The following is a 112,955-nucleotide window of genomic DNA, read 5'->3' as shown; positions in this document are numbered from 1 at the left end:
GGACGCGACCACGCGCGCAGCGAAGGTGGAAGCGTTGAGACCGTGATCGCAGACCGTCACCAGATAAGCGTCGAGCGCCGCGGCCTGCGCGGCATTCGGAGGCGTGGCGTTCATCATGCGCAGCATGTCCGCCGCGTGTCCCAGGCTTTCGTCCGGTTCGATGGGGCGCTTGCCTTCGCGCAAACGCATCAGCGCCGGCGTGAAGACCGCCGGGGCGGCCAGAAGCCGAAGCGCGGTCTGCACATCCTCGCCGTCGGGAAGCCGGGCGATCAGGGCGCGCAGCGCGTCCGCGGGGGCAAGGGCGGCCAGCGCCTCGTCGATGGCCGGCAGATGCGCGGCAAGCGCCCGGCGCGCCCTGCCCAGGGCTTCCCGCAGCGCCGCGGTCTCCTGCGGCACGTCGACCAGTCCCTGAAGGAGAAGCGCCAGCACCTCCTCATAGCTCTTTCGCCCGGCGATCTGGTCGAGGGTCATGCCACGGATAATGAGGCGGCCCCGCTCTCCGTCGACATCCGACAGCACGGTTTCAGCGGCAACGAATCCTTCGAGTCCGTCCATCTTCATCGTGGTGTTCTCCTGTTTGCCGCGGCAAAGGATTGATCCTATGATGCCTATCGTCAATCTTGATCAATATGATCAATGTGAGGAGCCATGCGCTGGATGACCGCCGAGGAGGCGCTCGCGATTCTGGGAACCAAACCGCAGAGCCTTTATGCAAGCGTCAGCCGGGGCCGGATCCGGGCCCGCCCCGATCCGCAGAATCCGAGACGCAACCTCTATCATGGCGAAGATGTCCACCGCATCGCGCGGGCGCGGGCAGGCGCCCGCCGGGCAGCGGACATCGCCGCCAGGACAATCGACTGGGGCGTGCCCATTCTGGAAACCGCGCTCTCCACCGTTGTCGACGGCAGGCTCTACTACCGGGGGGTCGATGCCGGCGCCTTCAGCGCCCATGCGACGGTGGAGGATGCGGCGGCCCTCCTCTGGGATGCGCCGTGGCCGGAGGCGCCCGTGGCCGCAAGGCGAACCGCCGCTCGGGACGCGGGCGGCATCGCCCCGGCCTTTCGTGTCCTTGCGGGACAGGTGGCCGGCGGCCTGCCGAGCGTCGGGCGTTCCGTCTCTTCCCTGCGGCGGGAAGCCGGGCACACCCTGCTGCTTCTCTACGAAGCGGTGCTGTCGGGGGAGCTTTCGGTCCGTCCGCTCCACCGGGCGGTTGCCGAAGCCTGGCGCTGCCCACAGGCGGCGGATGCCATCCGCCGCTGCCTGGTTCTGCTTGCCGACCACGAGCTCAACGCCTCGACCTTCGCGGTGCGCGTCGCCGCATCCACCGGCGCCCCGCTCGCCGCGGCGGTGCTTGCCGGACTGTCGGCGCTGAGCGGACCGCGGCATGGCGGCGCGCCGGCCCAGGTGGCCGCGCTTCTGGAGACGGCCCGCGCGGCGGGGCCCGAGGATGCCCTTCGCCGCTACCTGCAGGAGGGTCGGCCTGTGCCGGGCTTCGGGCACAAGCTCTATGTGGAGGGGGACATCCGGGCAAAAATCCTTCTGGAGCGCATCGAAATTCCCCCGTCGTGCCGGCGCCTGATGCTGGCCGCCGAGGAAATTCTCGGAGAACGGCCGAACATCGACTTCGCCCTGGCGGCGGTCAGCCAGGCCCAAGGACTGCCCGAGGATGCACCGCTCATGCTGTTCGCCCTCGGGCGCGCGGTGGGTTGGCTCGCCCATGCCCTCGAACAGGCGCAGACCGGCACGCTCATCAGGCCGCGCGCCCGCTATGTGGGACCGCCGCCGGCGAAGGACGGGGCCGGGGCACGCTGAGCCGCCGCCGCGGAACGGCATGGGAAGCCCGGACCCCGGCGTTTGCCGCGGCCGCATTCCGCAACGCAACCTCCGGCCACCCGCCCCCGCTCACCGTCTGCGGGCCAGCGGCGACGGCGATACGCGTACACGCCGCGCAGGGCGCAGAGGCGTGTACAAGGTGCGGAATACTCGAATTGTGAATAATTTCATTTCCTTGCAAGCATGTTTCCAGCAATATTGCTGCCCAATGGGCGGTCCAGCCGGCGGCTTGTTGCTGCTTTTCCCGGCAACAGCAATTCCGTTTGACGTGCGCGTCATTTCGTTGCGTAATCCGGCTTCCGTTCAGGCCCGCGGCACACTGTCTGGGCCGTCTTTCGCCGTTCGATGGGCCATCGCAACAGGGAGGAGCAATCTTCGATCTGCCTTCGGCTCGATACATGTTGGGCAAAGCGGGCGATCTTCTTCTCCTCCCGGCGGAGGCGGCTTGCATCCCGGGCCAGACCACAACAATCGCACAAAGCGAAATGATGGGAGTGTATGAACATGAAGAAGCGTGCAGGCATCCGGTCGCTGCTGGCCGGCGCGCTGGCGGCGGCGGCGCTCGTCGCCGGCGCGAATATGGCGCTGGCCGCGACGACCTACATCCGTGGCAACGATTCCGACCCGGAGACGCTCGACCAGCACAAGACCTCCACGATCTCCGAGGCGCACCTGATGCGCGACCTCTATGAGGGACTGGTGATCTATGATGCCAAGGCGAACGTCATCCCCGGCGTTGCCGAGAGCTGGACGGTCTCCGAGGACGGGACGGTGTACACCTTCACGCTGCGCGAGGACGCGCGCTGGTCGAACGGAGACCCGGTGACGGCGGAGGATTTCGTCTTCTCCTTCCGGCGCATCCAGGATCCGGCCACCGGCGCGAAATATGCCACCATCCAGTATCCCATCAAGAACGCGGAGAAGATCAACAAGGGGGAGATGGACCCGAGCGCGCTCGGCGTCAGGGCTGTCGACGACAGAACGCTGGAGATCACCCTCGAACGGCCCACGCCCTACTTCCTTGAGCTCTTGACGCATCAGACCGGCCTTCCGCTCCACAAGGCGAGCGTGGAAGAATACGGCTCCGACTTCGTGAAGCCGGAGAACATGGTCACCAACGGTGCCTACAGGCTCGTCTCCGTCACGCCGAACGACAAGATCGTGATGGAGAAGAACGAGCATTTCCGCGAAGCCGACACGGTTGCCATCGAGCGCATCGAATACATCCCCTTCGAGGACCGTTCGGCCTGCGTGCGCCGCTTCGAGGCCGGCGAGGTGCACAGCTGCTCCGACCTGCCGGCCGAGCAGCTCAAGTCGATCCGCGCCCGGCTCGGGGACCAGGTGCGCACCCCGCCCTATCTCGGCACCTACTACTATGCGCTCAACACGCAGAACGAGGCCCTGAGCGATCCGCGGGTGCGCATGGCCCTTTCCATGGTCATCGACCGCGAATTCATTGCCGAGGAGATCTGGTCCGGCTCGATGCTGCCGGCCTATTCGATCGTTCCGCCCGGCATCGGCAACTATGTCGACAACCCGCCGCAATACGATTGGGCGGACGAGCCGCTTCTGGACCGGGAGGACAAGGCCATCGAGCTGATGAGGGAGGCCGGATACGGCCCGGACAAGCCACTCGAACTCGAGCTCTCCTACAACACGTCCGAGAACCACAAGAACACGGCCACTGCGATCGCCGACATGTGGGCGCCGCTGGGCGTCAATGTCACCTACAACGTGCGCGACGGTTCCGCGCACTATGCGCATCTGCGCGACAGCGACGACTATCAGGTGGCCAGGGCCGGCTGGATCGGCGACTATTCCGACCCGCAGAACTTCCTGTTCCTGGTGCGGGAAGACAATACGGGGTTCAACTACGCCAAGTACAGGAACCCGGAATATGACGCGCTTCTCGACAAGGCGGCCGCCGAGACCGACCTTGAGAAGCGCGCCGAGGTCCTGGCCGAGGCGGAAAGGGTTTTCCTGCGGGACACGCCGTTCATTCCCATCCTTTACTACTCGTCGCACTCGCTCGTCTCCGACAGGCTGAAAGGCTGGGAAGACAACATCCAGAACGTGCATGCGACGCGCTTCATGAGCCTTTCCGAATAGCCGACGGCTTCCGCGGCGACCGCCTTCCGCCCGTTTCCCTGCGGAAGGCGGACCTCTGTGCAGACAGGGCCGGTCGCCCGCCGCGGCGGCCCGGCCAGCGAACCGAAGAGCACGCCCATGCTTGGCTATGTCGTGCGCCGGCTGCTCGGCGCGATCCCGACACTGTTTCTGGTCGTCACCGCCTCCTTCTTTCTGATGCGCGTGGCACCCGGCGGCCCGTTCGACCGGGAACGGGCGCTTGAGGCAAAGGTCCTCGAAAATCTCAACCGGGTCTTCCACCTCGACAAGCCGTTGTGGGAGCAATATCTGCGCTATCTCGGCAATCTGGCGCGGGGCGACCTGGGCCCCAGCTTCATTTACCGTGACTTTTCCGTGCAGGAGCTGTTGGCCAGCGGCCTGCCCATCTCCATGCAGCTCGGCGGGCTGGCACTGCTTGTGGCGCTCGTCTTCGGCTGCGTGTTGGGGTGCATCGCGGCGCTTCGCCAGAATTCGTGGGTCGACTACGGCGTCGTCGCCGTTGCCACCTTCGGCATCACGGTGCCCAACTTCGTCGTGGCTCCGCTTCTTTCGCTGGTCTTCGGCGTCTGGCTTGCCATGTTGCCGGCCGGCGGCTGGGGCGGCGGCAGCCCGGCCAATCTGGTGCTGCCCGTCATCACGCTCGCCTTGCCGCAGATCGCCATCGTTGCGCGTCTCATCCGCGGCTCGATGATCGAGGCGCTGCGCTCCGACCATGTGCGCACGGCGCGCGCCTACGGGCTGCCGGCGCGGATGATCGTGATCGTGCACGCGCTGAGAGCCGCCTGCCTGCCCGTCGTCTCCTATCTGGGACCGGCGGCGGCGGCGCTGCTCACCGGCTCGGTGGTGGTGGAAACCATCTTCGGCCTGCCCGGCATCGGCCGCTACTTCGTGCAGGGGGCGCTCAACCGCGACTATACGCTGGTGATGGGCACCGTCATCATCATCGCGGTGTTCGTCGTCGTCTTCAATCTCATCGTCGACCTGCTCTACGCCCTGCTCGACCCGAGGGTGCGCTATGACTGATCTCGCAACCAACGTATCGCAGCCGCCGGCCGCCGGGGCGGCAGGCCGCTCGCTGTGGGCCACGGCGCTGATGCGCCTGCGCCGAAACAAGGCGGCGATGGCAAGCCTGGTCATTCTCCTCGTCTATATCTTCGCGGGCATTTTCGGGCCGATGCTCGCGCCCCACGACTATGCCAGGGTCTATCCCGACTTCGTGAAGGTGCCCGCGAGCCTGGAGCCCTATCCGCGCATGGATGCGGTGCTGCCGGCCGCCGAGAGCACGGCCAGAAGGGCGCGGCTGGAGGCCCGCAACATCGAGCTCGACGGCAACACCCTGCGCCTCGAAGCCACTTCCCGGCGGGAGATCGACCCCCGCGTGACCCGCTATTTCGACCGTTCGGACCTGTTTTCGAACACGCACATCGTCGAGCGCAGCGCCGACGGGCGCTCCGTTCTCCTGGAGAGCCAGGTCGAGCGCTATCGCTTCATCTTCGGGACGGACGCCAACGGGCGGGATCTCTTCGCCCGCATCCTCATCTCGATCCGCATCTCGCTGATGATCGGCGCGCTGGCGACCGGCGTGGCGCTCGTCATCGGCGTGGCCTACGGCGCGACGGCGGGATTTCTGGGCGGGCGCATCGACAACATGATGATGCGCGTGGTCGATATCCTCTATGCCCTGCCCTTCACCTTCTTCGCCATCCTCCTCGTCGTCTTCTTCGGACGCAACGTGGTGCTCATGTTCATCGCCGTGGGCGCGGTGGAATGGCTCGACATGGCGCGCATCGTGCGCGGACAGACCATCTCGCTGCGCCGCCGCGAGTTCGTGCAGGCGGCGGAGGCGCTGGGGGTGAGCGCCGGCGGCATCCTGCGGCGCCATATCATTCCCAACACGCTGGGCCCCGTCATCATCTACATGACGCTGCTCATCCCCAAGGTGATCCTGCTCGAAAGCTTCCTCTCCTTCCTGGGACTTGGCGTGCAGGAGCCGCTGACGAGCCTCGGGGTGCTGATCTCCGAGGGCGCGCGCAACATGCGTGCCGCGCCCTACATGCTTCTCTATCCCTCGCTGGCGCTCACCCTGCTGCTGTTCGCCCTCAACTTCCTGGGCGACGGGCTGCGCGATGCGCTCGATCCGAAGGACCGCTGACATGAAGAAGACCGAGACGATCTTCGACATCCGCGACATCCGCGTCACCTTCGACACGCCGGACGGCGAAGTGGAGGCGGTGCGCGGGGTGAACATGCATGTCAATGCCGGCGAGACGGTGGCGGTGGTGGGGGAGTCCGGCTCCGGCAAGAGCCAGATCATGATGGCGGCGATGGGGCTTCTGGCGGCCAACGGCCGCGCGGAAGGCTCCGCCACCTATCGCGGGCAGGAGCTGATCGGGCTGCCGCGCGACAGGCTGAACCGTATCCGCGGCGCCAGGATCACCATGATCTTTCAGGAGCCGATGACCTCGCTCGACCCGCTCTACACCATCGGGCGGCAGATTTCGGAGCCGCTGATGGTGCATGGGGGGCTGTCGGCGTCGGCCGCCCGCGCGCGGGCGTTGCAGCTTCTGGAACTCGTGCACATTCCCGAGCCAGAGCGGCGCCTCAAGTCCTATCCGCATGAGCTTTCCGGCGGCCAGCGGCAGCGCGTGATGATCGCCATGGCGCTGGCCAACAACCCCGACCTTCTGATCGCCGACGAGCCGACCACGGCGCTGGACGTGACGATCCAGGCGGAAATCCTGGGCCTTCTCGCCGAGCTCCAGCGCAAGCTGGGCATGGCCATTCTGTTCATCACGCACGATCTGGCCATTGTCGAGGCGTTTGCAGACCGTGTCTATGTGATGCAGCACGGCAGGGTCGTGGAGGAAGGCACGACGCGGGAAATCTTCACCCGTCCCACCAAGGACTATACCCGGATGCTGCTCGCCGCCGAGCCGGAGGGGCGCAAGCCCCCGGTGCCGGAGAGCGCGCCCATCCTTCTCGACGCCAACCGGGTGTCCGTCACCTTTCAGGCCAAGGGAGGGCTGTTCTCCCCCGGCTTCGAGCTCAAGGCGGTGCGGGAGGTGACGCTTTCCCTGAGGGCGGGGCAGACGGTCGGCATCGTCGGCGAATCGGGCTCGGGCAAGTCGACCTTCGGGCGCGCGCTCCTGCAGCTCCTGCCCTGCGAGGGCCGCGTTGTCTATCAGGGCACGCCCATCCACGGGCTCGGGCGCGCCGCAATGCGTCCCTACCGGCGCAACCTCCAGATGGTGTTCCAGGATCCCTATGGCTCCCTGAGCCCGCGCATGACGGTGGGCGAGATCATCACCGAGGGGTTGCTGGTGCACGAGCCGCAGCTTTCGGCACGAGAGCGGGCGCAGGCGGCCACGGAAGCGCTGAAGGAGGTCGGCCTCGATCCGGCCATGCGCAACCGCTTCCCGCACGAGTTTTCCGGCGGTCAGCGCCAGCGCATCGCCATCGCCCGCGCTGTGGTGCTGAAACCGACGGTGATCGTGCTGGACGAACCCACTTCGGCGCTGGACCGCTCGGTGCAGAAGCAGATCATCGCGCTGTTGCGGCGCATCCAGGATGCCTACGACCTGTCCTTCATCTTCATCAGCCACGATCTCGCGGTGGTGCGGGCGCTGGCCGACTACACGATCGTCATGAAGGCCGGGCAGGTGGTGGAGGAAGGGGCGACCGACGAGGTGTTCGAGCGGCCGAAGAGCGCATACACACGCAACCTCATGGAGGCGGCCTTCAATCTGAAACAGGTGCTCAGCCGCCAGGCGGAAGCGCGCGCCTGAGACGCGGCCACGCTCGATAAGCCGGCAAACTTTCCTGGCGACCGGAGGAGGCGTCAATATACGTTTGACTTCGCGCGCGCTCTGTTTCACGCTTGCGGCACACATCGTGTCGATCATGAGGAGGAGGAGGGGCGCTTGGCCGCACCCGAGATACGCCGCGACAATCGGCTCCAGGCACCGGCAGGGCGGAAATGCTGCTCTGTACGAAGCCTTAGGAATGCGGCGGCCTCTCGGCTTCTCCTCAATCTTTCCCGCCCCATCAACGGTTCCCGCCGCTGCAATGCCGGCCGGGAGAGAACGCGCCTGACGGTCCGCACCCCGGGCTTTGCGACCGTTCCGGGCTGGCTGCCGGCCCGGTAAGCCGCGCAAGGCCGGGCGGCATGCGCCGCCCGCCCCGCCACGATTGGCGACAAAGCCCATGACCACCAGAGGAGAACTGTCATGACCGCACTACGCATCCGTCTTTTCGCCGGCATCGCCGGGGCTGCCGCCCTTGTGGCGGGCGTCGGCCAGGCTGCCGCGGACACATGGAAATACGCCTTCGAGGAGGCGATGACCGACGTGCAGGGCGTCTTCGCCCAGAAGTTCAAGGAGGAGATCGAGGCCAATTCGGACCATCAGATCCAGCTCTTCCCCTTCGGCACGCTGGGCGAATCGGCGGACATCATGGAGCAGGCACAGGCCGGCATCCTGCAGTTCGTGGACCAGTCGCCGGGCTTCACCGGAGCGCTGATCCCGGAAGCGCAGGTGTTCTTCGTCCCCTATCTGCTGCCCGCGGAATCGGAGAAGCTGGGCGACTTCTTCCGCAATTCCAAGGCCATCAACGAGATGTTCCCCGCGCTCTATGCCGAGCAGGGGCTTGAGCTGCTCACCATGTTCCCGGAAGGCGAGGTGGTGATGACCACCAAGGAGAAGGTTACCACGCCTGCCGACCTCGACGAGGTGAAGTTCCGCGTCATGACCAATCCGCTGCTGGTGGAAAGCTACCAGGCTTTCGGCGCGACGCCGACGCCGCTTCCCTGGGGCGAGGTCTTCGGCGCCCTGCAGACCAACATCATCCAGGGCCAGGAGAACCCGCTGTTCTGGGTGGAGTCGACCAAGATGTACGAGGTCACCGATTACATCACCTTCACCGGGCACAACAACTTCACCACCGCGGTGATGGCCAACAAGGCGTTCTTCGACGGGCTGGCCGAGGAGGAGCAGCAGCTCATCCGCGATGCGATCGACGTCTCCTTCGAGCATATTCTCGAATACCAGGAGGGCCTGAGCGAGAGGTCGCTTGAGAAGATCAAGGAGGCCCGCCCCGACATCAATGTCGTGGTGCTGACCGAGGAGCAGCGCCAGCCCTTCAAGGAGGCCGCGGCGGAGGTCGAGGCGAAGTTCATCGAAATGACCGGGGAGAGCGGCAAGGCGATTCTCGAACAGATGAAGAAGGACCTTCAGGCCGCCACCCAGTAGCTGCCCGATCGCCGGCAGGACTCGGCAGCCCGCGGCCTCCCCGGCCGCGGGCGCACCAGGCACAAGGAGGGGAACGGGAATGGGCAGCGCAGAAGAGAACAAGGACAAGCGGAAGGACGCCTACGCCTCCACCCTGCCCGGTATATTGGGCACGATCGACACCGGGATAAGCCACGCCGAATCCTTCATCCTGGCGGCCGGCGTGATCCTCATGGCCATCAACACCATGGCCAATGTGGTCGGCCGCTTCGTCTTCCAGTCGAGCATCTTCTTCTCCGAGGAGCTGAACCGCACCCTGATCGTGCTCATCACCTTCGCCGGCATCGGCTATGCCGCACGTCACGGGCGCCACATCCGAATGTCGGCCATCTATGACGCGCTGCCGGCGAAGACGCGCAAGCTGCTGATGATCGTCATCGCCTCCGTGACGGCGGCGCTCATGTTCGCTCTGTGCTACTTTTCCGTCGGCTACATCCTCTCGGTTGCAACATCCGGCCGCATCCTGCCGGCCATGCAGATTCCGGTCTACTGGATCTATCTTTGGGTGCCGCTCGGCTTCCTCGTCACCGGCATCCAGTACGCGCTGACGGCGGTGAAGAACGCGGTTCAGAAGGACATCTATCTCTCCACCCACGTGCTGGAGGGATACGAGGACGACGAGATCGAAGTCTGAGGGGGCGACCATGGCACTGAAGATCTCCGCAATCATGATCGCCCTGCTGCTGCTGGGCTTTCCCATGATGGTGCCCCTGCTTCTGGGCTCCATGTATGGATTCTACGAGCTGTTCGGCGGCTTCGAGCGCATGACCTTCATGGTGCAGCAGATGCTGGCCGGCATTCGCCCGGCCTCGCTGATCGCCGTGCCGATGTTCATCCTGGCTGCCGACATCATGACGCGCGGCCAGTCGGCCGGCCGTCTCATCGACATGGTCATGGCCTTCGTGGGCCATATCAAGGGTGGGCTTGCCGTTTCCACCGCCGCCGCCTGCACGCTCTTCGGCGCCGTCTCCGGCTCCACCCAGGCCACGGTGGTGGCGGTGGGCTCGCCGCTGCGGCCACGCATGCTCAAGGCGGGCTACAACGACTCCTTCGTGCTGGCGCTCATCATCAACGCCAGCGACATCGCCTTCCTGATCCCGCCGTCGATCGGCATGATCATCTATGGCGTCGTCTCCTCCACCTCGATCTCCGAGCTTTTCATCGCCGGCATCGGGCCGGGGCTCCTGCTGCTGGTGCTCTTTTCGGCCTATTGCATGATCTATGCGACCATCAAGGGCGTGCCGACGGAGCCGAAAGCGCCCTGGTCGGAGCGGCTTGCGGCGGTGCGCCAGGCGATCTGGCCGCTCGGCTTTCCGGTCATCATCGTCGGCGGCATCTATGGCGGCGTCTTCAGCCCCACAGAGGCGGCGGCGGCCTGCGTGCTCTATGCGCTGATTCTGGAGTTCATCGTGTTCCGCTCGCTGAACGCGGTGGACATCTACAGGATCGCCAAGTCGACCGGGCTCATCACGGCGGTGGTGTTCGTCCTGGTGGGGGCTGGCGCCGCCTTTTCCTGGGTGATCTCCTTTGCGCAGATACCGCAGCAGCTGCTGGGCTCCATCGGCATCGACCAGATGGGGCCGAAGGCGGTGCTGGCCGTCATATCGGTTTCCTTCTTCGTCGGCTGCATGTTCGTGGACCCGATCGTGGTCATCCTGGTGCTGGTGCCCATCTTCGCCCCGGTGGTGGATGCGGTGGGCCTCGACAAGGTTCTGGTCGGCACCATCATCACGCTGCAGGTGGCCATCGGCTCGGCGACGCCTCCCTTCGGATGCGACATCTTCACCGCCATCGCCATCTTCAAGCGGCCCTATGCCGCGGTGATCAGGGGTATTGCGCCCTTCACGCTCATCCTCATCGGCGTCTCGGTCGCGCTCATCTTCTTCCCGCAGATCGCGCTTTTCCTGCGCGACCTGGCATTCCGATAAAGGTGCTGCCATGTTCAAGCGCATATTGGTGCCCGTCGACGGCTCGGAAGGCGCATTGAGGGCGCTGCGGGTGGCGGTCGAGATGCAGAAGCTTACAAAGGCGGAGCTTGTGCTCCTCACCGTGTTCCGCCATCACAGCCTGCTCGAAGCCTCCATGTCGATGGTGCGCCCCACCGAGCCGGAGAATCTGGACGACGTGCTCAGGGGCTATGCCAGGGAGGTAGCGGAGGAAGCCAAGAAGTTCGCCCTGGAAAACGGCGCCGACAAGCTGCGCGCCTTCGTGAAACCGGGCCAGCCGGCGCGCACCATCGTGCGGTTCGCCAAGGAGCACGAGGTGGATCTCATCGTGCTGGGCAGTCGCGGCCTCGGCGACCTGGAGGGCTATCTGCTCGGCAGCGTCTCGCACAAGGTCACGAGCCTTGCGACCTGCCCGGTGATGGTGGTCTGACGGGTGCCCGTCAGGCCGGGCCGTGCTTCACCCGCCCCGGTCTTGCCCGCAGCGCGGCGCACTCCGCCTACAGCATTTTGCAGCCAGATGGAATCATCTGGCGTCGCGCAAATGCGGCAAAAACAAAGAGATGGACCGGATCAGCGTTTCATCGAAACGATGGACCGGTCTAGCGGCCCGACCCCTTGGCCCGGCCGGGCGGCGCTGCGCGACTGGCTTTTCGAGCAGGCGGCGGAGCAGGCGCGATGGGCCCGCGCGATGGGCTTCACCGCTTCGCCGCGGTGACGGACGGCGGCGCTTTTCAGGCCGCCTTCCTCGCGAGCCTGCGGCGGATGCTCTCCACATCGGCGCGCGGCGTGGCGGCGAACAGGGTCCTGGTGTATTCGTGCTGCGGATTGGAGAAGACCTCCTCGCGCGTGCCGTATTCCACCGCCTCGCCGAAATACATCACCATCACCTCATCGGCGATGTAGCGCACCACGGACAGATCGTGGCTGATGAAGACATAGGTGAGCCCGAACTCGTCCTGCAGGTCGGCCAGGAGGTTGAGCACCTGCGCCTGAACGGAGAGATCGAGCGCGGAGACGGGCTCGTCCAGCACCAGAAGGCGGGGGTTGAGCATCAGCGCGCGGGCAATGGCGATGCGCTGGCGCTGACCGCCGGAGAACATGTGCGGATAGCGATTGAAGTGCTCGGGCCGCAGGCCCACCTTCAGAAGCATCGAAAAGGCCCGGTCGCGGCGTTCGGCCGCCGGCAGGTCCGAATTGATGATCAGCGGCTCCATCAGCACATCGCCGATCTTCTGGCGCGGATTGAGCGATCCGTAGGGGTTCTGGAAAACGATCTGCACCTTGCGGCGCTGCTCGGGCGTGAGCGTCTTCCTGGCGATGTCGATCTGCTCGCCGTCGATGAGGAGCTCGCCGGCCGTGGGCGCGTCGATCATGGTGATCATGCGCGCCAGCGTGGATTTGCCGCAGCCCGACTCGCCGACGATCGCCAGCGTCTTGCCCTTTTCGAGCTTGAGGCTGACACCCTTGACCGCGTGTATGACGCGCGACGGGCGGAACAGACCGCCGCCGATCACATAGTCGCGCACCAGATTGCGGGTTTCCAGAACGATCTCGCTCATGGGCGTGCTCCGGTGTAGGGCGTGTCATCGAGGGAGAAATCGGCCACCGTGGGCAGCCGGTCGCCCACGGCGTTCTCCGGCAGGGCGGCAAGCAGCGCCTTTGTATAGGGGTGCTGCGGGCGCTCGAAGAGGGACAGCACATCGGCCTCCTCCATCTTGCGCCCCTTGTACTGCACCACCACGCGGTCGGCCGTCTCGGCCACCACGCCCATGTCATGGGTGATCAGGATCATGCCCATGCCGGTTCTGGCCTGCAGGTCCATGAGCAGATCGAGGATCTGCTTCTGGATGGTCACGTCGAGCGCCGTGGTGGGCTCGTCGGCGATCAGAAGCTTCGGGTCGCAGGCGAGCGCGATGGCGATCATCACCCGCTGGCACTGGCCGCCCGACATCTGGTGGGGGAAGGAGCCCAGCCGCTCCTGCGGGTCCGGTATGCCGACCGCTTCCAGAAGCTCGATGGCGCGGCGGCGGCGCGCGGCGCGGTCCAGATCCGTGTGCTGGCGCAGCGTCTCCTGGATCTGGAAACCGACGGTGAAGCAGGGATTGAGACTGGCGATCGGCTCCTGGAAGATCATGGAGATGTCCTTGCCGATGATCTTGCGCCGCTCGGCCGGCTCCAGGTTCAGCATGTCGCGGCCCTGAAAGGCCATGCGGTCGGCCTTCACCGTCGCGGTCCAGGGCAGGAGCCCCATCACGGCGAGCATGGAGACGGACTTGCCCGACCCCGACTCGCCGACGATGGCCAGCACCTCGCCTTCCTCCACGCAGAGCGAGATGCCGTCGACGGCGCGCAGCGTGCCGGCCGCGGTCTCGAACTCGACGGTGAGGTTTTCAATCTCGAGCAGGGCCATGTCAGGACCTCTTCAGCTTCGGATCGAGCGCGTCACGCAGGCCGTCGCCCATCAGGTTGATGGCCAGCACCGTGATCAGGATGGCAAGGCCGGGGAAGGTGACGACCCACCAGGCGCGCAGGATGAACTCGCGGGCCTCGGCCAGCATGGTGCCCCATTCCGGCGTCGGCGGCTGGGCGCCCATGCCGAGGAAGCCCAGCGCGGCAGCGTCCAGAATAGCGGCGGAGAAGGAAAGCGCCGCCTGCACGATGAGCGGGGCGGTGCAATTGGGCAGGATGGTCTTGAACATCAGGCGGATGTTGCCGGCACCGGCCACTCGGGCCGCGGTCACGTAGTCCCTGCCCTTCTCCGCCATCACGGCTGCGCGGGTGAGGCGCACATAGTGCGGCTGCTGAACCAGCGCGATGGCGATCATGGCGTTGACCAGCCCCGGCCCGAGAATGGCCACCAGCACCAGCGCCAGAAGCAGGGACGGGAAGGCAAGGATGATGTCCATCATGCGCATCACCACCGTGTCGATGGCGCCGCGGAAATAGCCGGCCACGAGGCCGATGACGATGCCCACCGAAACGGCCAGCGAGACGACGACGAGACCGATGAACAGCGAGAAACGCGCGCCGTAGATGAGCCGCGAGAGAATGTCGCGGCCCACGGCGTCCGTACCCAGGACGAACGACCAGCGCCCGCCTTCCTGCCAGACGGGCGGCAGCAGGAGGGCGTCCCGGTTCTGCAGGCTCGGGCTGTGGGGCGCAATGAGCGGCGCCAGGACGGCGATTGCGACGATGACGACGAAGACGGCAAGGCCGATGACGGCGCCCCGGTTCTGACTGAAATAGTACCAGAACTCGGCGAGCCTTTCGCGGCGGGTGACGGCGATCGCCGCGCCATCCTCCAGGCTCACCGCGCTGGTTTCCTTGGTGTTTGTGGTGGCCATGGCTTCAGTGCCTGATCCTTGGGTTCACCAGACCGTAGAGCAGGTCCACGATCAGGTTGACGATCATGATGATGCCGGCAATCAGCAGAAGACCGCCCTGCACCACCGCGTAGTCGCGCTTGAAGACGCTGTCGACCATCCACTTGCCGATGCCCGGCCAGGAAAAGATGGTCTCGGTCAGGATGGCGCCGGCGAGCAGCACGCCGACCTGCAGGCCGATGGTGGTGATGACCGGGATGAGCGCGTTGCGCAGCGCATGCAGGCCGATCACGCGTGCCGGCGGCAGCCCCTTTGCGCGGGCCGTGCGGACATAGTCCTCGCCGAGAACCTCAAGCATCGCCGAGCGTGTCTGCCGCGCGATCACGGCAAGCGGTATGGTGGCGAGCACGATCGTCGGCAGGACGAGATGCGAGACGGCGGAGCGGAAAGCGCCTTCCTGGCCCGACAGCAGGCTGTCGATCAGCATGAAACCGGTGACCTGCGGAAAATAGTAGAGAAGCGAGATGCGGCCGGAAACCGGCGTCCAGCCGAGCACGCCGGAAAACAGGATAATGAGCAGAAGCCCCCACCAGAAGATGGGCATGGAATAGCCGACGAGCGCGGTTCCCATCACCGTCTGGTCGAGCCAGGAGCCGCGCCGCACCGCTGCCAGGACACCCACCGGAACGCCGATGGCGACGGCCAGAAGGATGGCGCAGAGCGACAATTCGAGCGTTGCCGGGAAGAGCGTGAGAAACTCCTGCAGGACCGGCCGCTTGGTGACGATGGATGTGCCGAAGTCACCCTGCAGCAGGTCGAGCAGATAGTCGAAATACTGCACCACCAGCGGCCTGTCGAAGCCCAGCGCGCTCTGCAGCTCCTGATAGCGCTCCTCGCTCATGCCGCGCTCGCCGGCAAGCAGCATGATGGGATCGCCCGGCAACAGGCGTATGAAGGAGAAGGCGACGATGGAGACCCCGATGAAGGTCGGGATCAGCAGCGCCAGCCGCGAAAGCAGAAAACGGATCATGAAACAGCAAAGGCCGGCGGCAGCTCACGCTGCCGCCGGTTCCCTTTCCTTGCGGGGGTTGACTATTCGGCCAGGTCGACGCCCTCGAAGGCGTGGCCGCCCAGCGGGTCCATCTTGTAGCCGGTCACTTCCTTGCGCATCGGCATGTACACGATGGAATGGGCGATCGTGGCCCACGGCGCCTCGCGCTTGAAGACAACCTGCGCCTGCCGGTAGAGCTCGGCCCGCTCCTCCTGCGAGGACAGTGTCTTGGCCTTCTGGACCAGCGCGTCGAACTCCTCGTTGCACCACTGGGCGCGGTTGGCGCCGCCTACGGCGTCACAGCCCAGAAGCACGGCGAGGAAATTGTCCGGGTCGCCGTTGTCGCCCGTCCAGCCGAGCAGCACGGCGCCATCCCGGTCGACAGCCTTGGAACGCTCCAGATACTCGCCCCATTCATAGGAGACGATCTCGACATTCACGCCGACCTTGGAGAAATCCTCCTGGATGAGCTCGGCCATGCGGCGGGCGTTCGGGTTGTAGGGCCGCTGCACGGGCATCGCCCAGACCTTCATCGAAAGATCGGTGACGCCGGCCTCCTCCAGCATCTTCCGGGCGGCCTCGGGATCGTAGGGATCGTCCTCGATCTCCTCATTGTAGGACCACATCGTCGGCGGGATCGGGTTCTTGGCGATCTGGCCGGCGCCCTGGAACACCGCATCGAGAATGGCCTGCTTGTTGATGGCCATGTTGAGCGCCTTGCGCACCTCGGCCCTGTCGAAGGGCTCCTGTTGGGTGTTGTAGGCGAGATAGCCGACGTTCAGACCCTCCTGCTCCATCACCGTGAGCTGGTCATTGGCCTTGAGGCTCGCGATGTCGGCGGGGTTCGGATAGGGCATGATGTGGCATTCGCCGGCCAGAAGCTTCTGCTGGCGCACCGAGGCATCGGTGGTGATGGCGAAGACCAGATCGTCGATCGGCTGCTTGCCGTTCCAGTAGTCGGGGTGGGCGCGATAGCGAATCACCGCGTCGGGCTGGTAGGCCACGAACTGGAACGGGCCCGTGCCGACCGGGCGCTGGTTGAGGTCCGACATGCGGCCGCCCTCGGCCAGCTGATCGGCATATTCCTTGGACAGGATCGAGGCGAAGTCCATGGCCAGATTGGCGATGAAGGGCGCCTCAGGCCGCGTCAGCACGAACTTCACCGTCATGTCGTCCACCTTCTCGATGGACTCGACGAGATCCGGCATGGACATGGCGTTGAAGTATTCCCAGCTCGCACCCTCCACATAGGCGTGATAGGGGTGCGCCTCGTCGAGCTGACGCTGGAAGGAGAACAGCACGTCGTCGGCGTTGAAGTCGCGGCTCGGGGTGAAGAAATCCGTGCTGTGGAACTTGACGCCCTCGCGCAGGCGGAAGGTGATCTCCAGCCCGTCCTCGGAGACCTCCCAGCTCTCGGCAAGACCGGGAACGACATTGGTGGTGCCGGGCTCGAACTGCACCAGACGATTGTAGACCGCCTTGGAGGATGCGTCGAAGGTGGTGCCCGCCGTATAGAGCGCCGGGTCGAAACCTTCCGGGCTGCCCTCGGAGCAGTAGACGAGCGTCTTGGCGCTCGCCGCGCCGCTCAGCATGGTCGCGCCCAGCAGCGCTGCGGCGAATAGGACTTTCGCTTTCATGGGATTCTCCCTGGTTCTTATATGTGAGCCCTTCCCACAGGCTCTTGGAAGCCGCATATAAGCAGAGTTCGCGGAGGGAGGAAACTCCCCTCGGAGCAATATAGTTTCGCTTTTTGCGAATTTTGTTTCACAGACTTTTCGGCGGTGAATCGAACGCAATGGCCGCCGGCGCCTGCGGGTTCGGAGCCTCTTGTTCCGGGGAACCGGCGTTCGGAAAGCCGAGGCGAGGAGACATCCATGGCGAATGATTGGATCGACGGCATTCTTTCCTTCTGGTTCGAGGAGATCGGGCCGAAGGGCTGGTTTTCAGGCGGGGAAGCGCTCGACAGGACGATCCGCCAACGCTTCCTTGCGCTCTATGAGCGGCTGAGCGCCGAGCTGCCGAAGGAAGCGGCCGAGGACGCACACGCGGCCCTTGCCACTGTCATCCTGTTCGACCAGTTCCCCCGCAACATGTTCCGCGGCACGGCGAGGGCGTTTGCAACGGACGACCTTGCGATGCGCATCGCGCGCGAGGCAATCGACAGGCGGCTGGACGAGAAGCTGTCGAAGGAGGAAAGACAATTTCTCTACATGCCCTTCCAGCACTCGGAGGTTCTTGCCGATCAGGAACATGCCGTGATGCTGTTCAAGAGCCTGGGCGACGAGGAGTCGCTGCGCTATGCGGTGGAGCACAGGGACATCGTGCAGCGCTTCGGCCGCTTTCCGCATCGCAACCGCGCCCTTGGCCGCGCCAGCACGCGCGAGGAGGAGGCGTTTCTGGAAGACCACAAGGGTTTCGGCCAGTAGTCGCCGCACAAGCCCGCTTGTGCCGCCCCGCCGCCGCGCAATAAGGTGAGGACGGCCGACAGCACGAGCCAGCGAGAGAAGCCTGTGGCAAGATGCAGCGTGACCGGATATTAACGTGAACGTGAACGTAATATTCAGTCTTTCCAGGGAGGAGAACTTGGCCAAGACGACCACCAGCGGAAAAACCAGGGCGCGCACCGCCAGTAAGGGGACTGGCAAGAAAACCGCGCGCGCGGCGACCACGGACGACGGCAAGACGCCCTCGAAGGCGGCCGCCAAGCCCGACGCCGCCGCCGGCGGGGGCGGGGCGAAGAAGGCCGCCTCCAAGACTTCGGCCAGCGGGGCGAAGGCAAAATCCGCCTCCCCCCGCAGCGCGGCGAAGAGCGCCTCCACGGCCGGGACCGGAGGCGCCGGGAAAGCCCGCGCGGGCGCCCGCGAACGCGCGCCGGAAGCCGGGCAGAAGCCGTGGCTGAAGAGCTATCCCAAGGAAATTCCCGCCGAGATCGGCGATTTCGAATACGGCTCGCTGGCCGAGATGATGCTGGCCTCCTGCCGCACCTTTGCCGAAAAGCCCGCCTTTACCTGCATGGGCAAGACGCTCACCTTCGCCGCGCTGGAGAAGGCCTCGCGCGACTTTGCCGCCTATCTGCAATCGACCGGGCTGAAGAAGGGCGCGCGCGTGGCCATCATGATGCCCAATGTGCTGCAGTATCCGGTGACGATGCTGGCCGTGCTGCGGGCGGGCTATACCGTGGTCAACGTCAACCCGCTCTACACCCCGCGCGAGCTGGAACATCAGCTCGCCGATTCGGGGGCGGAGGCCATCGTCATTCTGGAGAACTTCGCCGCCACCCTGCAGGCGGCCATCGCCCGCACGCCGGTCCGGCACGTGGTGGTGGCCACCATGGGCGACATGATGGGGCTCAAGGGCCACATCGTGAACTTCGTGGTGCGGCGGGTGAAGAAGCTGGTTCCGGCCTGGGAGCTGCCGGGCCACGTGCCGTTCAGGCAGGCCCTGAAGAGGGGAGCCGGAGCCCGGCTCACGCCCGTCGAGGTCGGCCTCGACGACATCGCCTTCCTGCAATATACGGGCGGGACGACGGGTGTTTCCAAGGGCGCGATGCTGCTGCACCGCAACGTGCTCGCCAATGTGATGCAGAACGAGATCTGGCAGGAGACGGCCTATCTGAAGCGCCCGCGGCCCGAGCATTCGATCTATATCTGCGCGCTGCCGCTCTACCACATCTATGCGCTGACGGTGAATGCGCTGATGGGCATGAAGCTTGGCGCGCACAACATCCTCATCCCCAACCCGCGCGACATCCCAGCACTGGTCAAGGAGCTCGGCAAATACGACTTCACGGTGTTTCCGGGGCTCAATACGCTGTTCAACGCGCTGTTGAACAACGAGGACTTCCGCAAGCTCGACTTCAGGAACCTCGTGCTGACCTTCGGCGGCGGCATGGCCGTGCAGCGCGCGGTGGCCGAACGCTGGAAGGAGGTGACGGGCTGCACCATCTCCCAGGGCTACGGCCTGTCCGAGACATCGCCGGTGGCAACCGTGAACCGCTTCGACAATGACGCGTTCAACGGCACGATCGGACTGCCGCTGCCGTCCACCGAGGTGTCGATCCGCGACGACGACGGCCACCCGGTAAAGCTCGGCGAGGTGGGCGAGATCTGCATACGCGGCCCGCAGGTCATGGCCGGCTACTGGAACCGCCCCGAGGAGACCAGGAACAGCATGACGGAGGACGGCTTCTTCCGCTCCGGCGACATGGGCGTCATGGACGAGGAAGGCCGCGTCAAGATCGTCGACCGCAAGAAGGACATGATCCTGGTTTCCGGCTTCAACGTCTATCCCAACGAGATCGAGGATGTGGTGGCGCAGCATCCCGGTGTGCGCGAGGTGGCGGCCATCGGCGTGCCGGACGAGCACTCCGGCGAGGTGCCGAAGCTGTTCGTGGTCAGGAGCGATCCCGCGCTCACCGAGGAGGACATCCTGGCCTTTTGCCGCAAGGAGCTGACCGGCTACAAGCGGCCCAAGCACGTGGAGTTCCGCGACGAGCTGCCGAAATCGAATGTCGGCAAGATCCTGCGCCGGGAGCTGCGCTGAAGGCCGGGAGCGTGCCGCCTACACGCCGAAGACGCGCTTCGGCTTGAACATGCCGGCCTCGACGGCGCCGATGGCGACCAGGCGCCCGCGGGCGCTGGCCCAGGCTTCCGGCGCCTCGACGGGCGCGTCGCGGCCGCGCACGATCACCGGATTGCCGAGGCGGAGGCGCGAAGCGGCCTCGTCGCTGAGCGCCACTTCCGGCAATCCCTCCAGCGCGGCGGCGATGTCCATCAGAAAGGCGTCGAGGGCGGCGAAACGCTCCTCTTCGCTCGCTGCATTCTGCGCCGCCTCCTCCAGTGCCTGCATGGTCACCAGGTGGCGCGCCTCGAAGGGGTAGACCTCGGTGCGGCGCAGATCGGCCACATGGCCGTAGCAGCCAAGGTCGCGGCCCATATCGCGGGCCAGCGACCGCACATAGGTGCCCTTGCCGCACTCCACCTCCAGAACGGCCCTGCCGGGCTCCGGAACGGCCACAAGCTCGAGCCTGCCGATCTCCACCTCGCGCGCGGCGATCTCCACCGTCTCGCCCTCGCGCGCCAGGTCATAGGCGCGCTCGCCATCCACCTTGACGGCGGAGAACTGCGGCGGCGTCTGCATGATGATGCCGGTGTAGCGGGGCAGGAGCGCCCGGATCTCCTCCTCGCTCGGCCGTCTGTCGGAGCTCCTGACAACCGGGCCTTCCAGATCGTCCGTGGTGCGTTCCTCGCCCCAGGCGATGGTGAAACGATAGACCTTGGCGCCCTCCATCACATAGGGCACCGTCTTCGTCGCCTCGCCCAGCGCGATGGGCAGCATGCCGGAAGCCAGGGGATCGAGCGTGCCGGCGTGGCCCGCCTTCTGCGCCTTGTAAAGCCACTTTACCTTCGACACCGCCTCCGTGGAGCCCATGCCGGCCGGCTTGTCCAGCACCAGCCAGCCGGAGAGCGGCCGGCCCTTCTTCTTGCCGCGGCGCGCCATCAGGCGACCCTCTCCATGAAGCGGCGATCAGCGTTCGTCTTCATCGTCTTTCCTGTCCAGGTCGCGTGCCACCTCGGGCGATTTCAGAAGCCGGTCGATCTTCTCGAAATTCTCGAAGCTGGTGTCCAGCCGGAAGCGGAACTCCGGCATGTACTTCATCTGCCTCATCGCCGGCGAGACACGCCCGCGAATGAAACGGGCGTTGCGGTTGAGCGCGGCCACCACCGCTTCCTTGTCGCCCGGGCCGAGCGGCGACACGAAGGCGGTGGCGATCTTGAGGTCGGGCGACATCCGCACCTCCGAGACGGAGATGACGACACCCTCGACGACGGGGTCGCGCACCTCGCCGCGCTGCAGGACTTCGGCAAGCGCATGGCGCGCCTGCTCGCCGACACGAAGCTGGCGTTGAGAGGGGGAAGAGGAGCGGGGCACTTGTTCGCCCTTCGGCGGCTGCTTGTTCAGTTCCGGTGCTGCAAGGCGCGGGACGGCGTCCGGCGGCCCGGCCCTCCCGGCAGGGGCTCGGCCGATGCGGCAATCCGCCCCGATGCCGGGAACTCTCTGCCGATCGCTTCAGCGGATCGATCTCGCAGACGCTGCCCATCGACCATGAAACTCGCCGGCATCGCGTCTCTCCCTACAGCGTACGCTTCACGTGCTCGACGCGGAAGGCCTCGATCACATCGCCGACGCGGATGTCCTCGTAGTTCTCGAAGGCCATGCCGCACTCCTGGCCGACCGGCACCTCCGCCACCTCGTCCTTGAAGCGCTTCAGCGTCTTCAGCTTGCCTTCGTGGATGACCACGTTGTCGCGGATGAGGCGCACGCCGGCGCCGCGTTCCACCTTGCCCTCCGTGACACGGCAGCCGGCCACCTTGCCCACCTTGGTGATGTTGAAGACTTCGAGGATCTCGGCGTTGCCGAGGAAGGTCTCGCGCCGCTCCGGCGAAAGCAGGCCAGACATCGCCGCCTTGATGTCGTCCACCAGGTCGTAGATGATGTTGTAGTAGCGGATCTCGATGCCTGCCTGCTCGGCCGCATCGCGCGCCTGCTTGTTGGCGCGCACGTTGAAGCCGATGATCGCCGCACCCGATGTCTCGGCCAGCGTCACGTCGCTCTCGGTGATCGCACCGGCGCCGGAATGGACGATGCGCGCGCGCACCTCCTCCGTCGACAGCTTCTCGATGGCGTTGACGATCGCCTCGATGGAGCCCTGCACATCGCCCTTGATGATGAGCGGAAACTCCTTCAGGCCGGAGGACTGGAGCTGCGACATCATCTGCTCCAGCGAGCCGCGGCTTCCCGCCTGGCGGGCCACCGCCTTCTCGCGCGCCTTGCGCTGGCGATATTCGGAGATTTCCCTGGCGCGGGCCTCGTTTTCCACCACGGCGAAGCGGTCGCCAGCCTGCGGCGTGCCCTGCAGGCCCAGCACCTCCACCGGCGTGGAGGGCGGAGCGGCCTTCAGCTGCTCGCCGCGCTCGTTGACGAGCGCGCGCACGCGGCCCCACTCGTTGCCGGCAACGATGATATCGCCGGGGCGCAGCGTGCCCGCCTGGACGAGCACGGTGGCGACCGAGCCGCGGCCGCGGTCGAGCTTGGCCTCGATGACCACGCCCTCGGCCGTGCGGTTCGGATTGGCCTTCAGCTCCAGGATCTCGGCCTGCAGGAGAATGGCCTCCAGCAGCTTGTCGAGATTGGTGCCCTTCACGGCCGAGACCTCGACATCGAGAACGTCGCCGCCCATGGATTCCACGAACACCTCGTGCTGGAGCAGCTCCGTGCGCACCTTCTGCGGGTTGGCCTCCGGCTTGTCGATCTTGTTGATCGCCACGATGATGGGCACCTTGGCGGCCTTGGCGTGATTGATGGACTCCACCGTCTGCGGCATGACGCTGTCGTCGGCCGCCACCACGAGCACGGCAATGTCGGTGGCCTGCGCGCCGCGGGCGCGCATGGCCGTGAAAGCCGCATGGCCCGGCGTGTCGATGAAGGTGATCGTCTGGCCGTCCTGCTCCACCTGATAGGCGCCGATGTGCTGGGTGATGCCGCCGGCCTCGCCGGCAACCACATTGGCATGGCGAATGGCGTCGAGCAGCGAGGTCTTGCCGTGGTCGACATGGCCCATGATGGTGACGACCGGCGGCCGCGGCACCATGTCCTCGGGCCTGTCCTCGATGTTGAAGAGGCCCTCCTCGACATCCGACTCGGCGACGCGCTTGACCGTGTGGCCGAACTCGACCGCCACCAGCTCCGCCGTGTCGGCGTCGATCACGTCGCCGGGCTTCATGATCTGGCCCTGCTTCATGAAGTATTTCACCACGTCGACGGCGCGCTCGGCCATGCGCTGGGCCAGCTCCTGGACGGTGATGGTCTCGGGAATCACCACCTCGCGGGAGACCTTCTCGCGCGGTTCCTGGATCTGGGTGCGCTTGAACTTCTCCTGCCGGCGCCGCATGGAGGACAGCGAGCGCGAACGGCCGCCCTCCTCGTCCGACAGGGCGGAGGTGAGCGTCAGCTTGCCGCGCCGGCGCTGCTCCTCGGCGCGCGGCTTTGCCGGACGGGCCGGCACTTCCGCCTTGACGGGGCCGCGCTTGGGGCCGCCGCGGCCGCGCTCTTCCTCCTCCTCCGGCTCTTCCTCGCGCACGGGCTCGGCCGGAGCGCGGCGGCGGGCTTCCTCCTCGGCGCGCTTGCGCGCCTCGGCTTCGGCCTTCAGCCGGGCCTCCTCCTCCGCCTGCCGGCGGGCGGATTCCTCGCGCTCCAGACGGCGGCGTTCCTCTTCCTCGGCGCGGCGCCTGGCCTCCTCGGCGGCGCGGGCACGTTCCTCCTGCTCGCGCGCCTTGGACTCCTGCAGCGCCCTGCGGCGCGCCTCGATCTCCTGGGTGGAAAGCTCGTTGAGCACCATGCCCGAGCGCGCGGGCTGCGGACGCGCCGCCGGAGCCTCGCGCGGCGGCGCGGCGGGCGCCTGCACGGGCTTCGCCTTGGCCGCGGGCGGGGCGGGCGGGGCGGGCTGCTCGCTGCGCTCATCGGGGCGGCTGAACTTGCGCTTCTTGGTTTCGACCACGACCGCCTTCGTGCGCCCGTGCGAGAAGCTCTGGCGCACCGTGCCCTGCTCCAGGCCGGGCCGTTTCAGCGTCAACGTCTTCTTCGTGTTGACGCTCAGCGTCTTGTCGTCACCGGTCTTCGTATCAGTCATTCCACATCCTCTGCGGCAGGTGCCGCACTCGACGCCGGCATTTCGGGGGCGATGCCCCGGAAAGCGGCAAGCGCCTTCACGCGTTTCACGGCTGCCATGCCCGGCCCCCGGTCAAGCACGGCAGCATGTATCACATTTGTCGCCCCCAATGCCAAACTCATTTCGGCTTCCGAAAAGAGCTCGAATGCCGGCACATCCGGGCCGCCGGCATGGGACACCGCCTTTCGCGCGGCTGCGATCTTGCGAATGCCGTCCTGCGCGGCCTCCGCAGCATGCAAAACCACCGCGGCGCGGCCGCTGCGCACCGCTGTTTCCACCTTGGTCGCACCCAATGCCACGGCTCCACCCTTTCGCGCAAGGCCGAGGGCGCCCAAAGCGGTGGCCGCCAGCAACGAATCGACCCGTTCGGCCAGATCCGGCGGCGCCTTGACCGGCGCCTTGAGGGCGCGGGCAAACAGGTTCTTCGCCGCAGCCCTGGCGACAAGCGCCTTTTCAGCCCCCACCCAGCAGCCACGCCCCGGCAGATTGCGCTTGAGATCGGGCACAACCGTGCCGTCGGGGCCGGCGACGAAGCGGATCAGGGCTTCCGGCGGCCGGTTCTGGCGCGTCACGATACATGTGCGCTCGTTCATCGCCTTGTGCAAGACCTCTCGACCCGCCGCCGCTCATCTCAGCCTTCCGCCGGCTCGCCGGCCTCTTCGACCGCCTCCTCATCCTCTCCAGCGAGGTCTTCCTCGGTCACCCAGCCGGCCTTGAGGCGGGCCGCCATCACCATCTGCTCGGCCTCGGCGCGCGAGACGTCATAGTCGGACAGGACGCCCGGCATGAACTTGGTCTCGCCGTCCTTGCGCTCCTTCCAGCCGACCAGCTCGTCCACCGCATAGCCGGCGAAGTCCTCCACCGTCTTCACGCCGTCCTCGCCGAGCGCCACCATCATCGCCGTGGTGATGCCAGGGATCTCGCGCAGCTCGTCGGAAACGCCCAGCTCCTTGCGGCGGGCGTCGTGCTCGGCTTCCAGCCGCTCCAGATGCTCGCGCGCGCGGGCCTGGATTTCCGCCGCCGTCTCCTCGTCGAAACCGTCGATGGACGCGATCTCGTCGGCATCGACATAGGCCAGCTCCTCGACGCTGGTGAAGCCTTCCGAGGCCAGCACCTGGCCCACCATCTCGTCAACGTTGAGCGCCTCCATGAAAAGGGTGGAGCGCTCGGTGAACTCCTTCTGGCGGCGGTTCGACTCCTCCTCCTCGGTGAGGATGTCGATATCCCAGCCGGTGAGCTGCGAGGCAAGCCGCACATTCTGGCCGCGCCGGCCGATGGCGAGCGAGAGCTGATCGTCCGGCACCACCACCTCGATGCGCTCGGCATCCTCATCGAGCACCACCTTCGAGACCTCGGCCGGCTGCAGGGCGTTGACGATGAAGGAAGCGGCGTTCTCGTTCCAGGGGATGATGTCGATCTTCTCGCCCTGCAGCTCGCCAACCACGGCCTGCACGCGCGAACCGCGCATGCCCACGCAGGCGCCCACCGGGTCGATGGAGGAGTCGTGGCTGATGACCGCGATCTTGGCGCGCGAGCCCGGATCGCGGGCCACCGACTTGATCTCGATGATGCCGTCATAGATCTCCGGCACCTCCATGGCGAACAGCTTTGCCATGAACTGGGGATGGGTGCGCGACAGGAAGATCTGCGGCCCGCGCTGCTCGCGGCGCACGTCATAGACATAGGCGCGCACGCGGTCGCCATATTTGAAGGTCTCGCGCGGAATCAGCTCGTCGCGGCGGATGATGGCCTCGCCGCGCCCCAGATCCACGATCACATTGCCGTACTCGACGCGCTTGACCGTGCCGTTGACGATCTCGCCGATGCGGTCCTTGTATTCCTCGTACTGCCGGTCGCGCTCGGCCTCGCGCACCTTCTGCACGATCACCTGCTTGGCCGACTGGGCGGCAATGCGGCCGAAATCCATGGGCGGAAGCTGCTCGGCAATGAAATCGCCGACCTGTGCATCCGGGTTCCGGTTGCGGGCGAGCGCCACGGAAATCTGCCTGGCCGGCTCCTCGACCTCCTCGACCACCTCCATCAGCCGCTGCAGCTTCATCTCGCCCGTCTTGGGGTTGATGTCGGCGCGGATGTTCGTCTCCTGGCCATAGCGCGAGCGCGCGGCCTTCTGGATGGCGTCGGCCATCGCGGCAAGCACGATTTCCTTGTCGATCGCCTTTTCCCGCGCCACCGCGTCGGCGATCTGCAGAAGCTCCAGCCTGTTCGCACTGACTGTCATTTCGATCTCCCTTCGGGATGGGCCACGCGCCCGAGCGCCGGCCATGCATAAAGATTGGTCATTCTTCTCCGGTTCCGGCGGCGTCCGCGCGGCGCTCCTTCTTGCGCCGGCGCCGCTGTTCCTTGTCCTTCTTCAGCGCCTCGCGCACCAGCGCATCGGTCAGCACCAGCCGGGCCGCGCCGATGGCGTGAAGCGGAATCGTCACCACCGGCTCCTCGTCCTCACCCACCTTCTCGCGCTCCATGGTCAACGCCTCGCCGGCCAGAGCGGTGATCGTGCCGCGGAAACGCTTGCGCCCGCCCACCAGCACCGCGGTCTCGATCTTCGCCAGATGGCCCACCGCGGCCTCGAAATCGGCGCGGCGCACCAGCGGACGGTCGATACCGGGCGAGGATATTTCCAGCTGGTAGGCGCCGTCGATCGGATCCTCGACATCGAGCACCGGCGAGACGGCGCGGCTGACCGTCTCGCAATCGTCGACGGTCATCGAGCCATCCGGCCGTTCCGCCATGATCTGCAGGGTCAGGCCATCCTGGGCGGAAAGCCTGACCCGCACGAGCCGATAGCCGAGGGCATCGAGCACGGGCATGACGATGCCTGCCACGTGCGCTTCCGTTCCGCTTTCCCTTATGATGCGGTCATCCTGCACCGGTGTTTCCTGCCTCCAATGCCGGCCGCCAAGGCTAACAAAAAAGAGCGGGACCCGCCGGACCCACTCTTCGCCTTAAAGACCAAGAATTTAAACCTGCATATAGCCCACGCCGACGCCGGTTTCAAGCATTTCCGCTTCCGTTGTCGCAAGCCGGCGTGTCCCCCCGCCCCGCTCGCGCACCGCCGGACGGCGATGATGAAAGGCCGCATGCGCCGCCCTTTGCCTTTGGATGAAAAGGCGATTATGAAGCGCCGGAGAAGAGATGGGCAAAGCGGAGAGACAAGGCGCCATGGCCACTATCAGCCAGAGACCCAAGCTCGTCACCGTGTTCGGCGGCTCAGGCTTCGTCGGCCGTCACGTGGTGCAGGCGCTCACGCGGCGCGGCTACCGCGTGCGCGTGGCCTGCCGCAATCCGCACACGGCGGTGCATGTGCTGCCCCTGGGCGGCACCGGCCAGGTGCACACCATGCAGGCCAATCTGCGCTATCGCTGGTCGGTCGACCGGGCGGTGGATGGCGCCGACCATGTCATCAATCTCGTAGGCATCCTCTATGAAAGCGGGCGCCAGCGCTTCGATGCGGTGCAGGGCTTCGGCGCCCTTGCGGTGGCGGAGGCGGCGCGCGCCGCCGGGGTGCCGCTCACCCAGATGTCGGCCATCGGCGCCGACCCGCATTCCCCCTCGGCCTATGCGCGCACGAAGGCGGAGGGCGAAAAGGCGGCGCTGGAGACGGTAAAGGACGCGGTCGTCATCCGTCCGTCGATCATCTTCGGACCGGAGGATTCCTTCTTCAACCGTTTCGCCAGCATGGCGCGTTTCTCGCCCTTTCTGCCGCTCATCGGCGGCGGCCATACCCGCTTCCAGCCGGTCTATGTGGGCGACGTGGCGGAAGTCTTTGCCCGCGCCGTGGACGGCAGGCTCGAAGGCGGCGCCATCTATGAGCTGGGCGGCCCGCATGTGCTTACCTTCCGCGAATGCATGGAGGAGATGCTGGAGATCATCGGCCGCAAGCGGCTGCTCGTCTCGGTTCCCTGGCCGCTGGCGCGGCTGAAGGCACGCTTCCTGGGGCTTCTGCCCAAGCCGCTTCTCACCCTCGACCAGGTGAAGCTGCTGGAAGTCGACAACGTGGTCTCGGAGGAGGCCAAGGCGGGTGGATACACGCTGGAAGGGCTGGGCATCGCCCGCCATTCGATCCATGCCATCCTGCCCACCTATCTGTGGGCCTACCGCCCCAGCGGCCAGTTCACCATGCCGCAGATGTAGGCTGCGGCGGCGGTGGAGCTTGTCGCAGCCCTGCTGCCGGACGGTCTCGGCGCCGCGGCGGCGCTGCTGCTCGTCGTCGCCAGCTTCTTCACCTCGGCGCTGACGGCCGTCTTCGGCGTCGGCGGCGGGGTGGCCATGCTTGCCCTGCTCGGCCTGTTCGTGCCCGTGGCCGCGCTCATCCCGGTGCACGGCATGGTGCAGCTCGGCTCCAATACGGGCCGCGCCTGGCACCAGCGGGCGCATATCCGCCATGGCATCGCCGCCCCCTTCTTCCTCGGCAGCCTGGCCGGTGCGGCCGCCGGCGCCTGGTTTGTCGTGCAGCTTCCCGATGCGGTGCTCAAGGTGGTGCTGGGCCTGTTCGTCCTGACCGTCACCTGGACGAAGATTCCGGGCGCCGCCCGGCTCGGGCGCGCCGGGCTTGCCGCGGGCAGCGCCGTGTTGGCGCTGGCCGGCATGTTTGTCGGCGCCACCGGGCCCCTGCTGTCCGCCTTCCTGGCACAGCTCATTCCCGACGACCGCAAGGCGCTGATCGCCACCCATGCCGCCGGCATGACCGTGCAGCACGGCCTCAAGGTGGCCGCCTTCGCGCTGGCCGGCTTCGCCTTCGCGCGCTGGCTGCCCCTCGTCCTGGTGATGATCGCCTGCGGCTATCTGGGCACCGTCTACGGCTCGCGCCTGCTCGACCGCCTGCCGGAAGAGGGGTTCCGCCGCTGGTTCCGCATCGCGCTCACCCTGCTTGCGCTCGACCTGATGCGTCGCGGGCTCGCGGGCCTTCTTTAGGGTATTTTGCCGCCAGACGGAATTATCTGGCATCTCAGAAACGAAGCAAAAACAGATAGATGGACCGGATCGGCGTTTCAATGAAGCGATGAATCGGCCTAGCCGACGACCAAAAGGGCGACGAGCCCCACGCCGCCCACCAGAATGCGCCACCAGCCGAACAGCGCATAGCCGCGCCGCGACACATAGCCCAGCAACGCCCGCACCATCACCACCGCCGCGAGGAAGGCGGCGACGAAGCCGACGGCGATGATCTGCACATCGGCGGCGGTCAGCAAGGCATGGTTCTTGTAAAGGTCGTAGGCAAAGGCGCCGGCCATGGTGGGCATGGCCAGGAAGAAGGAAAACTCCGCCGCCGCCCGCTTGTCGGCGCCGAGCAGAAGCCCGCCGACGATGGTGGCGCCCGAGCGCGAGGTGCCCGGAATCATCGACAGGCACTGGAACAGGCCGATCTTGAAATACATGGAAAGCGGGAAGTGGGTGATGTCGTGATAGCGCGGCGCCCTGACCCAGCGGTCGACCCACAGCAGCACCATGCCGCCCAGGATGAGCATGACGCAGATAAGCATCGGCGTTTCGAAGAACACCGTCTTGATGATCCGGTAGGCCGCAACGCCGATGACCGCCGCCGGCAGGAAGGCGATCAGGATACCGAACACGAAGCGCCGGGTCGCCGGGTCGCGCGGCAGGCCGAGCGCCATGTGCCACAGCCTTGCCGCATAGACGCTGAGAATGGCCAGGATGGCGCCGAGCTGGATGAGGATCTCGAACGCCTTGCCCGTCGACTGGAAGCCCAGGAAATGGCCGGCCAGCAGGATGTGCCCCGTGGAGGAGACGGGGATGAACTCGGTGAGCCCCTCCAGAATGCCGAGCAGCAGCGCCTCCGCTATGGTCTGGTCCGCCACGCTTTCTCCTCGGCTGGTTTGCTTGTCAGGCCCCTTGTCTGTCCCTATAGCTCGAACCAGCATCCGGGAATCAGACTGCCCGAGGATTACCGTCAAGGCCGGGAATTGGCTAGAGGCCGTCAACACCATGTGTCACGTCGAGTCATGCTGACCCTGTTCCACCATCCGCTCTATGCATCCTGCCGTTTCGTCCGCCTGGCCTTCGGCGAGTACGGAGAGGAGCTGGCCCTGATCGAGGAGCACCCCTGGGCGAAGCGCCGGGAATTCCTGGCGCTCAATCCGGCAGGCACGATTCCGGTGCTGCTGGCGGAGGGCGACCACGCCATTGTCGGGGCCACGGTGATTGCCGAATATGTGGACGAGACGCGCGGCGCCTTCCAGCGCAACAGGCGGCTGATGGCGGAAGATTCGCTGGCCCGGGCGGAGATCCGCCGCCTTGTCGACTGGTATCTGGTCAAGACCGAGGGCGACGTGACGCGGCATCTGGTGCGCGAGCGGGCACTGAAGTCCCAGATGGGCGGCGAGGGCGGCGGCGCGCCCAATTCGGCGGCCATCCGTGCAGCCCGCGCCAATGTGCGGCAGCACCTGAAATACACCAACTGGCTGGCCGCCACGCGCGACTGGCTGGCCGGGCCCCGCCTTTCCTATGCCGATGCGGCCGCCGCCGCCGCCCTTTCGGTGCTCGATTATCTGGGCGAGATCGACTGGGCGCAGTATCCGGCGGCGCGCGACTGGTACAGCCGCATGAAGTCGCGCCCTTCCTTCCGCACGCTGCTTGCCGACCGGGTGCGCGGGCTGCCGCCCGCCTCCCACTACGCGGATCTGGATTTCTGATGCCGGCGGCGCGAGCCAGGCCCGAGCGGCTGCGCGCCTTCATCGAACGGGAAGCGCGCGCGGCGGGTTTTGACGTCGTGGCGGTGGCCGCCCCCGATGCCGCACCGCAGGCGCCGGCGCGTCTGGCGCACTTCCTGCGGGAGGGCCGGCACGGAGAAATGCGCTGGATGCAGGAGACGGCCGAACGGCGTGCCCACCCGCGCGCCCTGTGGCCGCAGGTGCGCTCCGTCATCATGCTCGGCATGAACTACGGGCCGGAGGAGGATCCGCTGCCGCTTCTCAATCGCCGCGACAGGGCGGCCATCTCCGTCTATGCGCGCAACCGCGACTACCACGACGTCATCAAGGGCCGGCTGAAACAGATCGCCGGCAAGCTCGCCGCCCGCTGCCAGGCGGATGTGAAGGTGTTCGTGGATACCGCGCCGGTGATGGAGAAGCCGTTGGCCGAGGCTGCAGGGCTCGGCTGGCAGGGCAAGCACACCAATCTGGTCAGCCGCCGCTTCGGATCCTGGCTGTTCCTGGGTTCCATCTTCACCACCGCCGACATTCCGCCCGACCAGCCGGAGAAGGACCATTGCGGCGCGTGCCGGGCCTGCCTCGATGTCTGCCCGACCGATGCCTTCCCCGCGCCCTACCAGCTCGATGCGCGGCGCTGCATCTCGTATCTTACCATCGAACACAAGGGGCCGATCCCGCGCCGGCTGCGCGAGAAGATGGGCAACCGCATCTATGGCTGCGACGATTGCCTGGCGGTCTGCCCCTGGAACAAGTTCGCGCGCGCCGCCTCGGAGGCCAAGCTGCAGGCGCGGGACGACCTCAAGGCGCCGGCGCTGGGCGACCTTCTGGCGCTCGACGATGCGGCCTTCCGCGCCTTCTTCTCGGGTTCGCCGATCAAGCGTATCGGCCGCGACCGCTTCATCCGCAACGTTCTCATTGCAGCCGGCAATTCCGGCGAGGCGCGCCTCGTGCCGGCCTGCGAACGGCTTCTTGGCGACCCGTGCGCGCTGGTGCGCGGCGCCGCCGTGTGGGCGCTGTCGCGGCTTCTCGACCCTTTGGCCTTCGCCGCATTGGCCGGGCGCGCGCAGAAAGGAGAGACGGACGCGGAGGTGAGCGCGGAATGGACCGCCGCGCTGACGCGGCCGGGGAGCGCAGTACATTGAGCCGGACGCAGCCGCAAAAGGCGATGGTTCTTGCCGCCGGCCTCGGCGTGCGGATGCGCCCCATCACGCTCGCCATGCCCAAGCCGCTGGTGCCGGTGGCCGGGCGGGCGCTGATCGACAGGGCGCTCGACGCGTTGCAAGCCGCCGGCGTGGCCGAGGCGGTGGTCAACATCCACCACCTGCCGCACAGGATGACCGCCCATCTGGCCGGGCGCCAAACGCCGCGCATTGCCATCTCCGACGAAAGCGCCGCACTGCTCGACTCGGGCGGCGGCGTCGTCCGGGCACTTTCCCTGCTGGGGGCCGAACCCTTCTTCGTGATCAATGCCGATACCTTCTGGATCGACCGGAAAGAGCCGGCGCTTGCGCGTCTCGCCCTTGCCTGGGACGATGCGCGCATGGATATACTGATGCTTCTCGCGGAGCCGGCCTCCGCGACCGGGCATACGGGCAGGACGGATTTCGTCATGGACGCCGAGGGGCGGCTTGCACGCGCGAAGGGCGGGGAGGGCTTCATCTATGCCGGCGCCTTCCTTGTTCACCCGCGTCTTTTTGCCGACGCTCCCTCCGGCCCGCACTCGCTCAACCTCCAGTTCGACAAGGCCGCCGCCGCGGGCCGGCTCTTCGGCCAGATTCTGGACGGGCACTGGTTCACCGTGGGCACGCCCGAGGCGATAGCGCAGGCGGAGGCCGTGCTGACGCGGCTCGGGGCGGCGTCGTGACAGGGCGCGCGAGCCCGCGTGTCTTCTCCATTCCGCCGGGCGTGCCGTTTCTGCCGGCGCTCGCCGAGGCGCTGCTGGCAGGAGACCTGGTGCCGGGCTTTCGCTATGCGGGAGAGCCGCTGGCGCTGGCCGATGTCACCATCTATCTGCCCACCCGCCGCGCCGCGCGGGAATTGCGCGGCGTGTTCCTGGAGAAGCTCGGCGGGCGCTCGGCCATCCTGCCGGTGATCCGTCCGCTGGGCGAGTTCGAGGCGGAGCTTGCCGATCTTCAGGACGGGGGCGGGGCGGCGGCGCTCGACCACGCGCCGCCCATGCGGCCCATCGAGCGCATCCTGCTGCTCGCGCCGCTCGTGCAGGCATGGAAGGCGCGGGTTCCGGCGCATGTGGCCGCCCGCTTCGAGGAAGGCATTCTGGTGCCCGCCTCGCTGAGCGACAGCCTGTGGCTTGCGCGCGATCTCGCCGACCTTATGGACGAGGTGGAAACGGAGGAGGCCGACTGGGCGAAGCTGGCCGATCTCGTGCCCGACGAGCTTGCCGGCTGGTGGCAGGTCACGCTCGACTTTCTGAGCATCGTCACCAGCGCCTGGCCGCAGGTTCTGGCCGAGCGCGGCTTCTCCAACCCCGCCGCCCACCGCAATGCCATGCTGGCGGCGGAGACCGAGCGGCTGCGGCGCAATCCGGGGCGCGGCCCCGTCATCGCCGCCGGCTCCACCGGCTCCATTCCGGCGACCGCCCGGCTTCTGGCCACCATCGCCCGGCTGGACAACGGGGCTGTGGTGCTGCCCGGCCTCGACCGCGATCTCGACGAGGCGTCGTGGGAGGCGGTGGGCGCGGATACCGAGCCGGCCTCATTCGGCCATCCGCAACTCGGCCTGAAGAAGCTTCTTGCCGCCCTCGGCATCGCCCGCGGCGAGGTGGCGGAGCTCGCGGCGCCACCGCCGGCGCTCGCTGCCCGGCGGCGGCTCGTGAGCCAGGCGTTGCTGCCCGCCCAGACCACCGAGCTGTGGGCGGCGAACCGGGCGCTCATGGAACAGGCCGTCGCGCAGGGCGCGCTGGCCGATGTCAGCCTTATCGAGGCGGCCAATGAGCGCGAGGAGGCCCTGGCCGTGGCCGTGGCGCTGCGCCATGCCCTGGCCCGCGAGGGGGCGACGGCGGCGCTGGTCACGCCCGACCGGGCGCTGGCGCGCCGCGTGGCGGCGGAGCTTGGCCGATTTGGCATTCGAGCCGACGATTCCGGCGGCAGCCGGCTCGCCGACAGCGTTCCGGCAACGCTGATGCGGCTGATGCTGGAAGCCGTCTGCCGGCCGGGCGAGCCGGTGGCCATCGTCGGGCTTCTCAAGCATCCGCTGGTGAGGCTCGGCCTGCCGCGCGAGACGGTGCGCAGTGCCGCGGCGATGATCGAGCTGGTGGCGCTGCGCGGCGGCACGGGCCGGCCCGACATTCTGGCGCTCTGTGCCCTCTTCGAGGCCCGCCATGCCGCGCTTGCGCGGCAAAGGCCGCCGTTCTGGCTCGCCCGGCTCGATGCGCGCCGCCTTGCCGAGGCGCGGCAGGTGCTGGCCGCCCTCGAAAGCGCGTTGGGGCCCCTCGCCAGGTTGCGGAGCGCACCGGCAGCGGAATTCGCCACCGTGGCGCGCGCCTCCGTGGAGGCGCTGGAGGGGCTGGCGCGCGAAGAGGACGGCAGCCTCGCCGCGCTCTATCAGGGCGAGGCGGGCGAGGCGCTGGCGCGTTTCCTGCGCGCGCTGGTGGAGGCGGCGGAGGCGCCGGCGGTGGCACTGGCCGAATGGCCGGATGTCTTCGCCGCGCTGATCGCCGGAGAGGTGGTGAAACCGGCGCAGGGCGCCGACCAGCGTGTCGCCATCTGGGGGGCGCTGGAGGCGCGCCTGCAGGGCGTCGATACCCTGGTGCTTGCCGGCCTCAACGAAGGCACCTGGCCAGCCGCACCCGCCTCCGACCGCTTCATGTCGCGGCTCATGAAGGCGGAGCTTTCGCTGCCCCCGCCGGAACGGCGCATCGGGCTTGCCGCGCACGACTTCATGATGGCGCTGGGCGCGCCCACCGTGGTGCTTTCCCGCTCGGCGCGCGCCGGTGATGCACCGGCCGTCGCCTCGCGCTGGCTGCAACGGCTCGCGGCCTGTGCCGGCCCCCGCGAGAGCGAGGCCATGCGCGCGCGGGGGCGGCGCTTCATCGACTGGGCGCATGCGCTGGAGACCGCGGATGATGAGGATTTCGCCCCGCGGCCCTGCCCGCGGCCGCCGCTTGAGGCGCGGCCTCGGCGCTTCTCCGTCACCGAGATCGAGACGCTGCGCCGCGATCCCTACGCCGTCTATGCGCGCCGCGTGCTGGGCCTTGTCCCGCTCGATCCGCTGATCCGCGATCCGGGCGCAGCGGAGCGCGGCACGCTGTTTCACGACATCCTGCAAGCCTTTGTCCAGTCGGGCGCAGACCCTTGCGCGCCCGACGCGCTGCAAAGGCTGCTGGCCACCGGCCGCAGACTGTTTGCCGAGGCGGGCCTGCCTGCCGACGTCGAAGCGGTGTGGTGGCCGCGCTTTGCGCGCACGGCGGAAAACATCCTCGCCTGGGAGCGCGGACGTGCCGAGGGCATCCTCGCCCGCCATGCCGAAATCCGCGCCGAACCGCTGGCCGTCGGCGCCACGGGCAAGCTTCTGTCCGGCCGTGCCGACCGCATCGACCTGCGCAGAGGCGAGCGGGCCGACATCATCGACTACAAGACCGGGGCTACGCCCTCCAGGGTGCAGGCGCACCGTCTCATCGCCCCGCAGCTTGCACTGGAAGCAGCCCTTCTGAGGCGCGGCGCCTTTGCCGGCCTCGGCAACCCCGTGCCCGCCGAGCTCGCCTATCTGCGGCTCAAGGCGGACGGCACGGTGGAGCCTGAATCCATCCTGTCCATCAAGGACAGCGAGAAGACCGGCGAGGCGCTGGCACAGGAGGCGTGGGAGCGGCTGGAGCGGCTTCTGGCCCACTACGATTCATCCGAAGCCGGCTATCTGTCCCGCGCACTGCCCTTCAGGGAGGGGGACGTGGAAGGCGACTACGACCATCTGGCGCGCGTGCTCGAATGGTCGGCCGGCGGCGATGCCGGCGAGGGGGAAGGCGAATGAGGAAGCCTGTCCGCATTCCCTCCGACACGCTGGCAACGCAGGCACTGGCCTCCGACCCCGGCGTGTCGGCCTGGGTCGCCGCCCATGCCGGCTCGGGCAAGACGCATGTCCTGGCAAGCCGCGTGATCCGCCTTCTGCTCAAGGGCACGGACCCTGCGAAGATCCTCTGCCTCACCTACACGCGCGCGGCGGCGGCCAACATGGCCAACCGCGTCTTCCAGAACCTCGCCGGCTGGAGCCTGCTGCCGGACGACGCGCTGGCAGAGGCGATCGCGGGACTGGAGGGCCGCCGGCCCGGGCCGGAAAAGCTGCGCCGGGCGCGCCGGCTTTTCGCGCGCGCGCTGGAAACACCGGGCGGGCTGAAGATCCAGACCATTCACGCCTTCTGCGAGGCCATCCTGCACCGGTTTCCGCTGGAGGCGAACATTGCCGGGCATTTCGAGCTTCTCGATGCGCAGATGGAGGAGGCGCTGTTCGCCGAGGCGCGGCGCGACCTTCTGGCGGGTGTCGCCGCCGAGGGCGGCGGGCGGCTTGCCGAAGCCTTCGCCCGGGTGCTGGAACGGGGCGGCGAAAGCGGCCTGCAGAGGCTGCTTGCCGAGATCGTGGCGAAACGCGAGGAACTGCGCCTGTTCATCGACCGGGCGAGCGACGGCGCCGCGTGCCTGCCGGCCCTTCTGGCCGAGTTCGGCCTTGCGCCGGGCGAGACTGCCGAAAGCCTGGCTGCCGCATCATGGCCCGTCCCGGGCTTCGACAGGGCGGCCTTCGGCCGCTTTGCCGAGGCGGCCGCCGAGACGGAGGCGCGCGCGGTCCTCAGAAGCATCCTGCCCGATGCGGAGCGCGGCTTCGCAGAGGCCGATCCCGTGCGCCGGCTCGAGCTCGTGGCGCGCGGCTTTCTCAAGGCCGATGGCACACCCTATGGCGAAAGCACCTTCAAGGCGGCGCTCAGGCAGCGGCTGCCCGGCCTCTACGAGCGCTATCTCGAGGCCGCCGCCTTCCTTCAACAGGCTGCCGACAGGCTGGCGCTGTGCCGGATGCTGGAAGCGACGGACGCCGCGCTTGCCGTCGCCGACGCGCTGATCGCGCGCTATGAGCGGCTGAAGCGTGCGCGCGGCTTTCTCGACTTCAACGACCTCATCATGCGCACCCTGCGTCTGCTCGCCCGCCAGGATGTCGGCCCCTGGGTGCAATACAAGCTCGACCGCGGGATCGATCACATCCTCATCGACGAGGCGCAGGATACCAGCCCGCCGCAATGGCAGATCGTGCGGCAGCTTGCGGAAGAGTTTTTTGCCGGCGAAGGATCGCGCGAGGACGTGGAACGCACCATCTTCGCGGTGGGCGACGAGAAACAGTCCATCTACTCCTTCCAGGGGGCCGAGCCCGCCGCCTTTGCCGAAAACGGCTTTGCCTTTGCAAAGCGCGTGCGGGAAGCGGGCGGGCGCTTCGAGCGCGAGCGGGTGCGGCTGAAGCGCTCCTTCCGCTCCACCCATGACGTGCTCGCCGCCGTCGATCGGGTTTTCGCGCGCGACAAGGCGCGCCGCGGGCTGACCCGCGACGAGGAGCCCATCGAACATGCGGCGATCCGCGAGAACGCGCCGGGCTATGTCGAGGTCTGGGCACCGCTCAGCCCGCAGGTGGTGGAGGAACCGGACGACTGGACGCAGGCGGTCGATCACGCCTCGGCCCCGGCCGCAAGGCTGGCGGAGGTGATCGCCGCGCGCATCGAGCGCTGGCTCAAGGAGGGCGAGGTGCTGGAAGGCCAGGGCCGGCGCCTGAGGCCCGGAGACATCATGGTGCTGGTCAGGAAACGCGACCGCTTCGTACACGCCTTGTCGCGCAGCCTGAAGAACCGGCACATCGCCGTGGCCGGCGCCGACCGCCTGCGGCTTACCCAACACATCGCGGTGAAGGACCTGATGGCGCTCGGCCGCTTCCTCGTGCAGCCGCATGACGACCTGTCGCTGGCGGCGGTTCTGAAAAGTCCGGTCTTCGGTCTCGACGAGGAGGCGCTGTTCCGCCTCGCCTGGCCGCGCGGGGAGGGCGTTTCGCTGTTTTCCGCGCTTCGCGAGAAGGCGCGGGGGGACGAGGCGCTGAAGGGTATTCTCGACACGCTGGTGGACTGGCAGACGGACGCTGCCTTCCGCCCGGTCTTCGAGTTCTACGCACGCCTGCTTTCCGGCGCGCCGGGGCGCGAGGGCGCGCGGCGGCGCTTCGTCGCCCGGCTGGGGCACGAGGCGCATGACGTGCTCGACGAGTTCCTTTCCTTCTGCCTGACGGCGGAAAGGACGGGGCTTGTGGGGCTGGAGGCGCTTCTGGCGACGCTCGAAGGGGCCGCCCCCGAGATCAAGCGCGAAATGGACGCCTCGCGCGACGAGATCCGCATCATGACCGTGCACGCCGCCAAGGGGCTGGAAGCGCCGGTGGTCTTCCTTGTCGACCCCGGCAGTGCCCCGGTCAGCAACAGCCATCTGCCCGTTCTCATGCCCTTCCCGGTGCGGGAAAGCCGCCCGCTCACGGGCTTTCTGTGGCGGCAGGGAAAGGACATTTCCAACACCACCGCCCGCGACCTCGAGGCAGCGGCGCGCAGCAAGGCGGAGGAGGAGTATCGCCGCTTGCTCTATGTGGGCATGACACGGGCGGAGGACCGCCTGATCGTCTGCGGCTATCACGGCGCACGCCCGGCGCCCGACACCTGGCTGACCCTGGTGCGCGAGGCGCTGGCCGGGCAGCCGGAGACGCGCGAGCTGGCGGAACCGGCCGACTGCGCGCCCGTGCTGCGCTTCCGCCTCACCCCCCTTTCCGAGGCACCGGCACGCGAGGAGAGGGCGGACACACGGGCACCGGCGCCGCTGCCGGCCGCGATCGCCGCGCCGCTTCCGCCGCCGCCGGCGCTGCCGCGCCCGCTCTCCCCGTCGAGGGCCGCGGCACTGATCGAGGACGACCACGAGGCGGCATCATCCCCCCGCTCGCCGGTGCTCGACGGCGCTGGCGCGCCTGGCCTTGCGCTCGAACGGGGCAACGCCGTGCACCGCCTGCTGCAGGTCCTTCCCTCCCTGGCGCCCGGTGAGCGCGCGGCGGCGGGCCGGCGCTACCTGGCGCGCGTGGGCGCCGGCTGGCCGGCAGGGGAGACGGAAAGCGCGCTGGGCTCGGTGATGGCGATTCTGGAGGATGGGCGTTTCGCGCCGCTTTTCGCGCCCGGATCGCGGGCCGAGATTTCGTTGATGGGCGAGGTCGAGGTGGGGGGCACGGTCCGCGCGGTGGCCGGCAAGGTGGACCGGCTGGCGGTGACGGATGATGCCGTGCTTCTGGTGGACTACAAGACCAACCGTCCGGCGCCCGGGCAACTGAGGGAGGCGCCGCAATCCCATATCGCCCAGCTTGCCCTCTATGCCGCGCTCCTGAAGCCGCTCTATCCCGGCCGGCGGATCGACGCCGCGCTTCTGTTCACCGAGGTGCCACGCCTTCTGCCGGTGGGCGAGGCGGACATGGCCGCCGCCCTTGCCCGACTCACGAGAGCGTGAGAAAAGGATGCTTGAACTCGCGCTCCCCGGCTCCCACATGGCGGAGCGACATTTGCCGAGACAAGGAGAGGCTTGATGGCCACCGTCACTGTCAACAACAGCAATTTCGAGACCGACGTGCTGCAGGCGAGCGAGCCTGTGGTTGTGGATTTCTGGGCGGAATGGTGCGGCCCCTGCAAGATGATCGCGCCCGCGCTCGAGGAGATCTCGGCGGAGCTTAACGGCAAGATCAAGGTTGCCAAGCTCAACATCGACGAGAACCCGGAGCTTGCCGCCCAGTACGGCGTGCGCTCCATTCCCACCCTGATGCTGTTCAAGAACGGCGAGGTGGCCGACATGAAGGTGGGCGCGGCGCCGAAGACCGTTCTGTCGGCATGGATCGGCGAGGCCGTTGCCTGACCGCCTTCCGTACCGCATGAAACCGGCCCGGCCCTCGCGCCGGGCCTTTTTCGTATGCGCGGCCTTCCTCGCCGCCATTGATCGCGTCCGGGTTTTGCGCAACTATCGCCGCTTCCGCCACGGCTTCGTTATTCTGTCATGCAAATCGCCTATTGCGTCGCGGTCTGCGAGGATTGATAGCCATGCGATACGCCATTTACTTCACACCGGACAAGGACGACCCTCTGGGCCGCGTTGCCGAGCGCTGGCTGGGACGCAGCGCCTTCGGCCGGCAGGTGCCGGCCCCGACCCCGGTCGAGGGGTTTTCGGCCGCCGAGATCGCCTTTCATACCGCCGCGCCGCGCCGCTATGGCTTTCACGCCACGCTGAAGGCACCCTTCCGCCTCGCCGAGGGCCGCAGCGAGAGCGAGCTGATCGCCGCCCTCGATGCGTTTGCCACGGCGCGCACGCCCGTCCTTGTCGAACGCATCAGGGTGGCGCGGCTCGACGGTTTCTTCGCCATCGTGCCGGATGCGCCGACCCCGGCGCTCGACCGGCTGGCCGGCGAGGTGGTGGAGAAGTTCGAGCCCTTCCGCGCGCCGCTCACGCCCGAGGAGATCGAACGGCGAGGCCCGGAAAACCTGACGCCGGCGCAGCTGAAAAATCTCCACAAATGGGGCTATCCTTACGTCTTCGACGCGTTCCGCTTCCACATGACGCTGACGGGACGGGTGCCGGCGGCGGAAGCTCCCCGCATGGAACGGGCCATCGACGCCTTCTTCGGCCCGCTGCTTCTGGAGCCTCTGGAGCTTTCCTCGCTCGCCCTTTTCGCGGAGCCGGAGCCGGGCGCGCCCTTCCACATCCGCTCCTTTCACGCCATAGGAGGCGAGAGGAAAAGGAAACTGGCCTGAATGACGCATGAGACGATCCTGAGAAACGCGCGCATCGTGCTTGCCGATGCCGTGGTCGAAGGCAGCGTGAAGATCGTGGGCGGACGCATCGCCGGTCTCGACACCGGCGCCGCCGGAATCGGCGAGGATCTGGAAGGGGATTTCCTCATTCCCGGCCTCGTGGAGCTGCACACCGATCACCTGGAACGGCACTTTGCGCCACGGCCGAAGGTGCGTTGGAACCCGGTCGCCGCGGTGCTTGCCCACGATGCGCAGGTCGCCACCTCCGGGATCACCACGGTCTTCGACGCGCTGCGCATCGGTCTCGACGAGGAGGGCGACGTGGACGCCGACGGCATGCGCAGCCTGGCCGACGCCATCGAGGACAGCATCGCCGCCGGGCGCCTGCGCGCCGACCACCACCTGCATCTGCGCTGCGAGGTTTCGGCGCCGGACTGTCTGTCCGCCTTCGCGCGCTTCGAGGACGATCCGCATGTCAGGCTCGCCTCGCTGATGGACCATTCGCCCGGGCAGCGCCAGTTCACCGATCTGGAGACCTATGCCGCCTATTACAAGGCGAATATGAAGATGGACGACGCGGCGTTCCGCCGCTTCTGCGAAAAGCGCACCGCCGAATCCCAGTGCAACGCGGCGCCCAACCGGCGGGCCATCTCCGCCGCCTGCCGCGAGCGCGGCATCATCCTGGCAAGCCACGACGACGCCACGCCCGAGCACGTCGCGGAGGCGGCGGCGGTCGGCGTGCGCGTGGCCGAATTTCCCACCACCACCGCGGCGGCCAGGGCCTCCAAGGAGGCGGGCATGGCGGTGCTCATGGGCGCGCCCAACCTGGTGCGCGGCGGCTCGCATTCCGGCAATGTTTCGGCGCGCGCGCTGGCCCGCGAGGGCGCTCTCGACATCCTGTCCTCCGACTACATCCCTTTCAGCCTCATCCAGGCCGCCTTCTCGCTGAGCACGCTGGTGGAGGGCATTGCCCTTCCGCAGGCGGTGGCCAAGGTGTCGAAGATCCCGGCGGAAGCCGTGGGGCTCGACGATCGCGGCGTCATCGAGCCGGGCCGGCGCGCCGATCTGGTTCGCGTGCGCCTGGACGGCGGCATTCCTGTGGTGCGCGCGGTGTGGCGCGAGGGGCAGCGCGTGGCATGACACACGCAGTGGCCGAAGACCGTGCGCAGGACGGGCAGGCCCTTCCCATCCGCCAGGGCGTGTTCGTCGCCGTGGCCGGGCCCTCGGGCAGCGGCAAGGATTCGCTGATGGACTATGCCCGCCGGAGGTTGGGGCCGCTGGCAGGCGGCGTGGTCTTCGCCCGCCGCATCATCACGCGCCCGGCGGAGGCCGGCGGCGAGATGCACGACACGCTGGACGAGGCGGCCTTCGAGCGCGCCCGCGCGCAGGGCCGCTTCGCGCTTTCCTGGCAGGCCAACGGCTTGAGCTATGCCCTGCCGGCAAGCATCGACGAGGCCATGCGCGAGGGCAGCGTCGTCGTGGCCAATGTGTCGCGCGCCGTCATCCCGCGCCTCGGCGCGCGTTATGCGAACGTTCTTCCGGTCGTCGTCACCGCGCCGCCGGAAATCCTTGCCGAGCGCCTCTCCCGCCGGGGGCGGGAAACCCGCCAAGAGGTGATGGCGAGGCTTGCCCGCGCCGGCGCCTTCGCGGTGGAAGGGGCGCATGTCATCGACAATTCCGGACCGCTGGAGAATGCGGGCGAGCGCTTCCTCGCGCTTTTGCGCAGGGCGGCGGCGTGGAGCGATGTGTGTGATATGGTCTGATTCTCCGCAAGCGGGAATCGGACTGCAATGCTGCCCAAGGCCGAACTTCACTGCCACATAGAAGGCGCCGCTCCGCCCGCCCTCGTTGCGCGCCAAGCGGCAAAATACGGCGCCGACATCTCCGGCTTCATCCGCGACGGGGCCTATTTCTGGCACGACTTCACGAGCTTTCTGGCCGCCTATGACGCCGCGGCAAGCCTCTTCCGCAGCGAGGAGGACTATGCCGCCCTCGCCGAGGCGCATCTCGCGGCGCTGGCCGCCCATGGCGCCATCTATGCTGAGTTCTTCACCTCGCCCGACCATGCCCGTCGCGCCGGGCTGTCGGCGCAGGCCTACACCCGTGCGCTCGGCGAGGGCATCCTGCGGGCGCGGGCGAAAACCGGCATCGAGGCACGCATGATCGTTACCGGCGTGCGCCATTTCGGCCCTCCTTCGGTGGAGGATGCCGCGCGCTTTGCCGCCACCTGCGGCCATCCCCTGGTCACCGGCTTCGGCATGGCGGGAGACGAGCGCGCCGGCCACCCGCGCGACTTTGCCCGCGCCTTCGCCATCGCCCGCGAGGCGGGGCTCGGCATCACCGTGCATGCCGGCGAGTTCGGCGGCCCCGACAGCGTGGAAGCGGCGCTCGACCATCTGCGCCCGGCGCGCATCGGCCATGGCGTGCGTGCCGCGGAAAGACCGGAGCTGCTGGCCCGCATCGCGCAGGAGGGCGTGGTGCTGGAGGTCTGCCCCGTCTCCAACGTGGCGCTCGGCGTCTTCCCCGACCTTGCCAGCCACCCCTTCCCCCGGCTTCTGGCCGCCGGCTGCCGGCTGACGCTCAATTCCGACGACCCGCCGCATTTCCACACCGACCTCGGCCGCGAGTATGCCGTTGCCGCAGAACATTTCGGCCTCGACGAGGCGGCGCTGGCCGGGCTCACCCGCACCGCGCTCGAAGCCGCCTTCCTGGATGAAGAGACGCGCCGGGCGCTGCTGGCGCGGCTCGCCGGAGCGGCCGGCCAGCCGCTCGGCGCGGCGGCGAATCCAGGTGGCAAAACCGCGGCAAAGCTTGGAAAAATCCATTGAAACGCCTATATCTTAGGCGTTAGTGGCCGTTGATTCGCGGCATTTCCGAGCGCCCATTTGCGGCGCCTTCCTTGACGAAAGCGTTTGATGAGCGACACGCCCGAAACACTTCCCGGCGAACCGGCCGAATACGGCGCCGAATCCATCAAGGTTCTCAAAGGTCTCGATGCCGTCCGCAAGCGCCCCGGCATGTATATCGGCGACACGGACGACGGCTCGGGCCTGCATCACATGGTCTACGAGGTGGTGGACAACGCCATCGACGAGGCGCTGGCCGGCCATGCCACGCTGGTGACGGTGACGCTCAATCCCGACGGCTCCTGCACGGTGACCGACAATGGCCGAGGCATTCCCACCGAGCTGCACGCCGGGGAAGGCGTGTCGGCGGCCGAGGTCATCATGACCCAGCTTCATGCCGGCGGAAAGTTCGACCAGAATTCCTACAAGGTCTCCGGCGGGCTGCACGGCGTCGGCGTTTCCGTGGTCAACGCGCTCTCCTCCTGGCTGAAGCTTAAAATCCGCCGCAAGGGCAAGATCCACGAGATGAGCTTCACCAATGGCGTGGCCGATGCGCCGCTGGCGGTGACCGGCGAGGCCGGCGCGGAGACGGGCACGGAGGTGACCTTCCTGCCCTCCCCCGAAACCTTCACCATGACGGAGTTCGACTATTCGACGCTGGAGCACCGCCTGCGCGAGCTTGCCTTCCTGAATTCCGGCGTGCGCATCATCCTCACCGACCGGCGCCATGCCGACGTGCGGCAGCAGGAATTTCTGTATGAAGGCGGCATCGAGGCGTTCGTACGCTATCTCGACCGGGCCAAGAAGCCGCTGATCGCCGATCCCATCGCCATTGTCGGCGAACGCGACGGCATCACCGTCGAGGTGGCCATGTGGTGGAACGATTCCTACCACGAGAATGTGCTCACCTTCACCAACAACATCCCGCAGCGCGACGGCGGCACGCATCTGGCGGGCTTTCGCGGCGCGTTGACACGGCAGGTGACCGCCTATGCGGAATCCTCCGGCCTGACGAAGAAGGAGAAGGTGTCGCTGACGGGCGACGACTGCCGCGAGGGGCTGACGGCGGTGCTTTCGGTGAAGGTGCCGGACCCGAAGTTCTCTTCCCAGACGAAGGACAAGCTGGTCTCATCCGAGGTGCGGCCGGTGGTCGAGGGCCTCGTCAACGAGGCGCTGGGCACCTGGCTCGAAGAACACCCGGCCGAGGCCAGGACGCTGGTGAGCAAGGTGGTGGAAGCCGCGGCAGCCCGTGAGGCCGCGCGCAAGGCGCGGGAGCTCACCCGCCGCAAGGGGGCGCTCGACATCACCTCGCTGCCCGGCAAGCTGGCCGACTGCCAGGAGCGCGATCCGGCAAAATCCGAGCTCTTCATCGTCGAGGGCGATTCGGCCGGCGGCTCGGCCAAGTCCGGCCGTTCGCGCAAGAACCAAGCCATCCTGCCGCTGCGCGGCAAGATCCTGAATGTCGAGCGCGCCCGCTTCGACCGCATGCTCTCTTCCGACATGATCGGCACGCTGATTACGGCACTGGGCACCGGCATCGGCAAGGACGAGTTCAACATCGAGAAGCTGCGCTATCACAAGATCATCATCATGACGGACGCCGACGTGGACGGCGCCCATATCCGCACGCTGCTTCTCACCTTCTTCTTCCGGCAGATGCCGGAGATCATCGAACGCGGGCACCTCTATATCGCGCAGCCGCCGCTCTACAAGGTAACGCGCGGCAAGTCCGTCCAATACATCAAGGACGAGGCTGCCTTCGAGGAGTTTCTGATCGACAGCGGCCTGCAGGAGGCGGTGCTGGAGCTTTCCGGCGGCGAGGTGCGCTCGGGCGAGGACCTGCGCCAGGTGGTGGAGGACGCACGTGCCGTGCGCGCGCTCATCAACGGGCTGCACACGCGCTACGACCGCTCCGTGGTCGAACAGGCGGCCATTGCCGGGGCGCTGAACGCAGCCGTGCTGGCCGATACGGCGCGCGCCAGCGAGGCGGCGGAATATGTGGCGCGGCGGCTCGACATCATCTCCGAGGAGACCGAGCGCGGCTGGCAGGGGCGCCTCAACCCCTCCAACGAAGGGGCCGGCGGCTATCTCTTCGAGCGCACGGTGCGCGGGGTGCGCGACGTCATCGTTCTCGACCCCGCGCTCATCGGCTCGGCCGATGCGCGCGCCATCGATCGCTACACGGCGCGGCTGCAGGAAATCTACGGCAAGCCGCCGGTCCTGCGGCGCAATGACAAGGCGGAGTCCATCTCGGGGCCGATGGCCCTGCTCGACGCCATCTTCGCCACCGGCCGCAAGGGGCTGACCATGCAGCGCTACAAGGGGCTTGGCGAGATGAACTCGGAGCAGCTCTGGGAGACGACGCTCGACCCCAACGCCCGCTCTCTCCTGCAGGTGAAGGTGCCGGATGCGACGGACGCCGACTCCCTTTTCTCGCGCCTGATGGGCGACGAGGTGGAGCCTCGCCGCGAGTTCATCCAGGAAAACGCGCTCTCGGTGGCCAATCTGGACGTGTGAGGGGACGGGCGCCCGCCACCGCCGTTCAGGCGTTGCCGATTAACATTCCCGCGGCAAACACCAGCGCGCCGCCCAGCACCACCTGGAAGATGGCGCGGCTCCACGGCGTTTCCATGTAGCGGTTCTGGATGAAGGCGATGGCCCACAGCTCCAGGAAAACGATGGCGATGGCGATCGTGGTGGCCGTCCAGAAATCGGGGATGAGATAGGGCAGGGCGTGGCCGAGGCCGCCGAGCGCCGTCATGATGCCAGTGGTCAGGCCGCGCTTGAGCGGCGAGCCGCGCCCCGAGATCACGCCGTCGTCGGAGGCGACCTCGGTGAACCCCATGGAGATGCCGGCACCCAGGGAGGCGGCGAGGCCGACGAGAAAGGTCTGCCAGGTGTCGCCCGTGGCGAAGGCCGCGGCGAAAATGGGCGCAAGCGTGGAGACCGAGCCGTCCATCAGCCCGGCCAGCCCCGGCTGCACATAGGTGAGGATGAACTGGCGCCGCTCCGTGCGCTCCTCCTGCCGGCCCGCATCGCCCTCCAGATGCTTCTCGGCAAGATGGCCGGCCAGCGCCTCGTGGCGCTGCTCGGCCGCCGCCAGATCCCCCAGGAGCTTGCGGGTCGCGGCGTCCTCGGTGCGCTGCGCGGCATGGGCGTAGAAGCGCTGCGCCTCCTCCTCCATCAGCGCCGCCTGGGCGCGCACATTCTCAAGCCCGAGGGGGCGCACCAGCCAGTCCGGCCGGCGCTGGTAGTAGCCGCGCACATGCTCGCGGCGGATGAGCGGAATACGCTCGCCGAAACGCTTGCGGTAGAGCTCGATCAGCCAGGCGCGGTGCCTGTCCTCTTCCGCCGCCATCTCCTCGAACATCGCCGCGGTGTGCGGGTAGTCGTCCGCAAGCCCATCCGCATAGGCGCGGTAGATGCGCGCATCGTCCTCCTCCGAGGAGATGGCAAGCGCCAGGATCTCCTGCTCCGAGAGAGAAGAAAAGGCACGCCGGTTGAAACCGAACAGACGATTGAACATGAGACGGGGAATCCAGTTAGTTTAGAATAATTCTAAACTATGACCGGGCTGACGAACCGTCAAGGCGGATGGGACCGGAGGGATGGTTCAATCCGGCGGCGTTCCGTTCTCCGCCAGCACCTCGCCCACCAGATAGAGCGATCCGGCAATCAGGATGCGCGGCGGGCTGTCACCGTTCCACGTCTCGGCCAGAAGCCTCAGCGCATTGGCAACGGAGTTTACGGGTTCCGCCGAAAGGCCGGCCTCGCCGGCCCGGGCGGCAAGCGTGCTGTTGGGCACGCCGGCGTCGCTGTTCCTCACCGGCACCGTATAGACATGGCGCACGAGGCCGGAAAAGGCGCGGAAATAGCCGATCTGGTCCTTGGTCTCCAGCATGCCGGCGATGAGAAGCAGGGGGCGGGGGCGCTTCTCCTCCGCCTCCGCGAGTGCCTCGGCAATGGCCGCGCCCGCACCCGGATTGTGGCCGCCGTCGATCCAGATCTCCGCCCCTTCGGGCGCCAGCGCGGAGAGCCGGCCCTCGGGAAGACGCTGCAGGCGGCCCGGCCAGGAAACCCGCGTCATGGCCCGTTCTGCCGCCCCCTCTTCAAGGGCAAAGCCCGCCGCCTTGACGGCGGCGATGGCGGCGGCGGCGTTGGCGATCTGGTGGCGCCCGGCAAGGTGCGGCAGCGGCAGGTCGAGCAGGCCGTCCTCGTCCTGATAGACCATGCGGCCATGCTCCTCCACGGCGATGAAGTCCTGGCCGTAGACCTTGAGGGGGCAGCCCAGTCGCTCTGCCGTTTCGATCAGCACCTCGCGGGCGGCGTCCCATTCCTGCTGGCCGACGACGACAGGCGCGCCGGGCTTGATGATGCCGGCCTTTTCGGCCGCGATCAGCTCCACCCGATCTCCCAGATACGCCTCATGGTCGAGCGAGACCGGCATGATGAGGCTCACGGCGGGGCGGGGAATCACGTTGGTGGCATCGAAACGGCCGCCAAGCCCCACCTCGACGATGGCGGCATCCGCCGGGTGCTCGGAAAACAGCTCGAACATGACGGCCGTGAGAAGCTCGAACACGGTGATGGCCTCGCCGCCATTGGCCTGTGCCACGCGCTCCACCGCCTCGGCCAGCACGGCATCCGCCACCAGGCGCCCGCCGCCGGGCGCGGCCAGGCGGTAGCGCTCGTGCCAGTTCACCAGATGCGGGGAGGTGTGGACATGGACCGCCCTGCCCGCCGCTTCGAGAAGCGCGCGCGAAAAGGCAGCAGCCGAGCCCTTGCCGTTCGTGCCGGCGATGTGGATGACCGGGGGCAGCCGCTGCTCGGGATTGCCGAGCCGGGAGAGCAGCCGGGCGATGCGCTCCAGCGACAGGTCGAATCCCTTGGGGTGGAGCGACATCAGCCGCTCGATGGCCTGCCCTGCGGTATCCACACTCATCTTCGCAGCCTTCAGCGGCAGGATTTCAAGACGGCGCTCACGTCCGGGTGGCGGCTTCGGCGCGCTCCGCAGCGGGCGGCGCCGACAGCACGGCCGGAGCCTGCGCGCCCTCCTCGGTCCCTTCCTCGCGCGTCTTGAGCAGGATCTTGAGCAGGCGCGCGATGGTGGGCTTCAGCTCCTGGCGCGGCACGACCATGTCGACCATGCCGTGCTCCAGAAGATATTCGGCGCGCTGGAAGCCCTCGGGCAGCTTCTCGCGGATGGTTTGCTCGATGACGCGCGGTCCGGCAAAGCCGATGAGCGCGCCGGGCTCGGCGATGTGGACGTCGCCCAGCATGGCATAGGAGGCGGTGACGCCGCCGGTGGTGGGGTTGGTCAGCACCACGATGTAGGGAAGGCCCGCCTCCTTCAGCCGGTCCACGGCGACGGTGGTGCGCGGAAGCTGCATGAGCGAGAAAATGCCTTCCTGCATGCGCGCGCCGCCGGAGGCGGCGAACAGCACCAGGGGCAGGCGGCGCTTCAGCGCCGTTTCGAAACCGCAGATGATGGCCTCGCCCGCCGCCATGCCCAGCGAGCCGCCGATGAAGGCGAAGTCCTGCACCGTGGCCACCACCTCCAGGCCCTCAACGCGGCCCACCGCGTTCAGCACCGCATCTTCCAGGCCCGTCTTGGAGCGGGCGTCGCGCAGACGGTCGGTATAGCGCCGCTCGTCGCGAAACTTCAGCGGATCGGTGACGACCTTGGGGTTCTCCAGCGTCTCGAACGCACCCTCGTCGAAGAAGAACCGCAGGCGATCGCGCGCCTTGATCTTCATGTGATGGCCAGAGGAAGGGATGACCCACTGGTTTTCCTCCAGATCCTTGTGGAAAACCATCTCGCCGGTCTCCGGGTCCTTGATCCAGAGATTTTCCGGCATCTCGCGGCGGCCGAACATGGAGTTGATCTTCGGCCGCACATAGTTGGTGATCCAGTTCATGGGCTCGCCCTTCTCGTTGCGGTTCGGCTGTCGTGCTTTTGCGGCGGAAATGCGGTCTTTATTCGGCAGTGGCGAGGCGCGCCTCGCGCACGCCCCCGGCCAGACCGCGCACCAGGGTGGAGACGGCCTCCGCCGGATCGGCGGTCGCCCGTCCGTCGGGGCCCAGCACATTGGCAATGGCATTGACGATCGCCGTTCCCACCACCACGCCGTCGGCCACGGCGCCGATGGCGCGCGCCTGGGCGGCGGTCTTGACGCCAAAACCGACACAGACCGGCAGCGACGTGTGGCCCTTGATGCGGGACACGGCCGCACCGACCTTCGACGTGTCGGGCAACGCCGAGCCGGTGATGCCCGTCATCGACACGTAGTAGACGAAGCCGGAGGTGTTCTCCAGAACCTTGGGCAGGCGCTTGTCATCCGTGGTGGGCGTGGCAAGGCGGATGAAATTGATCCCCGCGCCAATGGCCGGCAGGCACAGCTCCTCGTCCATCTCGGGCGGCAGGTCGACGACGATGAGACCGTCGATGCCGGCAGCACGGGCATCGGCCAGGAAGCGCTCCACGCCGTAGATGTAGATGGGATTGTAGTAGCCCATCATCACGATGGGCGTCGTGTCGTCCCCCTGACGGAAGGCGCGGGCCATCTCCAGCGTTCGGGCCAGCGTCTGCCCACCCTTCAGTGCGCGCTGGCCGGCGGCCTGGATGGCCGGGCCATCGGCCATGGGATCGGAGAAGGGCATGCCAAGCTCGATGATGTCGCTGCCCGCCCCGGGCAGCGCCTTCATGATCCGGAGCGCCGTCTCGTAATCGGGATCGCCGGCCATGAAGTAGGTCACGAGCGCAGGCCGGTTTTCCGCCCTCAACCGGGCAAAAGCCTTGTCGATGCGCGTGTGGGTCACATCTACACCTCAGTATGTTCGCGGTCTGGAGGCTGATACTCCTGCGGGCGAGTTGCTACAACATTGCCGCCGGAGTCCAGCACATGTTCTGGGAAAAGGCATTGCTCGATCTGCCTTTTCGAGATTTTGCGCTTTCTGCTTGCCGCGCTCAGCAGGTCGGCCGAATGACCGAAGTGAGGTGGCGCGACGACGATCACTTCCTTGTCGGGAAACTCGTTGCGCACCATTGCAATCGCGGGTTTGAGGTCGCTGTCCCGCGACACCACATATGCGCGATCATAAGTATCCTTGTAAGCCTCGTCGAGCATGCACAAGGCGATGTTGACGTCGGTTTCCTTTTCTTCATGCCCAATCGTAGCACCCTTGCAGCGCGGGCAATAGCGGTCCTTTTTCTTGAACTTACCGAGTACGATTTCCACATCGACCGCGGCAGGTGCTGCGACATATTGCTCATGCCTGCGACGGGGCCCGGGGAGCCAATCAGCATAGGCTGAAAAACAATAGATGTTTGATGTTGTTTCCGATCTTGAAATCCGCCGTGCCATCAGGGCACGCAGGTTCACCCATTTCAGATGCGGACCGTCCAGCCTGCGGAGTGCGTGATAGAGATTGAATCCGTCGATGAAAAACGAGCAACGTGTCATACGGCCGTTCGATCAATGCCGCAGAAAAGACAAACCCCACGAGCCGGAGCCCGTGGGGGCCGCTGGGCGAACCATGCGGGATTACTGCTTGAATAGCTAGGTGAATTGCGCGCGCGAAGCAACACATTTTGCGCCGGCAGCGTCGAAATCGACAGCGATTCAAGAGACATACGATATCTGGCAATATCTGGCTTCAACAAATGCCGGCACCCACGACGCGGTCATGCCGGCTCCTTCGTCTCCTTGCGCAGCCAGTCGGCGTAGCGCTGGTCGATGTCGTCGAGCGCCGTGGCCACGATGGACGGCGTGTCGTAGGGGTGCAGCGGGCGCACCGTTTCGCACACGGCGTCGAAATGCGCGGCACGCGTCTTGAGCAGAAGCGGCACCTCCTCGGCGCTTTCCACCTTGCCCTGCCAGCGATAGAGGCTGGAAACGGGGGCGAGGATGTTGGCACAGGCCGCCAGCCGCGCCTCAATGCAGGCGGCGGCGATCTTCTTTGCCGTCTGCCGGTCGGGGCAGTTTATCCAGATGTCGATGAAATGCGCCATCAGATCTCCATGCCCAGATGCTTGGCGGCGGAGAAGACATCCTTGTCGCCGCGCCCGCACAGATTCATCACGATGATCTGGTCCTTGCCCATCTTCGGCGCGCGCTTGATGACCTCGGCCAGCGCGTGGGCGGGCTCCAGCGCCGGGATGATGCCCTCGAGGCGGGTGAGAAGCTGGAACGCCTCCAGCGCCTCGTGATCCATGATCGGCACATATTCGACACGGCCCGATTCCTTCAGCCAGGAATGCTCCGGCCCGATGCCCGGATAGTCGAGGCCGGCGGAGATGGAGTGGCCTTCCTTGATCTGCCCGTCCTCGTTCTGCAGCAGATAGGTGCGGTTTCCATGCAGCACGCCCGGCCGGCCGGCCGTCAGGGAGGCGCAATGCTCGTCGCCCTCGAGCCCCCTGCCGCCCGCCTCGACACCGACGATGGCAACCTTGCGCTCGTCGAGGAAGGGATGGAACAGGCCGATGGCGTTCGATCCGCCGCCGACGGCGGCAACCAGAAGGTCGGGCAGGCGGCCCTCGGCGGCCAGGATCTGCTCGCGCACCTCCGTGCCGATCACCGACTGAAAGTCGCGCACCATCTCCGGGTAGGGGTGCGGTCCGGCGGCGGTGCCGATGAGATAGTAGGTGTTCTCGACGTTGGTCACCCAGTCGCGCAGCGCCTCGTTCATCGCGTCCTTGAGCGTGCCGTGGCCGGCGCTGACGGGCTTCACCTCCGCGCCCAGCAGCTTCATGCGGAAGACATTGGGCGCCTGCCGCTCGACATCCGTGGCGCCCATATAGACCACGCAGGGCAAGCCGAAGCGGGCGGCCACCGTCGCCGTGGCCACGCCGTGCTGGCCGGCGCCCGTCTCGGCGATGATGCGCGTCTTGCCCATGCGGCGGGCGAGAAGAATCTGGCCCAGGCAGTTGTTGATCTTGTGGCTGCCCGTGTGATTCAGCTCGTCGCGCTTGAAGTAGATCTTGGCGCCGCCCAGATGCTCCGTCAGCCGCTCGGCGAAGTAAAGCGGCGAGGGGCGGCCCGTGTAATGCGTGCCCAGATGCTCCAGCTCGGCCTTGAAGGCCGGGTCCTTCTTGGCCGCCTCCCAGTGCGCCTCCAGATCGAGGATCAGGGGCATCAGCGTTTCGGCCACGAAACGACCGCCGAAAATGCCGAACATGCCCTGTTCGTCGGGGCCGATGCGGAAGGAGTTGGGTTCAGCCGGCGTGTTCATGCCGTCTCCTCTGGTCGGGCTCCTGCCACGCCGCGCACGGCGTGGAAGAAGGCGCGTATCATCTGCGGGTCCTTGTCGCCCGGCGCCCGTTCCACGCCCGACGAGACGTCGATGCCGCGCGGGCGGCAGGCGCGCAGGGCCGCGGCGATGTTGGCGGCGTTCAGACCACCGGAAAGCATGTAATCCACATCATCGTCAAGAAAGGCGAGCAGCCGCCAGTCGAAGGGGATGCCGTTGCCGCCGGGGAGGACGGCGCCCGGCGGCGGCTTGGCATCGAGCAGCAGGCGGTCGCAGACGCCGCGATAGGCCGCGACGGCCTCGAGATCCTTCTTTTCGCGCACCGCCAGCGCCTTCATCACGGGCAGGGCGAAACGCGCCCTGAGCGCGGCCGCACGCTCGGGGCTTTCCTGACCGTGAAGCTGTAGCATGTCGGGCTGCATCTCGCCGACGATTCGCGACAGCGTCTCGTCGTCGGCGTCCACCGTCACCGCCACGGCAAGCGCCCTGCCCACCGCCGCCCGGCGCAGGCGGCGCGCGGTCTCCACCGTGACGTGGCGGGGGCTCCTGTCGAAGAAGATAAAGCCGACATGGCTCGCCCCGCCTTCCAGCGCGGCGGCCACCGCTTCCTCGCTCTTCAGGCCGCAGATCTTGATGTCGAGTTCCATGAGGCTGGAAGTGGCATGAAATGGCGCCGGTGTCGAGGGAAGAGCGGATGACGGGCCGGGGTGAGCCCATGGCCGGCGCTCCCGGCTCTGCCCGCGACCCGCTGCGCGCTATTCGCCAAATCGGATCGCCTGCAGCGCCGTTCCGTTGCGCTTCAGCCACTGTCTGGCCTCCTGCGTGCGGGGGCACAGCGCCTCGCACAGCGCCCAGAAGCGGGGACCGTGATTCATCTCCTTCAGATGCGCCACCTCGTGCGCCACCAGATAGTTGATCACCGCCGGCGGGGCCATCATGATGCGCCAGGAAAAGGAAAGCACGCCGTCCGAGGTGCAGGACCCCCAGCGGCTGGTCGTATCGCGGTAGCGGATGGCGCGCGCCGGCCGCCCCACGGCCCTGGTGTGGCGGGCGACCAGCGCCTCGATGTCACGCTTGGCCTCCCGTTTCAGGAAGTCGGCAAGCCGCCGCGGCAGATGGCGGCGATCGCCCATCACCACCAGCGCCGGCTGGCCGTCGATCGCCGAAACCTCCACCGCGCCGCGCCGGTGCGGCGCGTGAACCACAAGATGCGGCACGCCGCGCAGCGGGATCTTGATTCCCGGGCGGACGAGCGGCTCTTCCGGCAGCTTCCTGAGCCGCTGTTCGAGCCAGCCCTCATGACGGGCCAGAAATCGCTCCACCTCGGAAAGCGAAAGGCCCGGCGGCACGGTGACGCGCAGCGCCGCGCCACCCGGCGCGATGCGCAGGGTGAGCCGCCTGGCGCGGGGGTTTTCGACGATCCTGAGCGGCAGCTCCCGGCCGGCCACCCGGTGGGAGCGCTCCACCGAGGAGGCCGCCGTCTTTCGCGGTGCCTTGGCTGAAAAACGGGAGAGCATGGCGACCACGATAGACGATTCGGACCGCCATGGGGCGGGAAAAACGCGGACCCGCCCAAACGAAAACGGCGCCCCGCAGAGGGCGCCGTTCGGATCGGCTGGGCAAGGCCGGCGGTCTCAGCCTTCCGCCTTGCCCTCGATGCCGTCGTCGCTGCGGGCACTCCTGCGCTCCTTCATGAAGCGGTCGAACTCTTCCTGGTCCTTGGCGCGGCGCAGCTCGCGCACATACTCGTCGAACTCCTCGCGCATGGCGTCGAGCTTGCGGCGCTCCTCGGCCAGGCGCTCCAGCTCCTTCTCGCGCCATTCGTCGAAGGCGACGTTGCCCGTGCGGGCGTGGACGCGGGAGGCGCGGCGACAGTTGGCGAACATGCCGTCGGTGGCGCGGTTCACGTCGCGCTTGAACTCGCCGAGCCTGTCGCCCCAAAGAATGTAGGCGAGCATGGCGAGCCCGAGCGGCCAGAACACCATGAAGCCGATCACCATCAGGGCGATGGTCGCCGGCGTCCAGGCGGGGCGTATCAGTGCAGAATTGGTCATCGTCACCGGTTCCTCATCGGTTGAAACAGGGGCTGCGGCCGCACAGAAGCACATGGGAAGAGGCATGACGCGTTTCAAGACATGAAACGACGGCACGCCCTGCCTATATGGAGGGGCTGGCAGCAAGCCTATCTCGCCCGCGCGGCAAGCGCCGCGAGCACGCGCCGCATCAGGTCGATGTCCTGCGGGCGCGACAGGCGGTGATCGCCGTCGCGGACCAGCGTGAGCGCCACGTCGTCGGCCGGCAGATGTTCGACGAGGCGCATGGCATGTTCATAGGGCACCTCGGGATCGGCCATGCCCTGGAGAATGTGCACCGGGCAATGGGTGTCTATGATGCCATCGAGCACGCGGTTGCTGCGCCCGTCCTCGATGAGCGCCCGCGTATAAAGGTCGGGCTCCGGCGCATATCGCGACGGCTCCTCGATATAGCCCTGCGTCTGCAGGGCCCGGCGCTGCGCGTCGCTCAGGCGCGGCTCCACCAGCTCGCTGGTGAAGTCGGGCGCCGGAGCGATGAGCAGAAGCCCGCCGAGGCGCGCGCTCTCGCGGGCCCTGTGCAGCTCCTGCACCATTCTGAGCGCGATCCAGGCGCCCATGGAGGAGCCGACGAGGATCTGCGGCCCCTGCGTGAACCGGCGGAAGACGGCGAGGCTCTCGGCCAGCCAGCGCGAGATGGTGCCCTCGGCGAAGGCGCCGCCCGATTCGCCATGGCCGGAATAGTCGTGCCGGGTTGCGGCAAGCCCGTTCTCGGCCGCCCAGGCGTCCAGCGCCTCGGCCTTGGTGCCCAGCATGTCGGAGCGGTATCCGCCGAGCCAGACCAGGCCCGGCGTGCCGCCCGGACGGTGGCGCACGGCAATTTCGACCCCGTCGACCTTGATGCGGGAAGGTTCGCTCTGGCTCATCCGTGTCCTCCTGTGGCATAATGTTCGGGCATGTGCGCTGCGGCGCGGAAGGGAAGGGCGGGGCGTCACCCGCTCCTGCTTTTCCGTGATTCTTTTGCCTGGATATGCTATTGACACAAGGCTCGCCAGGCGCACATAGCCATCCGCCCGCTGCCGCGGGCAAAGCGTTCCGTCAACGATTTGAGGAGACGAAGACCATTCGCAGACCGTTCAAAGCGCCGCCTCCGGTGAAGGAGGGGCCCCGCGCCAACCGCGACATCCGGGTTCCCCGGGTGCAGCTCATCGACGAGGAAGGCAACAATCGGGGTATCGTCGCGACAGAAGACGCCCTGCGGGCGGCCGAGGATGTGGGGCTGGACCTCGTCGAGGTCTCGCCCAACGCCAATCCGCCCGTGTGCAAGATCATCGATCTCGGCAAGCTGAAGTACCAGAACCAGAAAAAGGCCGCCGAAGCCCGGAAGAAGCAGAAGACCATCGAGATCAAAGAGATCAAGATGCGGCCCAACATCGACAAGCACGACTACGAGACGAAGATGAAGGCCGTGCGACGCTTCTTCGAGGACGGCGACAAGGTGAAGCTGACCTTGCGCTTCCGCGGCCGCGAGATGGCTCATCTGGAGCTCGGCATGCAGCTTCTCAACCGCGTGCGCGAAGAGGTGGAGCCGATCGCCAAGGTGGAGGCGGAGCCGAAGCTGGAGGGGCGCCAGATGATGATGGTGCTTGCCCCGAAATAGCCAAGATGCGGTTCAACCCTCGCCGGCAGACTTTTCGCTGGACAGGGGTTGAAGATGCGTGGCGAGACCACCAGGGCGATGGCTGCGTTCCAGTCGTCGCGCCGTTATGTGCTTGCGTTCCTTGTCGGCATCATTTGCGTGCTGCTCATCTTCGGCGGTTCGCTGCATGACGAGCTGGCGCACGAGCGGATCGAGTCCTTCGGCCTTGCCTTCATCCTTGTCGGCATAGGTGGCCGGCTCTGGTCGATCCTTTATATCGGCGGGCGGAAGTCCGCCGAACTCGTTTCCACCGGTCCCTATTCGGTCACGCGCAACCCGCTTTATTTCTTCTCCACCATCGCGGCGGGTGGCGTCGGCGCGCAGACGGGAAGCCTGGTCATCACGGCTCTTTCCGCCGCCTTCTGCGCCACCGCCTTCTACATCGTCGCGCTGCGCGAAGAGCGGTACCTGAAGGCCGTGCTCGGCGCGCCCTATCTTGCCTATCTCGACCGCGTGCCGCGCTTCCTCCCCAATCCACGGCTTTTCAGGGATCAGGAGGAGGTCACATTCAGGCCGGAGATCTTCAACCGGACGCTGCTCGACGGCCTGGTCTTTCTCGTCTCCATTCCTTTCTTCGAACTGGTGGAGGAAGGCCAGGAACTGGGGATCATCCCCATCCTCTTCCGGCTCTTCTGACGTCCGGCTGGCTATTGCGCCGGCGGGCACTTGCTGATATGAGCACCCGTCGTTCGAGCCGGCCGGCAGGGCATGCCGTGGCGGCTCCAAATGCTTTCGGGCCGATATGGCCCGGCCAGATCAAGCGCCGCTCGGCGCACATACCGGAGATAAAGCAAAATGCCCAAGATGAAGACCAAGTCTTCCGCCAAGAAGCGGTTCAAGGTGACCGCCACCGGCAAGGTGAAGGTGCAGGCCGCGGGCAAGCGGCACGGCATGATCAAGCGTTCCAACAAGTTCATCCGCAAGGCGCGGGGCACGATGGTTCTTTCCGATCCCGATACGCAGATCGTGAAGAAGTTCATGCCCTACGGCTTCTGATGACACGCCGGAATTGAAGGAGATCATGCCATGGCCCGCGTGAAGAGGGGCGTTACCGCCCACGCCAAGCACAAGAAGGTTCTGAAGTCCGCCAAGGGCTTCTACGGCCGCCGCAAGAACACCATCCGTATCGCCAAGCAGGCAGTCGAGAAGTCGCTGCAATATGCCTATCGCGACCGCAAGAACCGCAAGCGCAATTTCCGCGCCCTGTGGATCCAGCGCATCAATGCCGCCGCGCGCCAGCACGGGCTGACCTATGGCCGCTTCATCGACGGGCTGAACAAGGCGGGCATCGAGATCGACCGCAAGGTGCTGGCCGACATGGCCGTGCACGAGCCGCAGGCCTTCGCCGCGCTGGTGGAGAAGTCCAAGGAGGCGCTCGTGTATCTGAAGGATACCACCCCGAACGCTTTTGAAAGCGCTGTCGCCTGAGGTCAGCGCTTCCCGAAGCTACAGAGAGATTTTTTCGGGAAACCCGCGCTGGCAGGGCTGGCGCGGGTTTTTTCATGATGGCGACGAGCGAAGATGAGACACATGGACAACGACAATGTGCTTTCCCGGACAGGTGAGGCCGGGACGGAGACAAGGGCGATGAGCGAGTTGGAAGAGCTTGAACGGACCATCCTCCGCGAGATCGCGGCCGCCGGGGACGAGCAGGCGGTGGAAGCCGTGCGCGTGGCGGCGCTCGGCAAGAAGGGCTCCATCTCCGCGAAGCTGAAGACCCTGGGCGCCATGTCGCCCGAGGAGCGCCAGGTGATGGGACCGGCCATCAACGGCTTGAAGACCCGAGTTGCCGAGGCCATCGCCGAACGGCGGGCGGCGCTGCGGGAGGCGGCCATCGCCGAGCGGCTCAAGCGCGAAAGGGTGGACGTCACACTGCCGGTCGCCCGGCCGCCGGCCGAGCGCGGGCGCATCCACCCCATCAGCCAGGTGATCGACGAGATCGCCGCCATCTTCGGCGATCTGGGATTCGAGATCGCCGAAGGACCGGACATCGAGACCGACTACTACAATTTCACCGCGCTCAACTTCCCCGAAGGACACCCGGCGCGCGAGATGCACGACACCTTCTTCCTGGAGCCGGACGAGACGGGCGAGCGCAAGCTTCTGCGCACCCACACATCGCCGGTGCAGATCCGCACCATGGAGGCGCAGAAGCCGCCGATCCGCATCGTCATTCCGGGCAAGACCTATCGCTGCGACTCCGATGCGACGCACTCGCCCATGTTTCACCAGCTCGAAGGGCTGGTGATCGACAAGACGGCCAACATCGCCAACATGAAGTGGGTGCTGACCGAGTTCTGCAAGGCCTTCTTCGAGGTGCCGCAGCTCACCATGCGCTTCCGGCCCTCCTTCTTCCCCTTCACCGAGCCGAGCCTGGAAGTGGACATCCAGTGCGACCGCTCGAAGCCGGGAGAGGTGCGCTTCGGCGAGGGCGAGGACTGGATGGAGATCCTGGGCTGCGGCATGGTGCACCCCAACGTGCTGCGCCATGGCGGGCTCGACCCGGACGAGTATCAGGGCTTTGCCTGGGGCATGGGCATCGACCGCATCGCCATGCTGAAATACGGCATGCCGGATCTGCGCGCCTTCTTCGACGCCGACATACGCTGGCTCCAGCACTACGGCTTCCGCCCGCTCGACATGCCGACGCTGTTCGGCGGGCTGAGCGCTTGACTTCCAACCAGGCAGGCTGAACGAAGATGAAATTCACACTCTCCTGGCTCAAGGATCATCTCGAAACCGAGGCCACGCTCGACGAGATCGCCGAGACGCTCACCATGATCGGCCTCGAGGTCGAGGCGGTGGACGACAAGAAGACCCTGAAGCCGTTTGTCATCGCCCGGGTGCTGACGGCGCAGAAGCACCCCGATGCCGACAGGCTGAAGGTGCTGACCGTGGACACGGGCAGCGGTGACCCCGTGCAGGTGGTCTGCGGCGCGCCCAATGCGCGCGCCGGTCTCGTCGGCGCCTTCGCCGCGCCCGGCACCTACATTCCCGGCCTCGGCACCACGCTTTCGGTGGGCAGGATCCGCGGCGTGGAAAGCCACGGCATGATGTGTTCCGAGCGCGAGCTGGAACTTTCCGACGAGCATACGGGCATCATCGAGCTGGCGGAGGACGCGCCGGTGGGCGCATCCTTCGCAGAATGGGCGAAGCTCGACGACCCGGTGATCGAGATCGGACTGACGCCCAACCGGCCGGACTGCACCGGCGTGCACGGCATCGCGCGCGAGCTGGCCGCCGCCGGCCTGGGGCGGCTGAAGGAACCGCCCATACCGGCCATTGCAGGCGAGGGCGAATGCCCCGTCAGCATCAGGATTGAGGCGCCGGACCTGTGCCGCACCTTCGCGCTCAGGCTGGTGCGCGGGGTGAAGAACGGCCCCTCGCCCCGCTGGATGCAGCAACGCCTCATCGCCATCGGCCTGCGGCCCATCAATGCGCTGGTGGACATCACCAACTACCTCACCTTCGACCGTGGCCGGCCGCTGCATGTCTTTGATGCGGCCAAGGTGAAGGGCGACCTCGTGGTGCGCCGCGCAAAGGAGGGCGAAACGCTGCTGGCGCTCGACGGCCGCGAGTACACGCTCGAACCGGAGATGTGCGTGATCGCCGATGACAACGGCGTGGAGTCGATCGCCGGCATCATGGGCGGCGAGCACTCGGGTTGCGACGAGACCACGACGGACGTGCTGATCGAGGCGGCGGTGTGGGAGCCCACGAGCATCGCCCGCACCGGCCGGCGGCTGGGCATCGTCACCGATGCCCGCTATCGCAACGAGCGCGGCATCGACCCGGCGTTCAACGAGCCGGGCATGGCGCTTGCCACCCGCATGGTGATGGAGCTTTGCGGCGGCGAGCCGAGCCGGATCGACATCGCCGGGCGGCGTTACGATCCCGCCGAGCGCAAGGTCGTCTGCTTCCCCGTGGCGGAGGTGAAGCGGCTCACCGGCCTCGACGTGCCGGGCACCGAGAGCCTTGCCATCCTGTCCCGCCTCGGCTTCGAGCCCCGGGGCGAGGGCGCGGTTGTGAATGTCGTCGTTCCTTCCTGGCGGCCGGACATCGACGGCAAGGCCGATCTCGTGGAGGAAGTGATGCGCATTCACGGCGTCAACGCCATCGCGCCAGAGCCCATGGCGGCGCGGCAGGCCGTCGGCGGGCGCATTCTCACCACCCTGCAGCAGCGCACGCGCCAGGCCAAGCGGGCGCTCGCCGTGCGCGGCATGATGGAGGCGGTGACCTGGTCGTTCATTCCCGCGGCGCAGGCACGGCTCTTCGGCGGCGGGCAGCGGGCGCTCACCCTCGCAAACCCGATCGCCGCCGACATGTCGACCATGCGCCCCTCTCTGCTGCCCGGCCTGATGACCGCCGCACAGCGCAACGCCGACCGCGGCTTTGCCGATGTGGCGCTGTTCGAGGTCTCCGGCACCTATGAGGGCGACCGCCCGCAAGACCAGCGCCGCGTGGCCGCCGGCGTGCGCCGCGGCACGGCACGGCTGGAGGGTCAGGGCCGGCAGTGGACCGGCAATGCCGCGCCGGTCGGCGTGTTCGACGCCAAGGCGGACGCGCTGGCCGTGCTGGAAGCCTGCGGCGCGCCGGTGGACAAGCTGCAGATCGCGGCAGACGCGCCGGAGTGGTATCACCCCGGCCGTTCGGGCACGATCAAGCTGGGGCCGAAGGTCGTGCTCGCCACCTTCGGCGAGTTCCACCCCAGGACGCTGGAGGCGCTCGACATTTCCGGGCCCCTGTGCGGTTTCGAGGTCTTTGTCGACGCCATTCCCGAGCCCAAGGCACGCGCCACGCGCACGCGGCCGCGCCTCGACCTGTCGCCCTTCCAGGCCGTGAAGCGCGACTTCGCCTTCGTGGTCGACAGGGACGTGGAGGCCGGCCTCCTGACCCGCGCGGCAGCCGCCGCCGACAAGAAGCTGATCGCCGATGTCAACGTCTTCGACGTGTTCGAGGGCGAGGCGCTCGGTGCCGACAAGAAGTCCATCGCCATCGAGGTCACCATCCAGCCGGTGGAAAGAACGCTGACGGACGAGGATTTCGAAGCGCTCGCGGGACGAATCGTGGAAAATGTCGGCAGGCAGACGGGCGGCGTGCTGCGAAGCTGAGCAGGAAAGGAGAAGGCGCCGATGGACCACCTGCGATACGCCGGCGCCGCCCTCCGGCTTCCCGTGCCGCCTTCGTGCTCGGCTTCCCGACGCTCGTCCAAGGTGCTGCGTTCCCGCTACGGCATGGATGTGGGAACGCCGCTTTGTTCCGATGTCGCCGACTTCGATATGGACCTTGCCTGCACGCGGCGATAGTGTCGCGGCCATTCTGAAAGGGAGGCACCATGTTCCGCTGGGGAGTTCTGTCCACGGCCAAGATCGGCCGCGAGTTCGTCATTCCGCAACTGATCGACACGGAGAACGGCGTCGTGACCGCCATTGCCAGCCGCGACGCGCAGCGGGCGGAGGCGGTGGCGCAGCGCTTCGGCATCCCCCATGTCTTCTCCTCCTACGAGGCGCTGCTCGCCTCGCCGGAGGTGGATGGCGTCTACATTCCGCTGCCCACCTCGCAGCATGTGGAATGGGCGGTGAAGGCGGCGGACGCCGGCAAGCATGTGCTGGTGGAAAAGCCGCTGGCGCTCGATGCGCAGGACATCCGCCAGGTGATCGAGGCGCGGGACCGCAATGGCGTGCTCATCTGCGAGGCCTTCATGGTCACCTACCATCCGCAATGGCTGAAGGTGCGCGCGCTCGTGGCCGAAGGCGCGATCGGCCGCCTGCGCCACGTGCAGGGCGCCTTCTCCTACCACAATGTGGACCCTGCCAACATGCGCAACCGGCCTGAGCTCGGCGGCGGCGGCCTGCCCGACATCGGCGTCTACCCGACGGTGACGGCGCGCTTCGTCACCGGCCGGGAGCCGCAACGCGTGCAGGCAACGGTGGAACGCGACGCGACCTTCGGCACCGACATCTATGCCAGCGTGAAGGCGGATTGCGGCGACTTCGAGCTGAGCTTCTACGTTGCCACGCAGATGGCGGCCCGCCAGGTGATGGTCTTCCACGGCGACAGGGGCTATATCGAGGTGGAGACGCCGTTCAACTCGCGCGTCTATGGCGACGACCGCGTCGTCCTGCACGACGCCGGCCATGGCAGCGCCACGGTCTATCGCTTCGGCGACGTGCGGCAATACAGGCTGCAGGCGGAAGCCTTCGCCCGCGCTGCCCGGGGCGAGGACGCGCCCGTCTTCCCGCTGGAGGAGTCGGTGAAGAACCAGAAGGTGATCGACGCGATCTACCGCGCCGCCCGGCACGATGGCTGGGAGCCCGTCTGAGCCCCTCGCGGCCTGCAATCTTGTGCCGGATCAGGCACATGCCGCCTTGCGCGAGAAACGGGCGGTTCTTATATACGCGGCAACGCTGCGGCGTGGGCCTCCTCGCCCGCACCACTCGCGGCATTTCGTGTGAACAGGGGCTGTTGCCTGGAACGCCTGAATGGGGTCCTGACAGTCTGCTTAGCGGAGAGAATACATGGCTAAAGTAATCGGTATCGACCTCGGAACAACCAACTCCTGCGTTGCCGTGATGGACGGCAAGGACGCCAGGGTGATCGAGAACGCGGAAGGCGCACGCACCACGCCCTCGATCGTGGCCTTCACCGATTCCGACGAGCGGCTGGTCGGCCAGCCGGCAAAGCGCCAGGCGGTGACCAACCCCGAAAACACCTTCTTTGCCATCAAGCGCCTGATCGGCCGGCGCTTCGACGATCCGACCGTCGAGAAGGACAAGAAGCTTGTCCCCTACAAGATCGTCAAGGCCGACAATGGCGATGCCTGGGTGGAGGCCCGGGGCACGAAGTATTCGCCCTCGCAGATCTCGGCCATGGTGCTCCAGAAGATGAAGGAGACGGCGGAGGCCTATCTCGGCGAGAAGGTCGAGAAGGCGGTCATCACCGTGCCGGCCTACTTCAACGACTCCCAGCGCCAGGCCACCAAGGATGCCGGCAAGATCGCCGGGCTCGAGGTGCTGCGCATCATCAACGAGCCCACGGCGGCAGCGCTTGCCTACGGCCTCGACAAGAAGGACGGCAAGACCATCGCCGTCTACGACCTGGGCGGCGGCACGTTCGACATTTCGATCCTCGAGATCGGTGACGGCGTGTTCGAGGTGAAATCGACCAATGGCGACACCTTCCTCGGCGGCGAGGACTTCGACATGCGGCTCGTCAACTATCTCGCCGACGAGTTCAAGAAGGAGCAGGGCATCGACCTGAAGAACGACAAGCTCGCCCTCCAGCGCCTGAAGGAGGCTGCGGAGAAGGCCAAGATCGAGCTGTCCTCCGCTTCGCAGACCGAGATCAACCTGCCCTTCATCACCGCAGACCAGACCGGGCCGAAGCACCTGGCGATGAAGCTGACGCGCGCCAAGTTCGAGAGCCTGGTGGAGGATCTGATCCAGCGCACCATCGAGCCCTGCAAGGCGGCGCTGAAGGATGCCGGCATGAATGCGGGCGAGATCGATGAGGTGGTGCTCGTCGGCGGCATGACGCGCATGCCCAAGGTGCAGGAGACGGTGAAGAATTTCTTCGGCAAGGAGCCGCACAAGGGCGTGAACCCGGACGAGGTCGTCGCCATGGGTGCCGCCATTCAGGCCGGCGTGCTGCAGGGCGATGTCAAGGACGTGCTGCTTCTCGACGTCACGCCGCTGTCGCTCGGCATCGAGACGCTTGGCGGCGTGTTCACGCGGCTCATCGACCGCAACACGACGATCCCGACCAAGAAGAGCCAGGTCTTCTCCACGGCGGAGGACAACCAGTCGGCGGTCACCATCCGCGTCTTCCAGGGCGAGCGCGAAATGGCGGCCGACAACAAGCTGCTCGGCCAGTTCGATCTGGTGGGCATCCCGCCGGCACCGCGCGGCGTGCCGCAGATCGAGGTGACCTTCGACATCGACGCCAACGGCATCGTCAACGTCTCGGCAAAGGACAAGGGCACCGGCAAGGAGCAGCAGATCCGCATCCAGGCCTCGGGCGGCCTCTCCGACGAGGAGATCGAGAAGATGGTGAAGGATGCCGAGGCCAATGCCGAGGCGGACAGGAAGCGGCGTGAGTCCGTCGAGGCGAAGAACCAGGCCGAGGCGCTGATCCACTCCTCGGAGAAGTCGCTCAAGGAGTACGGCGACAAGGTTTCGGAGGACGACCGCAAGGCCATCGAGAACGCCATCGCGGAGCTGAAGACGACCATCGAGGGCGACGACCTGGAGGCGATCAAGGCCAAGACCACGGCGCTCGCCGAAGCCTCGATGAAGCTCGGCCAGGCCATGTACGAGGCCAGTCAGGGCGACGGCGCGGATGCAAGCGCGGCGCAGGGTGCCTCGGAGGAAAGCGACGCCAAGTCGAACGACGATGTGGTCGACGCCGATTTCGAGGAAATCGACGAGGACAACAAGAAGTCCGCCTGACGGTCATTCGCAGGCATTGCCATGGGCCCGGGCCGCAGCGCCCGGGCCTTTCCACATCGAGAGCCGGCGTGCAACAGCTTTCAAATTCCCGCAAACTATGGCATTCGCAGCACACAACACCTAAATTGCGGGCACCGAATGGGGATGCGATGTCCGGCTCCGAAGGAACATGCGGGATCTTTAATCCATGAAGGCAGATTTTTACGAGACGCTCTGCGTGTCGAGAAACGCCGACGAGAGGGAGCTAAAGAGCGCCTACCGCAAGCTGGCCATGAAGTATCACCCGGACCGCAATCCGGGGGACAAGGAGGCGGAACAGAAGTTCAAGGAGATCAACGAAGCCTACGAGACGCTGCGCGATCCCCAGAAGCGCGCCGCCTATGACCGCTTCGGCCACGCCGCCTTCGAGAATGGCGGCATGGGCGGGCGCGGCAACGGCGCAGGCTTCGGCGCCGGCGGCTTCGCCGACATCTTCGAGGACATCTTCGGCGACATCATGGGCGGCGGGCGGCGCCGTTCCGGCGGGCGCGACCGGGGCGCCGACCTGCGCTACAACATGGAGATCACGCTGGAGGAAGCCTATACGGGCAAGACGGCGCAGATCCATGTGCCCACCTCCGTAAGCTGCGAGGAATGCGCCGGCAGCGGCGCCAGGCCCGGCTCCTCCCCCGTCACCTGCTCCATGTGCTACGGCTCCGGCCGGGTGCGCGCGGCGCAGGGCTTCTTTTCCATCGAGCGCACCTGCCCGCAGTGCCATGGCCGCGGCGAGGTGGTGAAGGAGCCCTGCGCCAAGTGCTCCGGCCAGGGCCGCGTGACGCAGGAGCGCTCGCTCTCCGTCAACATTCCCGCCGGCATCGAGGACGGCACCCGCATCCGCCTGGCCGGCGAGGGCGAGGCGGGCCTGCGCGGCGGGCCGGCGGGCGACCTCTACATCTTCCTGTCGGTGAAGCCGCACGAGTTTTTCCAGCGCGACGGCGCCGACCTCTATTGCAAGGTTCCGATCTCCATGACGACCGCCGCCCTTGGCGGCTCCTTCGAGGTGGCCACGCTGGACGGCACCAAGACCCGCGTGAAGGTGCCCGAGGGCACCCAGAACGGCCGCCAGTTCCGCCTGCGCGGCAAGGGCATGCCGGTGCTGAGGCAGCCGCAGGTGGGCGACCTCTATATCCAGGTGGTTGTGGAGACCCCGCAGAACCTGACGCGCAAGCAGCGAGAGCTTCTGGAGGAGTTCGAGAAGATCTCCTCCGGCGAAAACAGCCCGCAATCCACCGGCTTCTTTGCCCGCATGAAGGATTTTCTGGAATCCCTCGGCGAGTAGGCGCCGGGGAACGGTTGCGGCCCGCCGGGCGTTTGGAGCGTGGATGAGGAGGCGTGGAAGCTGCCGCGAAGACGCGGCGCACGCGCGGGCGGGGCTGTGTCAGAGGGAGTGACGGGCATGGGAAAAGGGTTGCATCTGGGCAAGGCGCTCGCCGAACGCTTCGACGAGGAGCTGCGCTTCTTTCGCGGCTGGATGGAAAAGCCGAAGGCCGTCGGCTCCATCGTTCCCACGAGCAGCGTGACGGCGCGGCGCATGGCCTCCATCGTGCGGCCCGAGCGCCAGGACGACCTGGTGCTGGAGCTTGGACCGGGAACGGGCGTGATCACCCGCGCCATACTGGAGCGGGGCATCAGGCCCGGGAACCTGGTGTCCATCGAATATTCCAGCGACTTCGTGAAGCGGCTGCGCGAGGATTTTCCCGGCGTCAACGTCGTCCACGGCAGCGCCTTCGAGCTCGACACCGTTCTTGCTCCCTGGAGGGGGCGCACTTTCGACAGCGTTGTTTCCGCCATTCCGCTGCTCAATTTTCCGATGGAGCAGCGAATCGCGCTGGTCGAGCGTCTTCTCGACATCCTGCCGACGGGCCGGCCCATCGTGCAGATCACCTACGGGGCGCTGTCGCCGCTGCCCGCCGGGCGCGGCACCTACACCGTCGAGCGCTTCGACTTCGTGATGCGCAACATCCCGCCCGCCCATCTTTGGCTCTACCGCCGCCCTGGCGATGCCTGAGGCGGTGTGCGGTTGCATCGCCGCCGCGATGGCTTATAGAGAAGCGACAATCTGGAGACCTTCATGACGGCGCGAATCCTGGTCTTCGCCGGCTCGATCCGCGCCGGCGCCTTCAGTGGCAAGACCGCCGACGCGGCAGCCAGGGAGCTGGCGCTGCAGGGGGCGGAGGTGACGCGCATCTCGCTTGCCGACTATCCCCTTCCCATGCTCGACCAGGATCTGGAGAGGGAGCGCGGCGTGCCGGAAAACGCCGTGAGACTCGCGCAGATGGTGGACGCCCATGACGGGCTGCTGATCGCCACGCCGGAATACAACGCCTCGCTGCCGCCGCTCCTGAAGAACACGATCGACTGGATCAGCCGCGTGAAGACCGATGCGCGCGGCCGCCCCTTCCGCGCGTTCAGCGGCAAGCCCGTGGCGCTGTGCTCTTCGTCCAGCGGCGCCTATGCCGGCGTGCGGGCCATCACCCATCTGCGCAGCGTGCTGGTGCACTGCCAGGCAGAGGTGGTGACGCCGCAATGTTCCGTGCCGCGGGGCGCGGAAGCCTTCCGCGAGAACGGTGACTTCGTGGAAGAGCGGCTGCAGAAGGCCATGGCGCAGGTCTGTGCGGCGCTGATCGAGCGGGCGCGCATGTTTTCCAGAAGGGCCGAGACATGAACACCGCCGCAGACGACATGCGCGACCGGCTGATCGTCGGTCTGGACCTGGCCACGCTGGACGAGGCGGAAAACGCCGTGGCCGCGCTGGGCGACACCGTCCGCTTCTACAAGATCGGCTATCAGCTCGCCTTTGCGGGCGGCCTGGGCTTTGCCCAGGAGCTGGCGCAGGACGGCAAAAAGGTGTTTCTCGACATGAAGCTTCTCGACATCGACAACACGGTGGCGAGGGGCGTGGAGAACATCGCCCGCATGGGCGTGGCCATGCTGACGCTTCACGCCTATCCCAAGGCCATGCGCGCCGCGGTGGCCGCTGCGGAGGGCTCCGGGCTTTGCCTTCTGGGGGTGACGGTGCTCACCTCCATGGACAGCCAGGACCTTATCGAGGCCGGTTATCGGGAGGAGCCGGAGGCGCTGGTGCTGCGCCGCGCAAGCCAGGCGCGCGATGCGGGCATGGGCGGGGTGGTGTGCTCCGCCGCCGAGGCGGCGGCCGTGCGTGCCACGCTCGGCCCGAAGCTGGCGGTGGTGACGCCGGGAATCCGGCCCGCCGGCGCGGCGGCGGGCGACCAGAAGCGGGTGATGACGCCGGGCGAGGCGGTGCGCGCCGGCGCCAGCCACCTGGTGGTGGCGAGGCCGGTGATTGCCGCGCCAGACCGCAAGGCCGCCGCCCAGGCCATACTGGAAGAGATGCGCGCCGCCGCGGGCGCGCCGTGAAACGAGGGAGGAACCCATGCCCAAGGCCTACTGGATTGCCCATGTGGATGTGCGCGACCCCGAGCGCTACAAGGACTATGTGGCAACGGCCAAGCCGGCCTTCGAGCGCTTCGGCGCCCGGTTTCTGGCGCGCGGCGGGGCCTTTGAGGCCGTGGAGGGGCGCGGGCGCGGGCGCAATGTGGTGATCGAGTTTCCCTCCATGCAGGCCGCCAAGGACTGCTACAACTCCCCCGAATACCAGGCTGCCAAGGCCATTCGCCAGGAAGTGGCGGAGGCCGAGATGATCATCGTCGAAGGCTACGAGGGCTGACCCCACGCACGTGCCGGGAGAACATGACGCACCGGCCGGCTATGCGATCCGCGCCTACCGGCGGCAGGACGCGGCGGCGCTGGCAGCGGTCGATGCGCGCGCTTCGGCCCTTTTTGCCGCCTTCGGCTATCCATCGCTTGCGACCGGTGCGGCGCTGACTCCACAGGCGTTCCATGCATTGGCGGGCACGAAAGGCACGCTGGTGGCCGTGGACCGCGACGGGGCGCCCGTCGGCCATGCCGTTCTCCATCCCCTTGCAGGCTTCCTGCATCTGCGCGAGCTTGCGGTGGACCCCGTCCATGGGCGGCGCGGCGTCGGGACAGCGCTTCTTTGCGCAGCCGTCACGAGAAGCGTGCAGGCGGGCCATCGGGGCGTGTCGCTGACGACCTTTCGCGACCTGCCCTTCAACGAGCGCTTCTATGCCCGCCAAGGCTTTGTGGAATGCGCGCTGGAGACGGCGCCGCCCGCGCTGGCCCGGCAGTTTCACGCCGAGCTGCCGACGGGAATTTCGGTGGAGAAGCGGCTGCTTATGTTGCGCCGCAACAAGAAGGGACTTGAAAGCGCTGCCGCGGGGCCATAAGTTAGCTATCTTGGGGTGAGTTCTGCCCTTTTGCGATGCACAAGGGTTGCATGCTTCTGGAACCTGCCATTCTGCCGGCGGGCGAGCCGCGATAGGAATCTCTGCGTCGGGAAGGTCTGCCTTGTATTATCAACTCTATGAGCTCAACCACGCGGCGCTGCAGCCGGCCAGGGCCTATGCGCATGCCCTGCGGCTTCTTTATGCGAACCCGTTCAACCCTGCCTCCGCGACGCCATGGGGACGCACCATCGCCGCGGCGGCGGAGGTTTTCGAGCGCACCACGCGACGCTATGGCAAGCCGGAGTTCGGCATCGAATCCACCGTGGTGGACGGCAAGACGGTGGCCGTGAAGGAGGAGACGGTGTGGGCGCGCCCCTTCTGCCGTCTGCTGCATTTCGCGCGCGACCTGCCCGCCGGCCGCAAGCCCGATCGGCGCATCCTGATGGTGGCGCCGATGTCCGGCCATTATGCCACGCTGCTGCGCGGCACGGTGGAGGCCATGCTGCCCCATGCGGAAGTCTACATCACCGACTGGGCCGATGCGCGCATGGTGCCGCTTTCGGACGGGCGCTTCGACCTCGACGACTATATCGACTACCTCATCGACATGTTCCGCGTGCTGGGACCGGGAACCCACGTGATGGCGGTGTGCCAGCCTTCCGTGCCCGTGCTGGCGGCGGTGGCGCTGATGGAGGCGCGCGGCGACAGGAACCTGCCTGCCACCATGACGCTGATGGGCGGGCCGATCGACACCCGCCGGAACCCCACCGCCGTCAACCGGCTGGCCGAGGAGCGCGGCACCGAATGGTTCCGCGACAATGTCATCATGCAGGTGCCGTGGCCCAATCCAGGCTTCCTGCGCCAGGTCTATCCCGGATTCCTGCAGCTTTCCGGCTTCATGAGCATGAATCTCGACCGGCACATCACCGCGCATCGGGAGTTCTTCATGCATCTGGTGGAGGGCGACGGCGATTCGGCGGAAAAACACCGCGAGTTCTATGACGAGTATCTGGCGGTGATGGATCTGACGGCCGAGTTCTACCTGCAGACCGTCGATACGGTGTTCGTGCGTCATGCCCTGCCCAAGGGAGAGATGACCCATCGCGGCGAGCCGGTGGACCCGGCGGCCATACGCTCCGTGGCGCTTCTGACCGTCGAGGGCGAGAACGACGACATCTCCGGGGTCGGGCAGACCCAGGCCGCCCACGACCTGTGCATCAACATTCCCGAGGCCAGGCGCAGCCATCACCTGCAACCGGTGGTGGGGCACTACGGCGTGTTCAACGGCTCGCGCTTCAGGGCTGAAATCGCACCGCGAATCCTCGATTTCATGGCCACGCATGCCGCCGCACCCGCGCGCAGGAACGGCGGGCGCTAGGTAGGGCATTTTGCAGCCAGATGGAATCATCTGGCGTCGCACAAATGCGGCAAAAACAAAGAGATGAACCGGATCGGCGCTTCAATGAAACGATGAGCCGGCCTAAAGGCCGGGCTTGCGCCGGCAATTTTTTCGTTGACAGTCCCCACCTGCAGCCCGTTAACTTCCCGTTAAGAAGAATGGGGAGCCTCGGGGAATGGTTGTCAGGAGGGTGTTTCTCAGCACCGCACTGGGTTTTTGCATCGGTTTTGCCGGGCTCGGTGCGGGGACGGCGCAGGCTTCCAGTTCCATGGTCGTCGGCGGACGTACCTCGCAACCCGTCGGTCACTACGAGTTCTGCAAGAAGCGGCCGCGCGAATGTTCCCAGCGCCTGCGCGACAACGGGCCGGTGCGCATGACCGGTGCCATGCACCGCAAGATCGCCAGCGTCAACCTCTCCGTCAACAGGTCGGTGAAGGCGGTGAACGATCGCGATATCTATGGCAGGGAGGAAGTCTGGTCCTATCCCAGGCAGGGAATGGGCGACTGCGAGGACTACGTGCTGGAAAAGCGGCGGCGGCTCAACCGGGCGGGCATCCCGCTTTCCAACCTGCTCATCACCGTGGTGCGCAAGCGCGACGGGGAAGGCCATGCGGTGCTCACGGTGCGCACGGACAAGGGCGACTACATTCTCGACAATCTTACCGACGAGGTGCGGCTGTGGAATCACACCGGCTATCGCTACCTCAAGCGGCAGGCGAGCGACCACACCGGCCGGTGGGTGAGCCTGCGCAGCGGGGACAATCTGCTTGTCGGCGCGGTGCGGCAGTAGGGCATTTGCCAGCCGGTGAGGTGAAGACCGGATTTCCGCACATCGGGCAATCTTGAACGGTGCAGCGATGCCCACGCCGCGAGCTTTGTGCCCGCCTGCGGGTGGCGGCGCGCCCGATGCGCACCTTTTACACCCTCTGCCCGAACGGCCTTCACAACGGCGCGAGAGAAGGCGGGCCATCTTTCGTGCGGCTGGAGACGAACGCCAAGCCCTGCGGCTTGAAAACGCACCGCCGCCGGGGCGTACCGGCCACGATGCAGGGAGAAGGCCAGGACGGACCCCAAAATCGCGTGGCGACGGAGGCAACGGCCGATCGCGCAATGGCGGAAACGCCTGCTGCGCCATCGCAGGCTCACGCTGCCTGCGCCAGGCGCTCGCCGGCTACGCGGTAGGAAATGGCCTCGGCCAGATGCAGGCGGCCCACCCGCTCCTGCCCTTCCAGATCGGCCAGGGTGCGCGCCACCTTGAGCACCCGGTGAAAGGCGCGCGCCGACAGGCCCATCTTCTCGCTGGCTTCCTGCAGCAGGGAGAGGCCAGCCGCATCGGGCGCGGCCACCTCCTCCACGAGAGCGGGTGAGCACTGGGCATTCGTCGTCCAGCCGGGCAGGCCGAGGTCGGTGTAGCGCCGACGTTGGATGTCGCGCGCGCGGGCAACGCGGGCGGCAACCGTCTCGCTGGTTTCCGATCTGCCGGGGCGCATCAGGTCACTCGCCGAGACCGCGGGGACCTCGAGGCGCAGGTCGATGCGGTCGAGCAGCGGGCCGGAAATGCGCGCCTGATACTCCGCCTTGCAGCGGGCGCCCCGCGCGCAGCGATGGCCGGGCTCTCCCGCCATGCCGCAGCGGCACGGGTTCATGGCCGCCACGAGCTGAATGCGCGCCGGGTAGCTGACCCGATGGTTGGCGCGCGCGATGACGCATTCGCCGCTTTCCAGCGGCTGGCGCAGCGCGTTGAGCACCTGCGGCGAGAACTCCGGCAGCTCGTCGAGGAACAGAACGCCATGATGGGCGAGCGACACCTCGCCCGGTCGCGCGCGCAGCCCCCCGCCCACCAGCGCGGCCATGGAGGCCGAGTGATGCGGCGCGCGGAAGGGACGCCTTTCCGAAAGCCGGCCATCGGCGAGTTCCCCCGCAATGGAGGCAATCATCGACACCTCCAGCAGCTCCCGCGGCGACAGGGGCGGCAGGATGGAGGGCAGGCGCTGGGCCAGCATGGACTTGCCGGCGCCCGGCGGACCGACCATCAGCAGGTTGTGGCCACCGGCAGCCGCCACCTCCAGCGCCCGGCGGGCGCTTTCCTGGCCCTTGATGTCGGCAAGGTCGGGAAGCGTGCCCTGCGGCGGCCCCATGGCCGGCTGTGGCCGGCCCATCACCTGGGTGCCGCGGAAATGATTGGCAAGCGCGATCAGGCTGCGCGGCGCCAGAATGTCGATGTCTGCGCCGGCCCAGGCCGCTTCGGGGCCGCAATCGTGAGGACAGATGAGGCCCCGGCCCATGGCGTTGGCGCCGATGGCCGCTGGCAGCACGCCGGCCACGCGCGCCACCGTGCCGTCGAGCGCCAGCTCGCCCAGAACCACATAGCCGGAGAGCGCATCGGCCGGTATGGCGCCCAGCGCCGCCATCAGGCCCAGCGCAATCGGCAGATCGTAATGGCTGCCCTCCTTGGGCAGGTCGGCCGGGGCCAGATTGACCGTCACCCGCTTGGGCGGCATGGAAAGCCCCGAAGCATGCAGCGCCGCCTGAACGCGCTCGCGGCTTTCCGCCACCGCCTTGTCGGCCAGGCCGACGATCTGCATGCCCATCTTTCCGGGAGAGACCATCACCTGCACGTCGACGGGGACGGCCTCGATCCCCTCGAACGCGATCGTGCGCACCCGCGAAACCATGCAACCCCCGCCCCGTGGCGCCCCCTGTGCCCGCTTGAATGATCCGCCGATACTCAAGCACAGATTGCAGGCTGTTTCAAGAACGTTCCGCGAACAAATATCTCTGCCGGCCGCCGGTCAGCCGCCGCGGCGTGCCTCCACCGCGTCCCAGAACAGCGCCGCAATGTCGGCGCCGCCGAAGCGGCTTACTTCGCGCACGCCGGTGGGCGAGGTGACGTTGATCTCCGTGAGATAGCCGCCGATCACATCGATGCCCACGAGAACGAAGCCACGCTCGCGCAGGGCCGGGCCGATACGGGCGCAGATCTCGCGCTCGCGCTGCGTTATCTCGGCGGGCTCGGCGCGCCCGCCCACATGCATGTTCGAGCGCGAATCGTGCTCGGCGGGCACGCGGTTGATGGCGCCCACCGGTTCTCCCTCGATCAGGATGATGCGCTTGTCGCCGCCGCGCACCTCCTTGAGATAGCGCTGCACGATGAAGGGCTCGCGGAACATCTGCGTGAAGATTTCCAGCAGCGAGGCGAGATTGCGATCGGCCTCGTGAAGATGGAAGATGCCGGCGCCGCCATTGCCGTAGAGCGGCTTGACGATGATGTCGCCATGCTCGGCGCGAAAGGCGTCGACCTGCCGGGGATCGCGGGTGATCAGCGTCTCCGGCATCAGGTCGGCGAATTCCGTGACGAAGATCTTTTCCGGGCTGTTGCGCACCCAGACGGGATCGTTGACGACGAGCGTCGCGGGGTGGATGCACTCCAGCATGTGCGTGGTGGTGATATAATGCATGTCGAAGGGCGGGTCCTGGCGCAGCAGCACCACGTCCATCTCCGCAAGATCCGTGTAGGCCGGCGCGCCGAGGGTGAAATGGTTGCCCGGCTCGTCGCGCACCGTCAGCGCCTCCAACGGGGCGAACACCCGCCTGCCAAGCTGCGAAAGCCGATCCGGCGTGTAGTGATACAGCCGGTGCCCCCGCCGCTGCGCCTCCAGTGCCAGCGCAAATGTGGTGTCGCCGGCGATCGAGACGGTGGATATGTGATCCATCTGGAAGGCAACGCTGAGCGGCATGGGCGGGGTCTCCGTTGATGGGCGCTGACCGCAGATGACGGCGGCGCTGCCATCCTGTCAAGCGCCCGGAATCCGCGAGCGCCGCCACATCGTAATATGGACTTATTGTTACAAGCCGATACTCTTCTTAAAGAATTTGGGTTGCATGCTGCGTCAAAAGACTACGGGAAATAGGGAAGCAGCATGCCATTCGCGCTGCCCAACGGGCATCCAAGCAAGGGAACCGGCGAGGATCTGGTGCTCACCGATCCGCTGACCGGGCTTGGCAACGCACACCGCTTCTTCGACAAGGTCAACCGGCTGATCGCAGACCGGGCGGACGACCCCGCGCCTTTCGCCATCGGCGTGCTCGATCTCGACGGCTTCAAGCCCATCAACGACCTGTTCGGTCGCGCCGCCGGCGACGACATCCTGCACCAGGTGGCGCTGCGCCTGCGCGCGGCGATGGACGAGCACTCGACGGTCACCCGCATCGGGGCCGACGAATTCGCCTTTCTCTGCCCCATGGTGTTCAGCGAGGAGGCTGCGGCGGAAAAGGCCCGGATGCTGATCGAGGTGCTATCGGCCCCTTACGATGTGGGCCTGCGCACGGCGCGCCTTTCCGCCTCCGCCGGCTGTGCCCTGTTCTATTCCGAGGAAGACACGACGGAGCAGTTGCTGAGCAAGGCCGAAACCGCGCTCTATCAGGCCAAGCGTTCGGGCCGCGGCGTGGTTGTGGTCTACACGCGGGAGATGGAGGAGGCGGCCAAGCGCATCACCCGCATCGAGCAGGCGCTGAGGCGCGCCGTGGCGGCTGGCGAGGTGGAACCCCATTTCCAGCCCATCGTCGACCTTGCCACCCGTCGCACCGTCGGTTTCGAGACCCTGGCGCGCTGGACCGACAGCGATCTCGGCTTCGTCTCGCCGGCCACCTTCATTCCGATTGCCGAGGAACGCGGCATCATCGGGCAGCTCTCGCAGCTCGTCCTGCAGAAGGCCGCGGAGGCGGCGCGCCACTGGCCGCGGGAGCTGTTCCTGTCCTTCAACCTGTCACCCTCGCAACTGGTGGACCACAACACGGGAAAACAGATCCTGGCGATCCTGCAGCGCACCGGCTTCGATCCGAGGCGACTGGAGATCGAGATCACGGAAACCGGCCTGATGGGCGATCCGGCCTCGGCGGAGAAGATCATCGAGGATCTGCGGCGCGTGGGCATCCGGGTCTCGCTCGACGATTTCGGCACCGGCCAGTCGAGCCTTGGGCGGCTGCGCGACTTCCGCTTCGACAAGCTGAAGATCGACCGCGCCTTCGTCTCCTCGATTCTGACCGACCGGCCCTCCGAGCACATCATCCGTGCCATCCTCGCCATGTGCGAAGGGCTGGGCATGGAGGTGGTGGCAGAAGGCATCGAGGAGGAGGAGGCGGAAAAGCTGGTCACGTTCGGCTGCCTCGGCGGGCAGGGCTACCTCTTCGGCAAGCCACGCAATGCCGAGGAGACGCAGATCTTCCTGCGCCGCGGGGGCTGACGGCCGCACTGGACGCGCGCCCCGGGCCCGGTCTTGGCGAGACAAATCCGGCTTGACGCGATTCTTTGCGGGAAGGCGGCTTTTCATGGGCGCCGTGCTCGCTTATAGAGCTTCAACCGATTTAGATTTCCGGCTTGGTGACGATCTTGACCCGGCGACGCGTCGCGCTCATCGCGCATGACCAGAAGAAGGACGACATGGTGGCCTTTGCCCGGGACCACCGGAGCTATCTGGCGTCTTGCGAGCTGGTGGCCACCGGCACGACCGGCAGCCGCATCGCCAAGGCCTGTCCCGATCTCAAGATCCGGCGGCTGAAGAGCGGGCCGCTGGGCGGCGACCAGCAGATCGGGGCGCTGATTGCCGAGCGCAATGTGGATCTGGTCATCTTCTTCGTCGATCCGCTCACCCCCATGCCGCACGATGTCGATGTAAAGGCGCTCATGCGCCTGGCGATCGTGTATGATATTCCCCTGGCGCTCAACCGCGCCACGGCCGAAGCCATTCTGGAGCAGGAAGAGGCCGCCACGCCCGCAACAGGAAGATAGTCAGAGAAATGCCTTATCCGAACGATCCCGACAGGGTGCTCGACTTTCCGATTCTGATCGGCGACATCGGCGGCACAAATGCGCGGTTCGCCATCGTTGTCGATTCCTATGCCGAGCCGAAGGAGTTTCCCGTCGTCCAGACCGCGGACTACGAGACGCTGGACGAGGCGATCCAGACCGCCATCCTCGACCAGACGCATCTGTTGCCGCGTTCGGCCGTGCTGGCCGTGGCCGGCCCGGTGGATGGCGACGAGATCGACCTGACCAATTGCGACTGGGTGGTGCGCCCGCGCCGCCTGATGGAGACGATGGGCTTCACCGACGTCGTGGTGCTCAACGATTTCGAGGCCCAGGCCCTGGCCGTGGTGGCGCTCGGCGAGGAGCACCTGGAAAAGATCGGCGGCGGCGAGGCGGAAACGGCGGGAAGCCGCGTCGTGCTGGGGCCCGGCACCGGGCTCGGCGTGGCGGGCCTGGTGCACGGCAGCCGCACCTGGATCCCCGTTCCCGGCGAGGGCGGGCATGTCGATCTCGGTCCGCGTACGCCGCGCGACCTGGAAGTCTTCCCGCATCTGGAGAGGATCGAGGGACGCGTCTCGGCCGAGCAGATCCTGTGCGGGCGCGGGCTCGTCAATCTCTACCGCGCCATCGCCGCGGCCGACGGCGCCGCGCCGCGCTTTTCCACGCCGGCGGAGATTACCGCTGCCGCGCTGGAGGGCAGCGACAAGATGGCGGCGGAAACACTCGATCTTTTCGTCACCTATCTGGGACGGCTGGCCGGCGATCTCGGCCTCATCTTCATGAGCCGCGGCGGCGTTTTCCTGACGGGCGGCATCGCCCAGAAGATCGTACCGGCGCTGAAGAACGGCCGTTTCCGCGCCGCTTTCGAGGACAAGGCGCCGCACAACGCGCTGCTTTCCGCCATGCCGGTCTTCGTCATCACCCATCCCATGGCGGCGCTCATGGGCCTTGCCGCCTATGCGCGCACGCCGGCGCGCTTCGGCGTGGAAACCTCGGGGCGGCGCTGGCGGGCCTGAGACGGTTTGCGATTGCATGTGCCCTGCCGATGAGGCATAGGCTCGTTGCCGGAAGGGGCCGGCCGGTCCCTTCGAAACTCCACACGGCCTGAGGCGACGGAGGCCCATTGTTCGGCAAGAAGGATGAAGCGACGCGCAAGACGGACGAGGTGATCTCCGTCATCCGCCGCGTATACAGGGAAAACGGCCGCGAATTCATCCGCGAATACGCTGTGGCCATCGCGTGCATGCTGGTCATGTCCGCCACCACCGCCTATAGCGCCTATCTGCTCAAGCCCATCGTCGACAACGGCTTCGTGGCCGCGGAATGGGCGGCGCTTTATGGCTACTGCGCCATCCTCGTGGCCGTCTACATCGCGCGCGGCTTCGCCATTTACTGGCAGACCGTGATGCTCGCCCGCGTCGGCAACAACATCGTTGCCCGCTATCAGCGCCGGCTCTTCCAGCACCTGATGCGGCTCGACATCAACTATTTCACCGCCAACCGCTCCGGCCAGCTTGCCGCCCAGATCTCCCAGAACGTGAGCGGCATCCGAGAACTGCTCAACATGACGGTTACCACGGCCGCGCGCGAGATTCCCACGCTCTTGAGCCTGCTTGCGGTGATGATCTATATGGATCCGGTCCTTTCGCTGGCCGCCTTCATCGTCGGCCCGCCGATGATCTATGCGATCAACTATCTGACACGCCGCTTGCGCAAGCTCGCCCGCGAGGCGGTGGACCTCAATTCCCGCTTTCTCGGCGCCATGCAGGAATCCGTTCAGGGGATTGCCATCGTCAAGGCCTTCACCATGGAAGACGTGCTCTCCGACAAGATGTCGAGCCTTATCGAGCGCGCCGAGAACCGCTCCAACAAGATCGCCAGCGTTTCCGAGCGCATGGCCCCGGTCACGGAGATATTCGTCGGCGTCTCGGTGGCCGCCGTCCTCGTCTATGCCGGCTGGCGGGCCTCGCGCGAGGGGGTGCCGCCCGGCTCCGTCATCGCCTTCATCGGCGCCATGATCTTCGCCTACGATCCGGTGCGCAAGCTGGCGCGCCTTCCGGTGCAGCTCGAAAGGGCGCTGGTCAATGCCCGCATGATCTACGAGGTTCTCGACACCGAGCCGCAGCAGGGCGATGCACCGGGGGCAGGCCCGCTTGCAGTGGAGAAGGGGAACATCCTGTTCGAGAAGGTGCGCTTTTCCTATGCCGAGCACATGCCGGTGCTGCATGGCGTCACCTTCGAGGCCAGCGCGGGCTGCACGACCGCCATTGTCGGCCCTTCGGGGGCCGGCAAGTCCACGCTGTTTGCCCTCCTGCAGCGCTTCTACGATCTCGACGGCGGGCGAATCCTGATCGACGGGCAGGACATTTCTCGGGTGACGAAACACTCCCTGCGCTCCGCCATCGCCTATGTCTCGCAGCATCCCTATCTCTTCGAAGGCACCATCCGCGACAACATCCGCTATGGCCGCCCCGATGCCAGCGATGCCGAGGTCGAGGAAGCCGCGCGGCTCGCCAATGCGGAAGAGTTCATCCTCCAGCAGCCCTTGGGCTACGACACGCCGGTGGGCGAAAACGGCGTCACGCTGTCGGGCGGGCAGCGCCAGCGCCTGTCGATCGCCCGCGCCATCGTGCGCAATGCGCCGATCCTGCTGCTCGACGAAGCAACATCGGCGCTGGACAACGAATCGGAAGCAAAGGTGCAGCAGGCGCTGGAGCGGGTGATGAAGGCGCGCACCACGCTGGTGATCGCGCACCGGCTGTCCACCGTCGTCAACGCCGACCGGATCGTCGTCCTGGAGGAGGGGCGCCTCGTGGAGCAGGGCACGCACCGCAGCCTGGTGCGCAAGCCGCACGGCGTCTATGCCCGCTTCTACCGGATGCAGACCGAGCGCGGGGAAAACCTGCTGGACGAGGCGCCGGTTGACAGCGACGCCTGAAGAGGCCAGCCCGACACGGAAGACGAGAGGAGAGAGGCAGATGAGCGAGATGGGTCTGGTGGTGGTGGGGGCCGCAGGCCGCATGGGCCAGACGCTCATTCGCGCCATCCACACCATGGAAGGCGTACGCTTGGCCGGCGCTGTGGAGCGGCCCCAATCGCCGCATCTCGGCAAGGATGCGGGTGAGCTCGCCGGCATCGGAATCCTCAATGTCGAGATCGGCGACGATCCGCTGACGGCCTTCGCGCGCGCCGATGGGGTGCTGGACTTCACCACGCCCGCCGCCACGGTGGAATTTGCCGGCTATGCCGCGCAGGCGCGCATCGTCCACGTCATCGGCACCACCGGCCTTTCGGAACAGGACGAGCGGGCGGTGGAGGCCGCCGCCCGCCATGCCACCATCGTCAAGTCCGGCAATATGAGCCTCGGCGTCAACCTGCTCTCCGTGCTGGTGCGTCAGGCGGCACGCGCGCTGGATGCGGGCGACTTCGACATCGAGATCCTCGAGATGCATCACCGCCACAAGGTGGACGCGCCGTCGGGTACCGCATTGCTCCTGGGCGCGGCGGCGGCAGAGGGACGCGGCGTGCGCCTCGCGGAAAGCAGCGTGCGCGTGCGCGACGGCCACACCGGCCCGCGCGAGGCCGGCAGCATCGGATTCGCCACGCTGCGCGGCGGCTCGGTGGTGGGCGAGCATTCCGTGATCCTGGCCGGCGAGGGCGAACGGATCGTGCTCTCCCACCAGGCGGAGGACCGCACCATCTTCGCCCGCGGCGCCGTCAAGGCGGCGCTCTGGGCACATGGCAAGAAGCCCGGGCTCTACTCGATGCTCGACGTGCTCGGCCTTTCCTGATCCATCCATCAAGCGCACGAGGGAAACACCATGTCCGGAACCCTGATCCTGGTACGCCACGGCCAGAGCGAATGGAACCTCAAGAACCTGTTCACCGGCTGGCGCGATCCGGGCCTTTCGCAGAAGGGCCACGAGGAGGCGAAGGAGGCCGGCCGCCGCATCAAGGCGCACGGCCTGAAGCCCGACATCGCCTTTACTTCCGCGCTTTCGCGCGCCCAGGTCACCAACGACCACATCCTGAAGGAACTCGGGCTCGAGACACTCGAGACCATACGCGACCAGGCGCTGAACGAGCGCGACTATGGCGACCTTTCCGGGCTCAACAAGGACGACGCGCGCAAGAAATGGGGCGAGGAGCAGGTGCATGTCTGGCGCCGCTCCTACGACGTGCCGCCGCCCGGCGGGGAGAGCCTGAAGGACACGGGCGCCCGCGTGTGGCCCTACTACATGCGCACCATCCAACCGCATGTGCTGCGCGGGGAGACGGTGCTCGTCAGCGCCCATGGCAACTCCCTGCGCGCGCTCGTCATGGTGCTCGACGGACTGACGGGCGAGGAGATCGTCAAGACAGAGATCGCCACCGGCGTGCCGCTCGTCTATCGTCTCAACGCCGACTCCACCGTTGCCTCCAAGGAGATTCTGGAGGGCTGAGGCGGCGGCCCCGCGCAGCGCTGAAAAATCACACAAACCGCGTTGACACGCGCGCGCCTGCCGCTTACATCGGCAGCGCACCTTGCCCAGGTGGCGGAATTGGTAGACGCGCACGGTTCAGGTCCGTGTGCCGCGAGGCGTGGAGGTTCGAGTCCTCTCCTGGGCACCACCCCTCCGATCGGTCGAGGGGTGCAAGGCTTCCCGGGTATCGCCGATGGTTGAGCCGCGCAATCGCGGCGTCTTGCCTGTGAGCGTGATGGTGCGGGGGATGCCGCGCCCGTTCCAGGCCTTTCCTGTCTTTTCCCTGCCGCATTTTGCGCATAGGCGGGCGCTTTACGGCCATCCGCCCGGGGGATTCGAGCCCATGACCGCCCGCCGCGTCCTGCCCGCCCTTGCGGGCGCCCTCATGCTTGCCAGCCTGCCGATCACCGCCCATGCGCAGTGCGGCGGCGCTTCCTGGTATGCCCTTCACTCGAAGACGGCCTCCGGCGAGCGCATGAACCCCGCCGCCATGACGGCGGCCCACCGCAACCTGCCCTTCGGCACCAGGGTCAAGGTGGTGAACCGCAACAACGGCCGCAGCGTCACGGTGCGCATCAACGATCGCGGCCCCTTCGTGCGCGGGCGCATCCTCGATCTGTCGAAGGCGGCTGCCGAGCGGCTCGGTTTCCTGCGCGCCGGCCACACCCCGGTCTGCCTCGAGGTGGTGGGGTAGCGGGGCCTACAACGCCACCGGCGTGTCGTGCCGTCCGTTGACCTCCAGATCGAGCAGAAAGGTCTTGCCGGCTTCCGGGTCGGCTTGGCGCGCCGCCGCGTCCATCCCCTCGAAGGCCGATGTGACGGCCAGGCGGTCGGCCGCGGCGCCGATGAAGACCGGGCATGTGACCTGCCGTGCCGGCAGCGGGATGGAACGGATCAGCTCGCCGCGCGCCGTCCAGGCGTCGAGCCGCCCGCCGCCCCAGCGCGCGTTCCATAGCGTGCCCTCCGCATCCACCACCGAGCCGTCGATGCCGCCAGGCATGGCGTTGCCTTCCACGGTCAGCACAGGATCGTCCACCGGCAGGCCCGTCTCCGTGTCGCAGGCGACGCGGTAGAGACGGTTCTCATGGGTGTCGGCGAAATAGGCGATGGCGCCGTCGGGCGAGAAACAGATCGAGTTGGGAATGGTGATGTGCGAGAAAAGCCGCCGCACCTCGCCCTTGTAGAACCAGTAGATGGCGCCCGCCCGTTCCTGCGCCTGCTTGCCCATGGTGCCGAACCACAGCGCGCCGCTTGGATGCGTGCGCGCGTCGTTGGAGCGCGTGTCGGGCCGGTCGGCCTCCACCTCCACCAGCATTTCCAGGCTGCCGGAGGCGCGGTCGCGCAGCTGCAGGCCCGTCTCCGTGACCAGAAGCTGGCGCGCCTCGTCCACATGCGCGAGAGCGCTCGCCATCACCGGCAGGCCGTGCTCACGGGTCTTGCCCGCGCCCAGCGGCAGCTCCAGAAGCCGGCGTCCGAGGATGTCGAACCAGAAGAGCGTATCGGTCCGCGCGTCGTAGGCCGGCCCTTCGCCAAGATGGCAGGCCACATCCGAGAGAACCGAAACCCCCACATCGCTCATAGAACACCTCCATCCACGATCAGCGTCTGCGCCGTCACCATGCGCGAAAGGTCCGAGGCGAGGAACAGGCAGGGACCCACCATGTCCTCGGGTTCGAGCGTCCGCTTCAGGCACTGGCGCTCGATGTGGCGCTGAAGCTTCTCCTCCGTCACCCAGAGCTTGCGCTGGCGCTCCGTCATCACCCAGCCGGGGGCAACGGCGTTCACTCGGATGCCATGCGGGCCGAGCGCCCCGGCCAGCCCCTTGGTGAGGCCGACGATGCCCGCCTTCGCCGCCGTATAGGCGGGCAGGTCGCCCTGATTGATCATATAGGAGATGGAGGTGAAGTTGACGATGGCGCCGCCGCCCGCCGCCTTCATGCCCGGCACCACCGCTTGGGCGGCAAAGAATTGCGGGCGCAGATTGATTGCCTGATTGCTGTCCCAGTAGTCGGGCGTGACCGTCTCGATGGCGTGGCGGTCGTCCCAGGCGGCGTTGTTGACGAGCACGGTGACGGTGCCATGCGCCCGTTCCGCCTCGCGCACCGCCCGGCCGAGCGCATCGAGATCACGCAGATCCGCCTGCAGGAAGAGCGGCGCGCGCCCCGCCGCGCGCTTCAGCCGCGCGCACAGGGCGCGGCTTTCCTCCTCGGCAATGTCGATGAAGGCCACCTGCGCCCCCTGGCGCAGAAAGCCTTCGGTCAGTGCCGCACCGATGCCCGAGCCGCCGCCGGTGATCAGCACCGAGCGCCCCTCGAGATCGGGAAACGTGCTTGCCGGCATCATGACTGCGAAACCTCCGTGGCAGTCGACCCGTTGCGACAACTAGCGGCTGGGCCGCGGAGAGGGAAGGGGAATCGCAGCAGCAGGCTGACGGAGGGCGGGAAGGCCCTCCGGTCCGGCAAGCGTCACCGCCGCCTCGGAGGGCGGGGAGGGCGCCTCAAGCACCGCGCGGCAGGCGGCGGGCAGCGCGGCCATGGTCATCACGTCGCGCGCCTTCGGCTTCGGCGGACCCTCGGCGGGACGCCACGGCTCGTCCGTGAACCACCAGGCGAGCGTGTCGTCGCAGCCGTCGCCGGGCGGCGGCGCGGCCTGCGGCTTGCAGCCGGGCGAGTTCTGCGGGCAGCCGATGCGCAGATGGAAATGGTAGTGATGGCCCCAGAAGGGGCGGATCTTGCGCAGCCAGGCGCGCTCGCCGCGCACGGTGTCGCACAGCTTCTTCTTGATGCCGGGATGCACGAGGATGCGCTCGACCTCGGGATAGCTTGCCGCGCGCTTCAGGAGTGCGGTGTGGGCCGGCGTCCACCGGGCGTCGTCGACCTGAAGCGTGCCTTCCCTGAGCATGGAAACGGCGCTCACCTGCTCGCGCTCGGCCACGCTCAGACGTCTGTCCGGCATGGGGGTGAACCAGATGTCGGCATCGAGACCGATCTGGTGGGAGGCATGGCCGGAGAGCATGGGGCCGCCGCGCGGCTGCGAGATATCGCCCACCAGCAGGCCCGGCCAGCCGTCGCCCGCCGCCTCGCGCGACAGCCGCTCGATGAGGCGGATGAGGTCGGGATGGCCCCAGCGACGATTGCGCGAAAGGCGCATGGCCTGCCAATGCGGGCCATCCGGCGCGATGGCGATGCCGCCGGCAAAGCAGCCCTTCGAGTAGAACCCGTGAACCGCCGGTTGCGTGGCGGCGGGCAGCGCCTTCGCGCCGAAAAGCTCCTTGGCCAGGGGTTCGGCGTGCGAAGGCACGGCCGCCGCCGCGACAAGCGCCAGACAGGCGCCGGCCAGCCGGATGATATGGAATCGCCGCATCAATCCCCTCCTGATGTGCTCAGGCTTTTGGTGAATCATGGCATTTTCGAGACGGGCTCGTCCCTCCAGGCATCGGCACGCCACATCGCCTGCAGCGCGGCGCGATAGTCGGGATAGCGCAGGCGATAGCCCGTTTCCTTCAGCCTTCGGTTGGAGACGCGCTTGCACTCGCCATAGAAGGACCGGGCCATGGGGCTCATGTCCGCCTTCTCGAAGGGAATTTCGGGAGGCGGGGCAACACCCATCAGCTGCGCCGCATGGGCCACCACGTCCTGGGGCGGAGCGGGCATGTCGTCGGTAACGTTGTAGATGCCGTCGGCGCGCGCCCGCATGAGATGGCGAAGGGCGCCGGCGATGTCGTCCACATGGATGCGGTTGAACACCTGCCCCGGCTTGACGATGCGCCGGGCGGTGCCGGCCTCGAGGCTGAGAATGGCATTGCGCCCCGGCCCGTAGATGCCGGAAAGCCGCAGGGTGGCCACGGGTACCCCCGCCTGGCGCGAGAACGCCGCCCAGTCCCGCTCCGCCTCGAGGCGCCATTTCGAGCGCGCCGAGACGGGCCGGCACTCGCTAGCCTCGTCCACCCAGGCACCGTCATGGTCGCCATAGACGCCGACGGTGGAGAGATACCCCACCCATTCCAGCGCCCGCATGGCGCCGGCGCCGGCCGCGCGCAGATCGGCCAGCACCGCATCGCCGGCCGCATCCGGTGCGATGGAGACGACAAGATGAGTGGCCCGCGCAAGAGCTTCGAGGATGTCCGCGCCGAACCCCGCCCCGCCATAAAGGAGGGGGCGAATGCCGTTCTGCCTCAGCCGGACGGCCTTTTCCGCGCTGCGCGTGGTGCCGGCCACCTCCTCCGCCTCGGGCCCGATCTGCCGCGCGAAGGCTCGGGCCGAATAGCCGGCGCCGAAGATGAGGATCCGGGCGCTCATTGCTCTTCCTCCAGCAGTCCGTGCGCCTCATAGAAGGCCCGCAGGCCGTGAAGGACGGGGTGCGCGAGCACCCTTCGCAGATAGGTGCGGATGCGCGGCAGATGGTGCAGGTAGCCGGGCTTGCCGTCGCGCCGGGCCAGCCGCACGAAGGTGCCCAGAAGCTTCGTGTTGCGCTGGGCGGCGCTGATGGCATAGGCCTCCTCGAAGCGCGCTGGATCGAAGCCGGCACCGGTGCGCGCGGCGCGATAGGCATCGAGGATGGCGCGCTCCAGAGACGGGGAAATGGTGGCACGTGCGTCGAGCGCCAGCGAGGCGACATCATAGGCCACGGGGCCGAACACGGCATCCTGCACATCGACCAGACCGAGGCGCGCAAGCCCCTGCTCCTGCTCGCGCCAGATGATGTTGGGGGAGTGGAAATCCCGCAGAACGAGGCCCTGCTCGGCGGTCTCCAGCCGCGCAAACAAAGCCTGCCAGAGGTTCTGGAAGGTGTGCCGCTCCGCCCCGCTGGCCGCGCGGCCCTTCACAAACGGCAGATACCAGTCGAGCAGAAGCTCCGTTTCCACGCCGAGTGCCGTGCGGTCGTAGAGCGGGGGGACATGCTCGACGCCCGGCGCGACGGGAAAGCGGGATGGCGATCCGCGCTCGTGCAGCGCGGCAAGCAGGCGTGCGGCAGCCAGATAGCGCGCCTCCAAGGGTGCGCCGCCGGTGGCCACGAAATGCTCCTCGCCCAGATGTTCCACCAGAAGCAGCCCCTGCTCCAGATCCTGGGCATGGATGCGGGGGGTGGAGAAACCGGCCTCGCGCAGGGCGTTTGCCACGCCCACGAAGGCGGCCACCGACTGGGCAAGGCGGGCAAGGCGGCTGTAGGGCAGGCCGTCGCGCAGCACCGGCTCGTCGCGCCGTTCCGGCGCATCCATCAGGATGAGAGGGGGAACGCCCGGCCGTGTGATCGTCTCGTAGGCGCGGATGGAGGCATCGCCCAGCAGATAGGAGCGCCTGGCCTCCTGGTGGCCGGCGCGGTCCAGGAAGGATCGGATGGCGAAGCTGCGGGCAAGGCGGGGTTCTGCCCCGGATGGGGCCGCGATCTCGACAGTGCGGCCTGTGCCGCGCTCGCGCAGGGTGACACGGATGGCATCGGCGAAGGCGTCGGGCGCGCGCTCGGGCCATTCGACAAGCGCGATGCCGCCGGACGCGGCTTCCTCCAGACCCAGCTCCTCCAGCTCTTCCGCGCCGGAGAGACGATAGAGATCGAAGTGATGAACGGGGATGCGCAGCGCATAGCTCTGCGCCAGGGTGAAGGTGGGACTCGGCACCTCCAGGGCCGGGTCGTCGGCCAGGGCGCGGATCACGGCACGGGCGAGCGCCGTCTTGCCCATGCCGAGATCGCCGTGAAGGGCGACGACATCTCCGGGTCTGAGCGCGATCGCCAGGTCCTGGCCCAGCCGGTCCGTCGCCCCTTCGTCGGGCAGGACGCGCGTGAAGGACCGTTGCGCCGACATCGAGCCGCTTATTCCGCCGCGGCGCGCACGCCCGTGGGCGCCAGGGGAAAGCGGCAGATGACCGTCGTGCCACGGCCCTCCCCGGTCTCGATCTCCACCGCGCCGCCATGCAGCTCGACAAAGCTCTTGACGATGGAAAGGCCGAGGCCGGCGCCGCGCCGGCGGCCGCCCCTGCCGCTCGACTCGAAACGCCGGAAGATGGTGGCCAGCACCTCCGGCGGCATGCCCGGTCCATCGTCATGGACGCAGAACTCGACCCCCTCGCCGCAGGCGCGGGCGGCCAGCACGATGCGGCTCTTCTCCGGCGCATAATTGGCGGCGTTGCTCAACAGGTTGTAGAGGATCTGGCGCACCCGGTTCTCATCCGCGTGGAAGGAAACGGGAGCATCGTCGAGATCGAGGGCGAGCGTGATGTCATGCTCGCGCAGGCGCTCGGCCACCAGCTCCGCCGCCGACTGGACGGTGGGCCGGATCTGCACCTCTCCGATCTCCAACTCCATGATGCCTGCATCGACCGTGGCAAGATCGAGAATGTCGTTGACCACGGTGAGAAGCAGCGAGGAGGAGGAGCCGATGTGATCGACGTATTCGCGCTGCCGCTCGTTGAGCGGACCCGTGGTCTCCAGCGCCAGAAGCTCGGTGAAGCCGATGATGTTGGTGAGCGGCGACCTGAGCTCGTAGGAGACGTGCTGGACGAAATCGTTCTTCAGCTTGTCGGCCTTCTCCAGCGCCTCGTTCTTCTCCTTCAGTGCGCGCTCGACATTCACGCTGTCGGTCACATCCACGAAGGTCATCATCACCTGGCCATTGGGCAGGTGGATGATCGCGTAGTGAAGGATGGTGCCGGCCGCAAGCTCGGTGCGGCCGCTGCTGTCGCGCCGCTCGTCGTCGAAGCCCGTTGCGGCGGCGACGAAGTCGTCCCATGGGCTTGGCATGGCCAGGGGCTCGCAGACGGCCTTGAGGGCCGATATGTGGGTGCCCGCCTCAACCAGCCGCTCCGGGATGTTCCACAATGTGCGGAAGGCGGGGTTCGACAGGCGCAGCCGGCCGTCGGGGCCGAAGACGGCAACCCCTTCCGCCAGGTTGTCGAGCGTCTCGCTCTGCACCCTTATGGCGGCGTTGTAGCGGCTTTCCAGGTCGATCTTTTCCGTCAGATTCTCGAACACCCAGGTCACCCCGCCCTTGGGCTGCGGGTTGGCGATGACGCGGACCGTGCGGCCGTCGGGCAGGTGCCACCAATGCTCCTGCGGCTCCACCGCGCGATAGGCGGACAGGAGCTGCTCCTTCCAGCGGCGCCATTCGGGCTGCTCGGCCAGCTTGCTTTCGCTGCGCAGCCGGTCGAGCAGGAGCGCATTCTCCGGGCCGGCATCGAGGAAGGCAACATCGAGGTCCCACAGCTTCTGGAATGCCTGATTGTAGAATTTCAGCTTCTGATCGGCATCGAAGATGGCCACGGCGGTGTTGAGCTGGTCGAGCGTGGCGGCATGGCTCTGCACCGTGCTTTCGAACTCGCGCTTCAGCGCCTCGATCTCGCTGGCGTCGAAGGCGAAGCCGGCGCTGCCGCTTTCGCCGGCAAAGTCGGTGACGCGATAGACGCGCCGCTCGCCGCTCACCACCGTGGAAAGGGGCTCGCTGAAGACCGGGTGGCGATCGTGGTGCTGCGCGATGGCCATGCGCGCCGGCGTGGGCAGCAGCTCCTCGCCGCGGTGCAGCGCGGCCTGCGCGCTCGCCGCTTCCACCGCGCGCGCATAGGCCGCGTTGACCCACTTCAGCCGCCCCGCCTCGTCGCGCAGCCAACAGGGCATGTCGAGCGCGTCGATGAGACCAAGAAGATTTTCATGGTCGGCCGCCAGCCGCTCATGCGCCAGCCTCAGCCGGGCATGCTCGGTCTGGGCGGCGGAGAGCGAGGAAAAGCGGACGACCGCGTGCAGCGCCGAGCGGCGCCCCTGCACATCCAGGAGAACGCCGTCGCGCGTCTCGGCCACCAGGTCGAAGCCGGTTCCCTTCTCGCGCAGGGTGCGGCAGGCACGCTCCAGCGCGGCGGCGGATCTGGGCATCAGCCAGCGGCCGAAGGCGAGAAAGGTGCTGCGCTCGCGGGGAGCGCCGCTGTCGGCCGGCAATTCGCCGGCGACGGAGGGCCGGTCGCCATCGCCGGGCCACACCACGATGCGCTGGTCCTTCAGATTGAGCAGCGACTCGGCGCGCGAGAGCGCAGCGGAAAGCTCGGCAACCCGCGTTCTCAACTGCGCGTTTTCGGCGGCGATGCGGGTGCGCTGGCGGATGAGCCAGATGGCCGACAGGAGCGCGGCCCCCATGACGCCGGCGAGAATGGAAAGCTGGATGACCTGGGAGGCGCCGATGGAGATGCCGCCGAAGGGCAGCGCGATGGCATGGTCGGCCGCCACGGCCTGGCGCGTGGCGGCAGCCCAGGCAAGCAGCGAAAAGGGCACACTGGAGCGCCAGCGGCGCCTGCCCTTGCCGCCTCGTTCCCTGCTGCGGGCCTGAGGCCCAGAATCCCCGCGCGCCAGCGGGTCCAGCCCCGGCATGTCTTGCATCCTCTCCGCCGCGTGATCTCCAAGACCGCCCGATATGCGCCAAAGGCACGCGCCTTCGGCGCTCCGAATCACCGCAATGTACCCGGTGAGCGAATCCGGGTGAAGGCGGCGGCGGGACAAAAATGATGCCGGACCCTGGGGTTCAGGTCCGGCATTCAACATGTTGTGCTGCTGCTGGCGGGTGTCAGTATCTGTAGTGGTCGGGCTTGAACGGACCTTCCGGGCTGACGCCGATATAGGCGGCCTGCTCGGGCGAAAGCTGCGTCAGCTTGGCCCCCAGCTTGTCCAGATGCAGGCGCGCCACCTTCTCGTCCAGATGCTTGGGCAGCACGTAGACGCGGTTCTCGTACTGGCCGGGGCGCGTCCACAGCTCGATCTGTGCCAGCACCTGATTGGTGAAGGAGGCCGACATGACGAAGCTGGGGTGGCCGGTGGCGTTGCCCAGATTGAGCAGCCGCCCCTCCGACAGCAGGATGATGCGCTTGCCGTCGGGGAACGTCACCATGTCCACCTGCGGCTTGATGTTGGTCCACTTGAAGTTGCGCAGGGCGGAGACCTGGATCTCGTTGTCGAAGTGGCCGATATTGCCGAGGATCGTCATGTCCTTCATCTTGCGCATCAGATCGAGGGAGACGACGTCCTTGTTGCCGGTGGCGGTGATGATGATGTCGGCGGTGGGGGCGGCCTCCTCCAGCGTGACCACCTCGAAGCCATCCATCGCCGCCTGCAGGGCGCAGATGGGATCGGCCTCCGTCACCTTGACGCGGGCGCCCGCACCGGCCAGCGACTGAGCCGACCCCTTGCCCACATCGCCATAGCCGCAGACGATGGCCACCTTGCCGGCCATCATCACATCGGTGGCGCGGCGGATGCCGTCCACCAGCGATTCCTTGCAGCCATACTTGTTGTCGAACTTCGACTTGGTGACGGAGTCGTTCACATTGATGGCCGGAAACGGCAGCATGCCCTTTTTCTGAAGCTGATAGAGGCGGTTGACGCCGGTCGTCGTCTCCTCCGTCACGCCGCGGATGGCATCGCGCTGGCGCGTGAAGAAGCCGGGGCTGGCCGCCATGCGCTTCCTGATCTGGGCGAAGAGGATTTCCTCCTCCTCGCTGCCGGGATCGGAGAGCACGTCCTCGCCCGCCTCGGCACGCGCGCCGAGCAGAATGTACATGGTGGCATCGCCGCCGTCGTCGAGGATCATGTTCGCCGGCTCGCCGTCCGGCCACTGGAAGATGCGATCGGTGTAGGACCAGTAGTCCTCCAGCGTCTCGCCCTTGATGGCGAAGACCGGGGTGCCGGTCTCGGCGATGGCTGCCGCCGCGTGATCCTGGGTGGAGAAGATGTTGCAGGACGCCCAGCGCACCTGCGCCCCCAGCGCCTTGAGCGTCTCGATCAGAACGGCGGTCTGGATGGTCATGTGCAGCGAGCCGGCGATGCGCGCGCCCTTGAGCGGCTGCCTGCCGGCGAACTCCTCGCGGCAGGCCATGAGGCCGGGCATCTCGGTCTCGGCAATCTCGATCTCCCGGCGGCCCCAGCCGGCAAGGGAGATATCGGCAACCACATAATCGGTGTCGGCCATCGGCTTGATACTCCAAATCGACATAATTCCCGCGCCCGCAGCGCAGGCAGGCGCAACCTTGCCTTCTGCCCTAGCAGATCGGAAGACGGGCGACAACGATATATAAAGAAATCTTTATGCGTGCATATCTGCCGGCAGCCGCCTCAGCACTCCTCGCCGAAGCGGCTGACGACCAGCTCCTCCAGCGCCTGCATGACGGCCGCCGCCTCGGGACCGCGCGCGGTGACCCGGATGCGGCATCCGGGGCTGGCGGCCAGCATCATCAGGCCCATGATGGAGGTGCCGCCGACGGAGATGCCGTCCTTCTCCACGGTCACCTGCGCATCGTGGCTGGCCACGAGCTGGACGAACTTGGCCGAGGCGCGGGCATGCAGCCCGCGCTGATTGACGATCGTGAATTCGCGCGCGACAACGCTATCCTCTCTCGCGGCTGTGGACGGCGTGGTGCTCATTTGCCGTTCAGCACCTGGCTTGCCACATTGATGTACTTGCGGCCGGCGGTCTGCGCCTCTTCCAGCGCCAGCGCCATGTCGTTGCCGGCGCGCACGCTGGAAAGCTTGATGAGCATGGGCAGGTTCATCCCGGCGACCACCTCCACACGCCCGGCATCCATCACCGAGATGGCGAGATTGGACGGCGTGCCGCCGAACATGTCGGTGAGGATGATGACGCCGGCGCCCGTGTCGGCGCGGGCCACCGCGTCGACGATGTCGCGGCGGCGCTGCTCCATGTCGTCCTCGGCACCGATGGAGACCGTTTCGAGATTTTCCTGCGGGCCGACCACATGCTCGACGGCATGACGGAACTCCTCCGCCAGTCGCCCGTGGGTGACGAGAACGATACCGATCATCGCATACCCGTTTTGCGCCGGTGCCGCCCGACCCCGGCCTTGCGCTTCCAGGCTGTCACACTGTCACTCCGCTCAAATGGCTCAAACCCGATGTGAAACGTCCGCGACCACCCAACAGCCAATCAGCGACCGGCCTTCGACCCTTGTCCTCTGCCTCCGACAAGAGCGCTATCTTGTCAACGCACAAAGCGTTGACAAGCCCAAATCTGCCACGATTTGACGGAATTTTGACGCTTCCGGAACAGCTTCAGGAAAATGGAGGCAGGCCGAGGCGCGCCGCAACGGCGAAAACCGCGCCCTGCGTGCGGCGCGCGGCGAGCTCCAGACAGGGCACGACAACGCCTTGCAGGTGCATCTCCTCGCCCTCGTGCAGGCGGGGGGCGGCTTCCGCGGCCACCAGCCGCACCACGAGATCGACAACCGCGCGGGACTGGTGGGCTATCGCCGCCGGGCCAAAGCCGCGCGCCTCGGCAAGGCCGGCGATGGTGGGCGGTGCGCGGCCGATGAGCCGGCCGGCGGCAGCGGAGAGGAAGACCTGGTCGTCCGACACCAGCCGCGCGAAGCGTCCATGCGCCGTGCAATGGGCCATGAGCGCCAGCGCCAGCTCCGTCTTGCCGCTGCCGGAGGGCCCGGTGATGAGCACGCCGCTTTCGCCGGCGATCACCAGGCTTGCGTGTCGGTTGGCCGGCGCCATGGCTTCAGCTCTCCGCCGGCAGGGCAATGACGAAGCGCGCGCCGCGCACCTCGCCGGGCTTGGCGCCGGGAATGTTCTCCGCCGTCAGCGTGCCACCATGCGCCTCGATGATCTGGCGGCTGATCGACAGGCCGAGCCCGGAGTTCTGGCCGAAGGCTTCGCCTGCCGGCCTGTCCGTATAGAAACGCTCGAAGATGCGCTCGATGTTCTCGGCGCGGATGCCGGGGCCGTTGTCGTCCACCGTCAGGAGGATGTGGCGGCCGGCGCGCGACAGGGTAAGGGCGATGCGCCCGCCCTCCTCCGGCACGAAGGAACGGGCATTCTCGATCAGGTTGGTGATGACCTGGCCAAGCCGCAGGTCATGGCCGGGCACCACAAAGCGCTGGTCGGCCCGGCCTTCCACCTTGAAGGCGATCTCGACCGGCTTGCGCCTGGCGCTGCCGGCATCGCGGATGCCGGCCACCAGATCGCCCACGAACTTCTTCAGGTCGATGGGTTCGGCGTCTTCGCGCACCATCTCAGCGTCCAGCCGCGAGGCATCGGAAATGTCGGTGATCAGCCGGTCGAGCCGGCGCACGTCATGCTGGATGATCTCCAGAAGCCGGTCGCGCGCGCGCTGGTCGCGGGCCAGCGGCAGGGTTTCCACGGCGCTGCGCAGCGAGGTGAGCGGATTCTTCAGCTCGTGCGCCACGTCGGCGGCGAAGCTCTCGATGGCGTCAAGGCGGGCATAGAGCGCGCGCGTCATGTCGCGCAGGGCAACGGAAAGATTGCCGATCTCATCCTGACGATGCGAGAAGTCCGGGATTTCTTCGCGGTTCTTCACCCCCCGGCGCACGCGCACGGCAGCGGCCGACAGGCGGCGCAGCGGGTTGGCGATGGTGGAGGCCAGAAGCAGCGACAACAGCGCGGTCACCAGCGCGGCGACGGCGAAGACGCGCAGGATGGACAAGCGCTCCTCGGCGATGATGCGGTCGATGTCGCCCTGGGTGGAAAGCTGCAGGACGCCCAGCACGGCGCGGAAGCGCTGGATGGGCACGGCGACGGAGATGATATATTCGCCCTGCTCGCTGCGGCGCACGAACGCCTTGGGCGTGCCGCCCGTCAGCGCCGCCATCACCTCCTCATAGGCGACGCCGCTGCCACCCGGCTGCTCGCGGTCGATCGGCAGCTCCCCACCCTGGAAGAAGGCGTTGAAGCGCTGGCCGAGCCAGCCGAGGAAGCGCTCGAAGAGGTCTTCCTCCTCTTCCTCGTCGAGCGTCGGCAGGTCGTAGCGCAGGATCTGCCCCCGGGAATAGAGGTGACGGGAATCGAGCAGCAGGTTGGCATCGCGGTCGTAGATGCGGGCGCGGGTCTTGTCCGGCGAGATCAGCCTTCTCAACAGAGGCGCGACGATCTCGGGATTGATGGGAAAGTCCAGGCTCTCGAACTGGTCGGGCTGGGGCGCCATGCTCTCGCCCGCCTGCAACTCGAGAAGCTTCTCCGGGTCGATGAGGATGGAGTCCGTCTCCACCGTGGCCGAGGCGGCGATGGCGCCGGCGATGATGTTGCCCTGGGTTCTCAGGCTCTCGATCTGCGCGTCGATGAGCGCGTCGCGGAACTGGTTGATGTAGAGGACGCCCACCACCAGCACCGTCATGGCGCCGAAATTGAGGATGAGGATGCGCCGCGTGAGGCTGGAGAACATGTAGTGGCCGAGCATGCGGCGCAGCGACACCGCAAGCCGGCCCGGCAGGCGGGGCGCGGTCCTGCCCGGCCTTTCCTGCGTTGCGGTGGTGCCCTTGTCGCGTGCCTCGATGGCCATTCAGCGATTGTCGCCCGTCATGTCTCGCGAAAGCGATAGCCGACGCCGTAGAGCGTCTCGATCATGTCGAAATCCGGATCGACCGCCTTGAACTTCTTGCGCAGCCGCTTGATGTGGCTGTCGATGGTGCGGTCGTCCACATAGACCTGCTCGTCATAGGCGGCGTCCATCAGCGCGTCGCGGCTCTTGACGACGCCCGGGCGCTGGGCCAGCGAATGCAGGATCAGGAACTCCGTGACCGTCAGCGTGACCGGCTGGCCCTTCCAGGTGCAGGTGTGGCGCTCCTGGTCCATGACCAGATGGCCGCGCTCCAGCGACCGCGTCTGCTTGTCCGCGCCCTTGGCAGCCGCCTCGCGGGCGCTTGCCCGGCGCAGCACCGCCCGCACGCGCTCCACCAGAAGACGCTGGGAGAAGGGTTTGCGCACGAAATCGTCGGCTCCCATCTTGAGGCCGAAGAGCTCGTCGATCTCGTCGTCCTTCGAGGTGAGGAAGATGACCGGCACATCGCTCTTCTGGCGCAGGCGGCGCAGAAGCTCCATGCCGTCCATGCGTGGCATCTTGATGTCGAGGATGGCCAGTGAAGGCGGCCGGGCGGTCAGCCCCTCCAGCGCCGAGGCGCCATCCGTGTAGGTCTCGACCCGATAGCCCTCCGATTCCAGCGCGATCGAGACAGACGTCAGGATGTTGCGGTCGTCATCAACGAGCGCGATCGTTGCCATGTCCAGAGGCTCCCTCATGGTGCGATGTCCCTTCCTGCCGCGTTTGGACGGGCAGTTGCAGGACAAATTGGGTACAAAATGTGGCACATTCTCCCCGCGGAGTCACTTGCACGGCCACGGTGCCACGTTTTCTCGTCTCCTGCCATCGCGCCGGGGGCGGCAACGTCGAGGACCAGGCGGCGGGATCGCAAACGGAATACAAACGATTTAATTCCGATTTAAAATTCTTAAATCGATTAATGATTTGAAATCGCAGTCTTTTTCTGTTTCTCACGAGCCCTGGCTGCCGAATATGGGCTTCTCGCCCCGTTTGCCGGCCGGCCCCTTCGATCAAGATAGATTTGGTAGCGAAACATGCAAGAGACCGGCCTTCGCAATCCCGGCAACGGGATCGAGACCAGCGGCCTGAACACCACAGGCACCGTCTTCTACAATCTTGGGTCCAACCGCCTCTACGAGGAGGCGCTCGCCCGGCGCGAGGCGCGGCTTTCCACGCACGGGGCGCTGGTGGCCGAAACGGGTCAGCACACCGGCCGCTCGCCGAAGGACAAGTTCATCGTGCGCGACGCGGACACGGAAGAGAGCGTGTGGTGGGAGAACAACGGCGCCATGGAGCGCGCCCGCTTCGAGGCTCTCTATGAGGATTTCAGGCGGCACGCGGCGGACCGCGACCTGTTCGTGCAGGATCTGGTGGCCGGCGCCGACCCGGAAAACGCGCTGCCGACGCGCGTCGTCACCGAATATGCCTGGCATTCGCTGTTCATCCGCAACCTGCTCATCCGTCCCTCGCGGGCGGCCCTTTCCGGCTTCGTGCCGAAGATGACGGTGATCGACCTGCCCTCCTTCCGCGCCGACCCGGCGCGTCACGGCACGCGCAGCGAGACGGTGATCGCCATGGACCTCTCCCGCATGATCGTGCTGATCGGCGGCACGGCCTATGCGGGCGAGATGAAGAAGTCGGTCTTCACCGCGCTCAACCACATCCTGCCCGCCCGCGGCGTCATGCCCATGCACTGCTCGGCCAATGCCGGCCGGGAAGGGGATGTGGCCGTCTTCTTCGGCCTGTCGGGAACGGGCAAGACGACGCTGTCGGCGGATGCCGCACGCACGCTCATCGGCGATGACGAGCACGGCTGGGGGCCCGAGGGCGTGTTCAATTTCGAGGGCGGATGCTATGCCAAGACAATCCGCCTTTCGCAGGAGGCGGAGCCGGAAATCTTCTCCACCACGCGGCGGTTCGGCACGGTTCTGGAGAATGTCGCGCTCGATGAGGAGGGCGTGCCCGACTTCGACGACGCCAGCCTGACGGAGAACACGCGCTGCGCCTATCCGCTCGACTTCATCCCCAATGCCAGCGCGACGGGGCGCGCCGGGCAGCCCAGGAACATCATCATGCTGACGGCGGATGCCTTCGGCGTGATGCCGCCCATCGCCAAGCTCACGCCGGCGCAGGCCATGTATCACTTCCTCTCCGGCTACACGGCAAAGGTGGCCGGCACGGAAAGGGACGTGAAGGAGCCCGAGGCCACCTTCTCCACCTGCTTCGGCGCTCCCTTCATGCCGCGCCATCCTTCCGTCTATGGCAACCTGCTGCGCGACCTGATCGCCCGGCATGGCGTCGATTGCTGGCTGGTCAACACCGGCTGGACGGGCGGCGCCTATGGCACCGGCACGCGCATGCCCATCAAGGTGACGCGCCGGCTGCTTGCGGCCGCCCTCGACGGCTCGCTGGGAGCGGCGGAGATGCGCACCGATCCGCATTTCGGCTTTGCCGTGCCGGTCGCCGTGCCCGGCGTCGACAGCACCATTCTCGACCCGCGCGCCACCTGGGCGGACAAGGCCGCCTATGACACCCAGGCGTCGCGGCTCGTGGGCATGTTCGTCGAGAATTTCGGCAAGTTCGAAGCGCATGTCGACGCCGAGGTGCTGAGGGCTTCGCCGCTGATTCGGGAGGCCGCCGAATAGGCTTGCCCGGACGCCCCTTCCCGGACCATCCTTGCGGCGCGAATCCGCAACCAGGACAGGGAGCCATGGGCGAGGGCGGACTCAACATCGGACCGGGCCTTTTCATCGGGGAGGAGGAGCTGGAGGAGCAGTTCATCCGCGCCTCCGGCCCCGGCGGGCAGAACGTCAACAAGGTGGCGACGGCGGTGAAGCTGCGCTTCGACGCCGCCCATGCCCGCCACCTGCCCGAGCGCGTGCGCGCGCAGGCGCTGAAGCTTGCGGGAAGCCGGGCGACGAAGGACGGCCATATCGTCATCGAGGCGGCGCGCTTCCGAACCCAGGAGCAGAACCGCACCGACGCGCGCGAACGCCTCGCCGCGCTGATCAGCAAGGCCGCCGAGCCGCCGCCCAAGCCGCGCAAGAAGACCCGGCCCTCCAAAGGTGCGGTGGAACGGCGGCTTAAGGCGAAGGCGGGGCGCTCACAGGTGAAGAAGATGCGCGGCAAGGTTTCGCCCGACTAGGGTCGGATCGCGACGAGCCTTTTGCCGTCGGCGCGCTCGTCGGCTACACAGGCTGTGCGGGGGTGCGACTCAAACCGGAGACAACCCCATGGGCGTTTTTGATTTCGTCAAGTCGGTCGGCACCAAGCTTGGTCTCGTGGAGGAAGAGCCGCCAGCAGCCGCAGAGGTGAAAAAGGAGCTCGATTCCCACAAGCTCGGCACCGAGAAGGTGGACGTGGAGGTACAGGGCGACAAGGTGCTGCTGAAGGGCGAGGTTGCCGACCAGTCGGTCTTCGAGAAGGCGGTCGTGGCCGTCGGCAACACGCTGGGCGTGGCCAAGGTGGAAGCGACCGAACTCAAGGTGGCCGGCACGGCGGCCAGACAGCCCGTCTTCTACACGGTCAAGAAGGGCGACAACCTCTGGAAGATCGCCGAGGCGCATTACGGCAAGGGCAATGGCGCCAAGCACACGGTCATCTTCGAGGCCAACACGCCGATGCTCAAGCACCCCGACAAGATCTATCCCGGCCAGGTGCTTCGCATTCCCGAGCTTTGAGATAAGGTCCGGGCACCGATCAACCATCCGGCGCGGCCGCGCAGGCCGTGCCGGGCACTGCCCGGAGGAACACATGCCCGAACTCGCCCCTGGCGTGCGCCATCTTCCCGGCTTTCTCGATGGGCAGGAGCAGGAGGCCCTGCTCGCCGACATCCGCGCCGTGGCAGCGGCCGCGCCGCTCTACGTGCCCACCATGCCGAAGACGGGAAAGCCGATGAGCGTGCGCATGACCAATTGCGGGGGTCTCGGCTGGGTGACAGACCGGGAAGGCGGCTACCGCTACCAGCCCACGCATCCGGTAACCGGCAGGCCCTGGCCGCCGATACCGGCCCGGCTTCTCGCCCTGTGGAGCGCGGTTTCTGACTATCCGCACCCGCCCGAGGCCTGCCTCGTCAACTTCTACGCCGAAGGCGCCAGGATGGGCCTGCACCAGGATCGCGACGAGAAGGACCTTTCAGCCCCCGTCGTCTCCGTCTCGCTGGGGGATGCCTGCCTTTTCCGCGTCGGCGGCACCAGCCGCGCGGGCAAGACCGTCTCCTTGCGCCTGGAAAGCGGCGATGTGGTGGTTCTGGGCGGCGAGGGGCGGCTTTGCTATCACGGGGTCGACCGCATCTATCCCGGCACCTCGCCGCTGCTGAAAGATGGCGGGCGCATCAACCTGACGCTGCGGCGCGTCAACCCGCCTACAGCTTCCTGAGCGCCACTTCCTCGACCAGATGGTCGGTGCCCTTCCGCAGGATGAGGTCGGCGCGCGGGCGGGTGGGCAGGATGTTTTCGCGCAGATTCTTCAGGTTGATGTTGTGCCAGAGCTGCTCGGCGATCGCCTGGGCGGAAGCCGGCGCCAGCTTGGAATAGCGGTGAAAGAAGGACTTCGGGTTCTGGAAGGCCGTTTCGCGCAGGCGCATGAAACGCTCCACATACCATTGATGAATGAGCTCTTCCGGCGCGTCGATATAGATGGAGAAATCGAAGAAATCCGAAACGAAGGGCACGGCCTTGCCATCGGCCGGCAGTTCGCGCGTCTGCAGAACGTTGATACCCTCGAAGATGAGGATGTCCGGCCGGTCGATGGTCACGAACTCGCCGGGCAACACGTCGTAGGTGAGGTGCGAATAGAGCGGCGCGCGCACATTCGGCAGGCCAGCCTTGATGGCGGAAAGGAAGCGCAGGATGGCGCGGATGTCGTAGCTTTCGGGAAAGCCCTTGCGGTCCATCAGGTTCTCGCGCCTCAGCACCTCGTTGGGATAGAGAAAACCGTCCGTGGTCACCAGATCGACCTTGGGTGTCGACGGCCAGCGGGCGAGAAGCTCCTTCAGCACGCGCGCGGTCGTTGACTTGCCGACGGCCACGGAACCCGCGATGCCGATGACGAAAGGCGCCTTCACGGCATCGTCGGCGTTGAAGAAGATCTGACGCTGACGGAAAAGAAGCTGCGTGGCCTCCACATGCGCCGAGAGAAGGCGCGACATGGACAGGTAGATGCGCCGCACTTCCTCCAGATCGACGGGATCGTTCAGGGAGCGCAGGCGGCGCACCTCGTCCTCGGTCAGGGTCAGCGGCGTGTCGTCACGGAACTTCGCCCACTCCCGCGCCGTGAAGATGCGGTAGGGGGAGTAGCGTTCGCCCGATACAAGCTGGTCCATCAGAGTCTTTTCGTTCCGCGAGCGCTCAGTCGCCCGGCCCGGGTGCACGCGCCGCCTTCTCGGCCAGTCCCGAGCGCCCGGTGCGGCCTTCGAGCTCGGCCATCACATCTTCCAACGAGACGCCGGCAAGCGCCAGCACCACCAGCCAATGATACAGAAGATCGGCGCTTTCCGAAACGAGGGCCTTGCGGTCGCCGGAGACGGCGGCGATCACCGTTTCCACCGCCTCTTCGCCCAGCTTCTGCGCCGCCTTTTCCATGCCGGCGGAGAAGAGGCGGGCCGTCCAGGAGCCTGCGTCGCCGGAGCGGGCACGCTCGGCGACGATGGCCTCGAGGGCGGAAAGATCGAAACCGCTCATGGCTGTTCTGACTGCTCCACAGTGTCGAGGCGCATGGGGATTCCCGCCCGCGCCATATGCTTCTTGGCCTGGCCGATCGTATAGGTTCCGAAATGGAAGATCGAGGCGGCGAGCACGGCGGTGGCGTGGCCGTCGCGAATGCCCTCCACCAGGTGGTCCAGCGTGCCGACGCCGCCCGAGGCGATCACCGGCGCGCGCACCGCATCGGCCACCGCGCGGGTAAGCGCGATGTCGTAGCCCGCCTTCGTGCCGTCACGGTCCATGGAGGTGAGCAGGATCTCGCCGGCCCCCAGAGAAACCACGCGCTCGGCGAACGCCACGGCATCGATGCCGGTGGCGTTGCGCCCGCCATGGGTGAAGATCTCCCAGCGGTCCGCCTCTCCCGTCGCGGAGACCTTCTTGGCGTCGATCGCCACGACGATGCACTGATTGCCGAACTTGTCGGCGGCGCGGGCGACGAAGTCCGGGTCCCTCACGGCCGCCGTGTTGATCGACACCTTGTCGGCGCCGGCCAGAAGCAGCCTGCGGATGTCCTCCACGCGGCGCACTCCCCCGCCCACGGTGAGCGGCATGAAGCACTGCTCGGCCGTGCGCGCCACGACATCGAAGATCGTCTCGCGGTTCTCGTGGCTTGCCGTGATGTCGAGGAAGCACAGCTCGTCCGCGCCCGCGGCATCATAGGCCTTCGCCGCCTGTACCGGATCGCCGGCATCGACGAGGTCCACGAAGTTGACGCCCTTGACGACACGGCCGTCCTTCACATCGAGACAGGGGATGACGCGGGCTTTGAGGGTCATGTGAGCGGCTTTACAGATTCAGGCTTGAGAGGAGCGGGGGCTGGCACGGGGTTTCCCTCGAGAGACTGCTCGCATGTCTTCTGCGCTGGTGGAAGCGACGATCATTCGCTGACCTCGGTCGATCCGTCATATCCCGTCTTTGCCCCTGTCCCCTTGTGCGTTCAACAGATCAACGTATCGCGCGCGCATCGTGCCACGCTTCCAAAGGCTCAACGTCCGATATTCTGGCGATGACGCCGCAATTCTCCATGAGCACGACTTTCGACAGAAACAGGCCGCGTTCCGGGTCTTGCGCAGTAATATCGAAGCCCGATCTCAAATTCGATCTTTTTCCCGAGAGTCCATATTCAATTTCTCTTCGCGCGGCTTCAATGCGCTTTCCTGTTCCTGCATCGGCAAGGCCGGGTGGACAGGCGCACCGGCCCCATTTTCGAGAGGCGCGGTCGAAGGGAAGATGCCGAACTCGACCGGGAAACCCCGATCAAGTTGCACACCAGCTGGCGCGAGCAATCTTCAGGATCATGAAAACATATGAAGTTTCAATGTTTTATATATCCCCCACGACTGTTTCGTTCCCCTGTTGAATTTGGCTGCGAGCCGCGTTCACGCTGCCTTGCTCAGCAGTTTGAGGGCCGCCTTCGCGTCGATCCGCCCGTCATAGAGCGCCCGCCCCGAAATGGCGCCCTCCAGTTTCGCCGCGTCCGGCATGGTCATGCGTTCGATATCGGCCATGGAGGCGAGGCCGCCGGAGGCGATGACGGGGATGGAGACGGCCTGCGCCAGCGCGATGGTGGCCGGCCAGTTGATGCCTTTGAGAACCCCGTCCCGGTCGATGTCGGTGTAGATGATGGCGGCCACGCCGGCGCCCTCGAAGCGGCGCGCCAGCTCGACCGCCTCGAGATCGGAGGTCTCCGCCCAGCCTTCCACGGCCACCTTGCCGCCGCGCGCGTCGATGCCCACGGCAATCCTTCCCGGGAACAGCCTGCATGCCTCGCGCACGAGCTCCGGGTCGCGCACCGCCACGGTGCCCAGGATGACGCGGGCCAGGCCCTTGTCCAGCCAGGCCTCGATCTGCGCGAGGCTGCGGATGCCGCCGCCGAGCTGCACTGGATTCCTCGTGGCGCGCAGTATGGCCTCCACGGCCGCGCCGTTGCGGCTTTCGCCGGCGAAGGCGCCGTCGAGGTCCACAACGTGCAGCCACGCGAAACCCTGCTCCTCGAAGGCCTTCGCCTGGGCGGCGGGGTCGCGGTTATAGACCGTCGCCTCGTTCATGTCGCCCAGCTTCAGGCGCACGCATTCGCCGCCCTTCAGGTCGATGGCAGGAAAGAGAATCATGGCTGCCACCTCAGAAAATTGGCGATGAGGGCCAGCCCCAGTGCCTGGCTCTTCTCCGGGTGGAACTGGGTGCCGGCGAGATTGTCGCGGGCCACGGCGGCTGTCACTTCGCCGCCGTAATCGGTCACTGCCACCACATCCTCCTCGCGTTCGGCGGCCAGATGGTAGGAATGCACGAAATAGGCATGCAGGCCATCCGTCCCGGTGCGGATGCCCTCGAAGAGCGGATGGGGCTGTTTCACGTGAATCGTGTTCCAGCCGATCTGCGGAATTTTCAGGGCGGAATCGGCGGGCGCCATCTCCCTGACGTCGCCGGCGATCCAGCCGAAGCCCCTGCTCACCGTCTTCTCCAGCCCCCGCTCGGACATGAGCTGCATGCCGACGCAGATGCCAAGGAAGGGACGTGCCTGCCGGATCGCGACCTCCTCTATGGCCTCCACCATGCCGGGAACGGCATCGAGGCCGGCGCGGCAATCGGCGTAGGCGCCGACGCCGGGCAGCACGATGCGGTCGGCCCCGCGCACGCGCTCGGCATCCGCCGTCAGCTCAATGCGCGCACCGATGCCGGCCTCGCGCGCCGCGCGCTCGAACGCCTTGGTGGCGGAGCGCAGATTGCCGGAGCCGTAGTCGATGATGGCGACACGCATCGTCAGCTCCCGCGTGACACGTCGAGAAGATCGAAGGAGGACGCACCGGGGCGGGGCGGGGCCGCCGGGGCCGACCGTGCGGGGGCAGGCCCGTCCTCGCGGGCGGTCTCGGCCAGATAGCGCATCTCCGCTTCTGCGCGGTTCGCCCCCTCCACGACACCCCAGTCGTGAAAGCCGCGTCGGCGCAGCGCGGCGGCGCGCAGGGCCTGCGCCTCCAGGCCGATCAACGCCGACAGAAGCAGCGAAAGGACAAGCCCAAGGCCGGAATAGGCCGGCTGGGCAGAGAGCGTGGCAAGCGCCAGCCCGAGCGCCAGAACGGCCAGCGCTTCCAGCCACATGCGATGCCACAGAAACCACAGGAAGGGTGCCAGAAAGGCCAGGAATGCAAAGCCGTCGCGCAGGATGATGGCCTTTTCCACCCTCTCCCTGTCCGTGCCGGCAGGTTCCAGAACCAGATAGCTTGCCATGGCGTCTCAGCCCCTGAGCGTGCCCTTGGTGGAAGGAACGGCCCCCGGCTGGCGCGCATCGGGCTCGCAGGCGGCCCGCAGAACCCGCGCTACCGCCTTGAAGCAGGTCTCGGCAATGTGGTGGCTGTTGGCGCCATAGTGATTGGTGACGTGCAGGGTGATGCCTGCGTTCTGGGCAAGCGCGTGGAAGAACTCGCGCACGAGCTCGGTGTCGAAGGTGCCGATCTTGGACGACGGGAAGGCCACCTGCCAGACGAGAAAGGGCCGGCCCGAGACGTCCACCGCGGCACGCGTCAGCGCCTCGTCCATGGCAAGCTCCAGAGACGCGTAACGGACGATGCCACGCCGGTCGCCAAGGGCTTCGGCGATGGCGCGGCCGAGCGCAATGCCGCAATCCTCCACCGTGTGGTGGTCGTCGATGTGGAGGTCGCCGCTGGCCTTCACCGTCATGTCGATGAGCGAATGGCGGGAAAGCTGCTCCAGCATATGGTCGAAGAAGCCCACGCCGGTGGCGATGTCGAAACGGCCCTCGCCGTCGAGATCCACGGTCACCGCGATTTCGGTTTCGTTGGTCTTGCGGCCGATCTGTGCCCTGCGCGGGGTGCTGGCAGCCATGGGTGTTTCCTTCGCGAGCTCACGGGCCAGCCTTCTAGCAGCCTATCCCGGCGAAGGCCAGACGGCCGACGCCGTTTGCAATCCTCGCCTTCCCTCTTACATATGCGCTCTGGACCACACCGCCTGCGGCAGGGCGGGCAGTCAGGGAGCGCGCGATGAGCGAATCTCAATCCATGCATGCCACCACCATCGTCACCGTGCGCAAGGGCGGCAAGGTGGTGATCGCCGGCGACGGGCAGGTGAGCTTCGGGCAGACCATCCTGAAGGGCAACGCCCGCAAGGTGCGGCGGCTGGGCAAGGGCAATGTGATCGCCGGCTTCGCGGGGGCGACGGCCGATGCCTTTACGCTGCTCGAACGGCTGGAGGGAAAGCTGGAGCAATATCCCGAGCAGCTCATGCGGGCCTGCGTGGAGCTGGCCAAGGACTGGCGCATGGACCGCTATCTGCGCCGGCTGGAGGCGATGATGCTGGTGGCCGACCGCAACATCACCCTGGCGCTGACCGGCACCGGCGACGTGGTGGAGCCGGAGGGCGGCGTGATGGCCATCGGGTCCGGCGGCAACTATGCTTTGGCGGCCGCGCGCGCCCTGATCGACACCGACAAGAGCGCCGAGGAAATCGCCCGCCGCGCCATGGAAATCGCCGCCGGCATCTGCATATACACCAACGACAACATCATCATGGAAACCCTGGATGAAGGCTGAGGGCGCATCGCTCGGCTTCGAGCCCGTGGCGCAACGCCACCTGCCGTTGCTGCGCAGCTGGCTCGAGGCGCCGCACATGCGCGAATGGTGGGGCGAACCGGAGAAGGAGCTGGGTTTCATCCGCGACATGATCGCCGGGCGGGATACCACGCGGCCCTTCCTCATCCTTCTCGATGGAGAGCCGGTGGGCTACATCCAGTGCTGGTTCGTCGGCCACCACCAGAACCGGACGTGGATGGACAAGAACCCGTGGCTTGCCGAGCTTCCCGCGGAAGCCGTGGGGGTGGATCTTTCGATCGGCCGGCCGGAGATGCTGTCCAGAGGGGTGGGAAGTGCGGCGCTCGCCGCCTTCACCCGCAAGCTTCTGGAAGAAGGCCACACCACCATCATCATCGACCCCGACTCCCGGAACTTGCGCGCCGTGCGGGCCTATATGAAGGCGGGGTTCCGCCCCGTTCCGCATCTCGAAGGGCGCACGGGCGACACGCTCATCATGCAATACGACCCACAGGCAGACGAGACGACGACATGACCAATTTCTCGCCGCGCGAAATCGTTTCCGAGCTCGACCGCTACATCATCGGCCAGAAGGACGCCAAGCGCGCCGTCGCCATCGCGCTCAGAAACCGCTGGCGCCGCCAGCAGCTCGAACCGGGCCTTCGCGAGGAGGTGATGCCCAAGAACATCCTGATGATCGGCCCCACCGGCGTCGGCAAGACGGAGATCTCGCGCAGGCTGGCCAAGCTGGCGGGAGCGCCCTTCATCAAGGTGGAGGCCACGAAGTTTACCGAAGTGGGCTATGTGGGCCGCGACGTGGAGCAGATCGTGCGCGACCTCGTCGAGGTGTCGATCGCGCTGACGCGCGAGAAGATGCGCGAGGACGTGAAGGCGCGCGCCCACATGAACGCCGAGGAACGCGTTCTCGAGGCGCTGGTGGGCAAGACGGCGAGCCCCGCCACGCGCGACAGCTTCCGCCGCAAGCTGAGGGCCGGCGAGCTGGACGACAAGGAAATCGAGATCGAGGTGTCCGACACCGGCGGCGGGCTGCCGGGCTTCGAGATTCCCGGCCTGCCGGGGGCGAATATCGGCGTGCTCAACATCAACGACATGCTGCAGAAGGCCATGGGCGGCGGCCGCACCAAGACACGCAGAACCACCGTCAAGGACTCCTACCAGCACCTCATCAACGACGAATCGGACAAGCTGCTCGACCAGGACGAAGTGATCCAGCGGGCGCTGGCGGCGGCGGAGAACGACGGCATCGTCTTCCTCGACGAGGTGGACAAGATCGCCGCGCGCGAGGGCGGCATTGGCGCCGGCGTGTCGCGCGAGGGAGTGCAGCGCGACCTGCTGCCGCTGGTGGAAGGCACGACGGTGGCCACCAAATACGGCCCGGTGAAGACCGACCACATCCTGTTCATCGCCTCCGGCGCCTTCCACGTTTCGAAGCCTTCCGACCTCTTGCCCGAGCTGCAGGGCCGCCTGCCCATCCGGGTGGAGCTGCGGGCATTGGAGAAGGAGGACTTCCGCCGCATTCTCACCGAGACCGAGGCAAGCCTCATCAAGCAATATGTGGCGCTGATGGCCACGGAGGGTGTGGAGCTGGAGTTCACCGACGATGCCATCGACCGGCTGGCGGCCATAGCGGTGGACCTGAACGCCAGCGTCGAGAACATCGGCGCACGGCGGCTGCAGACGGTGATGGAGCGCGTGCTCGACGACATCTCCTTCAACGCGCCCGACCGTTCCGGCGCCAAGGTGGTGGTGGATGCCGCCTATGTGGACGAGAATGTGGGCGATCTGGCCAGAAACACGGACCTTTCCCGCTACATCCTGTGAGAAATGGGCCACACTGGCGAACAATCGGCTTGCCAGGAAATGAACCCCCTCGACGCCGGAGGAGGCTTTTCATAGGTTGCGGGCCATCAGGGTCCATATGATTTGGGTTGGTGGATGGCGCTCAGATTCGGCATCATCCTGGGAATATTTCTGGGGGTGACGGCGGTCTCCGTGGAGGCCGCCCAAATCGTGCCGGCCGGAAACCGAAGCGCCGAGCAGCCGCCCGTGCCCGGCGCCTCGGCGCGGCGCACCAGCGCCGGCAACACCACCTTTCAGGCGAAATATGCCAAGATCTATCAGCTTCTGAAGAACGATCCCGCCCTGATCGCCAAGATCCGTGCGGCGGCGGCGGCTTTCGAGATCGCACCGATCCACATGCTGGGCGCCATCGTGGGCGAGCACACCTACAATGTGGACGCCTACGATCGCCTCCAGACATACTACGTGAAGGCGGTGTCCTATCTGCGCGGCTCCTTCTCCTTTTCCTATGGCGGGGAAAGCCTCGACGCTTTCCTTGAGCGGCCCGAATTTGCCGATTGCGCGCGGGAGGAGGACAGCTACGACCTCTGGAGCTGCCACGAAGAGGTGTGGGACCAGTCCTTCCGCGGGCGCACGGTGGCGGGAAAGCGCTTTCCCAACGACCGCTTCTCGGCCGTGTTCTTCCAGCCCTTCTATGCGGGCCAGACCTTCGGCATCGGCCAGCTCAACCCCTTGACGGCCCTGCAGATGACGGACTTCGTGCATGAGGTCACGGGGCTTGGAAAGCTCGATCACCGCGACCCGCAGAAGGTCTATCACACCATCATGGACCCCGACGTCTCGCTGTACTACATCGCGGCGACGCTGAAGAAGTCCATCGACGCCTATGCCCGCATCGCCGGCTTCGACATCAGCCGCAATCCGGGCATCACCGCCACGCTCTACAATCTGGGCAATCCGGAGACCCGGGCGGCCAAGCTGGCCGCCGAGAACCGCCTGCGCCGCAAGCAGGGGCGGGCGCCGCGGCTGCCGCAGGAGAACTATTACGGCTGGCTGGTAAACGAAAAGCAGAAAGAGCTCGAGGCGCTGCTGGCCGAGTCGTAAGACCGGCAAGCAGGCAGGCGCCCGTCACGGAGCCTTGGCCTCCTTCCGCCCGAGAATGGCCTTCAGGGCGCCTTCCAGCTCGTCCAGGTCCTGCCTTTCGAGTTGCGCGATGTTGCGGGCGAGCAGATTGGCGATGGCGGTGGCCTTTTCCGGCAGGCCGGCGGTGTCCACCACGACGCGCGGATGCGAAAGCGCAGCCAGGCGCTGCAGCTCGTCCGCCTCATCCCAGATGACATTGAAATAGCCGATGATCTTCTGGACCATGGCCCAGTTCGGCGGGCTGCGGCGACCATGTTCGAGGGCCGAAAGATAGGCGGGACTGACCCCGAGGGCGGCCGCCATCTCCTTCTGGGTGATTCCACGGGCGCGGCGCATCTGGCGCACCCTGGCGGCAAAGGGCGTCATCGCCGGCCTGCCTTGCGCCGCAGGCGCACATAGATCGCGCCGGCGCCGCCGTGGTGCCGGGCTGCCTCCTCGAACCCACCGACAATGGTGCGAAAGGGCTCGGTCGACAGCCATTGCGGCACGGCGCGGCGCAGAACGCCGGCGCCGCGCCCGGACGACCCCTTGCCGGTGATGACCAGAACGTAACGGCGCTCCTCCTCGAAAGCGCGGCGCAGGAAGGTGAGCAGGAGGATGTGCGCTTCCTCCTGGGTCATGCCGTGCAGGTCCACCCGGCCGCCGATGTCGAGCCGGCCCGTCGCGAGCTTCCTTCGCGTGGGTGCGTCAAGCCGGCGAGGATTGCGTGACGACGACGCAGGTTGAGGCGCCCTGCCGTCCTGCGGGCCGACGGGAGACGAAACAGGCGGCTCCTGGCGCGGAACGGAAAGGGGGAGGGTTTCCTCCTCATCGTCGGGGAAGGCTTTTCCCTTCAGCGGGACTGCGCTGCGCGCCACGCGGCTCCACAACACACGGTCCTCGGCGGAGAGACGCTTGCGCTTCATGGCGCATCCACCAGGCGACGTGGCAACAGCGCATGGAAGCTGGCGGCGTGGCGGATGCGGCCGGCAAAGCGGCCGGCAGCTTCGCCCGTGCCGATGAAAAGGTCGCCGCGGGCCGGCCCCAGGATGGCCGAGCCCGTGTCCTGCGCGATCATCAGCCGGCGGAATGGCCTGCCCGCGTCATCCCGCAGGTTCGGGGCGTCGATGAAAAAGGGCGTGGCGAAGGTATGAAGATGCCGGTCCACGGCGATGGAGTGGAGAGGAGAGAGCTGCACCTTGGCGGCGGCGACGGGGCCGAGCGCCGGATTGCCCATCGGCGTTTCGCGGAAGAAGATGTAGGAGCGGTTGCGCCACAGGATCTCGTCCTGCCGATGCGGATTGCGCGCCAGCCAGTCGCGGATCGACTGCATGGTTACATCGCCCGGCGCGATCTCGCCGAGAGCGACCAGCTCGCGGCCGATTCCCGTGAAGGGATGGCCGCTCTTGGCCGCATAGGTGATGCGCCGGCGGCTGCCGTCGGTCATCCTGAGGCGGGCTGCGCCCTGAACATGGATGAAGAAGGCGTCCACTCGGTCGGCCAACCAGCACAGCTCCAGCCCGCGGCCCGAAAGCGCCCCGCCGTCTATGGCCTGCCGGTCATGATAGGCGACGAGTCGCCCCTCGACCCGACGGGCAAAGGCGAAGGAGGGGTCAAGGCCGTCGGGCGGATCCTGCGGATCGACCTTCACCAGATCGTCCGGGCGGCGATGGATGGGCACGCGGAAGCGCGCGGTGGGCTCCGGCGACGCCTCCACCTCGGGCTCATAGTAGCCGGTGACGAAGCCGCCCTGCCCCTCCGGCGGGCGGATATGACAGGGCAGGAAATGCCGCTCGAAAAAGGCGCGGGCTGCCGGCTCGTCGAGGGTGCCGTCCACGGCGCGGGCCTCAGCGAAGGCCGGCTCGAAAGCGGAAGCCTCGACGCCCAGCGCGCCGGTGCGGTAGGGCCGGTGTGCGGCATGGCGGGCACAGCGGGCGAAGGCCGCAAAGGCGGCCGCCGCCGCCTCCCCTTCCCATCCGGGCAGCGCGCTGTAGCCGATGGGAGAAAAGACCGCGGAAAGGCTCACGGCGACACCCCCTCGCATCCGCCCGCGCCGGGGCCGGCTCATTCCTCGGCTTCGGTGGCCACCAGCTTCCAGTTGGGGTCGCGCGAGCGGGTGTCGCGGGCAAAGGTCCACACATCCTTCACTTCGACCACGGTTTCTGGGTCGCCGTCGATGATGGTGCCGGCGCTGTCTCGCGTGGCGGAAATCAGCTCCGAGACGATGCGCAGGGTGACATGGGCCTCATGTCCCTTCATCTCCGCTGCGACGATGGTCGCCTTGTCGATGCCGACGAAGGAGGACTCGATCTTCTCGGAACGCTTTTCCCGCTCCTCGATGGCGGAGATGAAGCCGTCGTAAACCTCGCGCGAGAGCAGGTTCTTCAGCGTGCGCCGGTCGCCATCGGCATAGGCCATGACGATCATCTCGTAGGCCATCTTGGCGCCTTCCAGAAAGGCATCGGGATCGAAGGCCGGGTCGGCATCCCTGATGGCGCGCAGGCCCTTGTTGAGCGGGGTGCCGGGCTCGGCGACCGCGTCGATGGCGGCGTAGCCATCTTCGCCGTCCCCGCCGCCCTTGCGCCGCGGCAGGGAGACCACATTGTCCTTCTTGTCCTTCTCGGCCCGGCCGGTTCGCCCGGCCGTGTAGGGGTCGAAGGGCGGACGTTCATTGCCCGTGCGACGGCCAAGCACGTTGCGCAGCTGGTAGAAGATCACGACCGCCGCGACGAGAAAGAAGATCGTACCGAAATCGAAGAATTCCATTGTGTCCCAGCCAAGCCGCCTTGTCGTGTTCCGCGCCGCCCGCGTTCAAAGAAGCATATAGAACGCGCATACCGATCATTCAAATCCGCGGCAAGCGTTCCTATCTCCAGGGTCCGGCGCATTCGCCGGGACCGCCAAGAAGCCAGAGAGGTTAGACCAAAAACGTGCCCTTCTCCATCGTTCCTTTCCTGCTGCTCGCCATTCCGCTCCTGGAAATTGCCGTTTTTGTGGTGGTGGGCGGGCAGATCGGCGTGCTGGCCACGCTGGCACTGGTCCTGGCCACGGCGGTGGCGGGCTCCATCCTGCTGCGCATCCAGGGCTTCGGCGTGCTTGCCCGCGTCCAGCAAACGCTCAACGAAGGGCGGGTGCCCGGCCGCGAGCTCGTGCATGGCGTGATGATCATGATTGCCGGCATCCTGCTGCTGACGCCGGGATTCGTCACGGATGCGCTCGGTTTCCTGCTCTTCATCCCTGCGGTGCGCGACATCGGCTGGACCTTCCTGCGCGAGCGCATCGTCATCGTCGGCGGCGGCAACGGCCGGGGCGGAGCAACCGGCGGGAGCCGCGACAAGGTGATCGACCTCGACATGGAAGACTACTCGCGCTCCGAGCCTGGAGAATCGCCGTGGCGCGGGCCGGAGACGCCACGCGAGTGACCGCCGGCGATACAACTTTTGGACGCAGGCCCCCTGCAACCTTGTCTTGCCTTCATCCGCATGGTAGCGAGCGCCATCATCAACGGCATTGGACGAGGATTTGAGGCTGATGGCCGACAAACCGCAGGAAACAGAGAAAGCCAAGGGAACCGAGGCCACGGGCAACAACGGCGCGCAGCCCAGCCTGAACGTTCTGACCCAGTACATCAAGGATCTCTCCTTCGAGAGCCCCGGCGCCCCGCGCACGCTGATGCAGCGGGAGAAGGCGCCCTCCATCAACATCAACGTCAATGTGAACGCCAACCCGCTGGGCGGTGCCGACTACGACGTGCTGTTGACGCTGACGGCGCGTGCGGAGATCGACAAGAACGTGGTCTTCAATGTCGAGCTCGTCTATGGCGGCGTGTTCCGCATCCAGAACTTCCCGCAGGAGCACATGCTGCCGCTGCTCTTCGTGGAGTGCCCGCGCCTGCTGTTCCCCTTCGCACGGCAGATCATCGCCGATGCGACGCGCAATGGCGGCTTCCCGCCGCTGCTCATCGACCCGATCGACTTTGCGCGCATGTTCCAGCAGCGCATCGCCGAGGAACGCGCCAAGAGCCAGGTGCAGGCTTCCTGAGCCTACGCAACGACCGGAGCCGCGGAGACCGTTTCGAAATCGCGGCCGTGGCTCCAGTTTTCGCGCGGCGCGGCGTCTTCGCGGCAGGCAGGCCCGAACGCCGGGCTGCGGCAGTCTGCTTCAAGACTGCCGTTCCTCCTTCGCCGCTGCCGGAGGCGGGGCGAAATTTCGCCACAGCGCCTTTTCGCCAAGCTGCGCCACCATCGCCTCGTGCGCCTGTCGCTCGGCGGCGGTGAGCCGGGGGGGAAGCGGCCGCTCCCGACGGGCAAGGGTCACAGCGGCGCGGCTGGCACCGGACCTGCTCTCGCCGCGGCCGGCGGATACCTCCAGGCCGAAGGTTGCCTGCCTGCCGCCGACGAGCTCGATATACACCTCCGCCAGAAGTTCCGCGTCGAGCAGCGCGCCGTGCTTGGTGCGGTGCGAGTTGTCGATGCCGTAGCGGCGGCACAGCGCATCGAGCGAATTGGGGCCCATCGGATGCTTGCGCCGGGCGATGGCCAGCGTATCGACCACGCGCGCCGGGTCAACCGGCGGATGGCCCAGCCGGTCGAACTCGGCATTGATGAAGCCGATGTCGAAATTGGCGTTGTGGGCGACCAGCTTGGCGCCCTCGATGAAGTCCAGAAACTTGTCGGCAATGGCTGCGAAAACCGGCTTGTCCGCCAGGTCTGCGTCTGAAATGCCGTGCACGGCATGTGCATCGGGGTGGACGGAACGCCCCTCGGGATTGATGAAGAGATGCAGCGCGCGCCCGGTCGGGAACCGGTTGACGAGCTCCACGCAGCCAAGCTCGATGATGCGGTCCTCGCGCGGGTCGAGGCCGGTGGTCTCCGTATCGAAAATGATCTCGCGCATCGAATCACTCCCCGCAGCGAGCATGGCGGTGGAGGACAGGCCGCGCAAGCCGTGCCGTGCAGAAAGCTGTCAGCCGAGCGTCAGTTGCGCGATGATGTCGCGCACGGCCTTTCTCGCCGCCTCCATGCCGAGACTCGTGTCGATGAGGAAATCCGCCCGCCGGCGCTTTTCCTCGTCCGGCACCTGGCGGGCGAGGATGGCGGCCAGCTTCTCCTCCGTCATGCCGGGGCGGGACAGGACGCGCTGGCGCTGCACCTCAGGAGGTGCGGTCACCACCAGTATCCTGTCCACGCGGTCCGTGCCGCCGGTCTCGAAGAGCAGCGGTATGTCGAGAACCACGAGCGGCGTGCCCTTGCGCCGCTCCTCCTCGACGAAGCGGTCGGCCTCGCGGCGCACCATCGGGTGAATGAGCGCCTCAAGCTTCTTGAGCGCCTGCGGTCGGCCCATGACGGCCTCGGCAAGGCGGCTCCGGGGGGGGGGGGCGGCGCCCCCCCCCCCCCCCAAAAAAAAAAAAAAAAACCCCCCCCCCGC

The 112,955-nt window shown here is 66.9% G+C and carries 109 protein-coding genes and 1 tRNA gene (1 of these 110 running past the window's edge); 59 read left to right on the top strand and 51 right to left on the bottom strand.

The genetic code is table 11. From position 1 onward, the window contains the following. A protein-coding gene (locus tag NYR58_RS07340; RefSeq protein WP_261519829.1) for a citrate synthase crosses the window boundary here: on the bottom strand, positions 1-561 show its 5' portion. The gene continues 522 nt to the left of window position 1, outside the view; only the first 561 of its 1,083 coding nucleotides appear in the window; its start codon is at positions 559-561; its stop codon lies off the left edge, out of view. A gap of 87 nt (positions 562-648) precedes the next feature. On the opposite strand from NYR58_RS07340, the gene NYR58_RS07335 reads away from it, so the two are divergent. The 9 genes from NYR58_RS07335 (at position 649) to NYR58_RS07295 (ending at position 11,621) form a co-directional block, all read left to right on the top strand. Beyond that, entirely contained in the window at positions 649-1,812 is a 1,164-nt protein-coding gene (locus NYR58_RS07335; protein WP_261519828.1) for a citrate synthase, read from the top strand. A gap of 525 nt (positions 1,813-2,337) precedes the next feature. Beyond that, positions 2,338-3,942, top strand: coding sequence for a peptide ABC transporter substrate-binding protein (locus tag NYR58_RS07330; RefSeq protein ID WP_261519827.1), 1,605 nt, complete (start codon positions 2,338-2,340; stop codon positions 3,940-3,942). 117 nt (positions 3,943-4,059) lie between these two features. Next, on the top strand, positions 4,060-4,983 hold the full coding sequence (gene oppB, locus NYR58_RS07325; RefSeq protein ID WP_261519826.1) for an oligopeptide ABC transporter permease OppB: 924 nt from the start codon (positions 4,060-4,062) through the stop codon (positions 4,981-4,983). Further along, positions 4,976-6,112, top strand: a complete 1,137-nt coding sequence (locus tag NYR58_RS07320) for an ABC transporter permease (RefSeq protein ID WP_261519825.1) — start codon at positions 4,976-4,978, stop codon at positions 6,110-6,112. Before oppB ends, NYR58_RS07320 begins: the two co-directional genes overlap by 8 nt. 1 nt (position 6,113) lies before the next feature. Further along, entirely contained in the window at positions 6,114-7,745 is a 1,632-nt protein-coding gene (locus NYR58_RS07315) for an ABC transporter ATP-binding protein (protein ID WP_261519824.1), read from the top strand. A gap of 441 nt (positions 7,746-8,186) precedes the next feature. Then, positions 8,187-9,206 (top strand): TRAP transporter substrate-binding protein, encoded by a 1,020-nt coding sequence (locus NYR58_RS07310; RefSeq protein WP_261519823.1) that lies wholly within the window; start codon positions 8,187-8,189, stop codon positions 9,204-9,206. 79 nt (positions 9,207-9,285) lie between these two features. Continuing rightward, positions 9,286-9,879, top strand: coding sequence for a TRAP transporter small permease (locus tag NYR58_RS07305; RefSeq protein ID WP_261519822.1), 594 nt, complete (start codon positions 9,286-9,288; stop codon positions 9,877-9,879). Positions 9,880-9,889: 10 nt separating this feature from the next. Further along, positions 9,890-11,173: a TRAP transporter large permease gene (locus tag NYR58_RS07300; protein ID WP_261519821.1), complete on the top strand. Its 1,284-nt coding sequence runs from the start codon at positions 9,890-9,892 to the stop codon at positions 11,171-11,173. Positions 11,174-11,183: 10 nt separating this feature from the next. After that, complete coding sequence (locus tag NYR58_RS07295; protein WP_261519820.1) at positions 11,184-11,621, top strand: universal stress protein; 438 nt, start codon at positions 11,184-11,186, stop codon at positions 11,619-11,621. Between the two features lie 301 nt (positions 11,622-11,922). Here the strand turns inward: NYR58_RS07295 and NYR58_RS07290 are convergent, their stop codons facing one another. From NYR58_RS07290 to NYR58_RS07270, 5 genes are all read right to left on the bottom strand, one after another. After that, a complete protein-coding gene (locus NYR58_RS07290; protein ID WP_261519819.1) occupies positions 11,923-12,750 on the bottom strand; it encodes a dipeptide ABC transporter ATP-binding protein in 828 nt (275 codons plus the stop codon). Further along, positions 12,747-13,601 (bottom strand): ABC transporter ATP-binding protein, encoded by an 855-nt coding sequence (locus tag NYR58_RS07285; protein ID WP_261519818.1) that lies wholly within the window; start codon positions 13,599-13,601, stop codon positions 12,747-12,749. The genes NYR58_RS07290 and NYR58_RS07285 overlap by 4 nt, the downstream gene beginning before the upstream one ends. 1 nt (position 13,602) lies before the next feature. Beyond that, positions 13,603-14,535 carry an ABC transporter permease subunit gene (locus tag NYR58_RS07280; protein WP_261519817.1) on the bottom strand — a complete coding sequence of 311 codons (933 nt, stop codon included), beginning with the start codon at positions 14,533-14,535 and terminating at the stop codon, positions 13,603-13,605. A 4-nt stretch (positions 14,536-14,539) separates the two neighbouring features. Next, positions 14,540-15,544 carry an ABC transporter permease subunit gene (locus NYR58_RS07275; protein WP_261519816.1) on the bottom strand — a complete coding sequence of 335 codons (1,005 nt, stop codon included), beginning with the start codon at positions 15,542-15,544 and terminating at the stop codon, positions 14,540-14,542. Between the two features lie 62 nt (positions 15,545-15,606). Next, complete coding sequence (locus tag NYR58_RS07270; RefSeq protein ID WP_261519815.1) at positions 15,607-17,202, bottom strand: ABC transporter substrate-binding protein; 1,596 nt, start codon at positions 17,200-17,202, stop codon at positions 15,607-15,609. A 237-nt stretch (positions 17,203-17,439) separates the two neighbouring features. On the opposite strand from NYR58_RS07270, the gene NYR58_RS07265 reads away from it, so the two are divergent. After that, complete coding sequence (locus NYR58_RS07265; protein WP_261519814.1) at positions 17,440-17,991, top strand: DUF924 family protein; 552 nt, start codon at positions 17,440-17,442, stop codon at positions 17,989-17,991. A 157-nt stretch (positions 17,992-18,148) separates the two neighbouring features. Further along, entirely contained in the window at positions 18,149-20,107 is a 1,959-nt protein-coding gene (locus NYR58_RS07260; RefSeq protein ID WP_315903326.1) for a long-chain-fatty-acid--CoA ligase, read from the top strand. Between the two features lie 18 nt (positions 20,108-20,125). Here the strand turns inward: NYR58_RS07260 and truB are convergent, their stop codons facing one another. The 6 genes from truB to rimP all read right to left on the bottom strand — a co-directional run bounded on the left by truB (position 20,126) and on the right by rimP (position 27,181). Further along, positions 20,126-21,064, bottom strand: coding sequence for a tRNA pseudouridine(55) synthase TruB (gene truB, locus NYR58_RS07255; RefSeq protein ID WP_261519813.1), 939 nt, complete (start codon positions 21,062-21,064; stop codon positions 20,126-20,128). Positions 21,065-21,091: 27 nt separating this feature from the next. Then, complete coding sequence (gene rbfA / locus NYR58_RS07250) at positions 21,092-21,496, bottom strand: 30S ribosome-binding factor RbfA (protein ID WP_261519812.1); 405 nt, start codon at positions 21,494-21,496, stop codon at positions 21,092-21,094. A 202-nt stretch (positions 21,497-21,698) separates the two neighbouring features. After that, positions 21,699-24,254: a translation initiation factor IF-2 gene (gene infB / locus NYR58_RS07245; RefSeq protein WP_261519811.1), complete on the bottom strand. Its 2,556-nt coding sequence runs from the start codon at positions 24,252-24,254 to the stop codon at positions 21,699-21,701. Beyond that, entirely contained in the window at positions 24,251-24,886 is a 636-nt protein-coding gene (locus NYR58_RS07240) for an RNA-binding protein (protein WP_261519810.1), read from the bottom strand. The genes infB and NYR58_RS07240 overlap by 4 nt, the downstream gene beginning before the upstream one ends. A gap of 38 nt (positions 24,887-24,924) precedes the next feature. Beyond that, positions 24,925-26,532, bottom strand: a complete 1,608-nt coding sequence (nusA, locus tag NYR58_RS07235; RefSeq protein ID WP_261519809.1) for a transcription termination factor NusA — start codon at positions 26,530-26,532, stop codon at positions 24,925-24,927. Positions 26,533-26,590: 58 nt separating this feature from the next. Beyond that, a complete protein-coding gene (rimP, locus tag NYR58_RS07230) occupies positions 26,591-27,181 on the bottom strand; it encodes a ribosome maturation factor RimP (protein WP_261519808.1) in 591 nt (196 codons plus the stop codon). Positions 27,182-27,473: 292 nt separating this feature from the next. Between rimP and NYR58_RS07225 the strand changes: the two genes are divergently transcribed. Next, positions 27,474-28,445, top strand: coding sequence for a complex I NDUFA9 subunit family protein (locus NYR58_RS07225; protein ID WP_261519807.1), 972 nt, complete (start codon positions 27,474-27,476; stop codon positions 28,443-28,445). 12 nt (positions 28,446-28,457) lie between these two features. Beyond that, positions 28,458-29,225, top strand: a complete 768-nt coding sequence (locus NYR58_RS07220) for a sulfite exporter TauE/SafE family protein (protein WP_261519806.1) — start codon at positions 28,458-28,460, stop codon at positions 29,223-29,225. A 98-nt stretch (positions 29,226-29,323) separates the two neighbouring features. Here NYR58_RS07220 and NYR58_RS07215 read toward each other — a convergent pair whose 3' ends face one another. Beyond that, positions 29,324-30,130, bottom strand: coding sequence for an undecaprenyl-diphosphate phosphatase (locus NYR58_RS07215; protein ID WP_261519805.1), 807 nt, complete (start codon positions 30,128-30,130; stop codon positions 29,324-29,326). 144 nt (positions 30,131-30,274) lie between these two features. Here NYR58_RS07215 and NYR58_RS07210 point away from each other — a divergent pair, with 144 nt between their 5' ends. The 11 genes from NYR58_RS07210 (at position 30,275) to gyrB (ending at position 46,138) form a co-directional block, all read left to right on the top strand. After that, a complete protein-coding gene (locus tag NYR58_RS07210) occupies positions 30,275-30,964 on the top strand; it encodes a glutathione S-transferase family protein (RefSeq protein WP_261519804.1) in 690 nt (229 codons plus the stop codon). Then, positions 30,964-32,124, top strand: a complete 1,161-nt coding sequence (queG, locus tag NYR58_RS07205) for a tRNA epoxyqueuosine(34) reductase QueG (protein ID WP_261519803.1) — start codon at positions 30,964-30,966, stop codon at positions 32,122-32,124. The genes NYR58_RS07210 and queG overlap by 1 nt, the downstream gene beginning before the upstream one ends. A gap of 23 nt (positions 32,125-32,147) precedes the next feature. Next, positions 32,148-32,846: a nucleotidyltransferase family protein gene (locus NYR58_RS07200; protein WP_261519966.1), complete on the top strand. Its 699-nt coding sequence runs from the start codon at positions 32,148-32,150 to the stop codon at positions 32,844-32,846. Beyond that, positions 32,843-35,965: a double-strand break repair protein AddB gene (addB, locus tag NYR58_RS07195; protein WP_261519802.1), complete on the top strand. Its 3,123-nt coding sequence runs from the start codon at positions 32,843-32,845 to the stop codon at positions 35,963-35,965. The genes NYR58_RS07200 and addB overlap by 4 nt, the downstream gene beginning before the upstream one ends. After that, complete coding sequence (gene addA, locus NYR58_RS07190) at positions 35,962-39,486, top strand: double-strand break repair helicase AddA (RefSeq protein WP_261519801.1); 3,525 nt, start codon at positions 35,962-35,964, stop codon at positions 39,484-39,486. Before addB ends, addA begins: the two co-directional genes overlap by 4 nt. Before the next feature lie 75 nt (positions 39,487-39,561). Beyond that, positions 39,562-39,885: a thioredoxin gene (gene trxA / locus NYR58_RS07185; protein ID WP_261519800.1), complete on the top strand. Its 324-nt coding sequence runs from the start codon at positions 39,562-39,564 to the stop codon at positions 39,883-39,885. Between the two features lie 182 nt (positions 39,886-40,067). Then, the gene (locus tag NYR58_RS07180) at positions 40,068-40,775 is read left to right on the top strand and encodes a DUF1045 domain-containing protein (protein WP_261519799.1); all 708 of its coding nucleotides are present in this window, start codon (positions 40,068-40,070) and stop codon (positions 40,773-40,775) included. Further along, entirely contained in the window at positions 40,776-41,915 is a 1,140-nt protein-coding gene (locus NYR58_RS07175; RefSeq protein WP_261519798.1) for an alpha-D-ribose 1-methylphosphonate 5-triphosphate diphosphatase, read from the top strand. Next, positions 41,912-42,538, top strand: coding sequence for a phosphonate metabolism protein/1,5-bisphosphokinase (PRPP-forming) PhnN (gene phnN / locus NYR58_RS07170; RefSeq protein ID WP_261519797.1), 627 nt, complete (start codon positions 41,912-41,914; stop codon positions 42,536-42,538). Before NYR58_RS07175 ends, phnN begins: the two co-directional genes overlap by 4 nt. Positions 42,539-42,565: 27 nt before the next feature. Next, the gene (locus NYR58_RS07165) at positions 42,566-43,603 is read left to right on the top strand and encodes an adenosine deaminase (protein ID WP_261519796.1); all 1,038 of its coding nucleotides are present in this window, start codon (positions 42,566-42,568) and stop codon (positions 43,601-43,603) included. Positions 43,604-43,690: 87 nt separating this feature from the next. Continuing rightward, a complete protein-coding gene (gene gyrB, locus NYR58_RS07160; RefSeq protein ID WP_261519795.1) occupies positions 43,691-46,138 on the top strand; it encodes a DNA topoisomerase (ATP-hydrolyzing) subunit B in 2,448 nt (815 codons plus the stop codon). A 25-nt stretch (positions 46,139-46,163) separates the two neighbouring features. On the opposite strand, the gene mbfA is transcribed toward gyrB, so the two are convergent. From mbfA to NYR58_RS07105, 11 genes are all read right to left on the bottom strand, one after another. Continuing rightward, positions 46,164-47,147 carry an iron exporter MbfA gene (mbfA, locus tag NYR58_RS07155; protein ID WP_261519794.1) on the bottom strand — a complete coding sequence of 328 codons (984 nt, stop codon included), beginning with the start codon at positions 47,145-47,147 and terminating at the stop codon, positions 46,164-46,166. 87 nt (positions 47,148-47,234) lie between these two features. After that, positions 47,235-48,563: a bifunctional folylpolyglutamate synthase/dihydrofolate synthase gene (locus tag NYR58_RS07150; RefSeq protein ID WP_261519793.1), complete on the bottom strand. Its 1,329-nt coding sequence runs from the start codon at positions 48,561-48,563 to the stop codon at positions 47,235-47,237. A gap of 37 nt (positions 48,564-48,600) precedes the next feature. After that, positions 48,601-49,539 carry an acetyl-CoA carboxylase, carboxyltransferase subunit beta gene (gene accD, locus NYR58_RS07145; RefSeq protein ID WP_261519792.1) on the bottom strand — a complete coding sequence of 313 codons (939 nt, stop codon included), beginning with the start codon at positions 49,537-49,539 and terminating at the stop codon, positions 48,601-48,603. Positions 49,540-49,597: 58 nt separating this feature from the next. Beyond that, entirely contained in the window at positions 49,598-50,440 is an 843-nt protein-coding gene (gene trpA, locus NYR58_RS07140) for a tryptophan synthase subunit alpha (RefSeq protein WP_261519791.1), read from the bottom strand. Between the two features lie 2 nt (positions 50,441-50,442). After that, the gene (locus NYR58_RS07135) at positions 50,443-51,084 is read right to left on the bottom strand and encodes an NYN domain-containing protein (RefSeq protein ID WP_261519790.1); all 642 of its coding nucleotides are present in this window, start codon (positions 51,082-51,084) and stop codon (positions 50,443-50,445) included. A 221-nt stretch (positions 51,085-51,305) separates the two neighbouring features. After that, entirely contained in the window at positions 51,306-51,632 is a 327-nt protein-coding gene (gene cutA / locus NYR58_RS07130) for a divalent-cation tolerance protein CutA (RefSeq protein WP_261519789.1), read from the bottom strand. Then, positions 51,632-52,852 carry a tryptophan synthase subunit beta gene (gene trpB, locus NYR58_RS07125; protein WP_261519788.1) on the bottom strand — a complete coding sequence of 407 codons (1,221 nt, stop codon included), beginning with the start codon at positions 52,850-52,852 and terminating at the stop codon, positions 51,632-51,634. The genes cutA and trpB overlap by 1 nt, the downstream gene beginning before the upstream one ends. Continuing rightward, positions 52,849-53,517, bottom strand: coding sequence for a phosphoribosylanthranilate isomerase (locus NYR58_RS07120; RefSeq protein WP_261519787.1), 669 nt, complete (start codon positions 53,515-53,517; stop codon positions 52,849-52,851). Before NYR58_RS07120 ends, trpB begins: the two co-directional genes overlap by 4 nt. 108 nt (positions 53,518-53,625) lie before the next feature. Then, on the bottom strand, positions 53,626-54,387 hold the full coding sequence (locus NYR58_RS07115; RefSeq protein WP_261519965.1) for a M48 family metallopeptidase: 762 nt from the start codon (positions 54,385-54,387) through the stop codon (positions 53,626-53,628). Between the two features lie 117 nt (positions 54,388-54,504). Further along, positions 54,505-54,924 carry a DUF2852 domain-containing protein gene (locus tag NYR58_RS07110; protein ID WP_261519786.1) on the bottom strand — a complete coding sequence of 140 codons (420 nt, stop codon included), beginning with the start codon at positions 54,922-54,924 and terminating at the stop codon, positions 54,505-54,507. Positions 54,925-55,052: 128 nt separating this feature from the next. Then, complete coding sequence (locus tag NYR58_RS07105; protein ID WP_261519785.1) at positions 55,053-55,826, bottom strand: alpha/beta hydrolase; 774 nt, start codon at positions 55,824-55,826, stop codon at positions 55,053-55,055. 197 nt (positions 55,827-56,023) lie between these two features. On the opposite strand from NYR58_RS07105, the gene infC reads away from it, so the two are divergent. The 17 genes from infC (at position 56,024) to NYR58_RS07020 (ending at position 71,542) form a co-directional block, all read left to right on the top strand. Next, on the top strand, positions 56,024-56,560 hold the full coding sequence (infC, locus tag NYR58_RS07100) for a translation initiation factor IF-3 (protein WP_261519964.1): 537 nt from the start codon (positions 56,024-56,026) through the stop codon (positions 56,558-56,560). A 54-nt stretch (positions 56,561-56,614) separates the two neighbouring features. Further along, positions 56,615-57,235, top strand: coding sequence for a methyltransferase family protein (locus NYR58_RS07095; protein ID WP_261519784.1), 621 nt, complete (start codon positions 56,615-56,617; stop codon positions 57,233-57,235). A gap of 159 nt (positions 57,236-57,394) precedes the next feature. Then, positions 57,395-57,595 carry a 50S ribosomal protein L35 gene (gene rpmI, locus NYR58_RS07090; RefSeq protein ID WP_261519783.1) on the top strand — a complete coding sequence of 67 codons (201 nt, stop codon included), beginning with the start codon at positions 57,395-57,397 and terminating at the stop codon, positions 57,593-57,595. Positions 57,596-57,625: 30 nt separating this feature from the next. Beyond that, entirely contained in the window at positions 57,626-58,027 is a 402-nt protein-coding gene (gene rplT / locus NYR58_RS07085; RefSeq protein ID WP_261519782.1) for a 50S ribosomal protein L20, read from the top strand. A 159-nt stretch (positions 58,028-58,186) separates the two neighbouring features. Continuing rightward, positions 58,187-59,272, top strand: coding sequence for a phenylalanine--tRNA ligase subunit alpha (gene pheS, locus NYR58_RS07080; protein WP_261519781.1), 1,086 nt, complete (start codon positions 58,187-58,189; stop codon positions 59,270-59,272). A gap of 26 nt (positions 59,273-59,298) precedes the next feature. After that, complete coding sequence (gene pheT / locus NYR58_RS07075; protein ID WP_261519780.1) at positions 59,299-61,710, top strand: phenylalanine--tRNA ligase subunit beta; 2,412 nt, start codon at positions 59,299-59,301, stop codon at positions 61,708-61,710. Between the two features lie 21 nt (positions 61,711-61,731). Beyond that, positions 61,732-61,905 (top strand): hypothetical protein, encoded by a 174-nt coding sequence (locus tag NYR58_RS07070; RefSeq protein ID WP_261519779.1) that lies wholly within the window; start codon positions 61,732-61,734, stop codon positions 61,903-61,905. Between the two features lie 29 nt (positions 61,906-61,934). Beyond that, positions 61,935-62,921 (top strand): Gfo/Idh/MocA family protein, encoded by a 987-nt coding sequence (locus NYR58_RS07065; protein ID WP_261519778.1) that lies wholly within the window; start codon positions 61,935-61,937, stop codon positions 62,919-62,921. Positions 62,922-63,117: 196 nt separating this feature from the next. Continuing rightward, positions 63,118-65,046: a molecular chaperone DnaK gene (gene dnaK, locus NYR58_RS07060; RefSeq protein ID WP_261519777.1), complete on the top strand. Its 1,929-nt coding sequence runs from the start codon at positions 63,118-63,120 to the stop codon at positions 65,044-65,046. Between the two features lie 187 nt (positions 65,047-65,233). After that, a complete protein-coding gene (dnaJ, locus tag NYR58_RS07055; RefSeq protein ID WP_261519776.1) occupies positions 65,234-66,364 on the top strand; it encodes a molecular chaperone DnaJ in 1,131 nt (376 codons plus the stop codon). Between the two features lie 117 nt (positions 66,365-66,481). Further along, the gene (pmtA, locus tag NYR58_RS07050; protein ID WP_261519775.1) at positions 66,482-67,093 is read left to right on the top strand and encodes a phospholipid N-methyltransferase PmtA; all 612 of its coding nucleotides are present in this window, start codon (positions 66,482-66,484) and stop codon (positions 67,091-67,093) included. A gap of 63 nt (positions 67,094-67,156) precedes the next feature. Beyond that, positions 67,157-67,750: an NADPH-dependent FMN reductase gene (locus tag NYR58_RS07045; RefSeq protein ID WP_261519774.1), complete on the top strand. Its 594-nt coding sequence runs from the start codon at positions 67,157-67,159 to the stop codon at positions 67,748-67,750. Beyond that, entirely contained in the window at positions 67,747-68,463 is a 717-nt protein-coding gene (gene pyrF, locus NYR58_RS07040) for an orotidine-5'-phosphate decarboxylase (protein ID WP_261519773.1), read from the top strand. The genes NYR58_RS07045 and pyrF overlap by 4 nt, the downstream gene beginning before the upstream one ends. A 16-nt stretch (positions 68,464-68,479) precedes the next feature. Then, positions 68,480-68,773: a DUF1330 domain-containing protein gene (locus tag NYR58_RS07035; RefSeq protein WP_261519772.1), complete on the top strand. Its 294-nt coding sequence runs from the start codon at positions 68,480-68,482 to the stop codon at positions 68,771-68,773. Between the two features lie 10 nt (positions 68,774-68,783). Then, a complete protein-coding gene (locus tag NYR58_RS07030; RefSeq protein ID WP_261519771.1) occupies positions 68,784-69,353 on the top strand; it encodes a GNAT family N-acetyltransferase in 570 nt (189 codons plus the stop codon). 121 nt (positions 69,354-69,474) lie between these two features. Further along, positions 69,475-70,731 carry a polyhydroxyalkanoate depolymerase gene (locus NYR58_RS07025; RefSeq protein WP_261519770.1) on the top strand — a complete coding sequence of 419 codons (1,257 nt, stop codon included), beginning with the start codon at positions 69,475-69,477 and terminating at the stop codon, positions 70,729-70,731. Positions 70,732-70,927: 196 nt separating this feature from the next. Then, complete coding sequence (locus NYR58_RS07020; protein WP_378074656.1) at positions 70,928-71,542, top strand: transglutaminase-like cysteine peptidase; 615 nt, start codon at positions 70,928-70,930, stop codon at positions 71,540-71,542. A gap of 352 nt (positions 71,543-71,894) precedes the next feature. On the opposite strand, the gene NYR58_RS07015 is transcribed toward NYR58_RS07020, so the two are convergent. Together NYR58_RS07015 and gshB are read right to left on the bottom strand one after the other, a co-directional pair. Beyond that, positions 71,895-73,427, bottom strand: coding sequence for a YifB family Mg chelatase-like AAA ATPase (locus tag NYR58_RS07015; RefSeq protein ID WP_261519769.1), 1,533 nt, complete (start codon positions 73,425-73,427; stop codon positions 71,895-71,897). A 117-nt stretch (positions 73,428-73,544) separates the two neighbouring features. Next, complete coding sequence (gene gshB, locus NYR58_RS07010) at positions 73,545-74,489, bottom strand: glutathione synthase (protein ID WP_261519768.1); 945 nt, start codon at positions 74,487-74,489, stop codon at positions 73,545-73,547. Positions 74,490-74,672: 183 nt separating this feature from the next. Between gshB and NYR58_RS07005 the strand changes: the two genes are divergently transcribed. The 8 genes from NYR58_RS07005 (at position 74,673) to NYR58_RS06970 (ending at position 81,715) form a co-directional block, all read left to right on the top strand. Next, positions 74,673-75,995, top strand: a complete 1,323-nt coding sequence (locus tag NYR58_RS07005) for a putative bifunctional diguanylate cyclase/phosphodiesterase (protein WP_261519767.1) — start codon at positions 74,673-74,675, stop codon at positions 75,993-75,995. Positions 75,996-76,138: 143 nt separating this feature from the next. Beyond that, a complete protein-coding gene (locus tag NYR58_RS07000; protein ID WP_261519962.1) occupies positions 76,139-76,540 on the top strand; it encodes a methylglyoxal synthase in 402 nt (133 codons plus the stop codon). 8 nt (positions 76,541-76,548) lie between these two features. After that, positions 76,549-77,574: a glucokinase gene (locus NYR58_RS06995; protein WP_261519766.1), complete on the top strand. Its 1,026-nt coding sequence runs from the start codon at positions 76,549-76,551 to the stop codon at positions 77,572-77,574. Between the two features lie 107 nt (positions 77,575-77,681). Next, complete coding sequence (locus NYR58_RS06990; RefSeq protein WP_261519765.1) at positions 77,682-79,496, top strand: ABC transporter ATP-binding protein; 1,815 nt, start codon at positions 77,682-77,684, stop codon at positions 79,494-79,496. 40 nt (positions 79,497-79,536) lie between these two features. Then, on the top strand, positions 79,537-80,349 hold the full coding sequence (dapB, locus tag NYR58_RS06985; RefSeq protein WP_261519764.1) for a 4-hydroxy-tetrahydrodipicolinate reductase: 813 nt from the start codon (positions 79,537-79,539) through the stop codon (positions 80,347-80,349). Between the two features lie 30 nt (positions 80,350-80,379). Then, positions 80,380-81,000 carry a 2,3-bisphosphoglycerate-dependent phosphoglycerate mutase gene (locus NYR58_RS06980; RefSeq protein ID WP_261519763.1) on the top strand — a complete coding sequence of 207 codons (621 nt, stop codon included), beginning with the start codon at positions 80,380-80,382 and terminating at the stop codon, positions 80,998-81,000. 84 nt (positions 81,001-81,084) lie between these two features. After that, positions 81,085-81,169 (top strand) — tRNA-Leu (locus NYR58_RS06975). Between the two features lie 237 nt (positions 81,170-81,406). Continuing rightward, positions 81,407-81,715 (top strand): septal ring lytic transglycosylase RlpA family protein, encoded by a 309-nt coding sequence (locus NYR58_RS06970; RefSeq protein WP_261519961.1) that lies wholly within the window; start codon positions 81,407-81,409, stop codon positions 81,713-81,715. A 6-nt stretch (positions 81,716-81,721) separates the two neighbouring features. Here NYR58_RS06970 and NYR58_RS06965 read toward each other — a convergent pair whose 3' ends face one another. The 12 genes from NYR58_RS06965 to NYR58_RS06910 form a co-directional block, all read right to left on the bottom strand. After that, complete coding sequence (locus NYR58_RS06965; protein WP_261519762.1) at positions 81,722-82,600, bottom strand: SMP-30/gluconolactonase/LRE family protein; 879 nt, start codon at positions 82,598-82,600, stop codon at positions 81,722-81,724. Further along, complete coding sequence (locus tag NYR58_RS06960) at positions 82,597-83,364, bottom strand: SDR family NAD(P)-dependent oxidoreductase (RefSeq protein WP_315903325.1); 768 nt, start codon at positions 83,362-83,364, stop codon at positions 82,597-82,599. Before NYR58_RS06960 ends, NYR58_RS06965 begins: the two co-directional genes overlap by 4 nt. A 39-nt stretch (positions 83,365-83,403) precedes the next feature. Continuing rightward, positions 83,404-84,384 (bottom strand): penicillin-insensitive murein endopeptidase, encoded by a 981-nt coding sequence (gene mepA / locus NYR58_RS06955; RefSeq protein ID WP_261519761.1) that lies wholly within the window; start codon positions 84,382-84,384, stop codon positions 83,404-83,406. A 35-nt stretch (positions 84,385-84,419) separates the two neighbouring features. Then, a complete protein-coding gene (locus NYR58_RS06950) occupies positions 84,420-85,319 on the bottom strand; it encodes an SDR family oxidoreductase (protein WP_261519760.1) in 900 nt (299 codons plus the stop codon). After that, positions 85,316-86,821: a tRNA (adenosine(37)-N6)-threonylcarbamoyltransferase complex ATPase subunit type 1 TsaE gene (tsaE, locus tag NYR58_RS06945; protein WP_261519759.1), complete on the bottom strand. Its 1,506-nt coding sequence runs from the start codon at positions 86,819-86,821 to the stop codon at positions 85,316-85,318. The genes NYR58_RS06950 and tsaE overlap by 4 nt, the downstream gene beginning before the upstream one ends. 8 nt (positions 86,822-86,829) lie before the next feature. Continuing rightward, positions 86,830-89,367 carry a sensor histidine kinase gene (locus tag NYR58_RS06940; RefSeq protein WP_261519758.1) on the bottom strand — a complete coding sequence of 846 codons (2,538 nt, stop codon included), beginning with the start codon at positions 89,365-89,367 and terminating at the stop codon, positions 86,830-86,832. Between the two features lie 193 nt (positions 89,368-89,560). Beyond that, positions 89,561-90,958: an adenosylhomocysteinase gene (ahcY, locus tag NYR58_RS06935; RefSeq protein WP_261519757.1), complete on the bottom strand. Its 1,398-nt coding sequence runs from the start codon at positions 90,956-90,958 to the stop codon at positions 89,561-89,563. Positions 90,959-91,101: 143 nt separating this feature from the next. After that, entirely contained in the window at positions 91,102-91,410 is a 309-nt protein-coding gene (locus tag NYR58_RS06930) for an HPr family phosphocarrier protein (RefSeq protein ID WP_261519756.1), read from the bottom strand. Then, the gene (locus NYR58_RS06925) at positions 91,407-91,808 is read right to left on the bottom strand and encodes a PTS sugar transporter subunit IIA (RefSeq protein ID WP_261519755.1); all 402 of its coding nucleotides are present in this window, start codon (positions 91,806-91,808) and stop codon (positions 91,407-91,409) included. Before NYR58_RS06925 ends, NYR58_RS06930 begins: the two co-directional genes overlap by 4 nt. 247 nt (positions 91,809-92,055) lie before the next feature. Next, entirely contained in the window at positions 92,056-92,502 is a 447-nt protein-coding gene (locus tag NYR58_RS06920) for an HPr kinase/phosphorylase (RefSeq protein WP_261519754.1), read from the bottom strand. A gap of 4 nt (positions 92,503-92,506) precedes the next feature. Further along, positions 92,507-94,303, bottom strand: coding sequence for a stimulus-sensing domain-containing protein (locus NYR58_RS06915; RefSeq protein ID WP_378074657.1), 1,797 nt, complete (start codon positions 94,301-94,303; stop codon positions 92,507-92,509). A 17-nt stretch (positions 94,304-94,320) separates the two neighbouring features. After that, entirely contained in the window at positions 94,321-95,022 is a 702-nt protein-coding gene (locus NYR58_RS06910) for a response regulator transcription factor (protein WP_261519958.1), read from the bottom strand. Between the two features lie 354 nt (positions 95,023-95,376). Between NYR58_RS06910 and NYR58_RS06905 the strand changes: the two genes are divergently transcribed. The 4 genes from NYR58_RS06905 to NYR58_RS06890 all read left to right on the top strand — a co-directional run bounded on the left by NYR58_RS06905 (position 95,377) and on the right by NYR58_RS06890 (position 98,719). After that, positions 95,377-96,987, top strand: a complete 1,611-nt coding sequence (locus NYR58_RS06905; protein ID WP_261519753.1) for a phosphoenolpyruvate carboxykinase — start codon at positions 95,377-95,379, stop codon at positions 96,985-96,987. Positions 96,988-97,052: 65 nt separating this feature from the next. After that, positions 97,053-97,487: an alternative ribosome rescue aminoacyl-tRNA hydrolase ArfB gene (gene arfB / locus NYR58_RS06900; protein ID WP_261519752.1), complete on the top strand. Its 435-nt coding sequence runs from the start codon at positions 97,053-97,055 to the stop codon at positions 97,485-97,487. An 88-nt stretch (positions 97,488-97,575) separates the two neighbouring features. Then, positions 97,576-98,022: a peptidoglycan-binding protein LysM gene (gene lysM, locus NYR58_RS06895; RefSeq protein WP_261519751.1), complete on the top strand. Its 447-nt coding sequence runs from the start codon at positions 97,576-97,578 to the stop codon at positions 98,020-98,022. Positions 98,023-98,095: 73 nt separating this feature from the next. After that, positions 98,096-98,719, top strand: a complete 624-nt coding sequence (locus NYR58_RS06890) for an alpha-ketoglutarate-dependent dioxygenase AlkB family protein (protein ID WP_261519750.1) — start codon at positions 98,096-98,098, stop codon at positions 98,717-98,719. On the opposite strand, the gene coaA is transcribed toward NYR58_RS06890, so the two are convergent. The 7 genes from coaA to hisB form a co-directional block, all read right to left on the bottom strand. Beyond that, on the bottom strand, positions 98,706-99,665 hold the full coding sequence (gene coaA / locus NYR58_RS06885) for a type I pantothenate kinase (protein WP_261519749.1): 960 nt from the start codon (positions 99,663-99,665) through the stop codon (positions 98,706-98,708). The two genes, NYR58_RS06890 and coaA, sit on opposite strands and share 14 nt — an antisense overlap. 25 nt (positions 99,666-99,690) lie before the next feature. After that, positions 99,691-100,023: a phosphoribosyl-ATP diphosphatase gene (locus NYR58_RS06880; protein WP_261519748.1), complete on the bottom strand. Its 333-nt coding sequence runs from the start codon at positions 100,021-100,023 to the stop codon at positions 99,691-99,693. Beyond that, entirely contained in the window at positions 100,020-100,820 is an 801-nt protein-coding gene (gene hisF, locus NYR58_RS06875) for an imidazole glycerol phosphate synthase subunit HisF (RefSeq protein WP_261519747.1), read from the bottom strand. Before hisF ends, NYR58_RS06880 begins: the two co-directional genes overlap by 4 nt. A gap of 603 nt (positions 100,821-101,423) precedes the next feature. Further along, positions 101,424-102,155 carry a 1-(5-phosphoribosyl)-5-[(5-phosphoribosylamino)methylideneamino]imidazole-4-carboxamide isomerase gene (gene hisA / locus NYR58_RS06870; RefSeq protein ID WP_261519746.1) on the bottom strand — a complete coding sequence of 244 codons (732 nt, stop codon included), beginning with the start codon at positions 102,153-102,155 and terminating at the stop codon, positions 101,424-101,426. Beyond that, complete coding sequence (gene hisH / locus NYR58_RS06865) at positions 102,152-102,802, bottom strand: imidazole glycerol phosphate synthase subunit HisH (protein WP_261519745.1); 651 nt, start codon at positions 102,800-102,802, stop codon at positions 102,152-102,154. Before hisH ends, hisA begins: the two co-directional genes overlap by 4 nt. Before the next feature lie 2 nt (positions 102,803-102,804). Then, complete coding sequence (locus NYR58_RS06860; RefSeq protein WP_261519744.1) at positions 102,805-103,269, bottom strand: DUF2628 domain-containing protein; 465 nt, start codon at positions 103,267-103,269, stop codon at positions 102,805-102,807. A gap of 6 nt (positions 103,270-103,275) precedes the next feature. Then, positions 103,276-103,884: an imidazoleglycerol-phosphate dehydratase HisB gene (hisB, locus tag NYR58_RS06855; protein WP_261519743.1), complete on the bottom strand. Its 609-nt coding sequence runs from the start codon at positions 103,882-103,884 to the stop codon at positions 103,276-103,278. A 155-nt stretch (positions 103,885-104,039) separates the two neighbouring features. Between hisB and hslV the strand changes: the two genes are divergently transcribed. From hslV to NYR58_RS06835, 4 genes are all read left to right on the top strand, one after another. After that, entirely contained in the window at positions 104,040-104,588 is a 549-nt protein-coding gene (gene hslV / locus NYR58_RS06850) for an ATP-dependent protease subunit HslV (protein WP_261519742.1), read from the top strand. After that, complete coding sequence (locus NYR58_RS06845) at positions 104,578-105,120, top strand: GNAT family N-acetyltransferase (RefSeq protein ID WP_261519741.1); 543 nt, start codon at positions 104,578-104,580, stop codon at positions 105,118-105,120. Before hslV ends, NYR58_RS06845 begins: the two co-directional genes overlap by 11 nt. After that, the gene (gene hslU / locus NYR58_RS06840) at positions 105,117-106,427 is read left to right on the top strand and encodes an ATP-dependent protease ATPase subunit HslU (RefSeq protein WP_261519740.1); all 1,311 of its coding nucleotides are present in this window, start codon (positions 105,117-105,119) and stop codon (positions 106,425-106,427) included. Before NYR58_RS06845 ends, hslU begins: the two co-directional genes overlap by 4 nt. Positions 106,428-106,541: 114 nt before the next feature. Continuing rightward, positions 106,542-107,510: a DUF1402 family protein gene (locus NYR58_RS06835; RefSeq protein WP_261519739.1), complete on the top strand. Its 969-nt coding sequence runs from the start codon at positions 106,542-106,544 to the stop codon at positions 107,508-107,510. 24 nt (positions 107,511-107,534) lie between these two features. On the opposite strand, the gene NYR58_RS06830 is transcribed toward NYR58_RS06835, so the two are convergent. From NYR58_RS06830 to NYR58_RS06815, 4 genes are read right to left on the bottom strand one after another with little or no spacing between them, the layout of a single operon-like run. Next, positions 107,535-107,915 (bottom strand): helix-turn-helix domain-containing protein, encoded by a 381-nt coding sequence (locus NYR58_RS06830; RefSeq protein WP_261519738.1) that lies wholly within the window; start codon positions 107,913-107,915, stop codon positions 107,535-107,537. Further along, complete coding sequence (locus NYR58_RS06825) at positions 107,912-108,454, bottom strand: Smr/MutS family protein (RefSeq protein WP_261519737.1); 543 nt, start codon at positions 108,452-108,454, stop codon at positions 107,912-107,914. Before NYR58_RS06825 ends, NYR58_RS06830 begins: the two co-directional genes overlap by 4 nt. Further along, complete coding sequence (mltA, locus tag NYR58_RS06820) at positions 108,451-109,572, bottom strand: murein transglycosylase A (RefSeq protein WP_378074658.1); 1,122 nt, start codon at positions 109,570-109,572, stop codon at positions 108,451-108,453. Before mltA ends, NYR58_RS06825 begins: the two co-directional genes overlap by 4 nt. Before the next feature lie 20 nt (positions 109,573-109,592). Next, the gene (locus tag NYR58_RS06815; RefSeq protein WP_261519735.1) at positions 109,593-110,294 is read right to left on the bottom strand and encodes a Tim44/TimA family putative adaptor protein; all 702 of its coding nucleotides are present in this window, start codon (positions 110,292-110,294) and stop codon (positions 109,593-109,595) included. A 164-nt stretch (positions 110,295-110,458) separates the two neighbouring features. On the opposite strand from NYR58_RS06815, the gene NYR58_RS06810 reads away from it, so the two are divergent. Together NYR58_RS06810 and secB are read left to right on the top strand one after the other, a co-directional pair. Then, the gene (locus NYR58_RS06810) at positions 110,459-110,950 is read left to right on the top strand and encodes an FxsA family protein (RefSeq protein WP_261519734.1); all 492 of its coding nucleotides are present in this window, start codon (positions 110,459-110,461) and stop codon (positions 110,948-110,950) included. A gap of 109 nt (positions 110,951-111,059) precedes the next feature. Further along, the gene (gene secB, locus NYR58_RS06805) at positions 111,060-111,569 is read left to right on the top strand and encodes a protein-export chaperone SecB (RefSeq protein WP_261519733.1); all 510 of its coding nucleotides are present in this window, start codon (positions 111,060-111,062) and stop codon (positions 111,567-111,569) included. Between the two features lie 120 nt (positions 111,570-111,689). Here secB and dnaQ read toward each other — a convergent pair whose 3' ends face one another. Together dnaQ and coaE are read right to left on the bottom strand one after the other, a co-directional pair. After that, positions 111,690-112,424: a DNA polymerase III subunit epsilon gene (gene dnaQ, locus NYR58_RS06800; protein WP_261519732.1), complete on the bottom strand. Its 735-nt coding sequence runs from the start codon at positions 112,422-112,424 to the stop codon at positions 111,690-111,692. Positions 112,425-112,493: 69 nt separating this feature from the next. After that, a partial coding sequence (gene coaE, locus NYR58_RS06795; RefSeq protein ID WP_261519731.1) for a dephospho-CoA kinase occupies positions 112,494-112,955 on the bottom strand: 462 nt, incomplete at its 5' end.

Origin of the sequence: Chelativorans intermedius, assembly GCF_025398255.1 — a bacterium.
Lineage (GTDB): Bacteria > Pseudomonadota > Alphaproteobacteria > Rhizobiales > Rhizobiaceae > Chelativorans > Chelativorans intermedius.
This window is presented reverse-complemented; position numbering and strand designations above follow the sequence as displayed.

Bases quoted from the DNA above. Each gene is read 5' to 3' on its own strand.
- NYR58_RS07335 (WP_261519828.1), top strand. From the start codon at position 649: ATGCGCTGGATGACCGCCGAGGAGGCGCTCGCGATTCTGGGAACCAAA.
- NYR58_RS07330 (WP_261519827.1), top strand. From the start codon at position 2,338: ATGAAGAAGCGTGCAGGCATCCGGTCGCTGCTGGCCGGCGCGCTGGCG.
- oppB (WP_261519826.1), top strand. From the start codon at position 4,060: ATGCTTGGCTATGTCGTGCGCCGGCTGCTCGGCGCGATCCCGACACTG.
- NYR58_RS07320 (WP_261519825.1), top strand. From the start codon at position 4,976: ATGACTGATCTCGCAACCAACGTATCGCAGCCGCCGGCCGCCGGGGCG.
- NYR58_RS07315 (WP_261519824.1), top strand. From the start codon at position 6,114: ATGAAGAAGACCGAGACGATCTTCGACATCCGCGACATCCGCGTCACC.
- NYR58_RS07310 (WP_261519823.1), top strand. From the start codon at position 8,187: ATGACCGCACTACGCATCCGTCTTTTCGCCGGCATCGCCGGGGCTGCC.
- NYR58_RS07305 (WP_261519822.1), top strand. From the start codon at position 9,286: ATGGGCAGCGCAGAAGAGAACAAGGACAAGCGGAAGGACGCCTACGCC.
- NYR58_RS07300 (WP_261519821.1), top strand. From the start codon at position 9,890: ATGGCACTGAAGATCTCCGCAATCATGATCGCCCTGCTGCTGCTGGGC.
- NYR58_RS07295 (WP_261519820.1), top strand. From the start codon at position 11,184: ATGTTCAAGCGCATATTGGTGCCCGTCGACGGCTCGGAAGGCGCATTG.
- NYR58_RS07290 (WP_261519819.1), bottom strand. From the start codon at position 12,750: ATGAGCGAGATCGTTCTGGAAACCCGCAATCTGGTGCGCGACTATGTG.
- NYR58_RS07285 (WP_261519818.1), bottom strand. From the start codon at position 13,601: ATGGCCCTGCTCGAGATTGAAAACCTCACCGTCGAGTTCGAGACCGCG.
- NYR58_RS07280 (WP_261519817.1), bottom strand. From the start codon at position 14,535: ATGGCCACCACAAACACCAAGGAAACCAGCGCGGTGAGCCTGGAGGAT.
- NYR58_RS07275 (WP_261519816.1), bottom strand. From the start codon at position 15,544: ATGATCCGTTTTCTGCTTTCGCGGCTGGCGCTGCTGATCCCGACCTTC.
- NYR58_RS07270 (WP_261519815.1), bottom strand. From the start codon at position 17,202: ATGAAAGCGAAAGTCCTATTCGCCGCAGCGCTGCTGGGCGCGACCATG.
- NYR58_RS07265 (WP_261519814.1), top strand. From the start codon at position 17,440: ATGGCGAATGATTGGATCGACGGCATTCTTTCCTTCTGGTTCGAGGAG.
- truB (WP_261519813.1), bottom strand. From the start codon at position 21,064: ATGGCGCGCCGCGGCAAGAAGAAGGGCCGGCCGCTCTCCGGCTGGCTG.
- infB (WP_261519811.1), bottom strand. From the start codon at position 24,254: ATGACTGATACGAAGACCGGTGACGACAAGACGCTGAGCGTCAACACG.
- NYR58_RS07240 (WP_261519810.1), bottom strand. From the start codon at position 24,886: ATGAACGAGCGCACATGTATCGTGACGCGCCAGAACCGGCCGCCGGAA.
- nusA (WP_261519809.1), bottom strand. From the start codon at position 26,532: ATGACAGTCAGTGCGAACAGGCTGGAGCTTCTGCAGATCGCCGACGCG.
- NYR58_RS07225 (WP_261519807.1), top strand. From the start codon at position 27,474: ATGGCCACTATCAGCCAGAGACCCAAGCTCGTCACCGTGTTCGGCGGC.
- NYR58_RS07210 (WP_261519804.1), top strand. From the start codon at position 30,275: ATGCTGACCCTGTTCCACCATCCGCTCTATGCATCCTGCCGTTTCGTC.
- queG (WP_261519803.1), top strand. From the start codon at position 30,964: ATGCCGGCGGCGCGAGCCAGGCCCGAGCGGCTGCGCGCCTTCATCGAA.
- NYR58_RS07200 (WP_261519966.1), top strand. From the start codon at position 32,148: ATGGTTCTTGCCGCCGGCCTCGGCGTGCGGATGCGCCCCATCACGCTC.
- addA (WP_261519801.1), top strand. From the start codon at position 35,962: ATGAGGAAGCCTGTCCGCATTCCCTCCGACACGCTGGCAACGCAGGCA.
- trxA (WP_261519800.1), top strand. From the start codon at position 39,562: ATGGCCACCGTCACTGTCAACAACAGCAATTTCGAGACCGACGTGCTG.
- NYR58_RS07180 (WP_261519799.1), top strand. From the start codon at position 40,068: ATGCGATACGCCATTTACTTCACACCGGACAAGGACGACCCTCTGGGC.
- NYR58_RS07175 (WP_261519798.1), top strand. From the start codon at position 40,776: ATGACGCATGAGACGATCCTGAGAAACGCGCGCATCGTGCTTGCCGAT.
- phnN (WP_261519797.1), top strand. From the start codon at position 41,912: ATGACACACGCAGTGGCCGAAGACCGTGCGCAGGACGGGCAGGCCCTT.
- NYR58_RS07165 (WP_261519796.1), top strand. From the start codon at position 42,566: ATGCTGCCCAAGGCCGAACTTCACTGCCACATAGAAGGCGCCGCTCCG.
- gyrB (WP_261519795.1), top strand. From the start codon at position 43,691: ATGAGCGACACGCCCGAAACACTTCCCGGCGAACCGGCCGAATACGGC.
- mbfA (WP_261519794.1), bottom strand. From the start codon at position 47,147: ATGTTCAATCGTCTGTTCGGTTTCAACCGGCGTGCCTTTTCTTCTCTC.
- NYR58_RS07150 (WP_261519793.1), bottom strand. From the start codon at position 48,563: ATGAGTGTGGATACCGCAGGGCAGGCCATCGAGCGGCTGATGTCGCTC.
- accD (WP_261519792.1), bottom strand. From the start codon at position 49,539: ATGAACTGGATCACCAACTATGTGCGGCCGAAGATCAACTCCATGTTC.
- NYR58_RS07135 (WP_261519790.1), bottom strand. From the start codon at position 51,084: ATGACACGTTGCTCGTTTTTCATCGACGGATTCAATCTCTATCACGCA.
- cutA (WP_261519789.1), bottom strand. From the start codon at position 51,632: ATGGCGCATTTCATCGACATCTGGATAAACTGCCCCGACCGGCAGACG.
- trpB (WP_261519788.1), bottom strand. From the start codon at position 52,852: ATGAACACGCCGGCTGAACCCAACTCCTTCCGCATCGGCCCCGACGAA.
- NYR58_RS07120 (WP_261519787.1), bottom strand. From the start codon at position 53,517: ATGGAACTCGACATCAAGATCTGCGGCCTGAAGAGCGAGGAAGCGGTG.
- NYR58_RS07115 (WP_261519965.1), bottom strand. From the start codon at position 54,387: ATGCTCTCCCGTTTTTCAGCCAAGGCACCGCGAAAGACGGCGGCCTCC.
- NYR58_RS07110 (WP_261519786.1), bottom strand. From the start codon at position 54,924: ATGACCAATTCTGCACTGATACGCCCCGCCTGGACGCCGGCGACCATC.
- NYR58_RS07105 (WP_261519785.1), bottom strand. From the start codon at position 55,826: ATGAGCCAGAGCGAACCTTCCCGCATCAAGGTCGACGGGGTCGAAATT.
- NYR58_RS07095 (WP_261519784.1), top strand. From the start codon at position 56,615: ATGCGTGGCGAGACCACCAGGGCGATGGCTGCGTTCCAGTCGTCGCGC.
- rpmI (WP_261519783.1), top strand. From the start codon at position 57,395: ATGCCCAAGATGAAGACCAAGTCTTCCGCCAAGAAGCGGTTCAAGGTG.
- rplT (WP_261519782.1), top strand. From the start codon at position 57,626: ATGGCCCGCGTGAAGAGGGGCGTTACCGCCCACGCCAAGCACAAGAAG.
- pheS (WP_261519781.1), top strand. From the start codon at position 58,187: ATGAGCGAGTTGGAAGAGCTTGAACGGACCATCCTCCGCGAGATCGCG.
- pheT (WP_261519780.1), top strand. From the start codon at position 59,299: ATGAAATTCACACTCTCCTGGCTCAAGGATCATCTCGAAACCGAGGCC.
- NYR58_RS07070 (WP_261519779.1), top strand. From the start codon at position 61,732: ATGGACCACCTGCGATACGCCGGCGCCGCCCTCCGGCTTCCCGTGCCG.
- NYR58_RS07065 (WP_261519778.1), top strand. From the start codon at position 61,935: ATGTTCCGCTGGGGAGTTCTGTCCACGGCCAAGATCGGCCGCGAGTTC.
- dnaK (WP_261519777.1), top strand. From the start codon at position 63,118: ATGGCTAAAGTAATCGGTATCGACCTCGGAACAACCAACTCCTGCGTT.
- dnaJ (WP_261519776.1), top strand. From the start codon at position 65,234: ATGAAGGCAGATTTTTACGAGACGCTCTGCGTGTCGAGAAACGCCGAC.
- pmtA (WP_261519775.1), top strand. From the start codon at position 66,482: ATGGGAAAAGGGTTGCATCTGGGCAAGGCGCTCGCCGAACGCTTCGAC.
- NYR58_RS07045 (WP_261519774.1), top strand. From the start codon at position 67,157: ATGACGGCGCGAATCCTGGTCTTCGCCGGCTCGATCCGCGCCGGCGCC.
- pyrF (WP_261519773.1), top strand. From the start codon at position 67,747: ATGAACACCGCCGCAGACGACATGCGCGACCGGCTGATCGTCGGTCTG.
- NYR58_RS07035 (WP_261519772.1), top strand. From the start codon at position 68,480: ATGCCCAAGGCCTACTGGATTGCCCATGTGGATGTGCGCGACCCCGAG.
- NYR58_RS07020 (WP_378074656.1), top strand. From the start codon at position 70,928: ATGGTTGTCAGGAGGGTGTTTCTCAGCACCGCACTGGGTTTTTGCATC.
- NYR58_RS07015 (WP_261519769.1), bottom strand. From the start codon at position 73,427: ATGGTTTCGCGGGTGCGCACGATCGCGTTCGAGGGGATCGAGGCCGTC.
- gshB (WP_261519768.1), bottom strand. From the start codon at position 74,489: ATGCCGCTCAGCGTTGCCTTCCAGATGGATCACATATCCACCGTCTCG.
- NYR58_RS07005 (WP_261519767.1), top strand. From the start codon at position 74,673: ATGCCATTCGCGCTGCCCAACGGGCATCCAAGCAAGGGAACCGGCGAG.
- NYR58_RS06995 (WP_261519766.1), top strand. From the start codon at position 76,549: ATGCCTTATCCGAACGATCCCGACAGGGTGCTCGACTTTCCGATTCTG.
- dapB (WP_261519764.1), top strand. From the start codon at position 79,537: ATGAGCGAGATGGGTCTGGTGGTGGTGGGGGCCGCAGGCCGCATGGGC.
- NYR58_RS06980 (WP_261519763.1), top strand. From the start codon at position 80,380: ATGTCCGGAACCCTGATCCTGGTACGCCACGGCCAGAGCGAATGGAAC.
- NYR58_RS06970 (WP_261519961.1), top strand. From the start codon at position 81,407: ATGCTTGCCAGCCTGCCGATCACCGCCCATGCGCAGTGCGGCGGCGCT.
- NYR58_RS06965 (WP_261519762.1), bottom strand. From the start codon at position 82,600: ATGAGCGATGTGGGGGTTTCGGTTCTCTCGGATGTGGCCTGCCATCTT.
- NYR58_RS06960 (WP_315903325.1), bottom strand. From the start codon at position 83,364: ATGATGCCGGCAAGCACGTTTCCCGATCTCGAGGGGCGCTCGGTGCTG.
- mepA (WP_261519761.1), bottom strand. From the start codon at position 84,384: ATGCGGCGATTCCATATCATCCGGCTGGCCGGCGCCTGTCTGGCGCTT.
- NYR58_RS06950 (WP_261519760.1), bottom strand. From the start codon at position 85,319: ATGAGCGCCCGGATCCTCATCTTCGGCGCCGGCTATTCGGCCCGAGCC.
- tsaE (WP_261519759.1), bottom strand. From the start codon at position 86,821: ATGTCGGCGCAACGGTCCTTCACGCGCGTCCTGCCCGACGAAGGGGCG.
- NYR58_RS06940 (WP_261519758.1), bottom strand. From the start codon at position 89,367: ATGCCGGGGCTGGACCCGCTGGCGCGCGGGGATTCTGGGCCTCAGGCC.
- ahcY (WP_261519757.1), bottom strand. From the start codon at position 90,958: ATGGCCGACACCGATTATGTGGTTGCCGATATCTCCCTTGCCGGCTGG.
- NYR58_RS06930 (WP_261519756.1), bottom strand. From the start codon at position 91,410: ATGAGCACCACGCCGTCCACAGCCGCGAGAGAGGATAGCGTTGTCGCG.
- NYR58_RS06925 (WP_261519755.1), bottom strand. From the start codon at position 91,808: ATGATCGGTATCGTTCTCGTCACCCACGGGCGACTGGCGGAGGAGTTC.
- NYR58_RS06920 (WP_261519754.1), bottom strand. From the start codon at position 92,502: ATGGCGCCGGCCAACCGACACGCAAGCCTGGTGATCGCCGGCGAAAGC.
- NYR58_RS06915 (WP_378074657.1), bottom strand. From the start codon at position 94,303: ATGGCCATCGAGGCACGCGACAAGGGCACCACCGCAACGCAGGAAAGG.
- NYR58_RS06910 (WP_261519958.1), bottom strand. From the start codon at position 95,022: ATGGCAACGATCGCGCTCGTTGATGACGACCGCAACATCCTGACGTCT.
- NYR58_RS06905 (WP_261519753.1), top strand. From the start codon at position 95,377: ATGCAAGAGACCGGCCTTCGCAATCCCGGCAACGGGATCGAGACCAGC.
- arfB (WP_261519752.1), top strand. From the start codon at position 97,053: ATGGGCGAGGGCGGACTCAACATCGGACCGGGCCTTTTCATCGGGGAG.
- lysM (WP_261519751.1), top strand. From the start codon at position 97,576: ATGGGCGTTTTTGATTTCGTCAAGTCGGTCGGCACCAAGCTTGGTCTC.
- NYR58_RS06890 (WP_261519750.1), top strand. From the start codon at position 98,096: ATGCCCGAACTCGCCCCTGGCGTGCGCCATCTTCCCGGCTTTCTCGAT.
- coaA (WP_261519749.1), bottom strand. From the start codon at position 99,665: ATGGACCAGCTTGTATCGGGCGAACGCTACTCCCCCTACCGCATCTTC.
- NYR58_RS06880 (WP_261519748.1), bottom strand. From the start codon at position 100,023: ATGAGCGGTTTCGATCTTTCCGCCCTCGAGGCCATCGTCGCCGAGCGT.
- hisF (WP_261519747.1), bottom strand. From the start codon at position 100,820: ATGACCCTCAAAGCCCGCGTCATCCCCTGTCTCGATGTGAAGGACGGC.
- hisA (WP_261519746.1), bottom strand. From the start codon at position 102,155: ATGATTCTCTTTCCTGCCATCGACCTGAAGGGCGGCGAATGCGTGCGC.
- hisH (WP_261519745.1), bottom strand. From the start codon at position 102,802: ATGCGTGTCGCCATCATCGACTACGGCTCCGGCAATCTGCGCTCCGCC.
- NYR58_RS06860 (WP_261519744.1), bottom strand. From the start codon at position 103,269: ATGGCAAGCTATCTGGTTCTGGAACCTGCCGGCACGGACAGGGAGAGG.
- hisB (WP_261519743.1), bottom strand. From the start codon at position 103,884: ATGGCTGCCAGCACCCCGCGCAGGGCACAGATCGGCCGCAAGACCAAC.
- hslV (WP_261519742.1), top strand. From the start codon at position 104,040: ATGAGCGAATCTCAATCCATGCATGCCACCACCATCGTCACCGTGCGC.
- NYR58_RS06845 (WP_261519741.1), top strand. From the start codon at position 104,578: ATGAAGGCTGAGGGCGCATCGCTCGGCTTCGAGCCCGTGGCGCAACGC.
- hslU (WP_261519740.1), top strand. From the start codon at position 105,117: ATGACCAATTTCTCGCCGCGCGAAATCGTTTCCGAGCTCGACCGCTAC.
- NYR58_RS06835 (WP_261519739.1), top strand. From the start codon at position 106,542: ATGGCGCTCAGATTCGGCATCATCCTGGGAATATTTCTGGGGGTGACG.
- NYR58_RS06830 (WP_261519738.1), bottom strand. From the start codon at position 107,915: ATGACGCCCTTTGCCGCCAGGGTGCGCCAGATGCGCCGCGCCCGTGGA.
- NYR58_RS06825 (WP_261519737.1), bottom strand. From the start codon at position 108,454: ATGAAGCGCAAGCGTCTCTCCGCCGAGGACCGTGTGTTGTGGAGCCGC.
- mltA (WP_378074658.1), bottom strand. From the start codon at position 109,572: ATGCGAGGGGGTGTCGCCGTGAGCCTTTCCGCGGTCTTTTCTCCCATC.
- NYR58_RS06815 (WP_261519735.1), bottom strand. From the start codon at position 110,294: ATGGAATTCTTCGATTTCGGTACGATCTTCTTTCTCGTCGCGGCGGTC.
- secB (WP_261519733.1), top strand. From the start codon at position 111,060: ATGGCCGACAAACCGCAGGAAACAGAGAAAGCCAAGGGAACCGAGGCC.
- dnaQ (WP_261519732.1), bottom strand. From the start codon at position 112,424: ATGCGCGAGATCATTTTCGATACGGAGACCACCGGCCTCGACCCGCGC.